Source organism: Kluyvera sichuanensis, assembly GCF_014218705.1.
In the GTDB taxonomy this organism is placed as follows: Bacteria; Pseudomonadota; Gammaproteobacteria; order Enterobacterales; family Enterobacteriaceae; genus Kluyvera; species Kluyvera sichuanensis.
On record NZ_JABBJF010000006.1, the window covers coordinates 57672 to 170511 of the forward strand.

General features: G+C 54.1%; 123 protein-coding genes, 6 pseudogenes and 1 riboswitch (2 of these 130 only partly in view). Of the genes and pseudogenes, 86 read left to right on the forward strand and 43 right to left on the reverse strand.

The features are described 5' to 3' along the window. Window positions 1-56 carry the 3' end of a phosphogluconate dehydratase gene (gene edd / locus HII27_RS08995; protein WP_185667583.1) on the forward strand. Its footprint begins 1756 nt before the window's first position, so 56 of the gene's 1812 nt are visible here — the last part of the coding sequence; its start codon lies off the left edge, out of view; its stop codon occupies window positions 54-56. A gap of 39 nt (window positions 57-95) precedes the next feature. After that, on the forward strand, window positions 96-737 hold the full coding sequence (locus HII27_RS09000) for a bifunctional 4-hydroxy-2-oxoglutarate aldolase/2-dehydro-3-deoxy-phosphogluconate aldolase (protein ID WP_185667584.1): 642 nt from the start codon (window positions 96-98) through the stop codon (window positions 735-737). 76 nt (window positions 738-813) lie between these two features. On the opposite strand, the gene purT is transcribed toward HII27_RS09000, so the two are convergent. Further along, entirely contained in the window at window positions 814-1992 is a 1179-nt protein-coding gene (gene purT, locus HII27_RS09005; RefSeq protein WP_185667585.1) for a formate-dependent phosphoribosylglycinamide formyltransferase, read from the reverse strand. Between the two features lie 177 nt (window positions 1993-2169). Between purT and ptrB the strand changes: the two genes are divergently transcribed. Next, window positions 2170-4221, forward strand: a complete 2052-nt coding sequence (gene ptrB, locus HII27_RS09010; RefSeq protein WP_185667586.1) for an oligopeptidase B — start codon at window positions 2170-2172, stop codon at window positions 4219-4221. Here the strand turns inward: ptrB and exoX are convergent, their stop codons facing one another. From exoX to HII27_RS09025, 3 genes are all read right to left on the reverse strand, one after another. Further along, the gene (exoX, locus tag HII27_RS09015; RefSeq protein WP_185667587.1) at window positions 4222-4881 is read right to left on the reverse strand and encodes an exodeoxyribonuclease X; all 660 of its coding nucleotides are present in this window, start codon (window positions 4879-4881) and stop codon (window positions 4222-4224) included. A 22-nt stretch (window positions 4882-4903) separates the two neighbouring features. Next, complete coding sequence (locus HII27_RS09020; RefSeq protein ID WP_185667588.1) at window positions 4904-5572, reverse strand: carbon-nitrogen hydrolase family protein; 669 nt, start codon at window positions 5570-5572, stop codon at window positions 4904-4906. A gap of 89 nt (window positions 5573-5661) precedes the next feature. Then, window positions 5662-5892, reverse strand: coding sequence for a DNA polymerase III subunit theta (locus HII27_RS09025; RefSeq protein WP_185667589.1), 231 nt, complete (start codon window positions 5890-5892; stop codon window positions 5662-5664). A gap of 137 nt (window positions 5893-6029) precedes the next feature. Here HII27_RS09025 and yobA point away from each other — a divergent pair, with 137 nt between their 5' ends. The 3 genes from yobA to HII27_RS09040 are packed head-to-tail and all read left to right on the forward strand — an operon-like array spanning window position 6030 to window position 7627. After that, window positions 6030-6404, forward strand: a complete 375-nt coding sequence (gene yobA / locus HII27_RS09030) for a CopC domain-containing protein YobA (protein WP_185667590.1) — start codon at window positions 6030-6032, stop codon at window positions 6402-6404. Between the two features lie 2 nt (window positions 6405-6406). Continuing rightward, the gene (gene copD, locus HII27_RS09035; protein ID WP_185667591.1) at window positions 6407-7276 is read left to right on the forward strand and encodes a copper homeostasis membrane protein CopD; all 870 of its coding nucleotides are present in this window, start codon (window positions 6407-6409) and stop codon (window positions 7274-7276) included. A gap of 12 nt (window positions 7277-7288) precedes the next feature. After that, window positions 7289-7627 (forward strand): YebY family protein, encoded by a 339-nt coding sequence (locus HII27_RS09040; RefSeq protein WP_185667764.1) that lies wholly within the window; start codon window positions 7289-7291, stop codon window positions 7625-7627. Window positions 7628-7962: 335 nt separating this feature from the next. On the opposite strand, the gene HII27_RS09045 is transcribed toward HII27_RS09040, so the two are convergent. From HII27_RS09045 to HII27_RS09095, 12 genes and pseudogenes are all read right to left on the reverse strand, one after another. Then, window positions 7963-9048 (reverse strand): tyrosine-type recombinase/integrase, encoded by a 1086-nt coding sequence (locus HII27_RS09045; RefSeq protein WP_185667592.1) that lies wholly within the window; start codon window positions 9046-9048, stop codon window positions 7963-7965. Beyond that, window positions 9017-9289 (reverse strand): excisionase, encoded by a 273-nt coding sequence (locus HII27_RS09050; RefSeq protein ID WP_185667593.1) that lies wholly within the window; start codon window positions 9287-9289, stop codon window positions 9017-9019. The genes HII27_RS09045 and HII27_RS09050 overlap by 32 nt, the downstream gene beginning before the upstream one ends. A 61-nt stretch (window positions 9290-9350) precedes the next feature. After that, window positions 9351-9593 carry a DUF4060 family protein gene (locus tag HII27_RS09055; protein WP_185667594.1) on the reverse strand — a complete coding sequence of 81 codons (243 nt, stop codon included), beginning with the start codon at window positions 9591-9593 and terminating at the stop codon, window positions 9351-9353. 7 nt (window positions 9594-9600) lie between these two features. Beyond that, entirely contained in the window at window positions 9601-9873 is a 273-nt protein-coding gene (locus HII27_RS09060) for a hypothetical protein (protein WP_185667595.1), read from the reverse strand. Window positions 9874-9880: 7 nt separating this feature from the next. Further along, window positions 9881-10189 (reverse strand): DUF7740 domain-containing protein, encoded by a 309-nt coding sequence (locus HII27_RS09065; protein WP_185667596.1) that lies wholly within the window; start codon window positions 10187-10189, stop codon window positions 9881-9883. A gap of 2 nt (window positions 10190-10191) precedes the next feature. Further along, a pseudogene (locus HII27_RS09070) lies at window positions 10192-13001 on the reverse strand (RecE family exodeoxyribonuclease). A gap of 140 nt (window positions 13002-13141) precedes the next feature. Then, window positions 13142-13312 carry a YdaE family protein gene (locus HII27_RS09075; RefSeq protein ID WP_185667597.1) on the reverse strand — a complete coding sequence of 57 codons (171 nt, stop codon included), beginning with the start codon at window positions 13310-13312 and terminating at the stop codon, window positions 13142-13144. Beyond that, window positions 13305-13421, reverse strand: a pseudogene (locus tag HII27_RS27110) (hypothetical protein); the annotation flags it as partial. The pseudogene HII27_RS27110 and the gene HII27_RS09075, both read right to left, overlap by 8 nt. Beyond that, window positions 13414-13752, reverse strand: coding sequence for a hypothetical protein (locus HII27_RS09080; RefSeq protein WP_317983842.1), 339 nt, complete (start codon window positions 13750-13752; stop codon window positions 13414-13416). The gene HII27_RS09080 and the pseudogene HII27_RS27110, both read right to left, overlap by 8 nt. Window positions 13753-14130: 378 nt before the next feature. Continuing rightward, the gene (locus tag HII27_RS09085) at window positions 14131-14502 is read right to left on the reverse strand and encodes a hemolysin XhlA (RefSeq protein WP_223883178.1); all 372 of its coding nucleotides are present in this window, start codon (window positions 14500-14502) and stop codon (window positions 14131-14133) included. Next, window positions 14495-14968 carry a hypothetical protein gene (locus HII27_RS09090; RefSeq protein ID WP_185667598.1) on the reverse strand — a complete coding sequence of 158 codons (474 nt, stop codon included), beginning with the start codon at window positions 14966-14968 and terminating at the stop codon, window positions 14495-14497. Before HII27_RS09090 ends, HII27_RS09085 begins: the two co-directional genes overlap by 8 nt. Before the next feature lie 67 nt (window positions 14969-15035). Beyond that, entirely contained in the window at window positions 15036-15428 is a 393-nt protein-coding gene (locus HII27_RS09095; protein WP_185667599.1) for a helix-turn-helix domain-containing protein, read from the reverse strand. Between the two features lie 100 nt (window positions 15429-15528). Between HII27_RS09095 and HII27_RS09100 the strand changes: the two genes are divergently transcribed. The 25 genes and pseudogenes from HII27_RS09100 to HII27_RS09220 all read left to right on the forward strand — a co-directional run bounded on the left by HII27_RS09100 (window position 15529) and on the right by HII27_RS09220 (window position 29274). Further along, window positions 15529-15747 carry a transcriptional regulator gene (locus tag HII27_RS09100; RefSeq protein WP_185667600.1) on the forward strand — a complete coding sequence of 73 codons (219 nt, stop codon included), beginning with the start codon at window positions 15529-15531 and terminating at the stop codon, window positions 15745-15747. 11 nt (window positions 15748-15758) lie between these two features. Further along, a complete protein-coding gene (locus tag HII27_RS09105) occupies window positions 15759-16298 on the forward strand; it encodes a toxin YdaT domain-containing protein (protein ID WP_185667601.1) in 540 nt (179 codons plus the stop codon). 126 nt (window positions 16299-16424) lie between these two features. After that, entirely contained in the window at window positions 16425-17465 is a 1041-nt protein-coding gene (locus HII27_RS09110; protein WP_223883180.1) for a replication protein, read from the forward strand. Then, entirely contained in the window at window positions 17449-18141 is a 693-nt protein-coding gene (locus HII27_RS09115) for a replication protein P (protein WP_185667602.1), read from the forward strand. The genes HII27_RS09110 and HII27_RS09115 overlap by 17 nt, the downstream gene beginning before the upstream one ends. A gap of 2 nt (window positions 18142-18143) precedes the next feature. Next, the gene (locus HII27_RS09120) at window positions 18144-18791 is read left to right on the forward strand and encodes a hypothetical protein (protein ID WP_185667603.1); all 648 of its coding nucleotides are present in this window, start codon (window positions 18144-18146) and stop codon (window positions 18789-18791) included. Further along, the gene (locus tag HII27_RS27525) at window positions 18784-19008 is read left to right on the forward strand and encodes a Lar family restriction alleviation protein (RefSeq protein WP_185667604.1); all 225 of its coding nucleotides are present in this window, start codon (window positions 18784-18786) and stop codon (window positions 19006-19008) included. The genes HII27_RS09120 and HII27_RS27525 overlap by 8 nt, the downstream gene beginning before the upstream one ends. Window positions 19009-19379: 371 nt before the next feature. Next, a pseudogene (locus HII27_RS27530) lies at window positions 19380-19509 on the forward strand (hypothetical protein); the annotation flags it as partial. Between the two features lie 133 nt (window positions 19510-19642). After that, window positions 19643-20155 carry a hypothetical protein gene (locus tag HII27_RS09135; protein ID WP_185667767.1) on the forward strand — a complete coding sequence of 171 codons (513 nt, stop codon included), beginning with the start codon at window positions 19643-19645 and terminating at the stop codon, window positions 20153-20155. Further along, window positions 20152-21102: a hypothetical protein gene (locus HII27_RS27115; RefSeq protein ID WP_223883181.1), complete on the forward strand. Its 951-nt coding sequence runs from the start codon at window positions 20152-20154 to the stop codon at window positions 21100-21102. The genes HII27_RS09135 and HII27_RS27115 overlap by 4 nt, the downstream gene beginning before the upstream one ends. A gap of 64 nt (window positions 21103-21166) precedes the next feature. Then, on the forward strand, window positions 21167-21658 hold the full coding sequence (locus HII27_RS09145; RefSeq protein ID WP_185667606.1) for a hypothetical protein: 492 nt from the start codon (window positions 21167-21169) through the stop codon (window positions 21656-21658). 133 nt (window positions 21659-21791) lie between these two features. Next, window positions 21792-22118: a LexA family transcriptional regulator gene (locus HII27_RS09150; RefSeq protein ID WP_185667607.1), complete on the forward strand. Its 327-nt coding sequence runs from the start codon at window positions 21792-21794 to the stop codon at window positions 22116-22118. A gap of 477 nt (window positions 22119-22595) precedes the next feature. Next, window positions 22596-22832: a hypothetical protein gene (locus tag HII27_RS09155; RefSeq protein ID WP_223883182.1), complete on the forward strand. Its 237-nt coding sequence runs from the start codon at window positions 22596-22598 to the stop codon at window positions 22830-22832. Window positions 22833-22879: 47 nt separating this feature from the next. Next, the gene (locus tag HII27_RS09160; RefSeq protein ID WP_185667608.1) at window positions 22880-23482 is read left to right on the forward strand and encodes a DUF1367 family protein; all 603 of its coding nucleotides are present in this window, start codon (window positions 22880-22882) and stop codon (window positions 23480-23482) included. Beyond that, complete coding sequence (locus tag HII27_RS09165) at window positions 23482-23688, forward strand: hypothetical protein (RefSeq protein WP_185667770.1); 207 nt, start codon at window positions 23482-23484, stop codon at window positions 23686-23688. Before HII27_RS09160 ends, HII27_RS09165 begins: the two co-directional genes overlap by 1 nt. 2 nt (window positions 23689-23690) lie before the next feature. After that, entirely contained in the window at window positions 23691-24299 is a 609-nt protein-coding gene (locus tag HII27_RS09170) for a recombination protein NinG (protein ID WP_185667609.1), read from the forward strand. Continuing rightward, window positions 24296-24493: a Lar family restriction alleviation protein gene (locus HII27_RS09175; RefSeq protein WP_185667610.1), complete on the forward strand. Its 198-nt coding sequence runs from the start codon at window positions 24296-24298 to the stop codon at window positions 24491-24493. The genes HII27_RS09170 and HII27_RS09175 overlap by 4 nt, the downstream gene beginning before the upstream one ends. Next, window positions 24490-24612, forward strand: a complete 123-nt coding sequence (locus HII27_RS09180; protein ID WP_185667611.1) for a hypothetical protein — start codon at window positions 24490-24492, stop codon at window positions 24610-24612. Before HII27_RS09175 ends, HII27_RS09180 begins: the two co-directional genes overlap by 4 nt. Next, a complete protein-coding gene (locus tag HII27_RS09185) occupies window positions 24609-25439 on the forward strand; it encodes an antitermination protein (RefSeq protein ID WP_185667612.1) in 831 nt (276 codons plus the stop codon). The genes HII27_RS09180 and HII27_RS09185 overlap by 4 nt, the downstream gene beginning before the upstream one ends. A gap of 492 nt (window positions 25440-25931) precedes the next feature. Next, window positions 25932-26156, forward strand: a complete 225-nt coding sequence (locus HII27_RS09190; RefSeq protein WP_185667613.1) for a class II holin family protein — start codon at window positions 25932-25934, stop codon at window positions 26154-26156. After that, complete coding sequence (locus HII27_RS09195) at window positions 26134-26697, forward strand: lysozyme (RefSeq protein ID WP_185667614.1); 564 nt, start codon at window positions 26134-26136, stop codon at window positions 26695-26697. Before HII27_RS09190 ends, HII27_RS09195 begins: the two co-directional genes overlap by 23 nt. 210 nt (window positions 26698-26907) lie before the next feature. Beyond that, window positions 26908-27231 carry an Rz1-like lysis system protein LysC gene (gene lysC / locus HII27_RS27120; RefSeq protein ID WP_396401354.1) on the forward strand — a complete coding sequence of 108 codons (324 nt, stop codon included), beginning with the start codon at window positions 26908-26910 and terminating at the stop codon, window positions 27229-27231. Between the two features lie 301 nt (window positions 27232-27532). After that, window positions 27533-27643, forward strand: a pseudogene (locus tag HII27_RS09205) (lysis system i-spanin subunit Rz); the annotation flags it as partial. 303 nt (window positions 27644-27946) lie between these two features. Continuing rightward, entirely contained in the window at window positions 27947-28672 is a 726-nt protein-coding gene (locus HII27_RS09210) for a hypothetical protein (protein ID WP_185667616.1), read from the forward strand. 96 nt (window positions 28673-28768) lie between these two features. Next, complete coding sequence (locus HII27_RS09215; RefSeq protein WP_185667617.1) at window positions 28769-29074, forward strand: hypothetical protein; 306 nt, start codon at window positions 28769-28771, stop codon at window positions 29072-29074. Beyond that, entirely contained in the window at window positions 29071-29274 is a 204-nt protein-coding gene (locus tag HII27_RS09220) for a hypothetical protein (protein WP_185667618.1), read from the forward strand. The genes HII27_RS09215 and HII27_RS09220 overlap by 4 nt, the downstream gene beginning before the upstream one ends. An 82-nt stretch (window positions 29275-29356) precedes the next feature. On the opposite strand, the gene HII27_RS09225 is transcribed toward HII27_RS09220, so the two are convergent. Next, the gene (locus HII27_RS09225) at window positions 29357-29584 is read right to left on the reverse strand and encodes a hypothetical protein (RefSeq protein ID WP_185667619.1); all 228 of its coding nucleotides are present in this window, start codon (window positions 29582-29584) and stop codon (window positions 29357-29359) included. A 23-nt stretch (window positions 29585-29607) separates the two neighbouring features. Here HII27_RS09225 and HII27_RS09230 point away from each other — a divergent pair, with 23 nt between their 5' ends. From HII27_RS09230 to HII27_RS09315, 18 genes and pseudogenes are all read left to right on the forward strand, one after another. Then, the gene (locus HII27_RS09230) at window positions 29608-30180 is read left to right on the forward strand and encodes a terminase small subunit (protein ID WP_185667620.1); all 573 of its coding nucleotides are present in this window, start codon (window positions 29608-29610) and stop codon (window positions 30178-30180) included. Further along, entirely contained in the window at window positions 30177-31748 is a 1572-nt protein-coding gene (locus HII27_RS09235; RefSeq protein ID WP_185667621.1) for a terminase, read from the forward strand. The genes HII27_RS09230 and HII27_RS09235 overlap by 4 nt, the downstream gene beginning before the upstream one ends. Window positions 31749-31752: 4 nt before the next feature. Further along, on the forward strand, window positions 31753-33156 hold the full coding sequence (locus HII27_RS09240) for a DUF4055 domain-containing protein (protein ID WP_185667622.1): 1404 nt from the start codon (window positions 31753-31755) through the stop codon (window positions 33154-33156). Between the two features lies 1 nt (window position 33157). Then, window positions 33158-34261 (forward strand): phage minor head protein, encoded by a 1104-nt coding sequence (locus tag HII27_RS09245; RefSeq protein ID WP_185667623.1) that lies wholly within the window; start codon window positions 33158-33160, stop codon window positions 34259-34261. A 20-nt stretch (window positions 34262-34281) separates the two neighbouring features. Then, entirely contained in the window at window positions 34282-34467 is a 186-nt protein-coding gene (locus HII27_RS09250; protein WP_185667624.1) for a hypothetical protein, read from the forward strand. 105 nt (window positions 34468-34572) lie between these two features. Continuing rightward, window positions 34573-35325, forward strand: coding sequence for a DUF6651 domain-containing protein (locus tag HII27_RS09255; RefSeq protein ID WP_185667625.1), 753 nt, complete (start codon window positions 34573-34575; stop codon window positions 35323-35325). A 17-nt stretch (window positions 35326-35342) separates the two neighbouring features. After that, window positions 35343-36456, forward strand: a pseudogene (locus HII27_RS09260) (P22 phage major capsid protein family protein). Window positions 36457-36495: 39 nt separating this feature from the next. Then, window positions 36496-36801: a hypothetical protein gene (locus HII27_RS09265; RefSeq protein ID WP_185667626.1), complete on the forward strand. Its 306-nt coding sequence runs from the start codon at window positions 36496-36498 to the stop codon at window positions 36799-36801. Window positions 36802-36803: 2 nt separating this feature from the next. After that, window positions 36804-37286 (forward strand): DnaT-like ssDNA-binding protein, encoded by a 483-nt coding sequence (locus tag HII27_RS09270; RefSeq protein WP_035895708.1) that lies wholly within the window; start codon window positions 36804-36806, stop codon window positions 37284-37286. 1 nt (window position 37287) lies between these two features. Further along, window positions 37288-37641 (forward strand): hypothetical protein, encoded by a 354-nt coding sequence (locus tag HII27_RS09275; protein WP_035895706.1) that lies wholly within the window; start codon window positions 37288-37290, stop codon window positions 37639-37641. 2 nt (window positions 37642-37643) lie between these two features. Continuing rightward, window positions 37644-38243 (forward strand): hypothetical protein, encoded by a 600-nt coding sequence (locus HII27_RS09280; RefSeq protein WP_035895704.1) that lies wholly within the window; start codon window positions 37644-37646, stop codon window positions 38241-38243. Beyond that, entirely contained in the window at window positions 38233-38682 is a 450-nt protein-coding gene (locus HII27_RS09285; RefSeq protein WP_185667627.1) for a phage tail terminator-like protein, read from the forward strand. Before HII27_RS09280 ends, HII27_RS09285 begins: the two co-directional genes overlap by 11 nt. A 46-nt stretch (window positions 38683-38728) precedes the next feature. After that, window positions 38729-39661 (forward strand): phage tail tube protein, encoded by a 933-nt coding sequence (locus HII27_RS09290; protein ID WP_185667628.1) that lies wholly within the window; start codon window positions 38729-38731, stop codon window positions 39659-39661. Between the two features lie 225 nt (window positions 39662-39886). Beyond that, on the forward strand, window positions 39887-40513 hold the full coding sequence (locus HII27_RS09295; RefSeq protein WP_185667629.1) for a hypothetical protein: 627 nt from the start codon (window positions 39887-39889) through the stop codon (window positions 40511-40513). A 155-nt stretch (window positions 40514-40668) separates the two neighbouring features. Beyond that, window positions 40669-41007: a phage tail assembly chaperone gene (locus HII27_RS09300; RefSeq protein WP_185667630.1), complete on the forward strand. Its 339-nt coding sequence runs from the start codon at window positions 40669-40671 to the stop codon at window positions 41005-41007. A 17-nt stretch (window positions 41008-41024) separates the two neighbouring features. Next, the gene (locus HII27_RS09305) at window positions 41025-41312 is read left to right on the forward strand and encodes a DUF1799 domain-containing protein (protein WP_185667631.1); all 288 of its coding nucleotides are present in this window, start codon (window positions 41025-41027) and stop codon (window positions 41310-41312) included. Further along, window positions 41312-44122: a phage tail tape measure protein gene (locus HII27_RS09310; RefSeq protein ID WP_185667632.1), complete on the forward strand. Its 2811-nt coding sequence runs from the start codon at window positions 41312-41314 to the stop codon at window positions 44120-44122. The genes HII27_RS09305 and HII27_RS09310 overlap by 1 nt, the downstream gene beginning before the upstream one ends. A 510-nt stretch (window positions 44123-44632) precedes the next feature. Next, a complete protein-coding gene (locus HII27_RS09315) occupies window positions 44633-44836 on the forward strand; it encodes a hypothetical protein (RefSeq protein ID WP_185667633.1) in 204 nt (67 codons plus the stop codon). Window positions 44837-44958: 122 nt separating this feature from the next. Here HII27_RS09315 and HII27_RS09320 read toward each other — a convergent pair whose 3' ends face one another. Then, window positions 44959-46572: a DUF4041 domain-containing protein gene (locus HII27_RS09320; RefSeq protein ID WP_185667634.1), complete on the reverse strand. Its 1614-nt coding sequence runs from the start codon at window positions 46570-46572 to the stop codon at window positions 44959-44961. A 193-nt stretch (window positions 46573-46765) separates the two neighbouring features. Here HII27_RS09320 and HII27_RS09325 point away from each other — a divergent pair, with 193 nt between their 5' ends. The 8 genes from HII27_RS09325 (at window position 46766) to lpxP (ending at window position 56757) form a co-directional block, all read left to right on the forward strand. After that, entirely contained in the window at window positions 46766-47116 is a 351-nt protein-coding gene (locus HII27_RS09325; RefSeq protein WP_185667635.1) for a phage tail protein, read from the forward strand. A gap of 8 nt (window positions 47117-47124) precedes the next feature. After that, window positions 47125-47898 carry a phage minor tail protein L gene (locus HII27_RS09330; protein ID WP_185667636.1) on the forward strand — a complete coding sequence of 258 codons (774 nt, stop codon included), beginning with the start codon at window positions 47125-47127 and terminating at the stop codon, window positions 47896-47898. Between the two features lie 12 nt (window positions 47899-47910). Next, window positions 47911-48642: a C40 family peptidase gene (locus HII27_RS09335; RefSeq protein WP_185667637.1), complete on the forward strand. Its 732-nt coding sequence runs from the start codon at window positions 47911-47913 to the stop codon at window positions 48640-48642. Continuing rightward, the gene (locus tag HII27_RS09340) at window positions 48630-49226 is read left to right on the forward strand and encodes a tail assembly protein (RefSeq protein WP_185667638.1); all 597 of its coding nucleotides are present in this window, start codon (window positions 48630-48632) and stop codon (window positions 49224-49226) included. Before HII27_RS09335 ends, HII27_RS09340 begins: the two co-directional genes overlap by 13 nt. Window positions 49227-49281: 55 nt before the next feature. Then, on the forward strand, window positions 49282-52836 hold the full coding sequence (gene gpJ, locus HII27_RS09345) for a TipJ family phage tail tip protein (RefSeq protein ID WP_185667639.1): 3555 nt from the start codon (window positions 49282-49284) through the stop codon (window positions 52834-52836). A 109-nt stretch (window positions 52837-52945) separates the two neighbouring features. Continuing rightward, a complete protein-coding gene (locus HII27_RS09350; protein ID WP_185667640.1) occupies window positions 52946-54754 on the forward strand; it encodes a hypothetical protein in 1809 nt (602 codons plus the stop codon). Next, complete coding sequence (locus HII27_RS09355; RefSeq protein WP_185667641.1) at window positions 54751-55137, forward strand: tail fiber assembly protein; 387 nt, start codon at window positions 54751-54753, stop codon at window positions 55135-55137. Before HII27_RS09350 ends, HII27_RS09355 begins: the two co-directional genes overlap by 4 nt. Window positions 55138-55821: 684 nt before the next feature. Further along, complete coding sequence (gene lpxP, locus HII27_RS09360; RefSeq protein WP_185667771.1) at window positions 55822-56757, forward strand: kdo(2)-lipid IV(A) palmitoleoyltransferase; 936 nt, start codon at window positions 55822-55824, stop codon at window positions 56755-56757. A 36-nt stretch (window positions 56758-56793) separates the two neighbouring features. Here the strand turns inward: lpxP and HII27_RS09365 are convergent, their stop codons facing one another. From HII27_RS09365 to yebS, 4 genes are all read right to left on the reverse strand, one after another. After that, window positions 56794-57033: a YebV family protein gene (locus HII27_RS09365; RefSeq protein ID WP_035891671.1), complete on the reverse strand. Its 240-nt coding sequence runs from the start codon at window positions 57031-57033 to the stop codon at window positions 56794-56796. 110 nt (window positions 57034-57143) lie between these two features. Further along, window positions 57144-58583 (reverse strand): 16S rRNA (cytosine(1407)-C(5))-methyltransferase RsmF, encoded by a 1440-nt coding sequence (gene rsmF / locus HII27_RS09370; RefSeq protein WP_185667642.1) that lies wholly within the window; start codon window positions 58581-58583, stop codon window positions 57144-57146. A gap of 79 nt (window positions 58584-58662) precedes the next feature. Next, on the reverse strand, window positions 58663-61296 hold the full coding sequence (locus HII27_RS09375; RefSeq protein ID WP_185667643.1) for a PqiB family protein: 2634 nt from the start codon (window positions 61294-61296) through the stop codon (window positions 58663-58665). Next, window positions 61265-62548 (reverse strand): membrane integrity lipid transport subunit YebS, encoded by a 1284-nt coding sequence (gene yebS, locus HII27_RS09380; protein ID WP_185667644.1) that lies wholly within the window; start codon window positions 62546-62548, stop codon window positions 61265-61267. The genes HII27_RS09375 and yebS overlap by 32 nt, the downstream gene beginning before the upstream one ends. 143 nt (window positions 62549-62691) lie before the next feature. Here yebS and HII27_RS09385 point away from each other — a divergent pair, with 143 nt between their 5' ends. The 4 genes from HII27_RS09385 (at window position 62692) to htpX (ending at window position 67127) form a co-directional block, all read left to right on the forward strand. Next, complete coding sequence (locus HII27_RS09385; protein WP_185667645.1) at window positions 62692-63189, forward strand: GAF domain-containing protein; 498 nt, start codon at window positions 62692-62694, stop codon at window positions 63187-63189. A gap of 97 nt (window positions 63190-63286) precedes the next feature. Beyond that, complete coding sequence (gene proQ / locus HII27_RS09390; protein ID WP_185667646.1) at window positions 63287-63979, forward strand: RNA chaperone ProQ; 693 nt, start codon at window positions 63287-63289, stop codon at window positions 63977-63979. Window positions 63980-63998: 19 nt separating this feature from the next. Then, a complete protein-coding gene (gene prc, locus HII27_RS09395; RefSeq protein WP_185667647.1) occupies window positions 63999-66047 on the forward strand; it encodes a carboxy terminal-processing peptidase in 2049 nt (682 codons plus the stop codon). Between the two features lie 195 nt (window positions 66048-66242). After that, the gene (htpX, locus tag HII27_RS09400; RefSeq protein WP_035891656.1) at window positions 66243-67127 is read left to right on the forward strand and encodes a protease HtpX; all 885 of its coding nucleotides are present in this window, start codon (window positions 66243-66245) and stop codon (window positions 67125-67127) included. A gap of 99 nt (window positions 67128-67226) precedes the next feature. Here the strand turns inward: htpX and HII27_RS09405 are convergent, their stop codons facing one another. Then, window positions 67227-67703 carry a GNAT family N-acetyltransferase gene (locus HII27_RS09405; protein ID WP_185667648.1) on the reverse strand — a complete coding sequence of 159 codons (477 nt, stop codon included), beginning with the start codon at window positions 67701-67703 and terminating at the stop codon, window positions 67227-67229. A gap of 128 nt (window positions 67704-67831) precedes the next feature. On the opposite strand from HII27_RS09405, the gene pdxR reads away from it, so the two are divergent. After that, entirely contained in the window at window positions 67832-69301 is a 1470-nt protein-coding gene (pdxR, locus tag HII27_RS09410) for a MocR-like pyridoxine biosynthesis transcription factor PdxR (protein ID WP_185667649.1), read from the forward strand. Window positions 69302-69395: 94 nt separating this feature from the next. Here the strand turns inward: pdxR and HII27_RS09415 are convergent, their stop codons facing one another. Continuing rightward, window positions 69396-70769: an MFS transporter gene (locus HII27_RS09415; RefSeq protein ID WP_185667650.1), complete on the reverse strand. Its 1374-nt coding sequence runs from the start codon at window positions 70767-70769 to the stop codon at window positions 69396-69398. A 177-nt stretch (window positions 70770-70946) separates the two neighbouring features. On the opposite strand from HII27_RS09415, the gene kdgR reads away from it, so the two are divergent. After that, the gene (kdgR, locus tag HII27_RS09420; protein WP_185667651.1) at window positions 70947-71738 is read left to right on the forward strand and encodes a DNA-binding transcriptional regulator KdgR; all 792 of its coding nucleotides are present in this window, start codon (window positions 70947-70949) and stop codon (window positions 71736-71738) included. A 55-nt stretch (window positions 71739-71793) separates the two neighbouring features. Here kdgR and HII27_RS09425 read toward each other — a convergent pair whose 3' ends face one another. Next, window positions 71794-72033 (reverse strand): YobH family protein, encoded by a 240-nt coding sequence (locus tag HII27_RS09425; protein ID WP_185667652.1) that lies wholly within the window; start codon window positions 72031-72033, stop codon window positions 71794-71796. A 168-nt stretch (window positions 72034-72201) separates the two neighbouring features. Here HII27_RS09425 and mgrB point away from each other — a divergent pair, with 168 nt between their 5' ends. From mgrB to rlmA, 5 genes and pseudogenes are all read left to right on the forward strand, one after another. After that, window positions 72202-72345 carry a PhoP/PhoQ regulator MgrB gene (gene mgrB / locus HII27_RS09430; RefSeq protein ID WP_185667653.1) on the forward strand — a complete coding sequence of 48 codons (144 nt, stop codon included), beginning with the start codon at window positions 72202-72204 and terminating at the stop codon, window positions 72343-72345. A 73-nt stretch (window positions 72346-72418) separates the two neighbouring features. Continuing rightward, window positions 72419-72718 carry a YebO family protein gene (locus HII27_RS09435; RefSeq protein ID WP_185667654.1) on the forward strand — a complete coding sequence of 100 codons (300 nt, stop codon included), beginning with the start codon at window positions 72419-72421 and terminating at the stop codon, window positions 72716-72718. A gap of 763 nt (window positions 72719-73481) precedes the next feature. Further along, a pseudogene (locus tag HII27_RS09440) lies at window positions 73482-73626 on the forward strand (DUF2627 domain-containing protein). Window positions 73627-73638: 12 nt separating this feature from the next. Next, window positions 73639-73848, forward strand: coding sequence for a transcription antiterminator/RNA stability regulator CspE (gene cspE / locus HII27_RS09445; RefSeq protein ID WP_001062678.1), 210 nt, complete (start codon window positions 73639-73641; stop codon window positions 73846-73848). A 171-nt stretch (window positions 73849-74019) separates the two neighbouring features. Further along, window positions 74020-74817, forward strand: coding sequence for a 23S rRNA (guanine(745)-N(1))-methyltransferase (gene rlmA, locus HII27_RS09450; protein WP_185667655.1), 798 nt, complete (start codon window positions 74020-74022; stop codon window positions 74815-74817). Here the strand turns inward: rlmA and mntP are convergent. From mntP to manX, 5 genes are all read right to left on the reverse strand, one after another. Continuing rightward, on the reverse strand, window positions 74814-75383 hold the full coding sequence (gene mntP / locus HII27_RS09455; RefSeq protein WP_185667656.1) for a manganese efflux pump MntP: 570 nt from the start codon (window positions 75381-75383) through the stop codon (window positions 74814-74816). The genes rlmA and mntP overlap by 4 nt on opposite strands. Before the next feature lie 3 nt (window positions 75384-75386). Continuing rightward, window positions 75387-75562: riboswitch (yybP-ykoY riboswitch) on the reverse strand. A 198-nt stretch (window positions 75563-75760) separates the two neighbouring features. Further along, entirely contained in the window at window positions 75761-76219 is a 459-nt protein-coding gene (locus HII27_RS09460) for a DUF986 family protein (protein ID WP_185667657.1), read from the reverse strand. A 55-nt stretch (window positions 76220-76274) separates the two neighbouring features. Further along, entirely contained in the window at window positions 76275-77129 is an 855-nt protein-coding gene (locus HII27_RS09465; RefSeq protein ID WP_185667658.1) for a PTS mannose transporter subunit IID, read from the reverse strand. A gap of 12 nt (window positions 77130-77141) precedes the next feature. Then, entirely contained in the window at window positions 77142-77942 is an 801-nt protein-coding gene (gene manY, locus HII27_RS09470) for a PTS mannose transporter subunit IIC (RefSeq protein ID WP_185667659.1), read from the reverse strand. Window positions 77943-78003: 61 nt separating this feature from the next. Further along, window positions 78004-78972, reverse strand: coding sequence for a PTS mannose transporter subunit IIAB (gene manX / locus HII27_RS09475; RefSeq protein WP_185667660.1), 969 nt, complete (start codon window positions 78970-78972; stop codon window positions 78004-78006). A gap of 459 nt (window positions 78973-79431) precedes the next feature. On the opposite strand from manX, the gene yoaE reads away from it, so the two are divergent. Beyond that, a complete protein-coding gene (gene yoaE / locus HII27_RS09480) occupies window positions 79432-80985 on the forward strand; it encodes a CNNM family cation transport protein YoaE (protein WP_185667661.1) in 1554 nt (517 codons plus the stop codon). Between the two features lie 90 nt (window positions 80986-81075). On the opposite strand, the gene HII27_RS09485 is transcribed toward yoaE, so the two are convergent. The 4 genes from HII27_RS09485 to pabB form a co-directional block, all read right to left on the reverse strand. Further along, the gene (locus HII27_RS09485) at window positions 81076-82632 is read right to left on the reverse strand and encodes an EAL domain-containing protein (protein WP_185667662.1); all 1557 of its coding nucleotides are present in this window, start codon (window positions 82630-82632) and stop codon (window positions 81076-81078) included. 124 nt (window positions 82633-82756) lie between these two features. Then, window positions 82757-84121 (reverse strand): L-serine ammonia-lyase, encoded by a 1365-nt coding sequence (gene sdaA, locus HII27_RS09490; RefSeq protein ID WP_185667663.1) that lies wholly within the window; start codon window positions 84119-84121, stop codon window positions 82757-82759. Between the two features lie 165 nt (window positions 84122-84286). Next, window positions 84287-84865: a CoA pyrophosphatase gene (locus tag HII27_RS09495; protein ID WP_185667664.1), complete on the reverse strand. Its 579-nt coding sequence runs from the start codon at window positions 84863-84865 to the stop codon at window positions 84287-84289. Window positions 84866-84867: 2 nt separating this feature from the next. Then, window positions 84868-86223 carry an aminodeoxychorismate synthase component 1 gene (pabB, locus tag HII27_RS09500; RefSeq protein ID WP_185667665.1) on the reverse strand — a complete coding sequence of 452 codons (1356 nt, stop codon included), beginning with the start codon at window positions 86221-86223 and terminating at the stop codon, window positions 84868-84870. Window positions 86224-86313: 90 nt separating this feature from the next. Between pabB and HII27_RS09505 the strand changes: the two genes are divergently transcribed. Together HII27_RS09505 and HII27_RS09510 are read left to right on the forward strand one after the other, a co-directional pair. Beyond that, window positions 86314-86499: a YoaH family protein gene (locus tag HII27_RS09505; RefSeq protein ID WP_035891624.1), complete on the forward strand. Its 186-nt coding sequence runs from the start codon at window positions 86314-86316 to the stop codon at window positions 86497-86499. A gap of 4 nt (window positions 86500-86503) precedes the next feature. Further along, entirely contained in the window at window positions 86504-87232 is a 729-nt protein-coding gene (locus HII27_RS09510; RefSeq protein ID WP_185667666.1) for a phosphodiester glycosidase family protein, read from the forward strand. 53 nt (window positions 87233-87285) lie between these two features. Here the strand turns inward: HII27_RS09510 and HII27_RS09515 are convergent, their stop codons facing one another. Beyond that, entirely contained in the window at window positions 87286-89289 is a 2004-nt protein-coding gene (locus tag HII27_RS09515) for a heparinase II/III domain-containing protein (protein WP_185667667.1), read from the reverse strand. Continuing rightward, entirely contained in the window at window positions 89286-90527 is a 1242-nt protein-coding gene (locus tag HII27_RS09520) for an alginate lyase family protein (protein WP_185667668.1), read from the reverse strand. The genes HII27_RS09515 and HII27_RS09520 overlap by 4 nt, the downstream gene beginning before the upstream one ends. 528 nt (window positions 90528-91055) lie before the next feature. On the opposite strand from HII27_RS09520, the gene HII27_RS09525 reads away from it, so the two are divergent. The 5 genes from HII27_RS09525 to HII27_RS09545 are packed head-to-tail and all read left to right on the forward strand — an operon-like array spanning window position 91056 to window position 96404. Beyond that, the gene (locus HII27_RS09525) at window positions 91056-92345 is read left to right on the forward strand and encodes an ABC transporter substrate-binding protein (RefSeq protein ID WP_185667669.1); all 1290 of its coding nucleotides are present in this window, start codon (window positions 91056-91058) and stop codon (window positions 92343-92345) included. Window positions 92346-92358: 13 nt separating this feature from the next. Further along, window positions 92359-93300 carry a carbohydrate ABC transporter permease gene (locus HII27_RS09530; RefSeq protein WP_081918560.1) on the forward strand — a complete coding sequence of 314 codons (942 nt, stop codon included), beginning with the start codon at window positions 92359-92361 and terminating at the stop codon, window positions 93298-93300. 9 nt (window positions 93301-93309) lie between these two features. Further along, on the forward strand, window positions 93310-94149 hold the full coding sequence (locus HII27_RS09535; protein WP_185667670.1) for a carbohydrate ABC transporter permease: 840 nt from the start codon (window positions 93310-93312) through the stop codon (window positions 94147-94149). Between the two features lie 10 nt (window positions 94150-94159). After that, on the forward strand, window positions 94160-95254 hold the full coding sequence (locus tag HII27_RS09540; protein ID WP_185667671.1) for an ABC transporter ATP-binding protein: 1095 nt from the start codon (window positions 94160-94162) through the stop codon (window positions 95252-95254). A 7-nt stretch (window positions 95255-95261) separates the two neighbouring features. Then, complete coding sequence (locus HII27_RS09545; RefSeq protein WP_185667772.1) at window positions 95262-96404, forward strand: alginate lyase family protein; 1143 nt, start codon at window positions 95262-95264, stop codon at window positions 96402-96404. A 98-nt stretch (window positions 96405-96502) separates the two neighbouring features. Here the strand turns inward: HII27_RS09545 and HII27_RS09550 are convergent, their stop codons facing one another. After that, window positions 96503-96847 (reverse strand): RidA family protein, encoded by a 345-nt coding sequence (locus HII27_RS09550; protein ID WP_185667672.1) that lies wholly within the window; start codon window positions 96845-96847, stop codon window positions 96503-96505. A gap of 127 nt (window positions 96848-96974) precedes the next feature. Between HII27_RS09550 and HII27_RS09555 the strand changes: the two genes are divergently transcribed. The 5 genes from HII27_RS09555 (at window position 96975) to rnd (ending at window position 103351) form a co-directional block, all read left to right on the forward strand. Further along, on the forward strand, window positions 96975-98885 hold the full coding sequence (locus HII27_RS09555) for an ATP-dependent DNA helicase (RefSeq protein ID WP_185667673.1): 1911 nt from the start codon (window positions 96975-96977) through the stop codon (window positions 98883-98885). Between the two features lie 58 nt (window positions 98886-98943). After that, complete coding sequence (gene tsaB, locus HII27_RS09560; RefSeq protein ID WP_185667674.1) at window positions 98944-99639, forward strand: tRNA (adenosine(37)-N6)-threonylcarbamoyltransferase complex dimerization subunit type 1 TsaB; 696 nt, start codon at window positions 98944-98946, stop codon at window positions 99637-99639. A 40-nt stretch (window positions 99640-99679) separates the two neighbouring features. After that, entirely contained in the window at window positions 99680-100261 is a 582-nt protein-coding gene (locus HII27_RS09565; RefSeq protein ID WP_185667675.1) for a Slp family lipoprotein, read from the forward strand. Window positions 100262-100468: 207 nt separating this feature from the next. After that, window positions 100469-102154 carry a long-chain-fatty-acid--CoA ligase FadD gene (fadD, locus tag HII27_RS09570; protein WP_185667676.1) on the forward strand — a complete coding sequence of 562 codons (1686 nt, stop codon included), beginning with the start codon at window positions 100469-100471 and terminating at the stop codon, window positions 102152-102154. Between the two features lie 81 nt (window positions 102155-102235). Continuing rightward, entirely contained in the window at window positions 102236-103351 is a 1116-nt protein-coding gene (gene rnd / locus HII27_RS09575; protein WP_185667773.1) for a ribonuclease D, read from the forward strand. A gap of 104 nt (window positions 103352-103455) precedes the next feature. Here rnd and minE read toward each other — a convergent pair whose 3' ends face one another. The 3 genes from minE to minC are packed head-to-tail and all read right to left on the reverse strand — an operon-like array spanning window position 103456 to window position 105272. Continuing rightward, window positions 103456-103725 carry a cell division topological specificity factor MinE gene (gene minE / locus HII27_RS09580; protein ID WP_035894584.1) on the reverse strand — a complete coding sequence of 90 codons (270 nt, stop codon included), beginning with the start codon at window positions 103723-103725 and terminating at the stop codon, window positions 103456-103458. 3 nt (window positions 103726-103728) lie between these two features. Then, window positions 103729-104541 (reverse strand): septum site-determining protein MinD, encoded by an 813-nt coding sequence (gene minD, locus HII27_RS09585; protein WP_185667677.1) that lies wholly within the window; start codon window positions 104539-104541, stop codon window positions 103729-103731. A 23-nt stretch (window positions 104542-104564) separates the two neighbouring features. Then, entirely contained in the window at window positions 104565-105272 is a 708-nt protein-coding gene (gene minC / locus HII27_RS09590) for a septum site-determining protein MinC (protein WP_185667678.1), read from the reverse strand. A gap of 127 nt (window positions 105273-105399) precedes the next feature. Here minC and HII27_RS09595 point away from each other — a divergent pair, with 127 nt between their 5' ends. From HII27_RS09595 to HII27_RS09605, 3 genes are all read left to right on the forward strand, one after another. After that, window positions 105400-105681, forward strand: coding sequence for a YcgL domain-containing protein (locus HII27_RS09595; protein WP_185667679.1), 282 nt, complete (start codon window positions 105400-105402; stop codon window positions 105679-105681). A gap of 56 nt (window positions 105682-105737) precedes the next feature. Beyond that, on the forward strand, window positions 105738-106397 hold the full coding sequence (locus tag HII27_RS09600) for a fumarylacetoacetate hydrolase family protein (protein WP_185667680.1): 660 nt from the start codon (window positions 105738-105740) through the stop codon (window positions 106395-106397). Window positions 106398-106490: 93 nt separating this feature from the next. Beyond that, entirely contained in the window at window positions 106491-106937 is a 447-nt protein-coding gene (locus HII27_RS09605; RefSeq protein ID WP_185667681.1) for a YcgN family cysteine cluster protein, read from the forward strand. 255 nt (window positions 106938-107192) lie between these two features. On the opposite strand, the gene dsbB is transcribed toward HII27_RS09605, so the two are convergent. Continuing rightward, window positions 107193-107723 carry a disulfide bond formation protein DsbB gene (dsbB, locus tag HII27_RS09610; RefSeq protein ID WP_185667682.1) on the reverse strand — a complete coding sequence of 177 codons (531 nt, stop codon included), beginning with the start codon at window positions 107721-107723 and terminating at the stop codon, window positions 107193-107195. A gap of 146 nt (window positions 107724-107869) precedes the next feature. Next, entirely contained in the window at window positions 107870-109414 is a 1545-nt protein-coding gene (nhaB, locus tag HII27_RS09615) for a Na(+)/H(+) antiporter NhaB (protein ID WP_185667683.1), read from the reverse strand. Between the two features lie 211 nt (window positions 109415-109625). On the opposite strand from nhaB, the gene fadR reads away from it, so the two are divergent. Next, window positions 109626-110345 carry a fatty acid metabolism transcriptional regulator FadR gene (gene fadR / locus HII27_RS09620; RefSeq protein WP_185667684.1) on the forward strand — a complete coding sequence of 240 codons (720 nt, stop codon included), beginning with the start codon at window positions 109626-109628 and terminating at the stop codon, window positions 110343-110345. Window positions 110346-110465: 120 nt separating this feature from the next. Here the strand turns inward: fadR and HII27_RS09625 are convergent, their stop codons facing one another. Then, a complete protein-coding gene (locus tag HII27_RS09625) occupies window positions 110466-111998 on the reverse strand; it encodes a SpoVR family protein (protein ID WP_185667685.1) in 1533 nt (510 codons plus the stop codon). A gap of 320 nt (window positions 111999-112318) precedes the next feature. On the opposite strand from HII27_RS09625, the gene HII27_RS09630 reads away from it, so the two are divergent. Next, window positions 112319-112840, forward strand: the start of a protein-coding gene (locus tag HII27_RS09630) for a D-amino acid dehydrogenase (protein ID WP_185667686.1). The gene runs 777 nt beyond the window's last position; only the first 522 of its 1299 coding nucleotides appear in the window; its start codon is at window positions 112319-112321; its stop codon lies beyond the right edge, outside the window.

Genomic DNA, 112840 nt, shown 5'->3' on the forward strand with positions numbered 1-112840 from the left:
CACTACGGGAAAAACTGTCCGGCGCAGAGCAGGGTGCAACCTGTATTACCTTTTAAGATGACACGTTTTGTAGATCTGGCGAGAGAAAATTTCTGATGAAAAACTGGAAAACAACGGCTGAAGCAATCCTGACCACTGGCCCGGTAGTACCGGTAATCGTGGTTAACAAGCTTGAGCACGCAGTACCGATGGCGAAGGCGCTGGTTGCTGGTGGCGTACGCGTGCTGGAAGTGACGCTGCGTACCGCTTGTGCGATGGACGCTATCCGCGCCATTGCTAAAGAAGTGCCGGACGCTATCGTGGGCGCGGGTACCGTGACCAACGCTCAGCAGCTGAAAGAAGTGACCGAAGCTGGCGCGCAGTTTGCTATCAGCCCAGGCCTGACCGACAGCCTGCTGAAAGCGGCGACCGCGGGTACTATTCCGCTGATCCCAGGTATCTGCTCCGTGTCTGAACTGATGCTGGGTATGGAACACGGCCTGAAAGAGTTCAAATTCTTCCCAGCTGAAGCGAACGGCGGCGTGAAAGCGCTGCAGGCGATCGCGGGTCCATTCTCTCAGATTCGTTTCTGCCCAACCGGCGGTATCTCCCCAGCTAACTACCGTGACTACCTGGCGCTGAAAAGCGTACTGTGCATCGGCGGTTCCTGGCTGGTGCCAGCTGACGCGCTGGAATCAGGCGACTACGATCGCATCACCAAGCTGGCTCGCGAAGCGGTTGAAGGCGCGAAGCTGTAAGGTGTTTGCTGCACCCAGCCTGATGGCCGGGTAAGCAAAAGAAGGGCGGGTATGCGCAAGCAGCCCGCCTTTTTTCTTATCCCTGAACTACCACGGCCGCAGCGGCGATTTTGGCACGCTCGACGGCCTCTTCAACTCTGTCCGCCGTTGCCAGCGCCACGCCCATACGGCGAGAACCCGCAATATCCGGTTTACCGAACAGACGCAGCTGTACCCCGGCGCTTAGCGCATTCTGCACGTTATCAAAGGTGACGTTGCGGCTGGTCAGCGTGGGCAGCAGTACCGCAGAAGCGGACGGGCCGTACTGACGGATAGCGCCAATCGGCAGCCCGAGGAAAGCGCGAACGTGCAGAGCAAACTCGGAGACGTCCTGCGAAATCAGCGTCACCATCCCGGTATCGTGCGGGCGAGGGGAGACTTCGCTGAACACCACGTCATCACCACACACAAACAGCTCTACGCCGAAAAGACCATAGCCGCCCAGCGCCAGCACCACCTCGCGGGCGATCTCCTGTGCACGCGCCAGCGCCAGTTCGCTCATCTGCTGCGGCTGCCAGGATTCGCGGTAGTCGCCATCTTCCTGACGATGGCCCACCGGGGCGCAGAAGTGCACGCCGTCGACGGCATTGACGGTCAGCAGGGTGATTTCGAAATCGAAGTTAACCACCCCTTCAACAATCACCCGGCCCGCCCCGGCGCGACCGCCTTCCTGCGCATACTGCCAGGCCTGCGCCAGCTGATCTTCACGGCGAATAAAGGTCTGGCCCTTGCCGGATGAACTCATCACCGGCTTCACGATGCACGGCAGGCCGATATCGGTGACCGCCTCACGGAACTGTGCTTCACTGTCGGCAAAATGGTAGGCCGAGGTGGGAAGTTTGAGGGTTTCCGCCGCCAGACGGCGAATGCCTTCGCGGTTCATCGTCAGTTTGGTTGCCCGGGCGCATGGCACCACTTTTTGGCCTGCCTGCTCAAGCTCAATCAGCGTGTCCGTGGCAATAGCTTCAATTTCTGGCACGATAAAGTCAGGTTTTTCCTGCGCAACCAGCGCTTTCAGGACGTTGCCATCGAGCATGTTGATAACGTAAGCGCGGTGCGCAACGTGCATGGCTGGCGCATCGGCGTAACGATCCACGGCGATCACTTCAATACCTAAGCGCTGGCATTCGATCGCCACTTCCTTACCTAACTCACCTGAACCCAGAAGCATTACGCGCGTCGCAGCGGGACGCAGAGCTGTTCCTAATAACGTCATTACCCATTCCACCGTCTATCCAAAGTTTGGCGCATTATAAACGAAAACGTTTGCGTCTGTCTTGCAAGTGGCACAAAAGACGGATGAAACGTAGGATGAGGGGATAGGTTAAGTTGGCAATGAGCGCGACTTTTGCCAGGCTTAATAATGAATTAACACGACAAGAAGAATAACGAGATGCCACCTAAAGCGAAACGGATACCCCACACCATGACTTTGCATGGTGATACGCGCGTCGATAACTACTACTGGCTTCGCGATGACACGCGCTCTAAACCAGCGGTGCTTGATTACCTGCAGCAGGAGAACGCCTACGGGCGTCAAGTGATGTCCTCCCAGCGCAGCCTGCAGGATCGCGTGCTAAAAGAGATTGTCGACAGGATCCCTCCACGTGAGGTTTCAGCGCCCTATATCAAAAACGGCTATCGCTATCGCCAGGTGTTTGAGCCGGGCCGTGAATATGCGATTTACCAGCGCCAGGCATTAAACAGCGATGAGTGGTCCTTGCTGATTGATGAAAATAAAAGGGCGGCGCACAGCGAATTCTATACCCTGGGCGGGCTGAACGTCGCACCAGACAATAACCTGCTGGCGGTCACCGAGGATTTCCTCTCCCGCCGTCAGTACAGTCTGCGTATCCGCCATCTGGAGAATGAAACCTGGCTGCCGGAGGTGATTGACGATGTTTCACCGGGCGTGGTGTGGGCCAACGATTCCCGGGTGCTTTACTACGTGCGTCAGCATCCAACGACGCTGCTGCCGTGGCAGGTGTGGCGACATCAGGTTGGTGCGCCTGCTGAGCAGGATGAGCTAATTTACGAAGAGCGCGACGAGACGTTTTACGTCAGCCTGCACAAGACCTCTTCACGCCAGTATGTGGTGATTGCGTTGTCCAGCACCACCACTAGCGAAATGCTGTTGCTGGATGCCGACCAGCCTAACGCCGAGCCGCGCGTCTATGTCCCGCGCCGTAAAGATCATGAGTACAGCCTCGATCACTACCAAAACCAGTTCTACCTGCGTTCTAACCGCGAGGGTAAAAACTTCGGCCTGTACCGCAGTGAATCCTGGGAAGAGGCCGAGTGGCAAACCCTGATCGCGCCGCGCGATGCGGTGATGCTGGAGGATTTCACGCTGTTTCGCGACTGGCTGGTGGTGGAAGAGCGCCAGCATGGCTTAACCCGCCTGCGTCAAATCCATCGCCATCGCCAACAGGAAACGGCCATTGCCTTTGACGATCCGGCCTATGTGACGTGGATTGCCTATAACCCGGAACCGGAAACCGCCTGCCTGCGCTACGGCTATTCGTCGATGACCACCCCGGATACGCTGTTTGAGCTGGATATGGACAGCGGCGAGCGGCGTGTGCTGAAGCAGCAGGAGGTGAAAGGGTTCGACGCCAGTCGTTACCGCAGTGAACGTATCTGGATTACTGCACGCGATGGCGTCGAGGTGCCCGTGTCGTTGGTCTATCGTCATGAGCATTTTCGTCGCGGTAAAAATCCGCTGCTGGTCTACGGCTACGGCTCCTACGGGGCCAGTATGGACGCCGATTTTAGCAGCAGCCGCTTAAGCCTGCTCGACCGGGGCTTTGTCTTTGCCATCGCCCATATTCGCGGCGGCGGTGAACTGGGGCAACTCTGGTATGAAGAGGGGAAATTCCTTAAAAAGAAAAACACCTTCAATGACTACCTCGATGCCTGCGATGCGCTGCTGGCGAAAGGCTATGGCGACCCGGCGCTCTGTTATGGCATGGGCGGTAGCGCGGGAGGCTTGTTGATGGGAACCGTGATTAACGAGCGTCCTGAACTGTTCCATGGCGTTGTTGCGCAGGTGCCGTTCGTCGATGTGGTGACCACGATGCTCGATGAGTCGATTCCGCTGACCACCGGCGAATTTGAGGAGTGGGGTAATCCGCAGGATGAAACCTACTATCGCTATATGAAGTCCTATAGCCCTTATGACAACGTCAAAGCACAGGTTTATCCGCACCTGCTGGTGACCTCCGGGCTGCATGATTCACAGGTGCAATACTGGGAGCCAGCAAAATGGGTGGCGAAGCTGCGTGAGCTGAAGGTAGACGATAACCTGCTGCTACTGTGCACCGAGATGGACTCCGGCCACGGTGGGAAGTCCGGGCGCTATAAAAGCTATGAAGGGGTGGCGCTGGAGTTTGCCTTCCTGATTGCCCTGGCGCAGGGGACCTTGCCGGGGCAGTCCGAGCGTTAGCTACTGCTCGAGGTAGTGTTTGAGGGTTACGCGCAGTTCCGGGCTCATGCGGTCGAGGTTGTTAAACAACCAGCGCAGGTAGCCCGGATCGTTCTTCGCCACTTCAGCCACTTCCTGCCCGCGGTATTTGCCGAAGGTAAAGGTACGCAGCAGCGCCGGTCGGCCGGTGACGTCTACCATCTGATCCGGCGTCCAGCCTGATACCTGCATAATGTCAATCAGCAGCGAAGCGGTGATATAACAGTCGTAAAGCGCGCGGTGATGATGCAGACCCGGTGGCGTTGCCACGCTTAGCTTGCGTGACTTGTACAGCGCCATATTGCTGTACTTGATGCCCGGCCACAGGCGGCGGGCCATCTTCATGGTGCAGATCCACTCGCCGTCCATTTCTGGCAGCACGCGGCGGTCGAAGCTGGCATTGTGGGCGACATACCACGGGCTACCCTGATAAAACGGCACCACTTCCTCAATCCACGGTTTGTCTGCCACCATCTCTTCGGTGATCCGGTGAATGGCCATCGCTTGCGGGCTGATAGGGCGGTCCGGACGCACCAGGTGACTCATGGGGTTGACGATTTTACCGTCAATAACATCAACGGAGGCGATCTCCACGATGCCCCCTTGCAGGTCACAGGTTTCTGTATCGATTACGCGCAGCATGGCAAACTCCGGCCTAAAACGCTTAGCGTAATGGAATGATCTCGCCTTGCCAACCCTGGTCGCTCTTTCTGCCCGTTAGCAGCAGTTCGCCGCTATCGGCACGCACAATAAGCTGGCCGTTTTCATCCCATAACGCGCTACCGCCGGAAAAGGTGCCACTGGCGTAGTTGGATTTCAGCACGGCAATAGCGTACTTGTGAGCGAAGCGCTGTAGCCGCTGGCTGGTTCGCTGCTGCTGCGGTTCCGCCATTGAACTGACCGTGGCCAGCAGCGAGGCCTGCGGCGAGAGTTCGCAGCCTTCATGGTGCAGTTCAAAGACGCTGATTTGATCGGACTCAGGGGCCAGGCAGGTTCCCTGGCCCTGATGCTGCTTGATAGGGCCGGTGGCGTGCGGGGCGAAGATAACGATGCCTTTGATGCGCTTACCGTCATTTTCCATCGGCAGCCCGGCGATAATAGTCATCTGATGCCGCTGGGCGGCCTCGCTTAAGGGCTGTAGCTGGGTATCGTTCGGCGGTGCGGGCAAAGTTTGCTCGTCATCGGGACCGGTCAGAGAAAGCTCCGGGAAGATTAATACCTTACAGGCCTGCTCGGCGGCGGCATCGATAAACCGCAGATGGTGGGTAATGTTCTCAGCGACATCCCCTCTGCGGGGAGCATATTGCGCTGCAGCAATAGTCCATGTCAGCATAGTTGCATCCTTCAACACGTTGTCATTGGGCTTTTATTCCAGACGATAGTATCAGGATGGACGTAAGGAACTGTCACTTAGCGTAAGCTTTATTTGGCTTTTGGCTCGTACGGCAGGCGAGAAAGATTAACCGAGGCTAAACGGTGCGTAATTAACCGTTCGCGGAACCAGTCACGCAGGTGCGCTGGCTGTTCGCGTTCCACCACTTCGGCGACGACCGGCATATTGTAGCGTTCTTTAAACGCCACGCCTGCGGCGGCCAGATCGACGTTCACTTTGTCCATCTCGTCCTGGGGGAGGGTTGCCAGATTGGTATGCATGATTTTCTCCTTGGGATAACGCGCAAAAGTTACTAAGAGTATCGCAAAATGGCAAGTCCAGAGGGTGCTCATCTCGACGTGAACATTATACAGCGTTATTCTTTGTCATATATCGATAACAAAAGGGAATGATGGAAATGAAATTCACCGCTCCTCGCGCGCTGGGTGCCACGCTGTTTTTACTCGGATCGCTGACTGCTTCACCGGTCTTTGCGCACGCTCATCTGCAACAGCAAACCCCCGCGGCAAATTCGGAAGTCAGCCCAGCGCCGCAAACCTTAACGCTTAACTTCTCCGAAGGCATTGAGCCGGGATTCAGCGGCGTGACGCTAACCGGTCCCGAAAAGCGGATTATCCCGGTCGGTAAAGCGGTGCGCAACGAGAAGGACAACACGCAGCTGGTTATTCCACTGAACGAAACGCTGGGTGACGGGCTCTATACCGTCGAATGGCACGTGGTTTCCGTTGACGGCCACAAGACCAAAGGTCAGTACCAGTTTAGCGTCAAGTAACCATGCTGACGGCTCTCTACGTTGGGCTGCGCTTTGTCCACTTTGCCGCGCTGATGGTCGCTTTCGGCTGCACGCTTTATGCCGGATGGTGGGCACCAACAGAACTTCGACGTCTGCTGGTGCAACGTTTCTCCAGACTGCTGCGCGGTTCGCTGACGCTAAGTGTGCTCTCGGCAATGCTGATGCTGGTGGCGCAGGGCGGGTTGATGGGCGATGGCTGGTCAGATACCTGGCGGCCAGAGGTCTGGCAAGCGGTGGTGCAGACGCATTTTGGCAGCGTCTGGCTATGGCAGATTGTGTTGGCGTGGGTGGCACTGGGCGTGGCCTGGATTCAGCCGCGACAGATGATGCGGCGACTTTTGCTTCTCTGCGTGGCTCAGTTTATCCTGCTGGCGGGCGTCGGTCACGCTGCCATGAACGACGGAGCGCTGGGCGTATTACAGCGCGCCAACCATGCGATACATCTGCTGTGTGCGGGTGCATGGGTGGGCGGATTAATTCCGTTCCTCTACTGCCTGCGGCTGGCAAAAGGGCGCTGGCGTCAACCAGCAATTGCCACCATGATGCGTTTTTCTCGCTATGGGCATCTGGCGGTCGCGGGGGCCATCGCCAGCGGGGTAGTCAACGCATGGCTGATTCAGGGCGGATTCACCACCGCTACGTCTTATGGAATAGCGCTGTGGGTGAAGTGTAGTGTTGTCGCGCTGATGGTGCTGGTGGCACTTGCGAATCGTTACCTGCTGGTGCCGCGCATGTCGACGGCTCCTGAGCGGGTGTCGCGTATTTTCCTGCGGACCACGCAGGTAGAAATTATCCTGGGAGCGCTGGTACTGGCCTGCGTAAGCCTGTTTGCGACCTGGGAACCTTTTTAATTGAACTGGCGAATTATGAAAAAGATTATTCTCTCTTTGTTGTTATTAACGGCGTCGGGATCCGCGCTGTCGGCGCAGATCATTACCGTGAGCCGCTTTGAGGTGGGCAAAGACAAGTGGGCGTTTAACCGCGAAGAGGTGATGCTGACCTGCCGTCCTGATAACGCGCTGTACGTGATTAACCCTAGTACGCTGGTGCAGTATCCGCTGAATGATGTTGCAGAGCAGCAGGTGAAGGCGGGCAAAACGCAGGCGCAGCCGCTGAGTATCATCCAGGTTGACGATCCGAAACAGCCCGGTGTGAAAATGAGCCTGGCGCCGTTTATTGAACGGGCACAGAAACTCTGCTAATTCGCAGAATATCTGTTTAGAAATCAATAAAAAACCGCAAGCCTTTTGCAGAAAGGGCTGCGGTTTTTTTATGTTATGCCGTTTATTGAACGAAATTTTTCAGCTCACAGCAGTTGTGGACTGGAAAACCTGTCACGGTCATCTATTCTTATAAAGCAAGGCGACTTAGCCTGCATTAATGCCAACTTTTAGCGCACGGCTCTCTCCCAAGAGCCATTTCCCTGGACCGAAAACAGGAATCGTTTTCGGTCTCTTTTTATATGCTTGATTCTATTGGTTATTTTCTGGGGTGACACGAAATTCCCCGAAAATCCCCCGAAATGTCCATATCCTGTTTAAACCATATCATACTCAGCACCACGCGCGTCCAGATATTTTTGCGTCATTGTTAAATTTTTGTGTCCCAATAATCTCTGAGCAAATTTCTCGTCGCGCTCCTTTTCATACAGTCTTCCGGCTAAGCTTCTGATCTCATGAAACGGTGGCGGGTTAGGACCAAATTTAACCCCAGATAAATCCCTGGTATCAGCAAAAGCCTGGGTAAGCGCATCTGGCGTTAATGGGCCTGGCTTCCTGCCGCCATTTCGTATCGGTGAGTAGAGCATAAAGTCACTCGGGTTGTTGATGCTGCACCGGTCGATCACATCCTGCAAAACTAACCCCACAGCTTCAAGCCTCAAATCCAAAGGCATCGCAAGCTTATGCCCGGTTTTCTCCTGCGTAATGAAAAGGAGGCCGTCCCGCGCATCGGAGAACCGCAATCTTGTGACGTCTTCACGCCTTTGCCCGGTGACCAGCGCCAGATCCATTGCGTTCGGCAGCCACGCCGAGTTTTCCTCAGCTATCCCCCTTATTGCGTTGAAGTGCTCCAGCAGCAGCCTTTCTCTCTTAACCTTCGGCGTCGGCGCGCGCGTCGGTTCTGCCGGGTTCCTGTCTATATGTCCCTCAACAATCGCTTCCCGGAAGATATCCAGCAAAACTGAGCGCAGGCCGGAGGCCATGCTCTTCTTATCACATGCGATGTAGTATTCGAGAAATTCGGCAACGTCCTTCGTCGTCACTGAGGCAAGCGGTATTTTGCCGAACTCATCTTTGATTGTGGCGATCTGGTTCTTGCGCACTTTCATCGTGCTTGCCTTCAGACCTCTTCGCTCAAGAATAACCACGTAACGCTCCAGCCATGCCGACACCATAAATGTCGGCACGTCTTTAATTTTGTCGAGGAGTGTTGATGGAAGGTAGTTCTGGTCGATATAGCTATTGGCTTCTATGGCCTGAGCTATTGCATCTTTCCGGTCAACCCGGCCGAGCGATATTTCCTGCCCGGTGATCGGGTTGCGCCATGAGAAGAGCTTATCTCTTTTGCGAAAGGTCAGATTACGGGGCAGGTTAGCGTCGTAACGTACTGGCCTGTTCGCCATGTTTCAGTCTCTCCAGTAGGGTGCCTTTCTTGGGCAGTTCTTGCCGTATTGCCTTTGGGCGTAAGTTCTTTTTGCTTGGATCCACGTAAATAGAATCCGGAACCAACCGGTACTCTTTTCCGTGACGCTCCGGTGCTGGATAAATTCGCCCTTCACGACACCAGCGGCGCAGCGTCGATAGAGAAGGTGGGGTGGAATAAACAGAGTCTGCCCATTCCTGCAGGTTCATAAGCTTTGCCATTTTGCCTCCTGCTGGCAGCCAATTATAAGGCTGCCAGTGACGTGTTAATGATAATTCAGAATCAACTCACCTGGCCCGGCAGCGCACGCAGTCGGCGCATCCCCGTCATCGCCGTCGCGACATAGCTGCGGCTGCGATTGACCACCTCTACCCAAACCTTCACGCCCGACACCCGGACGGTGTATGTCTCTTTCATCTTGCTGCGGCCGTAGTCGCCGTAACGCTGGTGGTGTGTCTCCAGCGCAATTGCACATGCCTGGCGCGCGATGGGTGACTGCTTATTGCCGCGGTTAATTAGCTTCATATTCACCTCATCCCATAAGGCCAAGCTGATAGTTGAGTTCTTGCAGACACTCCCGGTCAGATTCAAGGCAGTAGTTCCATTCACGCTCATACCTTTCTTCTGCAATCACCCAGCGCCAACCGCCGCGCGCGTTAAGTACCCGGCGAACCTTGCGTTTAATTACGGTGTCGATATCGAATATTACGCCGCCGCCGGCACCAATCCCGTTACGCAAAACATCCAGGTCAACTGTGATGACTCGGTACAATTTCGGCAGTTTATTGAGTTCTTCTATTCGCATACTCACCTCACACAAACACATCAATCGGATCGCCATTGCTGGCGGCGGCGCGGTTCGCTTCCCGGCGCAGACCGAGGACGTAACCAACTGGGTCCCAGCTACTGAGGATGGCGCTTAACTCTTTCTGGCTGTGCCAGGTTGTCAGGCGGCCCTTGAGTGCGGTGGCGCAGGCGCGGACGTTCGCCCGGGTCGGGCCAGCCATCTTCATACACAGGCACAACGTCAGCAGCAGGTCGGAATACTCATCTGCAGCCGCGCGCAGCGCAGCAGGCTCAATGCTGGCTTCCAGCTCCGGCAGGCGGTGTTTCAGGCTCATACTTACGCTCTCCCCAGTCGAATACAGCGGTTACGCCGAGACGCAATCATGGCCACGCCGGTTACCGTCTTCTGCAGGCGGGATAATGCCTCTATGATGGCGATCCAGTGGTAGTTCTCGTCTTTGTTGACGAAAATCCAGAAGAACTGGTCCAAAGCGGCCGTCTCGCAGTACATTGCCGCGCTCAGGTGGTAGTCGCGGTCGATGATTTCCCGGTGCAGCTTGGCGCGCAGGCCTTCCTGCTTGATGTTCCACATGCTGATGGTTTTGAGGTCTGCACCGACGCGAACACCATCGAGATCGATTTCGAGGTCAGGGCGCACACGGACTTCCAGCCCGGTTTCATCGTCAAAGCCGAAATAACTCACTTCGACGGCGCGGCTCGGATGGGTCAACAGCTTGCCTGCGGTCGGGTGGTCCAGCAGTGCTTTCTGAATGGCCAGTGCAGTGCTCAACTGCTGGCGGGTGACCAGCACCTTGCCTTCCGGGTTCTCGCGCCACGCATCCAGCAGTTCGTCGGCGAACACGGCGGAAGAGTTAACAGACTTCACCGCCTGAATCAGGTCTGTTTTAGTGCCGGAGACTTTCAACGCTTGAGGCTTCTGCGCTTCCTGCGCAACGAGGTCAGGGTTAATCACCGCCAGCTGCTCGAGCAGAGCGTCACGGCTTCCGCTGGTCTTCACCTGCGGCGGTAGGGTGGCGTTGTACTCTTTGATGCAGGCTTTCATCACCGTTGCTGTTTGCTTCTGGCCTTCTTCAATGCGCTGGAACTCAGCAGGCAGCCCCATGTAACTCTGACCGGTTTCTTCCAGCGAAGCGCCGAGCGGCACCTGCGACGGCAGGGTGGCGTTGTACTCTTCCAGGAATCTTTTGATATCATCAGCGCTTAACAGCACCGGCAGACCGTTGTTGTACTCATCGATAAACGCTCGGATCGTTGCCGTCGTGGTGAATGCGCCTTCCGGGATTACCGGCTCAACGCTGAATTCGGCATCCAGCAGCTCGGGCTGCAGCGCCAGCGCGTGCACCAGGTTGCCCATGTCGAGCACCGGTGAACGTTCTTTGACGATGGTCTTGGCGACGTGGCGGGCGTTGAAGTACATCAGCGATACGCGAGCATCTTTCACCTGCGTGCTGCTGATACCGTTCGCCGCGTGGTAAACCTCGTTAGGCAAGCCTTCGTAACGTCCTGGCTCGAAGAAAGCAGGGTACTCAGTAGCTGGTGCTGGCTGCGGTTCCTCCGGCGCTTCGTTGGTTACTTCCGGCGCAGAGTCAACTTCCGGCACGGATTGCCCGTCAGCAGCCAGGCTCGGCGCAGCTGCGGCCAGAATTTCCCCGGCGCTGGCGTCAGTTACGGTATTTGCCTGCTGATCATCTTCCACAGCACCTTCGCCTGCTGGTACCGCATCGTTAGTTTCGCCTTCGGCGCGCTCAGTCTCTTCCATCGGCTCATCGTGGGTGGTTTCCTTATTTTGTTTCGCTGGGGCGCTCATCAGGCCATCGATGGAGAACATGCCGTTGCCCATGCTGGCGATTTTTGGTTGTTCTGCGGCAGCAGGCTTCTGCTCTGCTGCTACCTGTTCGTTAGTCTCGTTTTCCCAGCTTTTTTCCGGCATATTGCCGGCGGTCGCCAGGGTTTCTTCAGTCGGGTGCTGGTGGTCGGTTTCTGTCAGGTTCGCGTTGATATACGTCTGCAGGCTGACCGGGAAGTGGTGAACGTTCTCTGCGGCGCCACGGATGAGTGCGAAGATAGCGGCGCGCGAATAGTCCAAGATGCCAGCGGTATTACGCAGCGCTTCGACCACTCTTTGAACGGGCTTTCTTTCTTGCTGACGATCTCTTTGGCTCGACGGTGCGCACTGCCAGGAATGTCGTAAATATTGAATTCATCATCCAAAGTAGCCAGCGCAATCTCAGCGTCCAGCGTGTCCAGTGTGTGAACATAATCAGTATTGCGATCGGTCTTATTGCCGCCGCCAGCATTGGTTTTAACTTCGGTGCGCTGAATTTGCGCCACGCGGTTACCTTTCTGCCATTCTTTAACCAACATCTCGCGGTCGGTGTCGACTGCCACCCACATACGAACGAACCGCATAAGCAGGCCCGTATCACTGCGTTTGTCCTGCGGGAAAACTGCTTTAACTGCAGACGTAAATTTCCACAGGGTAGGCATGTCCAAGGTCTTAACTTCAGGTACGTTCTCCGCTGCCAGCAGCAGGTTCTGGACGTAGGTGTTGTCCGTGTCCATTTCCAGAGCGGAGATTTGCGCCTGGGTTTCTTTGTTGATGCAGTAGACGTGCAGGTCTTCGGCAATGAACTGCGCCAGCAGCTGCACACGGAAGCCCATCGGCGAGATGTTGTCTTCAACGTTAACAATCTTGCTTTCGTGGCCGTCGTCATCATCCTGTTCTGCGTCTGCGTCTGCGTCTGCGTCTGCGTCTGCGTCTGCGTCTGCGTCTGCGTCTGCGTCTGCGTCTGCGTCTGCGTCTGCGTCGCCAGAATCATCATGGTGGAAAGCATCCTGCGGCGCCGCGCCGTCTTTCAGTTGCCAGGTGAGCTGGTCTTCGGCCAGTTCGTAGCGTTCGCACCATGCAAAATCAACCACGCCTTCATCCGGCAGGTCGTTAAATACCGGGAAATCGGTGCGGATAGGCTTCATGTAGTCTTTTCCGCGACCGGTCTCAATGCCAGCATCTTCCAGGTCAACATCAAGCTGCAGGTTGGCCCGCGCTTCTGATTTCGCACTGCGCCAAATCACTGCGTCTTTCTTTCCGGATTTCTGAGTGGCCTTAACCACGTTAAAGAATTCCATGTGAGATCCTCTTTTTTGGGTGTTAGAATCCCTGGGCCATTGTTGGCGCCCATTGGGTGTGTTCATTGGTTTTGGTAATTTCCGGTGTAACTTTGGTCGGAAGCACCGGACGTACAGGCCCGCTTCGGCGGGTTTTTACGTTATGACTCGTGAGCCATCTGGTCGTACGAAGCACAACGTACACAGCAGTAATCGCGCTCTTCGTGCTTCAGTTGCGCGCCGTGAATCAGCGTCAGCTTGTTCTTCACTTCTTTGCCTTGCTCAATCGGCTTTCCGCAGAGGCGGTAAGCGCATTTCTTCTGGTTATGCATCCGGGTTCCCCTTCTGCGCCAGCAGGTAGCAGAGGCGGCGGAGTAGTGCCTCAAAGTAATTCAGTTTCACGGCCTGCTGCCGTGCTGGTTCTCGTGCAAAATCAATCATCGCTGTTCCCCAGGTGACCATGTTCACGAAGCCAGGTAATAACATCATCCGGTGATAGGCGTTCCAGAATCTCCGGAAGCTTGCCGTCGTTGTCGGCCCAATCGATATAATTAGAAAGCTCGATGGCCGGGAACAGCGTGCCGTCTTCGATATCCTCCAGTACTTCTTCAAGTTCAACTCCACGAACTTCAGCGTTCACGAAATCACGATAGCCACTGGTCGAAACATCAACTCCTTGGGCCTTAATGTCTAAATCGATTTTCATCTCACCCTCGATACCTTGTTGTTGGTTAGCGAACTTCGCTGGTGGCGCCGTGGCGCTGATCTTCACAGTTGAGCGTTTGAACTCTGCAATTCACCACCGCGAAGCCCACTCTTTGTGTCTTGCCCTTGTCGCCAGGCTGGCGGAACGTAAAGCCTGATGCGCTATTTGTGATCCACCGTCGGGAGGTTTCTTCCTGTTGGTGGTCGTAGTGCGTCTTGGTGATATTGATTAAACACAAAGTTTAAACATGTGTCAACAAAATGAATATTTAAAAATAAGCCAAATGTTTAAAGTGGCGGTTAAGGGTTGGTTTTGAGAGGATTTTGGACAAAAAAAATCCCAGCGCTGAGGCTGGGATCACGGGATGTTTGGGGTGGGGTTCTAGGGCTGAATGCTGGGAGAAGGGAAGTAAAAACCCGGCGCGGTGGCCGGGAAAAGTATTAATTATTTGAGGACAAGGCCATTCAGGGCATCGAGTATCTTAGATACGTAACTGCCAAATATGTAGACACAAAAGGCAAATACAATACTTGTTACGGCACAGGTTGCTTTTAAAGTTGTCTTTATGGAGCCAATGCCGGTTTCAATTGTAGTTAATCTTGAGTCAATGGCTTTAATGTCTGCTTTTACTTCAGCAATATCCCGTTTGATATATTCAACATCGGCTTCAAGTCTAGCAACTCTACCTTGCATGTCATCCCCTCCACCATTGCCATCACCATATTGGAATGATGCATCATCGGGTTGATATTGTCTATGTCGTGCATGTGACTCGGGGCCAGCGCTGTAAGCTAAACGAATTTTATTCTCAGGCATTTTCATCAACCATATGAATATTAAAGAAAATTGATTTCTCATCCACTTTGGTTGTCATCTCCTCCCATAGCTCACAAGAAAAACTATAGGTTCCAGATTCTTCGACCTCAAAAAACATATCAGCTGAGAGAAAGGTCGTTCCATACTCAGGGTGTATATGGTTAGAGGGAATTCCGTCTAGGTTGTGGGATGTTAGGACCTCACCTCCGGACGGAGACCTAAGATCCATGCGAATTATATAGGAGCTTCCATGATTTAGATCAGCAAAGGCCGTTCCTATAATCATACCTACATGGTTATTACTCGTGATGAAATTAAGGGTGGGTAAAGGGAATCCATCTTGTTGTCTTTTGGCTGGATAAATAAACGCAATCTTACCTTTATGATTACTGGTATCGATACTTTCTCCATCCAAAAGGAGTGCATCTGGACCAAGAGTAACGTGCGATTTATCAAGTCTGGGCATGATTGGCATCCCCCATGCGTCCTGTCGTTTGTGCTGCGTTGACTGTCATCAGATACATATGTGGGATCTAATCTTCCTGAGACCGAATCCGACCCTTCATGTACTTCTCGTACATCGCATCCAGCTCTTTTAGGCGAATGGAGAATATGCGCAGCATGTTTTCCTGCTCATCCTCAGGGAGCTGGCGATAGAGTTCGAGCAGTCGCTGCTCATCCGCCTTTAATCCATCCTTTTCGCCAACCTCCTGACCGAGAACCCACTCAAGACTTACCCCGAGTGCATCCGCCAGTTTCATTGCAGAACTTTTCCCAATAGTCCCACGCACGAACCAGTTATTGACCGATTGAGCACTGACCCCACATATGCGGGCCATGTCTGATTTGGTCAACTTCTTAAGCTCGAGGATCTCGTTGAGCCTCTGCACCTGTGGGTGATCAATCTGATGAGTTTTTTCTTTCATACGTCGAATTCTAAACCAAAAGTTTATGAGCTCAATATTCAAAATGTTGACATGATTTTAAACTTTGTGTTTAATTCATGTGTTGCCACTGGAGCCAAATATGAAAGCAATTGATAAAGCCATCTCTAAAGCAGGAACAGCCACCAGGCTAGCGGAGTTGCTGAAGGTTAGTGCAATGACCATTAGCCATTGGCGTAACCGTTATCAGGGCGTTGTTCCCGCTGATCGCGTACTTCCAATTTATGGCGCCACCGGCGTCACCCCGCACGAGCTGCGGCCCGATCTATACCCAAACCCAACCGATGGGTTACCACGTTAGGAGGCCTAATCATGCAGGTACTTACTTTTCAAAATGATAGCGAAATAAGTCCGGGCGTAATGATAAATCGCGCTCAGGCACATAAGGGGCCAAGTCACGAAGATATTCGCGATGCGGTCCGCGCCTCGGCGGGTGTAGATGGCCAGGATGTGGTTACGGCTCTGATCATCGAAGAGTACCGGGCGCAGGGTGGTGATGACATCACTTTCCCTGATGATCTCTGTCGTAAACGCCAGAAGCTCTTTCGCTTCCTGGACAACCAATTCAACAGCGAACGGTATCGCGAGAACGTCCGGCAGCTAACTCCGGCGATCCTCGCAGTTCTTCCGCTGGAGTACCGTAACCGCCTGCTGCCGGAAGACAACATCATGGCGCGCCTGGCGCGGCTGGAGAAAGAGACCAGCGAAGCGAAGATAGCCATCGCCATGGGCGCGCCAAAGCATCAGAAGCTGAAGGAATTGAGTGAAGGGATTGTCGAGATGTTCCGCGTGGATCCTGACTTAACGTTACCGCTGATGACGCTGGTGACTTCAATGCTGGGGGTCGTATGACTGGGTTGGAAAAGGCGAAAGCCGCGGTGCTCGAACACCAACGGCTTTCTAGTGCAAAAACGGGTAGTCATTGCGAGATCATTATGACAAACGCATGTACAAAACACCAGGCGAAAGGAGCATAGCATGTCGAATGTTGCTTACGCCGATTTTGCGGCGCGTTCCGCCGTCAGGAGCAACCGGATGGAGAACCAGAAGACCGGATTCATCCCGTTGTACCGGAGTGTACTGAAGAAGCCTTGGGCGAAAGATGTGTTCCTGCGTACGTTGTGGGAGAACCTTCTCATGGGCGCCGCCCGCCAGCCCTATACGGCAACCTTTAAAGGCCGTCAGTGGCCGTTACAAACCGGACAACTGGTGACCACATCAGCCGATCTCGGACTGAAGCTATGCGACCGAAACGGAGACCCAACAAGCCGCCATGCAGTTGATCGCATGCTATCTCTTTTCGTTAAAGAGGGGATGATTTCAACAGCCGGAGAGAAGCGAAAAGGCACTGTGATAACCATCACGAATTATGTGCAATATGCTCAAAAAATGGACAATTTACCCGCGCAATTCCCCGAGCATTACGGCGAGCATAGCTCCGCGCATGACGAAGATAGCAACGGCGGGCCTTGCGGCTATGATGCCGCGCATTCGTCCGAGCATAAGCCCGAGCATTTCCCCGAGAATCATGAACAACAAGGTAATAACAACAATAAAAACATTAAAAGATCTTCGTCAGAGAATTCTGGCGAATCCTCCGACAACCGCCTGAAGAAGTTTTTATCAGCTCATCCTGATGCGGTGATCTACACCCCTAACTTCGCCAAGTGGGGAACTGCAGCAGACCAGCAATGCGCAGAGTGGATTATCGTTCTGGTCGAAAAAGTTAAACCCTCCACGAAGAAACCAATTCTGGCTGCATGGGCTAACGATGTCCGCCTGATGCGCGAACTGGACGGCCGCAGCCATCGTGAGATCTGTGAGCTGTTCCAGTGGGCCAGCAAGGATGCTTTCTGGCACACGAATATCCTCTCTCCGGCAAAGCTGCGCGCCAAGTGGGACACGCTGAGTCTCCAGCGTGATGCTGGCGCTACACGAGCAACCACTGGCAGCCGGCAGGCTATCGACTTCAACAACACCGACTGGATCAACGGGGTATTCGATGAAAACTCTCTCTGAGCAGATGGTCAATTTTGACCGTGAAAACTTTGCGCGCGTCGCCCGTGGCATGCCGGAAATCCAGGATGCACCTGAACCCAAGGTCGAGCAGACGGCGGAAATCTTCAATTCGCTGTTCAGTGCGCTGCGTGCCGCGTTCCCGGCGAGTGTCCACACCTTCAACGATCAGGCTGAATTCAATGAACTGCGCCGCCAGTGGCTGATGGCATTCCGTGAAAACGGGATCGCCACGATGGAGCAGGTTAACGCCGGTCTGCGCGTTGCTTGCCGCCAGGAGCGTCCGTTCTTACCATCGCCGGGGCAATTCATCGCCTGGTGCCGTGAAGGTCGTAGCGTGCTTGGCGTTAGCGCTGCTGACGTCATGTCCGAGTACTGGAAGTGGCAGAAGTTGATTTTCCGTTACCCATCCAGCGAGCAATACCCATGGCCTAAACCGGTTCTGTACCACATCTGCCTGGAACTGCGCCACCGCAGCACCGAGGGGCAGCTGAGCCGTCAGGAGCTGGAGCGTGAAGCGGTGAAGGTTCTGGACATGTGGGAACGCCGGGTGCAAGGCGGCAAACCAGTTCCACCTATTCGCCGTGCACTGGCAGCACCGAAAGCAGCGACCGGGCCAACACCGGCAGAGCTGCTGATGGCGAAATACAAACAGAACAAAGCCGCGGGGAGGGCATGAGCATGACTAGCACAGAACAATTTGAAGCGTGGTATCTGGAAAGTTGGGGGCGCACTGAAGATAACCATGATGATTCGCTTTTTGAAAAATCACCTCATGATGGCGAGTATTACCGATTTGGCGTCCGCCTGGCATGGAAGGCCTGGCAAGCAGCATCCAAAGCATCAGAGCAGCAGCTTCTCGAACTGTCAGTGAAATTAGCTAACGTTGAGAGCGAGCGCGCTGAGCTTGCGGCGGAGAATGCGGGGCTGAAAGCTAACCTGATGTTCTGGGATGCTGATAACCCAGAAGCACCATATGAATCACCTGATGAAATCGCAAGTGAATACGCGCTTGGCTACAACGACGAGTTTGAGGTCCAGGTCGCCGCAAAATTGCCTAACCGGGTTTACCGGGTCTGCGAAAGCCGTGAGTTTGAGTTCGATATTGAGTTGGTGACTGGTGATGGAATCAAAACCCCGGCAACCGACGCCGCCATTGCAAACATCCAGGCTCAGGGTGTGGAGATGTTCGCTCATAGCATGGCGCACCACCTCTTAGTGATGGAGAAAAATGGTGAAGACGCAATTACCCAAATTCAGGTTGGTACCGCTTCACGCCTCGCTTTAGCGTTCGCCGCCCAGTTACGCCAAGGAGCCGAGCATGAGTGATTTACTTCCATGTCCATTCTGCGGAGGTGTAGCGCACGTAGCCATTGAGGCAGACCATCCAGAATATGGTTCAGGTGGTCGATTCTATTTTGTGCGCTGCGTTACGTGCAGAGCTCAATCTGGTAGCAAGTATGCAGGACCAGGCAATGACTGCCCGATATTTTATTCAGAAGTTAGGGCGGAGTGGAATCAGCGAGCCAAGCAGGAGGCCCAATGAACGATATCACCGCACTGACGCAGCGCATGCTACTCGATTTCACGAAGCCTCTGGAAACTGAATCCGGAGAGCCAGTTAAGCACGTCTGCCATGACGTCATTGAGTACAGATGCGCGCGTGTTTGTGTCGATGCTGCAACGGGCATCGTCTACAGCAGCCCATATGTTGGGTTGAAAATACGAAATGCCAGCCAGTATGCCGTGCTGCGGAAATTTACCGAAGAGGCAGCATCCGCTTATTCAGATTTTGAAAACGGCTATATCAGCGACATGAAATGCGGAGATCGTTCCCACGAATATCTGATGTTTGTGAAAGAACCAGCCAACGTCCTGGCGCTGGTAGAGGCGCTGGAAGCCAGGGGTAAGCAGATTGCTGATAGTGAAAATCGTGTTCGCCAGCAGAACCGTCATGTTTGCGAGCTGTTCGACGAGAACGCAGCATTGCGCCAGCGCATCGCACAGCTGGAGTCCCGCACCGTCACCGTGAAGCTGCCAAAATCACACTTGGCAGACATCAATGCTCACGACGAGGACTTGATGCAGAACTGGTGCAGTGTGATTCGGTGCTCAGAGATGATTTCTGCACTGACCACCGCCGGCATCCAGGTTATCGAAGGGGAAGGACAATGAGCTTACTGCCAGTAACGCACGACGAGCTTTGCCTGATCGCCTGCCGGTTCCTGCAAAACAACGGCTTCAAAGTCGCTTTTCATGACCGCTTCCGTGCCTGGACACCTTACGGTGAGCAGGCTGATGCTATCGGCTTTCGCAACGGCGCTAGTTGCCTGATTGAAGCCAAATGCTCTCGCTCTGACCTCTTGGCCGACCGCAAGAAACCTTTCCGGATTGAGCCTGAGAAAGGGATGGGTGATTGGCGCTTCATGATTAGCGAGCCGGGTATCGTAAATATTGAGGACTTACCGCCTGGATGGGGTTTGCTTCACGTCGTCAAAGGCCGGGTCAAAAAAGTGTATGGCTGGCCCGGTAACGTCGATTGGGTTGTCACGGCTAGCAAGCCGTTTAGAGCAAACAAGCAGGCCGAATGCGACTACATGTTTAGCGCGCTCCGGCGCATGGATTTACGCGGTCACCTCAAGGAGGTTTATGACGGTGTAATCGTGAACAAGCCAGAGGGAAATGCAGCATGACAATCAACTTAACAGACCCAGCTAACCACCCGGCAAACTCTCCACTGACAGGTGAGCGCATTGAACGCGTTATCGAAGCGCTGGAGAGTTCTCTCCAGTATCGCAACGGCAGCAGCATGGACCATTTCATTGCTGATGCGGTGAAGGGGCTGAGAGAGCTGCGGGAGAGTCGGGAGGCGGTGCCAGTGGCGTGGCGTTATCGCTATGTGCATACCCCAAAAAGCGAAGAGCACGGCTCGCATTTCACTACGGACTGGGTTTTCTGCGACAGCGAGGATGAGTGCAACCCGTCTGATTGCTTTGAACGTCAGGCGCTCTACGCCGCTCCGCCATCGCCGGTAGTGCCTGACATGCTGCCATGCCCTGTATTTCTGGAGCCAGGGCTTAAGTTCGGCAAGGGAGTTAGCACCCAGTGCATGCTTGATGCACTAAACCGTCGGGCTGAATATCACGCAGAGCTTGATGCGATGACCCCAGAGCAAAGGGCCGAGCATGATGCTGGTATCGCTGAGTTTAAAGCGATGCTGGGAGGTGGTTTCCGCGACCTATCCACACCAGTAGACCCGCAGGTTGCCGAATATGAGGAAATTATGAATCAAGCTATTCCAGATAACTCATTCACGAATGAAGAACTTGAAGCAATGGCGCACGGCAACAATCCGCAGGCTAATGCGTATCGTGAGTTGCTGGCGCGGCGAAACTCTCCGGTCACTCCGGATGGTTGGAAGGTGGAGGCAGAACGACTGGCCGAGCTTCACGGATGCAGCTTTGTTGTGTTCCGGCATGGAGAGGAGCCTCAGTGTGCTGACCCTACCAAGGTAATCATCTCGTTCACGGATAAAGGCCTGGGTTATGCTGATGCGGCAAGCTCACCGACAGCCCGCGCAGTGATAAGAGATGAAATGAAAATGGGTGCACGTCTCACAAACCACCGATTTAAGCCTTAGTCCATATCCACGACCAGTGATGTATAATCCCCTCCATAACCGAGGGGATTTTTTAGGAGCACCTATGAATTGGGGATTTACTGATGCCGACTGGAATATGGCTATTGCGGCAATTACAGCATTTGGTGGTTTGGCTGCAGCGTATGCAGCATTCTTAAGTAGACAGACAGCAACGAAATCTCTTCAACTTCAAAGCAGAATGTATGCTTATGAGTCATTAAAGAATTGTGCGGAGAGAGCTAACGGGTACGCCAAAGGGAAGCAAGGTTCTGATTGGACATTCCATGATGGAGCAAACATTGTCAGGAGCCTGCAGCAAGCCATGAAAATAGTACAAGATTATAGTGATGAAAAGGAAAGTAAAGAATTAAAGGAATACTTTATAAATCAAATCAATATGGAGTTATTTGAAGAGCTAAACTATAACGATGCCCCCGGCGCCTTATTTAAGGGAAAGGGAGATTGGAGCGGCAGTACTAAGCTTCATGATCAATGGAATGATGCCATTAAGTTTTTTAACTTAATGATTGCGACGGATGCTGATTTGGCCGATTAAAGGGATGCGAAAAGCATCCGATCCGCGCTACCTCGACATGGCATCGCAGAACGAGAAGAAGTAACCACCTTGACGCACCGCTGATAAAATAATACTGTTTATACATACAGTATTTTTATTGGTGAGGTGCCAAATGGGTTTTCCATCCCCGGCAAACGACTACGTCGAAACCCGCATGACCATTGAGTCCCTATGCCATATGGACGGCAACTGCACTGCCATCGAAACAACGATGGGCTACGCCGTCATCAACCGCGCTATCAACGTCGGGCAGGGCAGCATGGTGCTCATCGAGCATTGCGGTCGCAACCAGTTCGCCAAGCGCATGGGCGCGGCGCTTATCACTGACGACGGCGAAGCACTGGAAGGTGAGGCGCTGGACGACGTGAGCGTCCTGGGCGTGGTGACGCACCTGATTAACGAAGTAACGCGCGCTGATGACGATGAAGCCCCGATGTAGCCCAACTGAACCCGCAGATGCGGGTTTTTTTACGCCCGAGCCACGCATGATCGATTTTATCGATCGATATAAATCAATCGATCTGCAAAAGCGATTAAGAAGCGAACACATTCACGCAACACATCAATAACGCTTAATGTGAATCACTTTCATTTGGAAGGTGACGCATGCAGTGTCGGCGAGTGTCGGCAAGTGTCGAGGCCAATGATTCAGGGAGTTAGCGGCGTCACTTTTGCCGCACGAATTGTTAAATTAAACGATCATTTTTCGCACAAAGGTAAAGCTGAAAATTTATTTAAATCAGTGAGATAAATGCTATTGCATACCGCTATGGTTTTTGTGCATACTTTGGCAATTCAGATAAATACTGTATAAATTAACAGTGTCTATTTTTGGTTTTCTTTCGCCAGCTTCCGCCAGCTCAAAGGCCTTAGTTGGTCTGGTTGGTTCTTTGTGCTGATGCGAGAAGGAGGATTTGTGGCTGAGGACGTTGATGGAGTTGATGATTGGTATGACATTGTGCGGCGTTCAGATGGCCGCGTAGTGGGTTCGTTCTGCGGAGAGCGACGCCATCTCATTTACCGCCAGAACGGGATAGTATCACTGCGCCCGATGCTGGATGACGAACTCGTTTTTACTCACAACTCCATGGTTAAATTCCTGAAACGCTGCGGTTATGGCATTACACCACATCCTGATAATCTGATATCATAATTTCATAGGCCTGAACAACCTATGCCTGATGCGCCACGGAGAACCCCATGGCGCACGAACTACAGCTAATCAAGCAGTCCCCAGGAATCCTGATCCCGGCTAATCCCGAGACCAGTGAAATTCTGCAATCAAAAATTAAGCTTGGCGCCGTGCTGGTGGCCAGGTTCAGACAACCCCGCAACTCCGCATTCCATCGACGCTTCTTCGCGCTGCTTAACCTCGGCTTCGAATACTGGGAACCTACCGGCGGCGCTATCTCGTCGAATGAACGCAAATTGGTGACCGGGTTCGCTAACTTCCTGGCGACGTATGGCGGCAGTTCAAACGCGCTGCAGGATGCCGCTGAGCAATATCTCGAGCAGGTCGCCGGGCGACGCATCACCAACGGCATCAGCCTCTGCAAATCCTACGAAGCGTACCGGGCCTGGGTCATCGTCGAAGCCGGGCATTACGACACCATCAAACTGCCTGACGGCTCACTCCGCAAACATCCCCGCAGCATCTCCTTCGCCAATATGGGCGAAATCGAGTTCCAGCAGCTCTACAAGGCCGCGCTTGATGTCCTGTGGCGCTGGATATTGTCCAAACCATTCCGAACGCAGGATGAGGCTGAGAATGCCGCTGCGCAGCTAATGAGCTTCGGGGGATGATGCCGATGAAATTTTCCTGGTTCCATCATCACGACTGCACCACCGAACAGGCCGACGAGCTGGTGGCGAGCTACCAGCGCCGCGGCGTCAAAGTTGAGCGCAGCCTGAACCGCGACAACATCACCTGGACTGTCAGCGCGCAGCTGCCGGAAGGCGAGAAAGCACCGCGCCCGAGCCGCGTGTGGCAAAACAAGGCGTGGGGGTGAGCATGGCTAAGCTACCGCGCCGCAAGTGCGCCAACAAAGAATGCCGCCAGTGGTTCCACCCGACGCGCGACACGCAGACCGTATGCGGGTACGAGTGCGCCAGCGCAGTCGGCAAAGAACAGGCCAGAAAAGCCCGGGAGGATGCACAGCGCAAGGAGTCTGCCAAGCAGCGCGCCACCGAGAAGAAAGAACGTGCAGCCTGGCGCCAGCGCAAAGCAGCAGTTAAGCCACTGAAGCACTGGGAGGATGTGACCCAGCGCGTCGTCAATGACTACATCCGCGAGCGGGACCATGACCTGCCATGCATCAGCTGCGGCACGTTCGATACCATCCAGTGGGAAGCGGGGCATTACCGTTCACGCGGCAAGGCCTCACACCTCCGCTACACCGAAGACAATATAAATAAACAATGTCACCACTGCAATGTGCAGATGTCGGGAAATCAGCAGCAATACCGCATGGGCCTTATCGAGAAAATCGGGCCTGAGCGCGTCGAGGCGCTCGAAAACAACAACACCCCACACCGATACACCATCGAAGAACTCGAAGCCATCAGGAAGCATTTCAGCGCACTGAGGCGTCATCTCGCCAAAACCAGGGAGGCCGCATGATTTACGACCTCAAATTGCCGCACTGGACATCGCTGCTTAACTGCCCATTCTGTGGTGGCGAGGCAGAACTGGTTGCTGATGGCGATGGCGTTTATGCCGGATGCGCTGCAAAACAGTGCCTGATTAAGCCGATAACCGACACCTATTCAACAAAACGCGACGCAATCCGCGCATGGAACCGGAGGCCAACGTGACCAGAGAACAGATTATCCGATACCAGGCCGAAAGCGTCATGCGCGCCAGACTGCCGCCGGTAGCAAAACATAGCCAGAACCAGACTAAAGCCAAACAGCCAAACAGGGCCGCAGCGTGAATCTTGAAAACACCGTGAAATACCACTTCGCAAAATCCACGCTGATTAGCGACTCTCCGCGCGCTACCGCATCAGATTCACTGACCGGCACCGATATCATGGCTGCCATGGGCATGACACAGGAGCTTGCCGCTTTGGGCTACAGCGCTTTCCTTGGAAAGATGGGCATCAGCCAGAACGACCGCGAGCGGGCGATCTCGTTGCTGGCCGAGTATGCGCTGACCAAATGCGACAAGATTGCCGCGCTGCGCAAGCTCGCCGCTGGGGTTAAGCCGTTGGTCATGCACCAGCTCGCCACCTTCGCTTTTGAGGACTATTCCCGCAGCGCCGCCAGCGTGAAGCAATGTGACTGCTGCAACGGTGAGGGCTTCATTGATGCTGAGGTCTTCAGTATGAAAACCAGTACGCCGGCATGCGCAAAAGAAATCATCAAGAAATCAAAAGAGTGGGGTCTGAAAGTCAACCCTTCTCAGTATCAGAACCGGCGCGAAGTGCGAGAGGTCGCTCGTGTTCTCTGCCATCAGTGTCAGGGGAAAAAGGTCATTAGTTGTGCCTGCTCTGATTGCCGGGGGCGCGGTAAATCGGTGAATCAGGATCTAACTGAGAAGCAGGGAGTGCCGGTGCTGGCAGACTGTAAACGCTGCGGCGGTCGCGGGTACGAGCGGATCCCGTCAACTGAGGCCCACACGGCTGTCTGTCAGATTACGGATGCTATCAGTCTGGACACGTGGAAGAAGTCTGTTAAACCGTTCTACGATCAGTTAATTACGAAATTCGATATCGAAGAAGCCTGGGCTGAAGCGCAACTGAAACAGATAACGCGATAGGGATTGCGGAAATTAGTTAGAGCTATTTACTTTTCCCGAATCTGTGTTAATTTTATTCCAACGATGGGTTAATGCCTTCGTTTCAAGCCCTGCGGTTAACACCGTGGGGCTTTTGCGTTTCTGGAGGATAAGAAAATGCACCAGCAAACGGATAGACCGCAGCCGAAAGGCAAAGCAGCAGTCATGATGCTGCCCCGAGTCGCGTAATGGCGAGCCTGTGTAGTGATGGGTGAGGGTTCATAGATCAAAACAAGCTCCGGTAGAGCAGCGCGAACGCCAGACGCGCACCGGTTATCAGCGGCGATAGAGCGACAGCACCTCAAGGGCATGAGCGTGGCCACTCCGGGTAGTGGCAAAAGTTTTAGGGCTGCGCTAACGCGTGGCCCTTTTTTATTCAGGCCGCCGACAATCACCCTCATAAGCCACGTAGCTATCGTGTCGGACGGCCTCCTCTTACTACATACAGCACCCCGGCCCCATCGGAGGTGAGAGATGTTACGAATGGACAAAATAACCACCGGCGCAGCTTACGGCGCCTCTGCGGGGAGCGTGTTGAACGGCATTCTTAACGCATACAGCCCTGAGCAGTGGAACGCCATTGGCGTACTGGTGGGCATAGTAGTTGCTGTTCTTACGTACCTGACAAATTTGTACTTCAAGATCCGCGAAGATAATCGTCGAGACAGGAGCCAGAATGAACCCGACTCTGAGAAATAAGCTGACGAAGGCCATTCTCGGTGGCTCCGGTGCGATCACCATTGCCGCCGTCATGCTGGGTAATGCTGACGGGGTGGAAGGGCGACGGTATTACGCTTACCAGGATGTCGTCGGAGTATGGACTGTGTGTGATGGACACACTGGCGCTGACGTTCGCAGCGGTCACCGCTACACAGACAAAGAGTGTGATGACCTTCTGCATTCTGATCTGCGAAAGGTGGCGGCTGCCATCGACCCGCTGATTAAGGTTCGCATCCCTGAGCCTACCAGGGCAGCACTTTACTCGTTCACCTATAACGTGGGCGCGGGAGCATTCAGCAAATCAACTCTGCTGAGAAAGCTCAATGCTGGCGATGTAGAAAGTGCCTGCAAAGAGCTGCAGCGCTGGACGTATGCTGGTGGGCAACAGTGGAAAGGGCTTATCACCCGACGTGAGGTAGAGCGCACAGTCTGCGAATGGCAGCAGAAGCCGCAACTATTCAACAATGGTGCTGGACCGCTCAATCCCGGCATATCAACACCGGCACCAGGGGTGTTCTGATGAGACTGCATTACCTAATTGCGATCGCGGTATTCATTCTCTGCCTGTTTGGTGGGTCTTGCTGGTCGGCCTGGTACTACAGCGACAAAGCCAGCCGTGAAAAGGCACGGGCAGATAGCGCAGAACAGCAGGCCGAATCGGCAAACATCGTCACCGCCAATGTCATTCAGACCGTGAACATCATCAACGATATTTCAAAGGCCAACCAGGATGCAAAGAGGCAGATCACAATTGAGTCACAGAGAGCTCAGGCAGATATCAAAGTGGCTGTTGCGGGTGACGATTGCGCTAATCAGTCTGTGCCTGCTGCAGCTGCTGACCGGCTGCGGCAATACGCGGACAGTGTACGTGCCGGTTCCGGTGATACCACTGCCGGCAAGCCTGACAGCTGAGACGCCCCAGCCAGCCATTCCAGAACCGCTGACCTACGGGGCCAGTCTGGATCTGAATGTTAGCCTGCTGTCGGCGCTGGGCCAATGCAATATCGACAAGAGTAGCATCCGGAAGATTGAAGCATCACGCGGCTCAAAGTAGCCATTCCAAAGCTCATCTGCTGGTGGGCTTGATAATGTCGTATCGTTCGAGAAGCCATAATTCGATAGCCAGGCATGCCGTTTTGACAATCTCGGTTATTGACGGTTTTAAGGCGATGACAAGGGATAGGTATGACTCAGGGTACATAAAACCTCCTATAGATTGTGAAGGAGGACGATTCCTTCCTTCTATAGTGCAACCTTAATCATCTCCCTTTAGTCAGGGTTAATTCCAAAGGGAGGCATGGTGGGCATTACAGCAGGCATTCGCTGAGTGCATGTGATAATGTCAAAACACTGTACTCACTGACGCCGCTGAACGGGATTATTTCACTCTCAGAGAGCGAATCGGAACCAGCGGGAAAATGATCGCCGGGTTGCAGGATTACATCAGGCAACAGTGCTTGAAATGATCGTGGCGCAATCGGCTGTCTTATCAGAAGACTCCTTACTGGAAACGAAGACGCGGATGTCACTATTTTAGCGACTACTATCATTAATCCTTCTCAAACTGTGTTTGTTTTGTCGTTCTGTCCGAGCGCCTCTTTTAGGAAGTATAACCAGATATTGGTAATTGGCGGGGCATCGATGTAGGTGTGCAGCGTAGAAGTGGTTGCCTACCATAAACTAACAATAGGGCCGGTTTTGGGTATTTATTAGAATTCGGAATTTTAGTATCGTATGTCGAATGAGATAAACTGCTGCCGAGTAGATATATGAGAACTATTGCAACATGCATGAAATGCTTTCAGGAGCTTGGCCATCCAAGTAATGAAATTGTCTATTTACCATATTACGAAGATAGGATCGCAATTCACAGTTGCTCACATGGACATAAAAATGCTCTCGTGCTTCAAAGCCAGAAGTTTGAGGTCTTATTGGAATCCGGAGCTGAAGCGTTGCTGAAAGGATTTACATTGGAGGCATGCGCAACATTTTATGCGGCGCTTGAAAGAACTTATGAGTTCGCCATCCAAGTCTATGTAGTATCAAGGGATATTGATGGCGAAGCTTTCGTAAGTATGTTTAAGGAAATCGCAAGACAATCAGAAAGACAGATAGGTGTGTTTATGGCTCTGTATCTCCTTGATACGGGGAAGGCTTATAAGTTAGATCCTAGTTTGTCCGAATTTAGAAACAAGGTTATTCACAAAGGGGAAATCCCTACGCCTGAAGCCGCACATGAGTTCTGCTCTAAAATTTACGGGCGGATATCTGAATTGATTGATGTCTTGAAAGTGGCACATTCTGAATCCATTCAAAGTATTGTCATTAATGATATGCTCAAGCGACAATCTAAGTTAGATGCGAATACCACTGTGGCGTCTTCATCTGGAACCTTATTTTTTAGTTTGTCAAATAGCTTGATTAATCGTGATTTCGATTCTAATTTACAGAGCTTTAAGACAACGATAGAAAAAATGTTTGGAGATGAAATTTAAATTCTTCACGCAATTTTATTGCAACCCGCACCCAAATTAATAGTAACTAAACCAGTGTACCCGCTGGTTTTTTGTTGAATCTAATAAGGAGAGGCTATGAACAAGATAGGCAGGCCACTTCCATCACCTGCCTTTGTTGCTGAGTTTGCTCCGCACATTCGGTTGATTCCTACCGATGGACTGTGGGAGTGGGTGCAGGAGCACATCATCGCTGATGGCGCACATCTGCATAATCCCGACCACTTCCACCTTGCTACCACTCACAATTGGGTTAGCCCATTCCAAAGCTCATCTGCGGGTGGGCTTGATAATGGCACCCATCAGCACAGAATTTACTTTTTTGCCATGTTATTTAAGAGTAATCTGACTGCTCTTTTAACAATATGGATTTGTTTTTTATGAAGATATTATGGGGTTTTAGTGTCATCTGTGGTGTGATTGGCTTCCTTCAGGGCGTTGTCGCTGTCTTTGGTGCAACAGGAGCTCCTCAACAAGCAGCTGGTGCGGCTATGGGGCTGGCTTGGGCTGTAATCCCGTACTGCATTTGCCGTGCCATCCAGCAAATGAGCCCACAAAAAGTGATTATTGAGAAGAGCGAATAAGCGCTTAGATTCGCAAATAACCGCCTTCGGGCGGTTTTTTATTGCCATTACCACGGGTGGACCCATCGTAATGGCGGTATGGCTACACTCTTTTCCCGTCAACCGTAACACTGGCATCAGCTGAGCTGTTGGGGATGTAAATTTTGACCTTAGAGCCGCTTTCGGTAATCACCTCAATCGTCACGGATGTTGGCGGTGCGCCAGTATCGTCGCCTGTGAAGGCAGTAACGATCTCTTCTGAGGTTTTATCCTCAATGATTGGCATAAGGTCGCCGTTAACCAAGCCAGCGTAAATCTTCACGTTGCCCATAGGCATCTCCCAAAGGTATTTAAATGGCACTCACTGACAAACAGGATATGTTCTGTCGCGAGTACCTCATCGATTTAAACGCCACTCAGGCAGCAATTCGTGTGGGGTACAGCGCTAAAACTGCTAACCGTACCGCTACAAAGTTGCTGTCAAAAGCTGTCATTCAAAACAGGATTGCTGAACTCAAAGCCAAGCGCAACGAAGATGTGGGTATTGATGCCGATTATGTGCTCCGGCGCTTGGTTGAGATCGACCAGATGGATGTTTTAGACATCCTCAATGATGACGGCAGCCTCAAACCAATTACTTCATGGCCGAAGGCCTGGCGAATTTCTCTAACCGGCCTGGATATCAGCACCACGATACAAAACTTCGACGAAGAGACCGCAGAAACCATCCTCAAAAAGGTTAAGTGGCCTGACAAGGTGAAGAACCTTGAACTGCTCGGTAAGCACGTTCGCGTGCAAGCCTTCAAAGAGCAGGTCGAACAGAAAGTAGTAGCTACCCACAACGTCATGCTGGTGCCGACCAGCGACAACGTGGATAACTGGGAAGCGGCAGCACAGAAACAGCAGAGCGAGGTTCTTGGTGGATGAATTACAAAGCCGTCTGGAAACCTTTGCCGGGATCGCAATCGCTCTCCCTGAGCTGCCCGTGTAACGAAATCCTCTACGAGGGTACGCGTGGACCGGGTAAAACCGCCGCGCAGCTGGCGCGCTTCCGTCGCCTTGTTGGCCTGGGCTATGGCTCGTTCTGGCGTGGCGTGATATTCGATACCGAGTATAAGAACCTCACCGACATCATCACCCAATCGAAGCGAATGTACCGCCTGTTTAACGACGGTGCACGCTATCTGGCGTCGGCCAGTGAATTACGTTGGGTTTGGCCAACTGGCGAAGAACTGCTGTTCCGTTTCGGGAAAGAAGAGGGCGATTACTGGGACTATCACGGGCAGGAGTTCCCGTTTATCGGGTTCAACGAGCTGACAAAACAGCAGTCCGCAGAGTTCTACGAAATGATGTTCTCCTGCCGGCGATCGTCGTTCCGGCCAGAAAACTACCCGCTGGCGGACGGCTCGCTGCTTAAGCCGATCCCCTTGGAGACGTTCAGCACGACCAACCCGTTTGGCATCGGCCATACCTGGGTGAAGAAACGATTCATCGAACCTGCGCCGCGCGGCACCATCATTCGCGAAACACAGAAGGTGTTTAACCCGCAGACCGAACGAGAAGAGGACGTGACGCTTACCCGCGTGGCGATTCACGGTTCGTTCAAAGAGAACCCGTATCTGGATCCGCAGTACATCGCGACACTGATGTCCATCAAGGACCCAAACCGGCGCAAAGCATGGGTAGAGGGCTCCTGGGATGTCACCAGCGGCGGGCGCTTTGACCACTTGTGGAATGCATCGCTGCATGTCATTAAGCCGTTCCGTATCCCGGATAGCTGGACGGTTGACCGCTCCCATGACTGGGGTGAGTCGAAACCCTTCTCTAATCTCTGGTGGGCGCGTGCCGACGGCACCGCCGCAGAGTTGCCCGATGGTCGACAGTTCTGCCCGCCTGCCGGGTCGCTGATACTAATTGGCGAGTGGTACGGCTGTCCGCCTGACGAGCTGAATAAAGGCCTCAATATGTCCTCAACGAACGTCGCTAAAGGCGTGGCTTGGGTGGATAAACGGCTGGTGGGGGAGGAACTGGCTGAACCCGAAGAGATAAAGCTCAACGGGGTCACGCAGGGGCAACTGAATATCATGCCCGGCATCTGCAAGAAAATTGTTCCTGGCCCTGCTGACGGTGCGATCTACAACACCGGCGATGATGAGTTATCTATTGCGCAGAAGATGGAATCACAGGGCGTTAAATGGGTTCCATCCAACAAGAAGCCGGGATCGCGTGTGAACGGTGCGGCCCTGTTTGCTGACATGCTCGAGGCCGTCATTGAAGGTAAGAAACTGGAGTCAGGCACGCCTGAGAAACCAGCGTTTTACGTGTTTGATTACTGCCGTGGCTGGATAAGCCGTGTGCCAGTGCTAGTGCGCGACAGTAAGAACCCTGACGATGTAGACACCCAGCAGGAAGATCACGACTGGGATGGCACGCGCTACGCCGTCCTGCACTTACCGCCGAAGAAAGTCGGCAAAGTCACCAATCTGAGGCTCTAACCCCATGCCTGATATTTCAACACCCAATCTGGACTATGGGAACATGGTGCAGGCGTGGGACATTAACGACGCCCTGATGGGTGGCACGCTGTACATGCGCCAGCTTGGTGAGGCATATCTGCCACGCTGGCCGAAAGAAGACAAAGAGGACTACAAAAAGCGCCTGGCTGTGGCCACGCTGCTGCCTGCTTACGAAGAGACCATCAACCAGAACGTTGGGCGAGTATTTGCGGAGCCAATCCAGCTGGGCGAGAACGTCCCGGACCGGCTGCGCGAGTTTGCGAAGGATGTGGATCTGGAAGGCAGTCGCCTCGATGTGTGGGCGCAGGCGTTCTTCAGCCTGGCGATGCAGTATGGCCTGTCTCATGCGCTGGTGGATTATCCCCGGGTGGACGCCGAACAGGTAAAGACCAAAGCGGATGAGAAAGCCACTGGCGCGCGACCATACGTCACCATGCTCAATCCCCGCCAAGTGATTGGCTGGAAGTCGAAGATGGTCGGCGGCAAGGTGCAGCTCACAGCACTACGCATCAAAGAGGTGGTGGTCGAAGATGGCGACGACTTCGGGCAGACCAAAGTTGAGCAGATTCGACTGCTGACGCCCGGGAAGGTGCAGATTTACCGCAAGGCGACCGGCGACAACGCCCAGGCAAACTGGACGCTGCACGAAGAATGGCAAACCTCCCGCAGGGATATCACCCTGGTCACGCTCTATACCAAGCGCACCGGCTTCATGTGCGGCTCGCCGCCGCTGCTCAACATGGCGCTGCTGAACGTTAAGCACTGGCAGAGCCAGAGCGAGCAGGACAACATCCTGCACGTCGCCCGGGTGCCGATACTGACTGTGTTCGGGTTGGAAGAGGGGCAGGAGTTGGTGATTGGCTCTTCCTCTGCGGCAAGTTTTAACGATCGGCAGAAACAGGGCCTCGAATACGTCGAGCACACCGGATCTTCTATCGGCGCTGGCAAGGAGTCCTTGACCGACCTCGTGGAGCAGATGCGCCAGGCGGGCGCGAAGCTGCTGCGCACTGACAACACCTCCACGAAGTCGGTAGACCAGACCTCAGAGGAAAAGATGCAGGAGCAGTCGCCGCTCTACACCATGGCAACCAGCCTGGAAGATGCGCTCGACAACATCCTGCAGATTATGGCCGAGTACATTGGTGAAAAGGACGGCGGCAACGTCGATGTCCGCACCGAGCTGGATGTTGAGTCGAAAGAGTTCAACCCTCCGGCGGCGCTGGCCATCCAGTCGCTGCGCCAGGGCGGTGATATTCGTCGTGTTGACGCGATTAAATCCCTCCAGAAGCTGAACATCATCGATGCTGATGCGGATCCAGACGTAGTTCTGAATGAATTACTGGCTGAGTCGGCCTCACTGACCGAACCGCCACCTGGCGAGGTGTGATATGGCGCGCACCGTCAATGACAGGCTCCAGGATGAAACCATAGCGCATGGCCTGTATGTTACGCGCTACGGTACTGGCGTTGCCCGGCGAATGGTGTCACTGCTTAACAAAATGGATGCTGACCTGGCTGCCAAACTGCTGGTGCTGTTGGACGGCAAGCGCGCTGATACCTACAGCGCCCGCCGCCTGGCATCACTGCTGGTGGGTGTGCGTGACCTGAACCAGCAGGCCTACGAACCGGTTAACTCTGCGCTGGCACGCGAACTGACGAGCTACGTTGAGTACGAGGCCGGGTATCAACTGGACCTGTTCAGCAGCATCATTCCGAAGCAGATTCTCCAGCACGTTCCACTCCAGAGCATCGCGCCTGAGCAGGTTTACGCTGCGGCAGTGGCGCAGCCCTTCCAGGGGCGGTTGCTGAAGGAGTGGGGGCAGAAGCTTGAAGCTGACCGGCTGGACAAAATCACCAACGCTGTACGCACCGGGTTCCTTCAGGGCGAAACGGTAGAGCAAATCGTTAAGCGCGTTGCCGGTACGCCGAAACTCAACCGCGAGGACGGGGTGATCAACACCTCCCGGCGTGACTTGGCTGTGGTGGCACGCACGGCGGTGAATCACATGGCGGCATCGGCGCGTCAGGACTTCGCCCAGGCCAACAGCGATATCGTGAAGGCCAAGCAGTGGTCATCCACACTCGATACCCATACGAGCCAGTGGTGCATTATCCGCGACCGCAAACTCTACACCCTCGACGGCAAGCCGCTGGGGCACGTTGTTCCGTATCTGCGAGGGCCAGGCAAAATTCACTTCTGCTGTCGGTCTGGTGAAATCCTGATTACCAAATCGTGGGAAGAGCTGATGATTGCGCCCAGCGCGCTGAGTAGCGCCACACGCGCCTCAATGGACGGTCAGGTGCCTGCGCATACCAGTTATGCCGATTGGCTTGCCCGGCAGCCATACGCGCGGCAGGAGCAGGTGCTGGGTGTTACCCGCGCCATGATGCTGCGCGACGGCAAAATCACAGTGCCGGAGTTGTTCACCGATGCCGGGGAGTTCCTGACCCTGGACGAACTGCGCCGCGTGGATGCGTCGGCGTTTGAATAAACGTAAGTGCAGGAGTGGCAATGCAACTTCCTTCAACGTGGAAATCCAGAGGCCAGAAGAACCATTTGGTGACTGAGTTTGCCGATGGCGATACCACTCTCGTCGTTTATAAATTCTGGCTCCGGAGAAAACAAAGATGGAGCTATGTCACCGAGGAAAGATGGCTGGTTGAATACGAGCTTGGTCTCATTTCCAAACAATCCTAACAGGCTGCCTCCGGGCAGCTTTTTTATGCCTGCCGCTGAGCGGATGCGACGCGGTGACCGGGTCGGATGACCTATTACCAATGGCCGGAAGGCTGGAGCAAAACAATGAAACTCAAACTCGATGCTAACGGCAATGTGGTCGTTGAAAACGGTATGCCGGTTTACACCCATGATGACGGCAAAGAAATCCCGTTCGACGCGGTCGCAGCGATGACCAAAATCACTTCCCTGAATGGTGAAGCGAAGACTCACCGTGAGGCGAAAGAAGCGGCGGAAGCCGGTCTCGCGAAATTCGCTGGCATCACCGACCCGACCAAGGCGATCGAAGCCCTGGAGATGATGACCAAAATCGACCAGAAAAAGCTGATCGACGCCGGCGCCGTTGACCAGGTTAAAGCCGAAATCACTAAGGTCTTCCAGCAACAACTGGACGAAGCCAATGGGCGCAACCAGAAACTGGAAACCCAGCTCTACGACGAGATGATCGGCGGTCGCTTCGGTGGCTCTAAGTTCATCACTGAGAAGATGGCGATCCCGGCTGAGTTCGTGCGTTCCCACTTCGGCCAGAACTTCAAAATCGAAGACGGCAAGGTCGTGGCCTACGACGGACAGGGCAACAAGGTGTTCTCCCGCACCAAACCTGGTGAACTGGCTGGCTTCGACGAAGCGCTGGAATCTCTGGTCGAGTTGCATCCGCAGAAAGACTACATCCTCAAAGCGTCCGGCAATAGCGGCGGTGGCTCCCAGCAGTCGCAGCATCAGGCCGGGCAAAAAACCATGAAACGCGGTGCGTTTGATTCCCTGGATAACGCTGGCAAGCAGGCTGCGTTGAAAGACGGCGTCAGCATCGTCGATTAAATCGAAAGGAGCCATAAATGGCAGGCAATACCCTCACTGGTCTGATCCCGACCATCTATACCGCGCTGGACGTTGTTTCCCGCGAACAAACTGGCTTCATTCCTGCTGTTGCGCGCGACGCAAAAGCAGATGCAGCGGCGAAAGACCAGACCGTGCGTGCGCCCGTCGCACCTGCGGCCACCACTGAAGACATTGTACCGGGCCCGGCAGCACCGAATACCGGTGAACAGACCATCGGTGGTGTGGATGTGAAAATCACCAAATCCAAAATGGCCCCGGTCAAATGGAACGGTGAAGAGCAGTTGGCACTTGGCCCGGCTGGTACCTACAACATCATTCTGGCCGACCAGTTCAAACAGGCGTTCCGCGCCTTGTCGAACGAAGTTGATGCTGACCTTGCTGCATTGTACCTCAACTCCTCGCGCGCTGTTGGTGCACCGAAAGATACGCCGTTTAGCATCAAGGACGATCTGTCAGATGCGGCACTGGCACGCCAAATCCTGACCGATAACGGCGCGCCAACCACCGACCTGCGCATGGTGCTTGGCGGCGAAGCGATGGCATCCATTCGTGGTAAGCAGTCCGTATTGTTCAAAGCGAACGAGGCGGGCACTGACCAACTGCTGCGTGAAGGTGTTATCGGTCGCATCATGGGCTTCAACCTCCATGAGTCCTTCAGCATTAAGCGCACCGCGAAAAGCACCGCGGCTGGTTACAAGGTCAACGGTGCCAAGAAAGAGGGCGATATCATCGTTGCTATCTCGGCGGGCACCGGCGGCATTGCTGCGGGCACTGCTGTGAAGTTTGATGGTGATGACAACCAGTACCTGGTTGTGGCAGCAACGTCTTCCAGCATTACCATCAGCGCACCAGGCCTCCGTCACTGTGCTCAGCGAGTTTACGCCGAACATGGCGTTTGACCGCGGTGCATTCCTGCTGGCGAGTCGCACCCCTGCGATGCCTGAAGGTGGCGATACTGCTGATGACGTCATGAACGTGACCGATCCGGCATCAGGCATCACTTTCCAGGTTGCTCTGTACCGTCAGTACCGTCAGGTGCGTTACGAGGTCGGTCTGGCGTGGGGTGTGGCCGCCGTGGCGCCGCGCCATTCCGCCATCATCATGGGCTAACCACAGGGGCTTCGGCCCCTTTGTTTTTCAGGAGGCCCAATGGCCGGATTGACCAGAGAGCAGCGCGCACAGCGCGAGGCTGAAAAGCTTGCGGCGCAGAACGGCACTGAACATGCTCCTGCCCAGCAGGAACAGCAGCAGGAACAGCAGCAGGAACAGCAGCAGGAACAGCAGCAGGAACAGCAGCAGGAACAGCAGCAGGAACAGCAGCAGGAACAGCCAGGCATTGAACTGGTGGTCATGGTGCGTGATATCCCTGAGTTCCCCGGCGGCCCGTTGAGCGCTGATGTTCATCCTGACGAAGTTGACAACTGGCTGGCGCTGGACTGGCGTCTGGAGGAATAACCATGCTGGTGGCCGATCCTCATTCGCCAGACTTTAACACCTACGCCAGCGTTGTTGACCTGCGCGCGTTCGCGGCGGGGCGCGGATATACCGTACCTGCCGATGATGGTGAGTGCGGCCAGATGCTGATGCAGGCGATGGACTATCTGGAAGGGCAGCAATGGCGCGGCCAGCGCTCCAGCGCAACTCAGTCGCTGTCGTGGCCTCGCTCTGGCGTGCGATTCGATGGCGTTGACCTGCTGGATGATGCTATCCCACAACGGCTGGTTGATGCGCAGTGCCGCCTGGCTATCGAGTCGCAGGAGATTGACTTAACGCCTTCGGTTGCTGGTGGCGGCGCGGTGACGATGGAGCGCGTCGAGGGGGTAATAACCGTTCAGTATGAGGCGGGCACGAACAAGGCTGCGCCGTCGTTCCCCTGGTTCTATTCCTCGCTGCGCGAGCTGGTGGTGGGTGGCAATCAAATCCGTATCGAAAGGGGCTGATATGGCAATCAACTACCTCCGTATGCGAGCTACCGCAACCCGACTGCTAACCGAAAACGGCAAAACCTACCAACTGACCCGCGGCGGCAGCATCACCCGCGATCAGTTCGGTAAAGAGGTCACCATCCCAGCCATTACCGCGACCGTCACTGGCGTTATCACCGAATACTCCTCCCGCGAAATTGATGGCTCCCTGATCGCCACCGGCGATAAGAAGCTGGCGACCACGTTCGAAACGGAAGTGCGTATTGATGACCGCATCGAAATCGACGGCAAGAAATGGCGCGTGGTGCAACCGAACCCGGTTAAGCCTGCTGACGTGCTTATCTCCTACAACATCCAACTGAGGGCGTGAGTATGGCCAGCACAGCTAATCAGCCGTTCCTGGCTGCCATTCAGTTATTCGTGGATAGTTCTAAGCAGGAAATGGACGAGGTTGTGCGCCGGACGGGTATCAAAATACTGGGCCGCCTGGTTGAGATGTCCCCCGTGGGTCAGCCTGAAACGTGGGAAGTGAATCAGACGGCGTCAGCCTATAACACTGCCGTTCGTGAGCATAACGCAGCGCTTCGCGATGACCCAGCAAACGTGACGAAGTCCGGGCGCCTTAAACGCGGGCTGCGAGTGAACGACTCGATGGACATCAAAAAGCCTGACGGCTATGTCGGCGGGCGCTTCAAGAACAACTGGTATGTGGGCTTTGATAGCCAGCCGACCCAATCCAACGATACACCTGATGCCTCCGGCCAGGGTTCCAACTCCCGCGGTCTGGCGGTGCTCGAGGTGTTCCGGGTAGGCCAGGTCAGCTCGATTTTCTTCACCAATAATCTGCCATATGCAGCAGCACTGGAGAACGGGCATTCCGGCCAGGCACCCGGCGGCATGGTGGGTATCACTGCGCTGGATGCTGCGCAGTTGTTCCGTGAGGCAATGAGCGAGGTGCGCAATGGCCAGTGACCAGTCAATGCGAATTGCTGAACTACTGGAGAGCCGCATTGCGGTTATCTGCTCTTCTCTCGGGCTGCCAGTAGCCTGGCCGAATATACCGTTCACTCCCCCGGATAGCTCACCATACGGGCGTGCTTATGTTCTGCCGGCGCAGACGGTGGGGCAAGACCTGGGTGGTCAATTGCGAACCTATCAGGGCATCCTGCAGTTCAACGTCATTGATCCCGCAGGTGGCGGCGTCACTCAGGCCAGGGGGCTGGCAAAGTCTGTCGCTGATGCGTTTCCGGAGGGACTTCCGCTGGTGGATGGTGACCTGACGGTCTACATCAACGGGCCGCCACAGATTCGCTCACCAATACAGGATCGCCCGACCTCTGCACCAAACGGCAGTAGTGGCTCCATCACCTATACCATCCCCATCGGCATGCAATATCGCGCTGATTACTGACCCGCCGCCCGGCGGGTTTTTTATTACCTAAATTCAGGAGAATGCAATGGCATTCGCAATCCCTAACGGGTCGCGTGTAAACGTGGCCAAGGCCTATCTGGCCGCAATTACCTTTACTGCGGCATCCAATGCGACGGAATGCGAACTGACCGTTGCCTCGGCTGCCGGCATTCTGGCTGGCGATGTTGTCCAGGTTAACTCTGGCTGGCTGAAGCTCGATAACATGGTACTTCGCGTGAAGTCGGTCACTGGTACCAAAATCGTGCTGGAAGCGTTCGATACCACCGATACCAATAAATTCCCGGCCGGTACTGGCGCGGGCACGCTTCGCAAAATTGACTCGTGGATCACCATGCCACAGGTCATGACCTTATCTACCGAAGGTGGCGACCAGCAGACCATCAGCGTGCAGTTCCTGGAAGATGATAAGGCTCGTACTATCCCGACGTTTAAAAACGCGGTCGTTCAGGTCTATACCTTCGCTCACGATCCGTTGCTCGCCATCTACAAACGACTCATTGAACTGGATGAGTCAAGCGATACGACGGCAATCTGGTTCCACAACCAGCGCGGCAAGGCTGACCGTTACTATTCTGCGAAAGTCTCATTCCAGAAGGTTCCAAAGACTGAAATCAACGCCGTAGAAAGCAACGAAGCGCGCATGAACTTCGAATCGGATATGCAGATTTACCCGATCGCTGACTCTTCCGCTGTGCCGCTGGCGTTCCTGACAGACCTGCTGGCAACCAAGTCTGTTGCCTCTGGCTCACCTCTGGACCTGGCTGTTGTCATGCAGGGTGGTTCAGCGCCTTACACCTACGTATGGAAGAAAGGAGGTACCGCCATTCCTGGCAAAACCGCTTCGACGTTCAATATCCCATCGGTGGCATCCGGCGATGCAGGCTCTTATACCTGCGAAGTCACCGACGCCGCAGGCAAGACGCTTACCTCGGCTGCTTGCGCCGTCACTGTCAGCTAATCCTTGAAACCCGGTTCGCCGGGTTAATCAGTGCCTCGAACAGTTCTCTTTGAAATATGCATTTACTCCTACAAGGACAGTATCAATCGTGTTTTACTGGAGTTTGGAGGAACCTACTCAAAGTAAACCCCTGAATTTTTGACTAAAGATAATAATTAATCCTGTCGATAACTAAGCGATTTTTTGAGTTAAAACTAAAGTCGATTGATGCAAGGGGATATGTTTATGAACTTTTTGATTTTTGTACTGGCTATTGTCGTTGCTGTTTTCGTTTATAGAAAATCCAAAAGCAGATCATTGACGAAAGGTCGGAGCAAGGTTAGAGCAACTGTAACTGCATTTGCTTTATCATTTTTTTCTTTCATCATTCTTCTCTCGTTTGGAAGCAAGGAGCAGTCTTCAGTTCAAGAGAAAACAGTCGCTACTCTTAAGGATTCAGGCGGAGAAAAAGTCGATTTTGATCTGGTGGATAATTTTCAGAAGTCAATCTTTGATGAAATTAAGGCCATGCCAAATGGCGTCAACTATTCTAAGGAAGTATTTGATAGAGATAGAGCTTTATCCATCTTCAAGAACTATGGCGTTCGCATGAAAGATTTTGACTCAAACGTCAAAGATATTTGTAGTGCTGGCTATAACAAATGGCAGTCCTTCTATAAGTACGAAACAAGCACATGGTTACCATTAAACTCTGAAAATTATATTGTCCAGGCTGAAGTTGAGCGAAGGGATGCCTTTAATAAAAAGAATATGGAAATGCTCAAAATTGAAACGAAAAAAATGATGGATTGCTTCTTTGAGGAGTCGCAAAAGTTACCTCAGCACATTACGCGTCAGAAACGGGATGTGTGAGAAGAAGAGCGGTTCTTAAATTAAGTTTGAAGAGTAATAAATAATCAAGCCAATAATCCCAAGCCTCAATTACTTGAGGCTTTTTTAAGAATTTTAAATTTTCATTCACCTTAATAACCCGCTCCGGCGGGTTTCTTTTTTTCTAAGGAACCGAAATGACCCAATTCTCCCTAATCCCAAACCCAACCTTCTCCGCAACTGCCAGCATCCCGCGCGCCGGTACCGAAGACGGCAAGCTGACCTTCACCTTCCGCCATAAGACGCTGGAAGAACTGCGCGCGATGGACGAGAAACTGCAAAAGGATGCAGCAAGCAAGAAAGCTGCTATTGAGCCGCAGGCCGATTATCTGATGGAAATCGTTGATAGCTGGGCGCTGCCGGATGAGTTCACCCGCGACAACGTGCTCGTCCTGCTTAAGAACTACCCGCGCGCGTTCGACAGTATTGGCCTGGCTTACACCAAAGAGCTGATGGGTATCCGCGAAAAAAACTGAGGCAGGTCGCCGCAGCGATGTATACGCCCGGGCCGACTCTTGCGGAGTTGAGCGCTTTTGGTTTAACGCCTGAGGACGTAGAGGAAAAGGTGGGGATCCTGCCGTCGGTTTGGAAAACCTTCACCATCTTCTCCACGCTGGCGACCCAGTGGCGAGTTGGCGCGAGCGGGGCGACCGGCCTTGATTACAACGTACTCCCCTGGATGTTTGAGTTACACGGGGTTGAGGATGCGGCGGCCTGTATGACTGACCTTCAAATCATGGAAAGCGAGGCGCTTAAGGTAATGCATAAGGAGACGAAATAATGTCAGACCAAATCGCCTCGATTACTTTGAGGGCTGATGTTGCCGACCTGAAAACAGCCAGCAATGAACTGGATAAACTCGGAGAGGCAGCGGCTGGTGCCGTCGGCAAAGCTGATGACCTGAATAGTGTTTTCCGTGCCGGTGCTGAGTCTACCAAACAAGGCACGGCAGGGATTAAGGAGCAACAGACCGCGCTGAAGGGGCTGCTGGAGAACATCGACCCAGTAAACAAGGCGCTGAACCGGCTTGACGAGCAGCAGGCAGCGCTGCGTAACTTCCAGGCGAAGGGATTTCTTGATACCGATTCGTTCCAGACGTATAGCAAAATCCTGGACGATACCCGCCTAAAGCTGACTGACACTGGCGAAGCAGCGGCGAAAGCTCAGGCTGAACTGGCAGCCACCCAGGCCGCCGAGAAGCAATCTGCCGCGCTGAAAAATCTGCTGGGTTCCATCGATCCAACCATCCGGGCGTTCAACTCGCTGGATGAGCAGCATGCGCAGTTGGTGGCGCACTTCGAGTCTGGGCGCATCAATAGCGCTCAGTTCGAGCACTTCAACACCATCCTGAACCAGACACGTGAGCGACTCACTGGCGTGGCTGACGTTCTGCCAGAGGCGCTATCCCGCCAGGAAGCAGCGGCTCGCCGTGCCGGTATCTCCGTGGGCCAGTACAGTGCCGCCATGCGCACGTTACCAGCGCAGCTCACCGATATCGCCACACAGTTGGCTGGTGGGCAGTCTCCGTTCCTTATCCTGCTCCAGCAGGGTGGGCAGATTAAAGACTCATTCGGTGGAGTTGGAAACACCCTAAAAATTTTACTGACCTATCTCAACCCGACAACTGCCACGCTCGGATTAGCGGCACTGGCATTTAGCGGATTAGCCGTTGCTGTGTACAAGGCCCGACAGGAGATAGATGAGGCTAACCTCGCGGTCAAAGACACACTGGGGATGAGCGGGGAGTATGCGAGTAAACTGGCGTTAAATATCAGGGCGATCGCCGATGCATCCGGGGATTCAATCAAGAATGTTACGTCGCTGTTCATCTCAACAAAGGATGGCGCAGATGAAGCCGTACAGAAGATGCTTTCTGTGGGGATCAGCTACCAGGATGCGAAAACAAAGATAGCTGAGTACAAAGGTTCTTCTGATTTCACCAGCATTAACGAGTCCATAGAGGCGCATCGTCGGCAGGTTCTCGGGATCCCAGATGCATGGAGTTCCGCGGCTGAGGCAGTCAAAAATTATTACACCGGTGCAGATCAAGGAAAGCAAAGCGTCGCCCTCGGCGGGGCGATTGACCCTATTACCGCCACCATTGAGCGAGCTAAAGCGCTCAGAGAAGGTCTAAACAAGGCAACGATAGAGGGAAACCTTGCGGTAAAAGATTCGGTTGACTGGATTAACAAAGAGTACCTTGCCGCAGACAGCGTGGCCAATGCAGAAGAACGCCTCAGGAAGGCGAGGGAGCAGTCCCGGAAAATTGCATTCTCAGGCGATAAGGAAGCTATTGCGAATGCTCAGCAGCTTATTGCCTTGCGTCAGAGGGAGGTCGTGGATGCAATAAAGCAGAGGGATAAAAAGGATAATCCCAAATCACCCGCCGTTAAGGTTGATGCTGGTGATCGCACCATCGAAAACTATCAGGCGCAGTTGAGGACATTGACTCAAACCCTTGAGACGTTACGACAGACCGGTGATACGCAGGTTAAAAACACTGAGCTCAGCAAGCAGCAATCTCGCTTCGCCGAACTGGATGAGGCGGCAAGGGCCAGGGCGTTAACCACCCAGGAGCAGTCTCTGCTTGCCAGTCGAGAGACAATTTTGAATGCCGCCAAGTTGGTGGATCAGAAGAACAAAGAGATTGAGGCTCAGCAGAAGGTTAATGGCCTGGCGCAGCAGGCGAATAAGTATGTGACACAGATGTCCGAAAAGACCGCTGCATTGCAGGATGGTGCTGGTTTGAGCAACCGTCAGGCGCAACGGTTACGTGAGGAGGCACAACTCCGCCAAGGCTGGTTGAACAGTGGCGGCAAGCTTGAAGATGCTGGCTATGAAAAGGAACTGTCAGCCCTCAGGAATTATTACGCTGAAGAGGATAAGCTGCGAGGCGACTGGAAATCAGGGGCGGTTAGTGGCTGGAATGAATATCTGGACTCTGCTACCGACACATACGGAGCGGTTAAGAACGTGGCAGGCTCCGCGCTCACCGGAATATCCGATATGCTGACCGACCTTGTGATGACCGGCAATGCGTCAATTAAGTCGTTCGGGATGTCGATGCTGAAAATGATCGCGCAGGTCGTGAATCAGCTGATGGTCGCCTATGCAGTGCAAGCAGCTATGGGCTGGATTGGTAGTAGCTCAGCACCCTCGACAGGGGGAGGGCAGTCATTTGCTGTTCCTTCTCCACACCTTAACGCCAAAGGCGGTGTATATGAGTCACAGGGGCTGCACAGCTATGTGAATGGAGTCTACGATTCACCTCAATATTTTGCATTCCAGGGCGCTGCCAGGTTTGCCAAAGGGGGTGTGTTTGGTGAGGCGGGGCCTGAGGCCATCATGCCGCTGACGAGAGATTCTGCTGGGCGGCTTGGTGTCAGGGCGCAGGGCGGCGGTGGATCCCAACCTCAGGTCAACATTGATATTTACGTCGACAATAAGGGCAACACATCATCAACCACTTCTGGTAATGGAAGTGATGCTGCAAGGGCGCTAGGGAAGGAAATCGAAGCCAAGGTGACTGAGATCTTAGTGAGGGCATCAAGGAGCGATGGCCTACTCGGACGACGGTTCCAGACGAAGTAATTTTCATTGAAGTGATTTTGAGAAAGCAATATCGCACGTACCTGGTTACACCAAAACATCCCCTGGTTATTATGCACAAAGCCATACTAATCAGGGGATGATAATGCGCTTTTCAAGAACTGTGGTTTTGCTATTAGTTATTGGGGTAAGTGGATGCAAAAATTTAACTGATTTAAGGAGTAAGGATCCTGACCTTACGCTTACTTCAAGTAAGTCGACGCAAGAAGTGGCAGAATGTTTGCTATTTGGATGGCAGTCTCAAAAGCTTCTGGATGGCAGCACAATAAATACGTTTATACAGCCATATCCTGGGGGCAAGACGGTTTATACCGAGAACTACACCGCGGCAGCAGATATTGTTAAATATGATGCTGGTTCACAGGTAAGGCTATACCTACGGAGTTGGTATATTAGAGATACTTTCGAAAAGATAGCAAAAACATGCATTTGACCAAAAGCCTCGCCACGCGGGGCTTTTTTACACCTATAGCCGAGAGGCAGGGGAGCATTATGACTTTAGAAGAACGCATTGAAGCGCTGGAAGCGGCGATTGCAAATCAGCGGAACGACATGAAAGAAGCCGTTAGTTCAGCCATCCAGAACGCGATGCGTCCAGGTGGTTGCCTGTACACTGCGTTAAAATCAGATACGCCATTCAATGTTGCTTGCGGTCAGGTGTTCATTGAGATGCCAAAATTAATGCGGGAGCGGTAAAAGCGGCCAAGATTTTGGCCGCCATACGTTATAAAGAAATATTAGATTAGAGCAGAAGCTCGATTTGATTATTTCTATTATATACAACCTCTATATTTTGGCAAAGCACCTAGCCGCATCGCCTAAATGGCATCAGCAAATTGAGAATGCCTTGCATTCTGATATGGGGTTGAAGCGATATCCGCTTTCTGCTTACGGATTGCCATGGTTTCATAGTAATGCTGAGCAGTAGCCGTCTCGATGAAGTCAACATCATTCCCAGCGATTTCAAAAACAGCCTCTTTAATTTCGCTTAATTTTATATTGAAAAATTCTTTACGTTTATTAACTAGGTTAGTACGTTGTTCATTGAAGCGCTGGTGGAGCATGTTTTCCATCGCAGGGGCATCTTCACTGAAGATCATTGCATGTACATCGAAAAGGAATGGGACAGATGCACTACCCAGTTCATCCACTCTATCTTGAGGATCAAGACGCCGCGTCATACCAATTTTAAATACATCATCACCAAACGAGCCAACATTAGAGATAACGTACACGTGGCCGCGTTTAGTTTGCTGGGCCATAGAAAGGGCTTTTTGACCTTTCAACAATGCATCTTCTAAGGCATGTTCTAATTCGGATACCTTCGCTTGGTGCTTCGCCACTTGTTCAGCTGTCATTTGGGCTAACTTCGATTCCATTTCTTTACGGGCTTTATCCAACGCTTTTTGGGCGCGACGTTCTTCATCTTCAGCCTCTCGAAGTGCACGATCGATTTCGGCTTGGGCTCGCTTCTCTTCAGCCATCTGGGCGCGGATTTCACGTTGTTCCTCTCGCTCTTCTTGCTTTTTCAAGCGATATTCATGTGTAAGTCGAAGTTCATCTAGCTTCAAATCTAAAAAAGCACGATTGATGTAAATCTGATTAACTTCATTCATCTTATTCAAGGCATCAAAGGCTTTATAAATTCTTTGCTCCATTTGATGGACGTTTTTGAATGTGCAGTTTGCAATAGCTGCATCACATTCGCCATTGAATGCACGCGCTGTCATCTGAATACCGCGAGTGGTCATTTTACGGCCTTCACTTTTGGAGCCACCAACCGTCCATTCTGCAGGGCAGTGAATTGCGCCAAATTCAGTTTTGTCACGTAGCAGGTTTTTTTGTCGTTCACGACATGCCTTGATCGCATCCTGAAAACTAGACGAGGTATCAAAATCGAAGTGTGGTGCATAGAACCCCATGTCGGCAAATTCCATATCATCTTTATAAATTGACAGGGCTTCTTCCAACTCATCGTAAGTGATTTTTTTCTCACGATAGGATTTACGCAGTTCATCAATCTGTTTTTCAATTTCTGTACGCTTGACTCTCTGTGTTTCTAAAGCAGCCAGTGCCTCTGCGTTCATCCGTTTCGCAGCTAAACGGGCATCGGATAGAATATCTTCTGCACGCTGAGTTATAGATTTTGCATCGCGTTCACCGGCTGCAATCGTCTTGACAGCCTCAGCTTTTGCCTCGTTAAGGCTGTGTTGTGAATCATTGATTAACTCTTCAGCGCTTTGCTTGGCGGCATTCACGATTCGTTCAGCTTCTGCCTCAGCATTGGTGATTGTTGCATAGCGCTCAAGTCGTGCTGCTTTTTCTGCTGCATCGGCTTTGGCTGACTTTAATTTAATGATATTAATCACGAAAAGGGTTAAAACCACTACTAAAGCTACAGCCCCAATGGCTGCATAATGCACAATATTCATTAAACTATCCCTGTGAATTGGTTAGCTATGATGGATAAAAATATCGACGGAGTGTCATATATTTCATCATGTTATAAATGCGAAGTAACTAATTCTTTTCTCTAGGATATTGTTTCAAATCAATTTTTTCATTGGCCTAATTAACAGCCTGATTTTCAACCCAGCTCCGGCTGGGTTTTTTTATGGAGCAAATATGGCAGTTGAAACTTACAACTGGCACTCGCAGCTCGGTGCGGGTGCGGTCGAATACAGCCAAACAATACGGTCTGCGCAATTCGGTGATGGTTACGAGCAGGTGGCTGAGAACGGCATTAACTCCACCGCTATTCAGATCCCAATGAAGCACGCAGGAACGGAGGCGGAAGTAAACGCAGTCCGCGACTTCCTGTTGGCGCATACCGTTAAAGCATTCGTCATCACGCCGCCTGGCGAGGAGATGGGGCTGTATCGGGTAGTACCAGACTCTGTGCGCAAAAACCAAGTCAGCAGCAAATTCGCTGAACTGACATTCACGATTAAGCGCGCCTATGGCGTCTATGCCTGAGGTGGAGCATGACAGCACTGATTGATACAGCTGCATTGCTGGCGCCGGGTGGCAGAGTCCGTCTGGTAGAGGTTGATGCGTCTGAGTTTAGCGGCGGGATCCACCGCTTTCACTACAGTCCTTTCCCTCATACTCCAGCGGAGATTGATGCGGCCGCCGGCGATGAGGACAAGCTGGGGCCAAAACCCATTATCTGGGACGGAAAGACTTTCGATTTCTGGCCATTCCAGATTTCTGATCTTGCAATCTCAACCGATCAGGCCGCCGAGCCGAAACTTAGTGTCTCGAACCTTGACGGGCATATCACGGCACTCTGCCTGCAATTCAAGGATATGGTTAACGCGAAGGTAAGTATCATCGACACCTACGCTGTTTATTTGGATGCGGTGAACTTCCCGGGCGGTGCGAACCCGACAGCAGATTCGACGATGTTCACCCTCCAGACCTTCTGGCTGGACACTAAAACCTCAGAGGATGATGAGGTGGTTACGTGGTCACTCAGTAGCCCGGCGGATTTGCAGAACCTGGTTATTCCTACCCGGCAGATCACATCACTCTGCGAGTGGGCGTTGCGCGGCCAATACCGTACTGGAGACGGCTGCACCTACAACGGCACGGCCTACTTTGATGCCAAGGGCAACCCGGTTGCCGATCCGGCACTGGATGTATGCGGTGGCTGCCTCAGTGATTGCCGGAAGCGCTTTGGTGCTGGCCTGGCAGAGCCCAATACCGCAACTCTCGACTTTGGCGGATTTCCAGCAACGGTGCTTTTTTCCCGATAACCGGACATCAAAATGAACAAAACGATTATTAATGCCATCCGGGCGCAAGCGCTGGAGGAATCGCCGCGCGAGTGCTGCGGCCTCGTCATCCAGTCAGGGCGACGTCAGCGTTATGTGCCCGTACCGAACAGCCATGAAAACCCATCTGAGCATTTCCGTATCGATGGTGAGCACTGGGCAAATGCCGAGGACTCCGGGACCATTATTCGAGTCATCCACTCTCATCCTGGCGACGGCGCCAGGGCTATACCATCAGACCTCGATCGTCAGCAATGCAACCAGTCCGGTGTGGTATGGGGCATCTACGCGCCTGATTGCGATGAATATGCCGAAATCACGCCGGATGCCATCCCACTTATCGGGCGCCCGTTCATTCTGGGCTCTCACGACTGCTGGGGGCTGGTCATGGACTGGCATACCACCCAGGGTGTAACGCTGACTGATTTCCGGGTCGATTACCCGTGGTGGGAAAGCCAGTACCCGGACAACCTCTATTTCGATAACTGGGAGCGGGAAGGGTTCAGTGAATGTGACCCGGCGCCAGGCTGCATGGTCATCATGCAGGTCGAATCAGGTAAGTGGAATCACGCAGGGATCATTACTGAAGAGGGTGAACTGCTTCACCACCTGTACGGCCAGCCATCCTGCGTCACGCCATATGTGCGCGGCTACTTCAAAGACCGGACGATGATCTGCGTTCGCCATAAAAATTTGCCAAAGGAGATTCAGTCATGGCGCGGTTAACCACGATTCGCCTGTACGGCGTACTGGGCGCCCGATTTGGGCGCGTACATAAACTGGCGGTGCAGACCTCAGCGGAGGCTGTGAAGGCACTTTGCATCAATTTGGATGGGCTTGAAAGCTATCTCATGAATGCTAAAAAAAAAGGCATGACGTTTGCGGTGTTCCGTGGCAAACGCAACGTAGGCGTTGAGGACTTCAAAGACCTGGCCGGTGACAGCGATATCCGCATTGCTCCCGTAATGGAAGGGGCGAAGAAGGCGGGCATGTTCCAGACCATTCTTGGGGCTGTGATGATTGTTGCGGGATTGGCTTTGGGGCCTGTTGGTTGGGGCATTGTTGGTGCAGGTTTTGCTAACGGCCTAATTATTGCCGGGATCTCATCGATGGCTGGTGGTATCTATCAGATGCTTTCGCCACAGCCCGGTGGTTTACAGATGCGCCAGGACGCTGACAATAAACCATCCTACGCATTTGGCGGAGCGGTCAACACCACTGCAATGGGCAACCCGGTCGCCATCCTTTACGGAGAAAGAGAAATCGGCGGCGCCATCATAAGTGCAGGGATAGTCGCCGAAGATATCTGACGACTCCTTACCTTTCAATAAGCACCCAATTGGGTGCTTTTTTTATGGATGCAATATGGCAACGATTACTGGTGCGAAGGGCGGCAGCCAGAAGCAGCACACGCCTGTAGAACAGCCTGATTCAGCTCAATCTATGGCGCGCTGCCGTATGCTGCTGGCGCTGGGCGAGGGTGAATTTGCTGGTGGACTGGATGCCACGCGCATCTTCCTGGATGGTACGCCTTTGGGCAATGCCGACGGCTCAATGAATTTTGAGAATGTCTCCTGGGACTTTCGCCCAGGCACTCAGGTTCAGACTCCGATCCCCGGCTTCCCTGCAGTGGAAAACGAGACCAGCATTGGCGTGTCACTGACCAAAGCGACGCCGTGGACGCGCGCAATTAGCAACACGCAGATTGATGCGGTGCTTGTGCGTGTCGGTATTACCGGACTGCAGCAGCAAAAGAATGACGGCGATATTGTCGGGACCACAGTCAGGTACCACATTGACATTGCCGTTGATGGTGGGGCGTATAGCACCGTGATGACCAAAACGGTCACGGAGAAGCTGAGTTCACTCTATGAACTGACGCACCGCATCAACTTGCCAAAAGCTACAACCGGTTGGCAGATACGCGTAGTTCGCGATACCGCTGACAGCACCAGCCAGATGCTACAGAACAAAACCCAAGTACAGGCTATCACCGAGGTCATCGATGCCCGTCTGCGTTATCCGCACACCGCGCTGCTGTACGTGTCGTTTAACGCTAAATCGTTCAGCAATATCCCGAAGATATCCTGCAAGCCGAAAGGCCGCGTAATCCGCATCCCGCAAAACTACGATCCCGTTGCGCGTACGTACAGTGGCACCTGGGACGGTACATTCAAATGGTCCTGGAGTAACAACCCGGCGTGGATTTGGTTCGATGTACTGACTGAACCGCGTTTTAGCCTCGGGCGCCGGGTAACAGTGGATATGCTGGATAAGTGGGAACTTTACCGCATTGCCCAGCGCTGCGACCAGTTGGTACCAGACGGGAAAGGCGGTACCGGCACAGAGCCCCGCTTCATATTCGACGTGTACATTCAGGCGCAGGCCGATGCATGGCAGGTGATCAAGGATATTGCCGCTGGCTTCAACGGCATGACGTTCTGGGGCAACAACATGTTCAATGTTGTCTCCGATATGCCGGCCGACACGGCGAAGTTGCAGATCATGACTCGCGCATCCGTCGTGGGCAAACCGAGCTATTCCAGCGGCAGCGAGAAGAACCGCTATTCCAGCGCGCTGGTCAACTTCAGTGACCCAGACAACCACTACCAGGACCGCACGACGGCGGTCATGTTTCCGGAACTGGTGAAGCAGTTCAAGTTCAAGCAGACGCAACTGACGGCCATCGGCTGCTCGCGAGAGAGCGAGGCTCAGCGCCGCGGTGGCTGGGCGGTCTATTCGAACTCTCTCGATCGCATCATTACGCTGCAAACTGGGCTGGATGGCTACATCTATGTGCCGGGTACTGTGTTCGCCTTTGCTGATGAACGCATGTCTGGCAGGGTGTACGGTGGCCGTGTTGTTGCCTACGATGCTTCGCTGAGGGCGGTAACGACTGACCGCGGAACCAGTGCGGTAGCTGGTGATACGCTAATGATCCGCACGTTGGGTGGCATTGTTGAGAGCCGAATTATTCAGGCGGTCAACGGAGCGCAGCTGATTGTGGACATGCCTTTCACCGCACAACCGCAGCCTAACGCTGTATTTGTTATCGATGCAGGGCAGTTACGCCTGCAGTATTTCCGCGTGACCAATCTGGCGTTCAATGATGAGGAAAACACCTTCAGCATTACCGGCGCAGAGTACAACGCGTCGAAATATGATGCCGTTGATAACAATGCGCGCCTGGACACGCCGCCGATCAGCCTGATACCGACCGGCCTGGTTAGCCAGCCCACGAATATCGCGATTAGCAGTTACGACTCGGTTAGACAAGGCCAGCGTATTGCCACAATGGTGGCGGCCTGGGATGCACCGCTGGACAAGAACGGGAAGCTGCAGGCCGATATCGTTGCATATCAGGTGCAGTGGAAGCGAGACGATAATGAATGGATCAACGTCCCAGAAACCGGGCTGCGCAATATTGAGGTAGCAGGAATTTTTTCAGGTGACTACCTGGTGCGTGTACGAGCAATCAACTCCGGCGGGGCGTCCAGCCTGTGGGCTACGTCCTCCCTGACGAACCTTACCGGTCGCACCGGGGATGTGCCGAAGCCAGTAGGGCTGCGCACCACTGCTATCAACTGGGGTATTCAGATTGACTGGTCTTTCCCTGCGGATAGTGGAGATACACTTCAAACAGAGTTGCAGTATTCAGTTAATAGCAATGGAGACAACCCACTGCTGCTCGCCGGTGTTCCATACCCTCAGCACACATACACCCAGCTGGGACTGAAAGCGGGGCAGGGATTCTGGTACAGGGCCCGCCTGGTTGACCGTATTGGTAACCAGGGTGACTGGACTGGCTGGATCCGGGGCATGGCTAACGATAACCCCTCCGACTATCTGGGGGACATAACCGACGGTCTGTTAACTTCCGAGGATGGGCAGCGCCTTACAGAAAGTGTTGAGGGTAGCCTGGAAGCAAGCTGGCAGAACGCGCTGGCAGGCGGGAGCATTTTGCATAGCCAGTTTGCGCAGCTTGGCCCGGTACGCGCTGAGATTTTGCAGGTGGCGACAACAGTGGCGAAAGTCGACGAAGCCATGGCTGAGCTAGGCACCGACCTGAAGGCGCAGGTAGCAGCCAACACGGCGGCAATTTCTGACAAATTGACCGCTATGGTTGACTCGGACGGAGCCAGCGCTATCCACACGCTTCGTGTCGGTGTGAAATTCAACGGGCAGGAGATAATGGCGGGGATGTCGATTGCGGCAATCGCTCAGCCAGGCAAGCCACCAATTGCCCGTGTTGCGTTTAACGCAGAAGAGTTCGTGCTGCTCTCCGGCAGTGGTAATACTTTGTTCTCCCCATTTGCGGTTAAGGGTGGGCAGACGTTTATCAATGATGCGTTCATCCAGGATGCGTCGATCGCGTTCGGTAAGATCACGGACTCATTGCAATCTGACGGCTTTGTAAGCGGTACTGATGGCACGGGCTGGAACCTTCCTAAATCCGGCGATGCAGAGCTAAATAATGTCACTATTCGCGGCAAAGTGTATGCCTCGGACGGTGAGTTTACCGGGAAAATCAACGCCACCGATGGCACATTTAAGGGGACTGTGCAGGCTGAAAAGTTCATCGGTGATATTGCCAACATGAACGTATGGCCGGATTTACTGGGGTCTGGGAATAGGGTTATCACTAGGTATATGAATTATACCGATAGCACTCAGGAGGTCGTTACTCGTAATGTTTGTGTGATGTTCACGGGTAGATGTGTCGGTGGTGTGACAATTACAATAAATGGCAACTCAAAGAATTACACTAGCAACGGAACATTTGCGGCGTACATTCACTCTATATCCACAACATCCGCAACAGTAAACGCGTCCATCTCAGTAGCTACAACTGACGCCGCTCAGGGGCTTATATATTCCCCAACAATGATCGTAGCTCGAGGCAGTGGTTCGTTCTCATGAAAAAGGGGCGATTGGTCCCTTTATACCTGGTATTTCCTCGCTTCATATCATTAATTTTTGCGCGTTCCGCGCAGGATTCTGCATATCTAAAAATTGACAAGAGGCTTTTATGTCAGCAGGCACTTTAAAGCTCACTAATGGCAGCACCGCCGTAACCGGCACTGGCACAACATTTACAGCTGATATGACCGCTGCTGATGTTGTGGTGGTTACCGTGGGCGGAACCGTCTATTCACTGGCGGTTGATTCTGTAACGAGCGATACAGCGTTGGTGTTAACCTTGCCATTCACCGGCCCTACGGCGTCCGGCGTGGCATGGCAGGCCGTTCCGCGTAAAACAATGCTACGCGTAACTGCAGAGCTTAATAAGCAAGTTACGGAAGCGCTACGCTTTGCCAATGAGAACGCGATCAACTGGCAAGCTGTGCTCTCCTCTCCTGATACCGTTAATGTCCTCCTGCCTGACGGCACGACGCTTACCGGTTTCTCGTGGCGTAAGATTAACGATTTGCTTAACGCACTGGACGTTGACCACCTTGACGCCACGGCAGCGCAGATCCACACCGACGCGCAGCAGGTGGCGACGGACAAGGCCGCAGCGGTGCAGGCTAAAACCGACGCAGAAACGGCGAAGACCGCCGCAGTCGCAGCTCAGGGTAAAGCGGAGACGGCGCAAGCGGCCTCCGAAACGGCACAAACGGCAGCAGTAGCTGCACAAGGTAAAGCCGAGACCGCACAGACTAAAGCGGAGACGGCGCAGGCCGCCGCGGAATCGGCAGCGGCATCTATTGATGCCACTAAGCTGTTACAGAAAGACCAAAATCTTGCTGATCTGGATGACCCGGCAGAAGGGCGCAGTAATTTAAGCGTTTACTCTAAAGCTGAGATTGACGCGAAGCCGAGTGGCGGCGGCTATATCGGCCAGTCCTGGTGGCACGACATGCGGTCAAAAATACCGGATGGTTGCGTGGCTGCCGATGGTCAGCAAGTTGACCAGTCTGGGCCGTTTGCAGACCTGTACGCTGACGTTGCTGCAGGTAATCGTCCGACTACTGATGAAGCAACATGGCAGGCAGACCCTACAAAGCGCGGCTGCTATGTCCTGAATTCCTCGGCTGGGAAGATGCGTCTTCCTGATCGAAATGGTGTGCAGAGTGGGAGCATTAAAGCGCCAGTGCTGCGCGGTGATGGCGGTACTCTAACTGCCGGTTCTGTGCAAAAATCTGGCGTGCCTAACTTGACCGGTGATTTTACAAGAATTACCCCTAGCGCTGGCCCTATGAACGTTGATGGTGTTGCATCTGGCATATTCCGTCGTGGTGCTAGGGAAGCTACATCTCCCCCTACATTCTTCCCTGCGGGGTCTTCAGGTGCTGGATATCCGCTAGAGATAGACCTGAGTCTGGGGAGCGATGTATATCAGAACGGTTTAACGGAAGCCCGCATGAACTCCCTTGCCGGTTGCTTCGTTATCCGCTACGCCGGGCGAGCACAGAATGCTGGTTCACTCGATGCTATGACGCTTTCCGCGCGAATGGAGTCAATAAATACCGACCTGCTGGCGAAGAGTGTCGCGACGAATGCGCGGATTGGCTACACTCTGCTCAGTGTGACTAACCCGGCGCTAGGCAGTCGCACGGTACTCGCTAACCCGTTTGGTAACGGTACGCCCGTATGGTGTATGGCCGAGATATTCCATGCAACGTTGCAGAAATGGGTGACTACTCCATTGACTTATGCGTCAGGAACGCTTGGTACGAGTGCATGGTATGCTGAGGGTGAAGGTATAGTCCTTAAGTGTGGATACGTGGCCTACGTTCAGGGTGGCACAACTGCTACAGCATCAAGTCAAGATATTTCAGCAGATTATAAAACTCCATCTCCGGTGCGTATTCATGTATTTAAGGTGACAGCATGATTATTTATGTATGGAAAGGTGACTGTCGCTCCTATGGTTTCTCCCAAGACGTATGGGCCGGAAATGTACTACCGGTAGAAGTGCCGGACGGCTTCAGCGGCGGCAATAAAACCTACAACCCTGAATCAGGGGAGTGGATTACAGACCCGCCATACGCTCGAACTCATGAAGATGACGTTCGTGATGCAGAGACATACCGGCACAATCTGATAGCAGAAGCTGAGAAGACGATGGCGGGTTGGATTCTGGATCTGAATCTCGGTCTGATTAGTGAAGAGGACAAACAAAAGCTGATTGCATGGCGTCTGTATGTGAAGGAGTTGGATGCTCTCGAACTGGACGCGGCACCTGAGATTGAGTGGCCGATTCCACCCGCAGTTTAATACGAATGCGGATAACCTAATGCTGAGGCTCGAACTTTACTCGTCGCGATCCCGAACTTAACGGTAACAGTCTGATATTGAATGGGTAGAACGAGCTGAAATGGTAAGTGTTTTATAGGTGGTTTTGGCTGGTAATTTATTGTTTTTAATGGGTTTTATTGCTTTGGTGGGTAAACAGGAATCGTTTTCGGTCTCTTTTTATCTGCAGTTTCCCTTCCACAGGATAAACACACTTTGCTGCTTGCGTGCTTGTTAACCCAATGTAAACAGATTCTCGACGGCATCCAAGCATTTTTGTGCCATTTAGCGAAAAAAAATTTCCGTGAAAATGTGAAGCCGCTAATAGAACATCGGAAAATCGCTGGATAATCATTTCGTTTGTCATAATAACTATCCCGCTAATTATATTTTCACTCATTATTCGAATATTTATTTCAACTCGTGAATAAAAATCGCTATTTTTTTATGAAGAAAAAGCGCATGCTTGCGGCGAGTTAAGCCACAGCCTGCCACGCCGCATCACACCTCTGTTTTCTGCCGTTTTGTAAATAAACGTCCGGGCAGTGAATTTGTCGAATGCAGTACTGTCAAACACTCATACGTACCGCTTAAAGACAGATGAACGGACTCGTTTTTTCCTTATGCGTTACCTTGTGCTGTGCTCCACGTTATCCGGAAGAAATGATGTTCCAGAATTTTGATGTTCGTTTACTTCATCCCCGCAATGGGCTGAAGTGGTTTGCGCTTGCTCTGTTATGGCTGGTGGTCCAACTCCCTTATCCGCTTCTCCATCTGCTCGGCACCTCCGTTGGTAAAGCGTCGCGTCGTTTTTTAAAACGCCGTGAACAAATTGCTACGCGCAATATTGAGCTTTGCTTTCCACATATGGATGCCGCCGAGCGCGAAAAGCTGATTGAACAAAACTTTATGTCTCTGGGTATGGGGCTTATCGAAACCGGTATGGCCTGGTTCTGGAGCGATGCGCGCGTGCGCAAATGGTTTGATGTTGAAGGCTATGCCAACCTGATGCACGCGCTGAAAGAGCAGCGCGGGGTGATGGTGGTTGGTGTGCACTTTATGTCGCTGGAATTAGGCGGCCGTGCGATGGGTCTGTGCCGTCCAATGATGGCAACCTATCGTCCGCACAACGACCCGCTGATGGAGTGGGTACAAACCACCGGCCGTCTGCGCTCGAACAAAGCGATGATCGATCGTCGTAACCTGCGTGGCCTGGTTCAGGCGCTGAAAGCGGGTGAAGCGGTATGGTTTGCGCCGGACCAGGATTATGGCCCGAAAGGGAGCGTATTTGCTCCGTTCTTCTCGGTAAGCGAAGCGGCCACCACCAACGGTACCAACGTGCTGTCGCGACTCTCTGGGGCCGCGATGCTGACCGTGACCATGGTGCGTAAACCGAATATGAAGGGCTACACGCTGCACATTAGTGAAGCGATGACCGATTATCCTTGTGGGGATGAAGTGTCGGCGGCGAGCTATATGAACAAAATTATCGAACGCGAGATTTTACGTGCGCCGGAGCAGTATCTGTGGGTGCATCGCCGGTTCAAAACCCGACCGCGGGGAGAGGCGTCGCTCTACAAAGCGGTGCCACACACCAAATAAAATAAATAACCCGCCTGATGGCGGGTTCTTTTTGGGTTAGACAAGCCGCATAACCCAGGCATCGGACGGTTGATCGTAATGTTTGCGATAGAGAACCGAATGTTCGCCATCAAGAAGGGCTGGGATGCTGATATCGGCATCCCAGGCATCTAACTGCATGCACAAATCGGGATCGGACTTACAAGGGATGCTTAACGTTCGCTCGCCGTGTTGTTCGGCGTGCAGCACGGCATCATCAATCTCGAATGCGCCGATGCGTACGCTGGTTTTGCTCATAATGCTCTCCGTTAATCTGCTGACCGGTGTGGTACGACCAGTGGCCGTACCTTTTCATCCTAGCCAACGTCGAGCATTTCGCCAATTAAAAAATGCGCTTTTTTTGTGCGCTACTCCGACCTGTTGATAAAAAGTTTCCCATCGCGCACCAGTTCTCGTGGATAGCTGTTTTTCAGACGAGAGCCAATACGCTTTGCCAGCCCGAGTGGAAAGCCCTGGAACGTGACAATCACGTCATCCTGCGCTGGGGCATTTTCCGGGTAGACGTCGCGCCCGCGATACCACTCCTGCGCTTCCTCTGCCGTTAATTCATGTCCCAGTTTCTCCGTGTTTGCCAGGGCGATAACCGCTTCATGCTGCCAACGGAAGCCTTTATTGTGGGTTTCAGCAAGCTTAATACCGATGCGGGAGAAGCGAACTTTACCCAGCAACGGTTCGATTTCCGCCGGGAACAGCCAGATCTCTTTGTCGCGCTGCCAAAGCGTTAGCGACGCATCCCACTCGATTCCTACGCGCTTAGCCGCCTCGGCTACCGCCGCTGATTCGCGGTTTTTCATAGGTGCAAACGGGAATTTGCCGACCTTGTAGCCCGGCGCGGGTAGCGGGTCGATCGCTGCCGTTTTATGCAGTCGAGCGACGAAGAAACCTTCGCAGTCGTAAATTTGTGGGAAGACGTGCAGATAGCCTTCCGGGGTCAGCGCCTGCTCGGCGGTTGGGAAAAGGTCGCCCAGCGGCAGCACTTCCACCGCCTCCGGATAGCGCTCGAGCAGCCAGTTGACTACCAACTCATTTTCGTCGCGGTTAAGCGTGCAGGTGGAGTAGACCAGCGTACCGCCAGGGCGCAGGGCATGAAACGCGCTGTCGATAAGCTCGCGCTGGGTGCTGGCGATCTCCTGGTTGCTGGCAAGCGACCAATTTTTTAGCGCGTCTGGGTCCTTACGCACCACGCCTTCGCCGGAGCACGGGGCATCGAGCAGGATGGCGTCGAAGCATTCCGGCAGCGCCGCGCCAAATACGCGGCCATCAAAGTGGGTCAGGGCGGTATTCGCGATTCCGCAGCGGCTGATGTTAGCGTGCAGCACCTTCACGCGGCTGGCGGAAAATTCGTTCGCCAGCAACATGCCATGGTTTTCCATTCGGGCGGCGATCTGCGTGGTTTTCGAGCCAGGCGCGGCGGCAACATCCATTACGCGCGTGGGTACTGCGCCATCGGCAAACAGCGCGGCGACGGGCAGCATGGAGCTGGCTTCCTGAATATAAAACAGGCCGCTTAAATGCTCGGCGGCGCTGCCCAGTGGGATCTCGTCGGCATTTTCGCGTTCAATCCAGAAACCTTCGGCGCACCAGGGAACCGGGGTTAGCTGCCAGCCGTACGGCGCAACTAGCGCCAGAAAATCATCCACGGAAATTTTGAGCGTGTTGACGCGAATGCTGCGACGCAGCGGGCGCTGGCAGGCATCAATAAATGCATCAAAAGAGAGATTTTTCGGCATGGCCTCACGCATCTGCGCAAGGAATTCATCGGGGAAATAGACTGAGTTTTGAGCCACTGGCGAATACCACAAGGAGATAAAGAGCGCGCAGTTTATCATAAAAATGCGCCGGTGACGGGCACCGGCGCAGAGGGTTTTAACGCGGCAGGGCGGTGCCCCATTCGCGCCACTCTTTCGGTTCAGACTCCAGCAGCAGGAAGTGTTTCCCTTCCTGCGCTTTCGGCGCCAGCGGGATGCCCGGCGGGGTCGCAAAGGCGATACCGCCACGAATGAACTGGTTGAAGGTGCCGGTTTTCACCACGCCGCCCACCAGGCCAAAATCGAGGCTATAGCCGGAGGCCAGCCAGAACACCGAGTTGTTACGCACCAGGTGCTGGTAGCGCTGGCCGATACGCATCTCAATCATCACGCGGTCGGAAAGGCTGCCCAGACGTAGGCCGGTGACGGTGCCCACCTCAAGCCCACGGAACAATATTGGCGTCCCGATGCTTAGCGAACCGGCTTCCGGTGCTTCCACCACGATGTTCAGGCCGTTGAGGTAGCGGGAATCGGAAATCGTCGCTTCCTGTAGCTCAAAATCACGGCGCATTTCGCCGTGGCCCGGTTCGACGTTAACGTACGGCTGCAGCAGGGTATCCAGATGCTCCACGCCCGCCGCCGAGATTTGCGGGGTGATCACCGAGAAACGGGTGCCGCGTCGCGCAAAGGTTGAAACATATTCAGGGTAAAGCACGGCGCTGGCCTGGACTTCGTTACGTGAAGCGTTCAGCTCAAGGTTCTGCACCTGACCGATATCAATGCCGAGGTAGCGAATTGGCATACCGGTCGAGAGCTTGTCGGCATCAAAGGCGTGCAGCGTGATTTGCCCGCCAATGGCGCGTGCGGCGGTCTCCGACGCGTAAAGCAGGCGTTTATCGCCTTTACGGCTGCCCGCTCCGGCGGCATCGAGATTGTCAAAGCTAATCGCCCCTTTTAACGCACGGGAGAGCGGGGATGCCTGCACCGTCAAGCCGCTGCCGTTGAGCTGCACCTTCGCGCCGCCTTCAGCCCAGAAGACACTGTTTGGGGTCAGCAGCGAACGGTATTCCGGTTTAATGTGGACCGCAATATCGAACGCGTTGGCGCGGGGCTGCACCGAGGTGACCTCACCGACTTCAAATTTACGATACAGTACGATAGAGCCGGTCTGAATATCCGGCAGCGTCTCCGCTGTCAGCATCAGGGTGGTGGTTGGGTAGTCGCTGAGGTTGTTCTCCTGCGCTTTCTCGAGGTTAGAGAACAGCGGATAGCTCGACTTCATCGGCCCTTTTTCACCCGGCAGGATACGAATCCCGCCGCTGAGCCATTCGTTGGCGCTAGCGCCTAAGAACTCAACGCCATCGATGCCCACCTTGACATCCATTTTGCTGTTGACCACAAACTTGCTGTCGCCGTGGATCAGGTCGCGATACTGCGGGTCAATGGCGATAGCAAAGCTAATGCCTTTTGCCGTCAACGCGCGTTCCATGACCTGGCCAATTTTCACCCCATGCAGCATGATGGGCTGCCCGGCATCAATGCCGTAGCTTTCCGGTGCGGTCAACGTTAGCGTCATCACGCCCGGCTGTTGCAGCAGCGTTTTGTCTGCTGCCAGCACGGTAAAGCGATCTTTCGGCTCGCCGTCGCCCGGTACCAGCTCAAAGGTGCTGCCGGTGAGCAGCGAGCTCAGGTTGGTGTTATCCAGCGACAGCTTCGGCTGATGCAGTTCAATGCGCGTTTTTTCCCGCAGCAGTGAGACCACGCTTGGGTCAACGGTCATTTCACCGGTAACGGAGTTGTCCGGGTTGAGCGTCAGTTTGGTCAACTGGCCCACTTCCAGTCCCTGATAAAGCATCGGCGTCGAACCGGCCTTCAGACCATCGCCGCTTGGCAGTTGAAGCTGCACCAACACGCCACGCTGGCTGTGAGCAAGATCCTCATAGAGGCCATATTCATCGTTCTGCGCAGCGGCCTGCGAATCGGGCGGGGAGTCAAAGGCGATCGCGCCGTTGACCAGCGCAGCGAGGCTCTCGAGTTGTACCTTCGCGCCGCTGAGTCCTACATCCGCCTTAATGCCCGAGACGTTCCAGAACCGGCTGCCTTTTTTCACCAGATTGGTAAATCGACGCTCGATCAACACATCAATGGTGACGCCCTGATTGTTTGGGTTAATGGCGTAGTCATAGACGCGGCCGACCGGAATTTTGCGAAAGTAGACCAGCGAACCGCTGTTGAGCGAGCCTAAATCCGGGGCGTGCAGATGGATCATCAGCTCACCGTTGTTCAGCCGATATTTGGGCTGCGTATCCAGCGCGGTGAAGTGATCGCGCGCTTCGCCTTTACCCGGCATCATGCCGATATAGTTACCGCCAACCAGCGCATCAAGACCGGAGACCCCGGCAAGGGACGCCTTCGGGGTCACCAGCCAGAACTGGGTTTCGTCGCGCAGCGCATCTTCCATATCGGCTTTAATGCTGGCGCGTACTTCGATCTTACTGCGGTCCTGGGCAAGGCGGATATCCTGAACCGTGCCGACCTCGACGCCCTGGAAGCGCACTGGGGTTCGGCCCGGCACAATACCGTCCGCCGACATGAAGTCGATGGTGATGGTGGTACCGCGATCCTCATAGCTGTTCCAGATAAGCCAGCCGGCAATCATCAGCGCGATGACCGGCAGCAGCCAGAACGGGGAGATACGGCGTTTGGTTTTAATTCGCGCCTCAGTCTGTGAAGCGGGCGTTTCCTGACTCATGTGCGTCCCAAAGTATGCGGCTGTCCAGCCATTCAACAGCAAGAATAGTTAATATTACCGCAGCGCCGAAATAAAACGCAGCGGGGCCCATCGTGAAGGCGAGAAGCTGATCACGATTGATGAGCGACATGGTTAACGAAATCACAAACAGATCGAGCATTGACCAGCGGCCAATCCAGGTGACAAAGCGCAGCAGCAGTATGCGCGTACGCAGCCCCTGTTCGCATTTAAAGTGAATGCTGGTCAGTAGCGTCAGCATCACGATAATTTTGGTAAACGGCACCAGAATACTGGCGATAAACACCACCGCCGCCACCGCCACGTTGCTGTTGGCAAGCGAGATGATCCCAGAAAGAATGGTGTCCGTCTGCCGCCCGCCGTTAACATAGATAACGGAGATTGGCAGCAGGTTAGCGGGAATGAGAAAGACGATCGAACTGACCAGCGCCGCCCAGCTTTTTTGCAGGCTCTGCCGCCGACGGTAGCGCAGCGGCGTATGGCAGCGGCGGCAGCGCCCGCGCGTATCGGCAAAACCGGTGTAGTGGCACTCAAGGCAGACGCGCAGGCTGCCGTCCGGACGCGTAGCGGGGCGTTGAGGATAAAAGCGTTCCCACAGCTGTTCAACGTTCAGATGAATCAGGGTCAGGATGCTGAGTACCACCAGAGAGATAAATGCCAGCAGGCCGATTCCCGGCTGCAGGAAGGCGTAGTCCTGCACCTTGATCGAGGCAACGGCGATCCCAACCAGGTAGATATCCAGCATCACCCACTCTTTAAGCTTATCGAGCATCAGCAGGACAGGGCGCAGATTCATACCCAGAATATTACCGAGCCACAGATAGGCAATGGAGACGACCAGCACCGAAGGCGCGCCGACGGTGCAGAAAAAGACCATCGCCGCCGTGATGGGGTGGCCCTGATCGGTCATCTGCCAGATCCCGGACAGCAGGTTGGCATCGATACGGACACCCAACAGATGCAGGCGTAGCAGCGGTTCGCTCCATGCGAAGGGCATGAGTAGCAGCATGGTGATGGCCATCGCGCCGAGGCGAGTCAACGACCAGTCGCGCCCGTCGCGCACCTTGGCGTTACAGCGTGGACAGTAGGCACTTTGTGATGATTTTACGACCGGTAACCGAAAAAGCATATCGCACTGGGGGCAACGTTGGTAATGTGCCCACGGCAACGATGCATTAATCTTGTGAATATGTATTTTTTTCGACGGCGTTATACGTGATGTTGTCAGTGCCATTTATTACATTGAGAAATGAATGTATAACTCTATCTTAACCTAAGTATCGATTCATCTTGAGCCCGAACGCACTTAATGCGTATTTTATAAGGCTGTAAGCTGGATAACGCATCAGTAACACCGTAAACAATAGTGATTAGATAATGAGCAAAACAGAATTTTACGCGGATCTTAACCGCGATTTTCAGGCATTGATGGCAGGTGAAACGAGTTTTTTAGCCGTAATCTCCAATACCAGCGCGCTGCTGTACGAGCGTCTTTCTGATGTGAACTGGGCAGGATTTTATCTGCTGGAAGGCAATACGCTGGTTCTCGGGCCGTTCCAGGGCAAAATTGCCTGCGTACGTATTCCGGTAGGTCGCGGTGTTTGCGGTACTGCCGTGGCGGAAAATCGCGTTCAGCGCATTGAAGATGTCCATGCCTTTGATGGTCATATCGCCTGTGATGCTGCCAGCAACGCCGAAATCGTACTGCCTCTTGAGGTGAACGGTCAGGTTATTGGCGTGCTGGATATCGATAGCACCGTCTTCTCTCGTTTTAGCGAAGAAGATGAGGCGGGCTTACGTGAACTGGTCGTCCACCTGCAAAAAGTGCTCGAAGCGACCGATTATCAAAAATTCTTTGCCCCCGTCGAAGGATAATCAACGGATAACGTAGCATTTACGAAATGCGTCATTATAATGTCGCCTGTTCATGCCTGCGGCTTGTTGGCTACGTCCGTTGTAATCAGGAAATTTCATGGAAAATCAACCTAAGTTGAACAGCAGTAAAGAAGTTATCGCATTTTTGGCCGAACGTTTCCCGCAGTGCTTTAGCGCGGAAGGCGAGGCCCGCCCCCTGAAAGTCGGTATTTTTCAGGATCTCGTAGCGCGCGTTGAAGGGGAAATGAACCTCAGCAAAACGCAACTGCGCTCCGCATTACGTCTTTATACTTCCAGCTGGCGCTACCTCTACGGTATCAAAGCGGGTGCAGTGCGCGTCGATCTCGACGGCAATCCTTGCGGCGAACTGGATGAGCAGCACGTGGCGCATGCGCGTCAGCAGCTTGAAGAAGCGAAAGCTCGCGTTCAGGCTCAGCGCGCTGAACAGCAGGCGAAGAAACGCGAAGCGGCTGCTGCTGCGGGCGAACAAGGTGATGCGCCACGTCGTGAGCGTAAACCGCGTCCTCCAGTACGTCGTAAAGAAGGCGCAGAGCGTAAACCGCGTCCTGCGGCAGCAAAACCGGCGGCTAAACCTGTTCGCGAAGTGCGAGAAGAGAAGTTTACCCCCGTATCCGATCTGTCGGCGCTGACGGTCGGTCAATCCCTGAAAGTTAAAGCGGGCAATAACGCCATGGATGCCACAATCCTGGAAATCACCAAAGATGGCGTTCGTGTGCAGCTTACTTCTGGTATGTCAATGATTGTACGCGCAGAACACCTGGTGTTCTGAAACGGAGGCCTGGCCAGGCATGAACAAATTCTTTAGGCTCTCCGCGCTTGCTGGTCTGTTAGTGATAACAGGCCAGGTCTTAGCGGTGGAAGATATTACCCGTGTTGATCAGCTTCCGGTTCTGAAGGAAGAGACGCAGCACGCAACGGTGAGCGAGCGCGTGACATCGCGTTTTACCCGTTCCCACTACCGCCAGTTCGATCTTGACGAGGCCTTTTCGGCCAAAATCTTCACCCGCTATCTGAACCTGCTGGACTATAGCCACAACGTACTGCTGGCCAGCGACGTGGAGCAATTCTCCGCGAAGAAAGGGCAGATTGGCGATGAGCTGCGTTCTGGCAAGCTTGATGTCTTCTATGACCTCTACAATCTGGCGCAAAAGCGTCGCTTTGAGCGCTATCAGTATGCGCTGAAGGTGCTTGAGCGTCCGATGAACTTCACCGGTACCGACACCTTTAACCTCGATCGCAGCAAAGCACCGTGGCCGAAGGATGAAGCCGAGCTCAATGCGCTTTGGGACGGTAAGGTCAAATTTGACCAACTGAGCCTGAAGCTGGCGGGCAAAGACGACAAAGAGATTCACGATACGCTGTCGCGTCGCTACAAATTTGCGATTCGTCGCCTGGCGCAGACCAACAGCGAAGATGTGTTCTCGCTGGCAATGACCTCATTCGCCCGTGAAATCGACCCGCACACTAACTACCTCTCTCCGCGTAACACCGAGCAGTTTAATACCGAAATGAGTCTGTCTCTGGAAGGTATTGGCGCGGTGCTGCAGATGGACGACGACTACACCGTGATTAACTCCATGGTGGCAGGTGGCCCAGCAGCGAAAAGCAAGGCGATTAGCGTGGGCGATCGTATCGTCGGCGTGGGCCAGGCCGGTAAAGGCATGGTGGATGTGATTGGCTGGCGTCTTGATGACGTTGTGGCGCTGATCAAAGGGCCGAAGGGCAGCAAAGTTCGTCTGGAAGTGCTTCCGGCAGGCAAAGGCTCTAAAACCCGTATCGTCACCCTGACTCGCGAGCGTATTCGTCTTGAAGACCGCGCCGTGAAAATGTCGATTAAAGGCACCGGTAAAGATAAAGTCGGTGTGCTGGATATCCCGGGTTTCTACGTTGGTCTCACCGAAGATGTGAAGGTCCAGCTGCAAAAGCTGGAAAAACAGAACGTCAGCAGCGTGATTATCGATCTGCGTAGCAACGGCGGCGGCGCGCTGACCGAGGCGGTTTCGCTCTCCGGTCTGTTCATTCCGTCCGGCCCGGTCGTGCAGGTGCGTGATAACAACGGCAAGGTGCGCGAAGATAGTGATACCGATGGCGTTGTCTATTACAAAGGCCCGCTGGTGGTGCTGGTAGACCGTTTCAGCGCCTCGGCGTCGGAAATCTTTGCCGCCGCGATGCAGGACTACGGCCGTGCGCTGATCGTCGGTGAACCGACCTTCGGTAAAGGCACCGTCCAGCAGTACCGTTCGCTGAACCGCATCTACGATCAGATGCTGCGCCCTGAATGGCCTGCGCTGGGCTCTGTCCAGTACACCATTCAGAAGTTCTACCGTATCAACGGCGGCAGTACCCAGCGTAAAGGGGTAACCCCGGACATCATGATGCCAACCGGCACGGAAGAGACCGAAACCGGTGAGAAGTTTGAAGACAACGCACTGCCGTGGGACAGCATTAATGCTGCCACCTATGTGAAGTCTGGCGACATGAAAACGTTCGAGCCGGAGCTGCTGAAGCTGCACAGCGATCGCATTGCGAAAGATCCAGAGTTCCAGTACATCGCCAAAGATATTGCCCACTTCAATGAATTGAAGGAGAAGCGCAGTATTGTCTCTCTGAACTACGCTCAGCGTGAGAAAGAGAACGAAGAGGACGATGCAACGCGTCTGGCGCGGATTAACGATCGCTACAAGCGTGAAGGCAAGCCGCCGCTGAAGAAACTGGAAGATCTGCCGAAGGACTACAAAGAGCCGGATCCATACCTTGACGAGACGGTGGACATCGCCATCGATCTGGCAAGGCTTGAGAAGGCCGCGCCGGCAGAACAGCCGGCAGCAACCAAGTAATCCCCCAACAGGCACAAGCAATTGTGCCTGTTTTTTTTATCTCTCGTATCTTCTCGTAAATCACGATGCTACAAAATGTAAAGTTGTGTCTTTCTCGTGACTTAGCCTAACGTAATCGTTGAAAATTCGCGTATTGCCCCTACGATATGGGTAATCGCATAGTGCGTTTTGTTAAAAAGAGGTTAAAAGTAAATTATGATGCGAATCGCGCTCTTCCTGATGACCAACCTGGCGGTAATGGTTGTGTTTGGGCTGGTGCTAAGCCTGACAGGAATTCAGTCGAGCAGCATGACCGGTCTGCTGATTATGGCGCTGCTATTTGGTTTCGGCGGTTCCATTGTGTCATTGATGATGTCGAAATGGATGGCACTGAAATCAGTTGGTGGTGAAGTGATTGAGCAACCGCGTACCGAACAGGAACGCTGGCTGGTAGACACCGTTGCGCGTCAGGCGCAGCAGGTGGGTATTGCTATGCCGCAGGTTGCGCTGTACCACGCGCCGGATATGAACGCCTTTGCTACCGGTGCGCGTCGTGATGCGTCGCTGGTAGCCGTGAGCACCGGTCTGCTGCAGAACATGAGCCGTGACGAAGCGGAAGCCGTTATCGCCCATGAAATCAGCCACATCGCAAACGGCGATATGGTCACCATGACTCTGATCCAGGGCATCGTGAACACCTTCGTTATCTTTATCTCTCGCGTTATCGCGCAGATTGCGGCCGGTTTCCTCGGCGGCAACCGTGATGATGGCGAAGAGAGCAGCAACGGCAACCCGCTGATTTACTTCGCGGTAGCCACGGTGCTGGAGTTGGTGTTTGGTATTCTGGCGAGCATTATCACCATGTGGTTCTCGCGCTACCGTGAATTCCACGCTGATGCGGGCTCCGCAAAGCTGGTTGGTCGTGAGAAGATGATTGCCGCGCTGCAGCGTCTGAAAACCAGCTATGAGCCACAGGAAGCCAGCAGCATGATGGCATTCTGCATCAACGGTAAATCCAAATCGCTGAGCGAAATGTTCATGACGCACCCACCGCTGGATAAGCGCATTGAAGCGCTGCGCAGCGGCGAATATATGAAGTAACAGGTTTACGTCAATAACGCTAAACGGCATCCTTGAATGCATCAGGGATGCCGTGATTTAGTCCCTTCTTCTCATCGTGTTGATGCACCGCAAGCCGTGTTAATTCACCGACATTTGATATTCAATCATGCCGCTTTTTTTCGCTACCCAGTCATAAAGACGTTGCCCGCGTAGGTTAGTCTCATGTGTGTGCCAGTACAGACGGGAGGCTCGTTGCTCGCGTGCCTGTTGCTGCACGTATTCAATCAGCTGTCTGCCAATCTGCTGACCACGGACATCCGGGTTCACGAACAAATCCTCAAGATAGCAGTAATCTTCTGTGGCCCAGGTTGAGCGGTGGAACAGGTAATGTACAAGGCCCACAGCTTTGCCGTCACATTCGGCGATGGCACAAAGCATCGGTTCGCCAGAATCTAAAAAACGACGCCATGTCTGTTGAGTCACCGCGTCAGGGATATCGACGCGATAAAACGTTTGATACTGTTTCCACAACGGCAGCCACTGCGCATAGTCGCGCTCCGTTGCTGGCCTGATGATGACCTTTGCCAAATGACTACCTGCCTTTTTATCGTTCATTAATCTTCCTTATTTTTCAAAAAAAGCCGCACCTTGATGCGGTAACGCTATGTTAGAAGAGGTTATGGTTCCTATGAAGTTCCACTTTATGTATCTTTATAGGATCCACTTTTTTGCGGTGTATTGAGATGACAAAGCCCGTCGCCCCTTTGTTCCAGGACATACTGTTACCTGGCGGCATTATTAAAGATCAGGTCTACGAGGTGCTCCGCCATGCCATTCTGGAAGGGCGTTTGGCGGCGGGGTCGAAAATACCGTCAAGCCGAGCGCTAGCTGAAATGATGGCGATTTCGCGCAACTCAGTTATTGCAGGCTTTGAACGTTTGCTGGATGAGGGCTATCTGATTGCGCGTAAAGGCGCGGGAACGTTTGTAACTGAAAGCATTCCGGACAAAACCATTGATGGGCATTATCCGGTGCAGGAATCAACGCCACCCGTATCGGCAGTCGGATCGCTCAATCCTGATATTGCGGCGCTGCGCCCCCTCTGGTCTGAAGGGCAGAAAAGTGATGGGATGAATCGCTTATTTGCCGTGGGCGTAGGCTGTACCGACCTTTTCCCTCATGATTTATGGGGGAGGCTGTTGGGACGGGTCTGGCGACAATCCCGGCACGAGCTTGGTTTGCATACGAACGCCTGTGGTTATCAACCTCTGCGCCGCGCGATTAATCATTATATCCAGACCACTCGCGGCGTTAACTGCGATGAGAGCCAGATAATCATCGTCAATGGCATCCAGCAGGCGCTGAATGTCACCGCCCGGGCGTTGCTGCCTAAAGGTAGCGAAGTGTGGGTAGACGATCCCGGTTATGATGGCGCCCGAGGCGCCTTCACCTCTACAGGAGCGATTGTCAGGCCGGTCAGGGTCGACGACCGGGGGATGGATATTCATGATGGGATACAGCACTTCCCCAATGCAAAACTGGTCTACACCGCGCCGTCACACCAGTTTCCATTGAGCGGGACGCTCAGCCTTTCCCGACGGTTAGCGCTGCTGGAGTGGGCGGAATCCCGGCAGGCGTGGATCTTTGAAGATGACTATAACAGTGAGTTTCGCTATGCCGCTCGCTCATTGCAGGCGTTGCAGGGGCTGGATAAATATCATCGGGTTATTTATTCCGGAACGTTTTCCAAAATGATGTATCCGGAATTTCGGCTGGGCTTTTTGGTCGTACCGCCGGATCTACGTGAGCAGTTTATGATGACCAAGTATTTCTCCGATCTCTGTACCGGCTATCTGGAGCAGGCCGTGCTGGCGCGTTTTATTGCCGAAGGCCATTACGCCAGCCATGTTCGCCGGGTGCGTAAAGCGTGCTATGAGCGTAAGAGCGCATTAGCAGCGGCGATAGCCGCTTATTTGCCGGGCAAAATGGTGGTACATCCGTCCGACTCAGGGATCCATATGGTGTGTTGGTTGGCCGACGGACTCACGGGGAAGGAGGTGGAAATGAAAGCCAGCCAGCTGGGTATGGGGATTCAATCCTTTGAACGCTATTGCCAGCGTCCAATGGCCCGAGAAGGTATTTTGCTTGGCTTTGCCAATCATTCCCCGAAGGTCTTGCAAGAGGGCATTCGTCGATTGGCCAGCGCGATTTGAACGCGCTTAAAAGTTAGGGGACTCTTACGTCAAAATCGCCCGGACAAGATTCGATTCTTAACACCGGGCGATGGCGATATGACAATACCGGCTTTTAGCTTTGCGCGCGTGGCTGGGTGACGCGCAGCCCGCTGAACAGCGTAGCGACAACCGCCAGCGTACCGGCTAGCAGCAGCGACACATGGGTACCGCCATTGCCGAAGGCATTAAACATCAGCGCGACCAGAGCAGCACCGGTACTTTGCCCCAGCAGGCGTGCCGTACCGAGCATCCCGCTGGCACCGCCGCTGCGATTACGCGGCGCAGAGGCAATAATGGTGTGGTTGTTTGGTGACTGGAACAGCCCGAAGCCTGCGCCGCACAGCAGCATACGCCAGATAATATCGATATCGCTCGGTGACGATGGCAGCAGCGCTAGCCCAAACAGGCCGCAGGCCATAATCGCCATGCCCAGCGCGCCCAGCAGGCCCGCGTGAACGCGTTCGATAAGATACCCTGCCAATGGGGCCATTACCATGGTCGCCAGCGGCCACGGCGTCAGCAGTAAGCCGGTCTCTACTTCGGTACGGCCGACCACTGACTGCAGGAAGAACGGCAGCGATACCATTGCCAGCATCTGCGCGCAGAAAGAGCAAATAGATGTGCAGATAGAGAGTGAGAACAGCGGAATACGCAGCAGATCGACCGGTAGCAGCGGCACCGGTAACTGCAATTGGCGACGCACGAAGAAGAAACCAATCACCAGCAGCCCAACGATTTCCAGCAGCACCACTTCGGTAGACTGCCCCTGAGCGAAACTGCTCAGTGCGGTGATAAGCAGACCGAAGGTCAGGGCGTTCATCACCGCGCTTGGCAGGTCGAAACGCTGTGACTGGCTGCGGGTGCCGTTCGACGGCAGGAAGCGCACGGCCAGCAGCCAGGCAATAATCCCCAGCGGCACGTTAATAAAGAACAGCCACTGCCAGGAAGCCAGTGACAAAATGGCCGCGGCGATCGTTGGCCCGGCAGCTGACGACACTGCCACCACAAAGGAGTTGATACCCATCCCGCGTCCCAGTTGACGCTGTGGGTAAATCAGACGGATCAGCGCCGTGTTGACGCTCATCAGCGCTGCGCCCCCAAACCCTTGCAGAATACGCGCCAGCGTCAGCATCTCGAGCGAGTTAGAGAAGGCGCAGAACAATGAGGCGAGGGTGAAGACCACCAGGCCCGCTTTATAAATGCGGTGGTAGCCAATCATGTCGCCAAGGAAGGAGAGGGAGAGCAGGGAGATAACAATGGCAATCTGGTAGGCATTGACTATCCAGATGGAAGACGCCGGGGAGGCGTTCAGGTCGGTAGCGATGGTGGGCAGCGCAACGTTGGCAATGGCACCGTCGAGAACGGCCATCGTAATGCCGATAACAATAGTCAGAATGGCGCCATAGCGTTGGGGGGTCGGCAGACCATCGATCAGGTTTCGAGTCATGTTAGAAACTTGTTTTTGTGTGAATTATTAACCAGAGAATGATTCTAGCATTGATTATTCGACCTAATGTCGCAGATTTGTAACCAGGTCACAGAAGTTTCATTGCTACAGACGCTTTGCGAAATTATAATAAAAACCGGTTCTAATTTTTATAAAACAGTTGCGATGAGGTGATAAATGTCAGCAACGGATTTGGACAAACAACCAGATTCTGTCTCTTCGGTACTCAAGGTTTTTGGTATCCTGCAGGCACTTGGCGAAGAACGCGAAATTGGTATTACTGAACTGTCGCAACGCGTCATGATGTCGAAAAGCACCGTTTATCGCTTTTTGCAAACCATGAAGTCATTGGGATACGTTGCCCAGGAAGGGGAATCCGAAAAGTATTCACTCACGCTGAAGCTGTTTGAGCTGGGTGCTCGTGCCCTGCAAAACGTTGATTTGATCCGCAGTGCGGATATCCAGATGCGTGAGCTCTCTCGCCTGACGAAAGAGACCATTCACCTGGGTGCGCTGGATGAAGACAGCATTGTTTACATCCACAAAATCGACTCGATGTATAACCTGCGTATGTACTCCCGTGTGGGTCGTCGTAACCCGCTGTACAGCACCGCGATCGGTAAAGTACTGCTGGCCTGGCGCGACCCGGCAGAGGTTCGTCAGATCCTCGAAGGCGTTGAGTATAAGTGCAGCACCGAGCGTACGATTGCCAACACTGATGAGCTGATTACCGTTCTCGAGCAGGTCCGTAAACAGGGCTGGGGCGAAGATAACGAAGAACAGGAAGAAGGTTTGCGCTGTATCGGTGTACCGGTATTTGACCGCTTTGGCGTGGTTATCGCCGGTTTGAGTATCTCCTTCCCAACGCTGCGCTTCTCTGAAGAACGCCTGCATGAGTATGTTGAGATGCTGCATACCGCAGCGCGTAAGATTTCAGAACAGATGGGTTATAACGACTACCCGTTCTGAGTCAGCGATAAAAAAGCCCGGTGCTGGACTGCACAGGGCTTTTTTTTATCCATTTTTAACCGTTATCCACCACGCTCGTGCTCTTACGCAGCAGTGGGCAGCTGGAACGCCCCACCACGCCGTTGTCGCTGTGAAGATAAAATGCGGTGCTATAGCCCTGTGCGGTCAGATACTTACATTGCAAGCCCAGACCGCCAGCCGTCTTCTGACTCCCTGCCAATACGCCGTACCCGCTCAGAAGCACCCCGATGGCGACGATAACCAGAAAAACGATAGTTCTGATAAACAGGCGCATAAAAATTCCTCTTCTATTATATCTTTCATGAATACTACGTTACTGCAATAACGGATTGACACAAGTCTATGATTCCTAAAAGCGTGAGATGCCGTTACAGTTAGCCGCGGTTTAAGGTTAGCATGCTAACCTCGCTACATCTGAATAAGAATTCATGCGGAGAGTTGAGTGAAAAAGTTTCGGTGGGTATTACTGATACTCGTGATTGCCGCCTGCCTGCTGCTCTGGACCCAGATGATCAACGTAATGTGCGATCAGGATGTTCAGTTTTTCAGCGGCATATGCAGCATTAACAGGTATATACCCTGGTAAAACATTTTTGCCGGCAGCGATTTCCTTCCGTAATGTGAGTGGTAGAATGGATCGTTCTTTTTGAGGTGGTAAAATGAGTGATCTTGTAAGTTCTGGGGCATTAAATCTGGTATCTCTGGCATTTTCCTTCTTGCTGCTGTTAGTCGGTCTGGTGTTGTGGTTCTTTGTGAATCGCGCCAGTTCCCGTGCTAACGAGCAAATCGAACTCCTTGAATCGCTGCTCGACCTGCAAAAGCGCCAGAATGCGCTGCTGCGTCGTTTATGCGAAGCCAATGAGCCGGACGCGAAGGAAGAAGAGGCACCAAAAGCAAAAGCAGAAGACGTTAAAGAAGAAGACAAAGAAGATTTTATCCGTCTGGTGGCGGAACGATAACCTCTTTGTATGCTAACGCCGGGCAGCCTGTTCTGGGCTGCCGGACACCGCACGATGCACTTTTCTGGTGCTCATATTCCCTGAAAGCCTAATTGATATGCGTTACGCGACGAGATATTCACTTTGCGCAACTGGCGCGTTGCGTGGCGATATTCGCGCTCACGTATCGGTATAATCTATAACGTTATGTTATTGTTATTGATAAATCATTCCTAGGTTCTATTTATCACACCTTAATATTATTGTTCGTATTAACATTGTACGAACTGGACAATTAATCGCCCATTTGGCGAAGCATAATCCAGAGAGCAATAGCGAAACGTTTTTATTGCATTGTGATGAAGCAATGTCACGAAAGTTTCATTATTTTGGTGCAATATAGTCCACGATGTTAATCGCCAGGACCGTGCTGGATAACCGCACTCATGTGAAGTACTTATAACCGGTTAGCCGAACGGCATGCGAAAATGTTATAGCGAAAATAATCTAACGATATAAAAATTTTTTGAGGCGATAAGGATATTCTGGACGCTGAAAAAATGTTGGTCTATGTTAAAAATGTCTTACGTTACCGTAAGCTAGGTCACATTTTAGATCTGCTAACATTCATTCAACGAAACGTTTTGTTGGGGAAAAATTCACCCCGTGTGGAAGGATTTGTTGGGATTTGTGCGGCCGATCGAGACACCTTTAAAAATGGCTTGCCATTATTATCGTTGTATGTGATAACACGTTTTGGGTTAAACGAGGTACAGTTCTGTTTATGTATGGCATTATCAGTAAAGAAGTTCTGAGTAAACACGTTGACGTTGAATACCGCTTCTCTGCCGAACCTTATATTAGTGCCTCATGCAGTCATGTCTCAGTTTTATCTATGAAAACGCCTGCGGGCGCAGAAAACACTCTAAGGAATTTTGCAAATGGCAAAGATTAAAGGTCAAGTTAAGTGGTTCAACGAGTCTAAAGGTTTTGGCTTCATTACTCCTGCTGACGGCAGCAAAGATGTATTCGTACATTTCTCTGCAATCCAGGGTAACGGCTTCAAAACTCTGGCTGAAGGCCAGAACGTTGAGTTCGAAATTCAGGACGGCCAGAAAGGCCCAGCGGCTGTTAACGTAACCGCTATCTGATTCGACAATCACTGATCTTGCAGCGCGTCAGCGTAACATTATCAGACATAAAGCCTCGCTAATGCGGGGCTTTATCATTTCTATGCCTGCCGCTTTTAACCGCCGCTTCGCCTTTCTCCCTCGCTCGAATAGCGGTACACTTTCGCCCTTTGAAATAGAGCCGGAGTTACTATGTCCTACAGTTGTCCGCTTTGCCACGCGCCGTTAACGCGCAGCGGCAATAGTTATCTTTGCCCGCAGCGTCACCAGTTTGATCGGGCGAAAGAGGGCTACGTCAATCTCCTGCCGGTACAGCACAAACGATCTCGTGATCCGGGCGATAGCGCAGAGATGATGCAGGCGCGGCGCGCGTTTCTCGATGCCGGACACTATCAGCCGCTGCGCGACGCCGTGAGTGTGAAGCTACATGCCATTACGCCTGAACATCTGTTAGATATCGGCTGTGGGGAAGGGTACTACACCCACGCTTTTGCCGCCGAGGCGCAGGCAACATGGGGACTGGACGTGTCGAAAACCGCCATTCGCTACGGCGCAAAGCGCTATCCGCAGGTGGATTTCTGCGTTGCCTCCAGCCAGCGTTTGCCGTTTGCTGATGCCAGCATGGACGCCGTCGTGCGGATCTACGCGCCGTGTAATCCGCAAGAGTTGAAACGCGTGGTGAAACCGGGCGGTTGGGTAATAACCGTTACGCCGGGGCCGCGTCATCTGGTTGAGCTGAAAGGGCTTATCTATAACGAAGTGCAGCTGCATGCGCCACATTCTGAAGTGCTGGACGGGTTTAGCCTGCAAAGTCACGACGCGTTAGCCTATCCGATGCAGTTGACCGGTCAGGAAGCGGTGACGTTATTACAGATGACGCCGTTTGCGTGGCGGGCGAAGCCGGAAGTGTGGGAGACGTTAGCGCAGCGGGTGCAGTTTGCTTGCCAGACGGATTTCGCGATTCACGCCTGGCAAAGAGATGCGGATTAACCCATATAGTGGGCGTAGAGGATTTGCGCGCCGATAGCGATCAGCACGATCCCACCCAGAATTTCAGCCCGTTTGCCGAGCAGCGGGCCGATAAAGCGACCGACCATCATACCAAGAGTTGACATCACAAAGGTGGCGCAGCCGATGGCAAATGCGGTGGCGAGAATATTGACTTGCAGGAAGGCCAGGCCAACGCCCACGGCCATCGCGTCCAGGCTGGTGGCAATTGCGGTGGTGACCAGCAGCCAGAAGCCGTGACGACGAGGTGTTTCTGCTTCTTCATCATCATCCGTACCGCGGATCCCTTCCAGTACCATACGTCCGCCGAGGAACACCAGCAGGACGAATGCTACCCAGTGGCTCCACTCCATGACGAACTGGCTTGCCAGCATACCGAGACCCCAGCCAATAAGCGGAGTAAGCATCTCAATGACGCCAAAAATCAGGCCAGTACGCAGGGCTTCAGAGAATTTCGGTTTGTGCAGCGTAGCCCCCTTACCAATTGATGCAGCGAAGGCATCCATTGACATACCAAGGGCAAGAAGAATAGTGGCGGTTAAGTTCATGCGAAGGTCCAGACCGGGCAGTTTCCATACGACACATTCCTGCCCCCAGTAATCAGCAGTAATGCGTCTATGGTCTCGCTTGATTACGATGTAATCCGTACGCACCACGTTTTTCAACGAGTATGTTGACACGTACATTTCCATTTGATGGAAATTAGCTACTCCCCAACGACGGGCGCAACCTTAACATATTTTTAGAATATAAAACAACTCTAAGGCTTGCTTATTTAATCGTTTAATGATAACGATTTTCATTTAGATTTATTGCGTAATCAGAAGGTTAACAAATATGAAGGGAATGTGCGGAATAAACATAGCCAACGCTATAACTTAACTGCCTGAAAATAGCACAGATATAGCGATGGCTATATTTTAACTCATTGAGAATTAACGAGAAGTTTGTAGATCTTCTCCAGGTCATCAATATTCTTAACACGGACAAGAAGACGACGCTGTTCTAATTGCATCACCAGTACACCATCTTCCGATAAATTCATTTTTTGAATTCGGCTGTATTTAATCCAGGCATTTGCGAAGAAGAAACCTTCCGATTTAAAGATAATTTTCGGACTGCGGATCCAGAATAGATAAAAACCGGTCAGCGCCAGTGCACATAATAACCATGTGGTAATTAATGCGCCGTGGCTGGTCACATTGTTGTACACCAGGATAACGATCAACGCGACGAAGATAACGCTATCGACGCGGCCGGGGCGCAAGAGCGGGACGGATAGCAGGGTGGTGCCATGACGGCGGGGCATGATGAACTGGTCGTAGATGGCAAATGCCAGCATTGCCACAATAAAGAGAACCAGTACCAGATCCGTTAATGTCATTCAGCCTCCAGATAAAAAAAAACCGGGGGCAAGAGCCCCCGGCATACTACAGATATTACAGACCCAGCAGGCCGATTGCGTAGCCTACGATACCGATGACGAAGAAGCCAACGATGATCCACAGGGCGTTAACTTTCTTACGCAGCAGCCACATACAGGCGAAGGTCAGCAGCAGCGGTACCAGGCCCGGCATCAGCTGGTCCAGGATGGTCTGCACGGTGGTGACACGAGTCTGACCATCCTGACCAGTGATGGTTGAAACCACCAACGGGATGTTCACGTGCGTCCACTTGTTAACCAGGGCCCCCATGACAAACAGGCCGAGGATTGACGCCCCCTCAGTCAGTTTCTGCAGGAAGCCGCCGCCCATATCGGAAACGATATCGATACCTTTACGGTAACCGTAAGCGACGCCGTAGTAACGGGTTGCCAGACGGACCAGGTTGAACAGGATAAAGAACAGCAGTGGCCCAAGCAGGCTGCCGCTCATCGCGATACCGGCACCCAGTGCGGCGAATACCGGACGTACGGTACCCCAGAAGATTGGGTCACCCACGCCTGCCAGCGGCCCCATCAGACCTACTTTGATACCGTTGATAGCACCATCGTCGATCTCTGCGCCATTAGCACGCTGTTCTTCCATTGCCAGCGTTACGCCCAGTACCGGTGCCGCTACGTATGGATGGGTGTTAAAGAATTCCAGGTGACGCTTGATGGCTTGCTTACGCTCATCGTTGTTCTCTGGGTACAGGCGACGAATCGCTGGAACCATAGAGAAGCAGAAGCCCAGCGCCTGCATACGTTCGAAGTTCCATGAACCCTGGAACAGGTTAGAACGAAGGAACACGCCACGAATATCACCCGGAGTGAGTTTTTTCTCGGTGGTGGTAGTTTTAGTCATATCAACCATTTCGCTCACCTGTTAGTCCAGTTCGTTATCAAGATCGTTAGAGCCAGCCGCTTGAGCAGGGGCACCTGCCACGCGATTATATTTCGGGCTCAGCTGAATGTAGAGGATGGCCATAACTGCGCCAATCACACCCAGAGCAACCAGGTTGAAGTTTGTAAATGCTGCAGTCACGAAGCCGAGGTAGAAGAACGGCATCAGGTAGCCTGCACGCATCATGTTGATGACCATTGCATAACCTACTACCACGATCATACCACCGGCAATGTTCAGACCGCTGGTGACCACTTCAGGAATCGCGTTCAGCATGCCCTGAACTTCGCTGGTACCGACGGATACCGCAACGATGACCGCTGGGATAGCAATACGCATCGCCTGCAGGAACAGGGAGGAGACGTGAATCCAGGACAGCGCCGTCAGGTTACCGCTTTCCGCTGCTTTATCTGCTGCGTGCTGGAAGGCAACGGTAATGGTACGAACGATAATAGTCAGAACCTGGCCTGCTGCTGCCAGCGGGATAGCCAGGGCGATACCTGCGCCGATGCCCTGATGGCCGGCAATAACCAGAATGGTGGAAATAATGGAAGCCAGTGCGGCATCAGGTGCAACCGCAGCACCGATGTTCATCCAACCCAGCGCGATCATTTCCAGGGTACCACCGATGATGATACCGGTTTTCATGTCCCCGAGTACGATACCGACCAGGGTACAAGCGACCAGCGGACGGTGGAACTGAAATTCATCGAGTATTGATTCCATACCCGCAATACATGCGACGATGAACACCAGCACAATCTGAAGAGTGGTAATCTCCATTGTACTTCTCCTATTGCTTATACAGACTTAAGTGTGAAGGCTAAAAACGTTGCCTAAGCGGTTATTTACCCACTTTGGCAATCAGATCCATCATTTTCAGTTTCTGGTCGGTGGAAACCTTACGGACTTCCAGTTCGATACCGCGGGCATCCAGTTTTTTGAAGGCCTCGATATCTTTTTCATCGACGGAAACTGCGTTGTTAACCTGCGTTTTACCCTGACGGAACGCCATACCGCCAACGTTAACAGAGGTCACTTTCACACCACCTTCCACGATACGTTCAACGTCGGTTGGGTTGGTGAACAGCAGCATCACACGATCGCCCGCATATTTCGGGTTGTTGTAGACGCGGATCATTTTGGCAACATCGACAACGTGTGCCGTTACGCCAGGAGGAGCAACCTGAGTCAGCAGGGTTTTGCGCACGGTATCGGCGGCAACTTCATCGCTGACCACAATGATGCGGGTGACGTTAGTCTCTTTGGTCCAACGGGTCGCAACCTGACCGTGAATCAGACGGTCATCGATACGCACCAGACCGATAGTCATGTAGTCGTTCGGGCCCATTGGTTTCGCCGGAGCGGCAGCTTTCGGTGCTGCAGGTGCAGCTTTCGGCGCCGCTTTTTCGACGGGTTTGGCTTTCAGCGCTTTTACGCCTTCGCTACCGGTTTCCACCGCCAGCGCCACCAGCTCGTCAAAGCTTGGGTTATCGTCACGCGCCATGAAGGTTTCGACCAGCATCGGTACGTTGACACCCGCGATCACTTCATAGTTTTCTTTATCGACAACAATGCGGCTTGCCGCGTTGAATGGGCTGCCGCCCCAGGTGTCAACAAGGAACAACACGCCTTTGCTGGTATCAAGCTTCGCCAGCTGCGCGTTGTATTTTTCGATTAACGTGTCTGCATTCTCGCCAGGCACGAAGTCGATCCAGCCAACATTGTCCTGCTCGCCCAACAGCATTTCTGCCGTTTTCAGCAGTTGTTCTGCTGCCCAACCATGTGTGCCTATTACAATAGCAATCGTCACTTGCTACCTCCTTTATTATCGTGTGTATCAGTAGGGCTGATACATTCTCTTGAGTCGAAACGGTAACCGAATCGATTCAGACAAGGGTTAGAGACCAAAAATTTAATAACTACCGAGAATTATTTTAGACAGTGAAAGAATAATTAATGTGATGAAGATCCGTAATTTAGTTAAAGAGTCGCAATTATTTTGTGGTGCAAAAAATTACCTTACATTTTGCAAAGACTCGTAAATCTCTGCCAAAATGTCATTTGTTTTTGCTATGTTAATGCTTCGTTTAATCACACAGGAGTATAGGGCATCAGCCCGTAGTATGGATCGTCACCGACGCCTTTTCGCACTCGTTCGCTTTTGCGACGCATCTCCCGGCCTTTTGCGCCACGCTTTTCTATCGTCTGGTATCGTCTCGCTTAAACATGACATAGCGATGACTCGTCACGTCTCTCGTTGGAGTGGTTTATGGAATTGCTAATGGACCCGTCAATCTGGGCCGGATTATTGACGCTTGTCGTTCTGGAAATCGTTCTCGGTATTGATAACCTGGTATTTATCGCCATTCTTGCCGATAAACTTCCACCAAAACAACGAGATAAAGCACGCCTGATCGGCCTGTCGCTGGCGCTGGTGATGCGTCTGGGACTGCTTTCCGTAATCTCGTGGATGGTAACGCTGACCGCGCCGCTGTTCAGCGTGTGGGGGCAAACCTTCTCCGGGCGTGACCTGATTATGCTGGTCGGTGGTCTATTCCTGTTGTTTAAAGCGACGACCGAGCTGCACGAACGGCTGGAAAACCGCCAGCACGATTCCGGACACGGTAAAGGTTATTCCAGCTTCTGGGTGGTGGTGGCACAGATCGTCGTGCTGGATGCCGTCTTCTCGCTGGATGCGGTGATCACGGCGGTCGGGATGGTGAATCACCTGCCGGTCATGATGGCGGCGGTAGTGATTGCCATGGGCGTGATGCTGCTGGCTTCAAAACCGTTGACGAACTTCGTCAACCAGCACCCAACGGTGGTGGTGCTGTGTCTGAGCTTCCTGCTGATGATCGGTCTGAGCCTGGTCGCAGAAGGTTTCGGTTTCCACATTCCGAAAGGCTATCTGTACGCGGCGATTGGCTTCTCGATAATTATCGAACTGTTCAACCAGATTGCCCGTCGTAACTTTATTCGCCACCAGTCGACGCTGCCGCTGCGTGCGCGTACGGCAGATGCCATTCTGCGTCTGATGGGCAACCGCAAGCAGGCGAACGCCACGCATGACGAAGGTCATCAGTCGACGATGCCGGTGCCGGAAGGGGCGTTCGTGGAAGAAGAGCGCTATATGATCAACGGTGTTCTGACGCTGGCTTCACGCTCGCTGCGCAGCATTATGACCCCGCGCGGGGAAATTAGCTGGGTGGATGCGGACCTGAGTACGGAAGAGATCCGCCAGCAGCTGCTGTCGTCACCGCACAGCCTGTTCCCGGTGTGTCGGGGGGAGCTGGATGAAATCGTTGGTATTGTGCGTGCCAAAGAGCTGCTGGTGGCGCTGGAAGCTGGTGAAGACGTGCTGGCGATAGCCTCCGCCAACCCAGCGATTATCGTGCCGGATACGCTCGACCCGATCAATCTGTTGGGCGTGCTGCGTAGGGCGCGCGGTAGCTTCGTTATCGTCACCAACGAGTTTGGTGTGGTGCAGGGGCTGGTGACGCCGCTGGACGTGCTGGAAGCGATTGCCGGTGAGTTCCCGGATGCCGATGAAACCCCGGAAATCGTTGCCGATGGCGATGGTTGGTTAGTGAAGGGGACGACGGACCTGCATGCGTTCCAGCATACGCTGGGGCTGGATAACCTGGTGGATGATGACATCGCCACCGTGGCCGGTCTGGTGATTGCCGTTAATGGGCAGATCCCGCACGTCGGTGACGTGATTGAACTGCCGTCGCTGCACATCACGATTACCGCGGCCAATAACTATCGCGTCGATCAGATTCGCGTGGTGAAGCTGGCTTCAGCTCACGACGAAGACGAATAATCACGCGGTAGCCCGGACGAGGCGCGCGAGCGCCGACTCCGGGATATTCCCGGGGCCACTCCGTTGGCCCCGCTACTGAAATGACGAAAACTACGGATTCAACGGCTCGTTCTTCTTAAGCCACAGCGGAAACTCCTCCAGCGGCATCGGCTGCGCATAGAGATATCCCTGCAAAAAATGCACCCCGTGCTGCTGCAAATAGCGCGCCTCTTCCTGCGTCTCAACGCCCTCCGCGACCAGCTCAACGTTCAGTCGCTGCCCCAGCGCAATAATAATATCCGTCACCGTGGAGTTCACGGCGTCGGTACCAATTGCACCGGTAAAAGCCTTGTCGATTTTCAGCACGTCCGGGTGCAGCATCTCAAGCCAGGAGAGCGAGCTGTTGCCAGTGCCAAAATCATCTATCGCCAGCTTAATTTGATGGTTGCCAAGCTCGCTGCGTAGCTGATAGTTCACATCGTTCAGCGCGTCGCGTTCGGTTAGTTCGACCGTAAGCTGCTGTAGCGGCTTGCGGCTGAACCAGAGCTGCTTTAAATCTTTCAGCAACTGGCCGTTCTTAAAGTGCGGGGCGGCGACGTTGATGCCAATCTGGAAATCACGTTCCTGAGGGAACAGATGCAGCCGCTGCGCCGTTTCACCGATGACGTAGCGGGTCAGCGGAATAATCAGGTTCTGCGTTTCAGCAATAGGAATAAACACATCTGGCGCCACCCAGCCTACGCGTGGGTTGTTCCAGCGCAGCAGGATCTCTGCGCCGACGCAGCGCTGTGTCCGCGCGTCCATCTGAGGTTGGCAGTATAGGGCAAACTCCTTGCCGGCGATGCCCATATTAATTTCGCGCGAGAAGCTGAGCCGCCCGGCGGTGGCAAGCCAGGCAATCCACGTAAACAGAATGCTCATGATGGCGGCAAGCGGTAAATCGGTGACCAGATTATTCAGCGCGAGGCGAGCAGGGCCGGGGCTGAGCGCTGCAACGCTAAACGGAAAGTCCGTCGATGAGCGGATGAAAACGCGGTTACCGTCATCATCCATCTCTCCGGTAATGCCAATATTGTGCTGATAGTGGCGTTCACCGACGTTAAGACTGATATGGGTGATGAGCGGTGGGGTGGGTTCAAGAATAATATTGCTGAGTAAATCGATGTTGATGGAGACCATCACGCCGTCTTTACCGTCAGCCGATGCGGGAAACCACTGAACCAGAATCGGTGTGCCGACCAGCAGCGAATGATCGGTGCCCAGCAGCAACAGCGGCGCACTATTGGGCAGTTGCGGCTGCAGCGCGTTGACCGCGATGTTGCGCGAACCGAGTGCACTAGAGCAGTAGAGTTGCCCGCCTTTCACCAACGCAATAGAGCGCACGGTTTGCAGCATCACCGCCAGCTTGCGCAACGGTAGATGAATGGCTTCACAGGGCTGGCCGACCAGAGCAAGCATGGCGTTACGTTGGGTTTTCAGCGGTTGCAGGATTCTATCGAGGCGATCGACCGAGTGGGCGGTGAGGGTATTTATCTGTTTCTGATTTATGCTGCGCTGCGAAATAAATCGTATCCCTAAGGTCAGCGCAAAAGCACACACCGCGACGATCGCACAGACGGCGATTCGCTTGCGTAGATACTTTCTGATAATCCATTGTGCTGATTGCATTTCCGCTGCTCGGCGCGCATTGAGTGGTAATGAAAATAGCAGTGACGACAGAGCAAGTGAAGCAGGTCGCGAAAATAGTGGGAATAAATCACCCACCTGAATTAGGGGTGGGTGATTAGGCGTATTAGTCGCACTGAACCTTAATGGCCAGACCGCCGCGCGAAGTTTCGCGATATTTGGCGTTCATGTCTTTACCGGTTTCGTACATGGTCTCAATGACCTTATCGAGGGAAACGCGCGGCTCGCTGGTACGACGCATCGCCATACGCGCGGCGTTAATCGCCTTAACCGACGCAATGGCGTTACGCTCAATGCACGGCACCTGAACCTGACCGGCAACCGGGTCACAGGTCAGACCGAGGTTATGCTCCATACCGATTTCCGCCGCGACGCATACCTGTTCCGGGCTGGCACCCAGCAGTTCAGCCAGACCAGCCGCCGCCATTGAGCAGGCCACGCCCACTTCACCCTGACAACCCACTTCGGCACCGGAGATAGAGGCGTTCATCTTGTACAGCGCGCCAATGGCGCCGGAGGCCAGGAAGTAGCGAATGTAGATATCCGGGCTGACGGACTCGATAAAGTGGTCGTAATAGGCGAGTACCGCTGGAACGATACCGCAGGCGCCGTTCGTTGGTGCGGTAACCACGCGGCCACCGGCAGCGTTCTCTTCGTTCACCGCCAGCGCAAACATGTTCACCCAGTCAATGACGTTCATCGGATCGCTGGAGAGCTTGTCGCTGGAAACCAGCATACGACGCAGCGCGGAAGCACGACGCGGTACGCGCAGCGGCCCCGGCAGCACGCCTTCGGTATTCATGCCGCGGTCAATACAGGCGCGCATGGTTTGCCAGACGTTCTCGAAGTACTCTTCAATCTCTTTCTTGCTGTGCAGCGCCAGTTCGTTCTGCATCACCATGCCTGAAAGCGACAGGCCGGTCTCTTTGCAGTAGTTGAGCATTTCGGTGGCTGAAGCGAACGGGTAAGGGACCTGGACTTCGCTGCTGTCCGCTTTGCCAAAATGCTCTTCATCGACGATAAAGCCGCCGCCGATAGAGTAGTAGGTTTTACTGTAGAGTTGCGTTTCGCCTGCCCAGGCGGTTATCTGCATGCCGTTTTCGTGCAGCGGCAGATTACCGTTGTGGAAACGCATGCCGCTTTCGGCTGGGAAATCGACTTCGACGCGGCCAAGCGCCAGCAGCAGACGGCCACGCGCTTCTACGTCACGAATAAATGCCGGGATGGCATCAATATCGACGGTATCCGGCTGGTTGCCCGCCAGACCCATAATAATCGCGATATCGGTATGGTGGCCCTTACCGGTGAGGGACAGTGAACCGTAGACGTCCACGGCAACGCGCGTCACGTCATCAATCAGTCCCTTTTCGACCAGGTCATCGACGAACTGTTTGCCAGCCTTCATCGGCCCTACAGTATGGGAAGATGAGGGACCAATCCCCACCTTAAACATGTCGAATATACTAATCACTTTAACACTCCTGACAGGGTTGCCACGTTGTTGCGGCAACGATGTAATAACTGCGCATAGTGTATGAGGGAACCTGAAATCCAGCTTAACTATTCACATGAATTTAATTAATGCGTAGCGTTGATTTTACTAATGCTGAACCCCTGGTCATCAAGGTAAGTATAGTCAGGGTTTAAGGCCCACCTGTAGCGCTAGCTCACGAATAATACCGGCGGTCATGCCCCAGACAAAATAGTGCTGATACCAGGAGAGCCAGACGCGATGTGCGTTGCCGCGGCGATGAATATCAAGCGGATGATAGCGCCCCAGACGCAGAGCTTCGGCAAGCGGCATTTCAAACACCGATGCCACCTCATCTTCACTGGCGTGATAGTGCAGATCCGGTGGGATAACGCCGAGCACCGGCGTGACCTGAAACCCGGTCACGCTGTCGACGGGCGGCAGCACGCCGATAATATCCACGCACTCCGGGGGAATGGCGACCTCTTCCTGTGCCTCACGCAGCGCCGCGGCAATCAGCGATGCGTCGCTGCTGTCTACCGCGCCGCCGGGAAAGGCGACCTGACCGGGATGTTTGCGCAAGCGCGCGGAACGCTGCGTCAGCAGCAGCCCTGGCTCAGGACGGCGCACGATGGGAATCAATACCGCGGCCTGTCGGGCGTTTAACGCCGTACGCGTCGTCTGCGGACGAAGCAGCTGAAAGCGGGAGAGAAAGTCATCCAGGTTCAGCGCGCGCTCTTGCATGGTCAGGACTCCAGTTGTTGTAGGATTCTATTCACTTTATCAAATGTTTCCTGATATTCCGCATCTTCGTCGCTGTCGGCCACCAGTCCACCGCCCGCCGAGCAGTAAAGCGTGCCGTCTGTCGCCGTGACCGTACGAATGGTAATGCTGGTGTCCATATTGCCGCAGGCGCTGAGATAGCCAATGCTGCCGCACCACGCGTTGCGGCGATGGGGCTCCAGCTCATCGATAATCTCCATCGCCCGCACCTTCGGTGCGCCGGTAATGGAGCCGCCGGGAAACGCAGCGCGCAGCAAATCGGTCGCGTGCAGTGTTGGCGGCAACTGTGCAGTGATGGTGCTGACCAGATGGTGCACCGCCGGAAACGGCTCAACGATAAACAGCTCCGGCACCCGTACACTGCCCGGCACCGCTACGCGACCAATGTCGTTGCGCATCAGGTCGACAATCATAAGATTTTCTGCACGATCCTTCGGTGAGTTCGCCAGCCGCTGAGCCTGTTCGGCATCCGCCTGCGGGGAATCGAGGCGCGGCAGGGTGCCTTTTATCGGCCGGGTCTGAATCTGCCCCTGCTCAAGCTGGATAAAACGCTCCGGCGAGAGGCTCAGAATGGCGCTCTCTTCAAATCGTAGAAACGCGCTGAACGGCGCGCAATTGGCGCGGTTCAGCCGCACAAATGCCGCCCATTCATCACCCTCGTAGCGCGCCTGAAAGCGCTGGGCGAGGTTGACCTGGTAGCAGTCGCCGCTTTGCAGGTAAGCCTGCACCTGGCGGAATTTCTCACCGTACTGCGCGCGGTTCATATTGGACTGCCAGCCAGAGGTCAGGGCAAACGGCGCCGTTGTCGGGCTGGTTTGTTCCTGCAGCCAGCGCAGGCGAGCGTGAATATCACCGTGACACAGCAGGGTAACAACCTGACGCTGATGGTCAACGATCAACGCCCAGTCATAAATGCCCACCGCCATGTCCGGGACGCCGATATCTTGTAGCGCCTGCTCGGGCAGCGTCTCAAAGCGGCGGCCTAAATCATAGCCAAAGAGCCCAACGGCACCGCCGATAAAGGGCAAATCGGCCAGCGGCTTGTCGCTGATGTTCAGCCGATCCATCGCCTGCTGTAACAGCGTTAAGGGATCGTCATGGGAGACTACGGCGCTACCGTTATGACTCACGGTAGTGACGTCGCCGTGCGTCACCAGCGTCTGGCGAGGGTCGGCAACCACGATATCGTAGCGGCTGTGCGGATGGTCCGCGTAGCCGGAGTGCAGCATCATCGCCCAGGGCGAGGCGTTTAACGGGGCAAAGTAGTGTTCTGCGGCATCCTGTCGCCAGGGAAGCGTCATCATTGAAGGGGGTAACATTGTTTCTCTGTCCAGCCTTGTTGCACTGCCTCTGGTGAATGTTCGGGCAGCATGAAATAATAAGCGCCCACAATGTAGCAGGAGTCAATGATGTTTGCAGGATTACCTTCACTAAGCCATGAACAGCAGCAGAAAGCCGTCGAGCGTATTCAGGAACTGATGTCGCAGGGGATGGCAAGCGGTCAGGCGATCGCGCTGGTGGCTGAAGAGCTGCGTGCTACCCACACCGGCGAACGTATTGTCGCTCGCTTTGAGGATGAAGACGAAGACGAGTAACGTCATGTTCATCCGTTCAATACCGCTGCTGCTGACGCTGATGGCAGCGCCCTTAACGGCAGCAGCGGAAAATACATGTCGGCTCACCGATCCCAGCCTGACGCTGCAAAGCTATACCGCCGATCCCCAACATCAACGCATCGCCATGTACTGGCAAAAAGCCAACGGTAAAGCGTACGGTTCGCTGCGCGCGCTGCTGTCCGAGATCAACGGCGACGGGCGTGTGCGCATGGCGATGAACGGTGGCATCTACGACAAAGCCTACGCTCCCCTTGGGCTGTATATTGAAAACGGAGAGCAAAGGGTGGCAGTAAACCGCGCTTCCGGCGGTGGGAACTTCTTTATCAAACCCGGCGGCGTTTTTTACCTTCGCGGCGATCGCGCGGGGATAGTTAGCCTCGATAAGCTGAAATCCACCAAAGGCATGGATTACGCGGTGCAGTCCGGCCCGATGCTGATTGAAAACGGGGTCATTAACTGGCGGCTGAAGCCGTCAGCAAGTTCGCGCAAGCTGCGCAACGGCGTAGGGATCACCGCGCAAGGCAAGGTGGTGTTTATGCTGAGCGAGCGGGAAACCAACTTTTATGATTTCACCTGCTATGCGAAATCGCGCCTTGATGTGCGGCAGATGCTTTATCTCGACGGCACCATTTCGAAGATGTACCAGCAGGGGAGTAGTGTCCCCTGGCAGTACCATCCTTTCGTTACCATGATTACCGTGGAAAAACGCTGAGTTCTGGGGAGAGGCCGAATGGCGCTTCCCACATCCGGCCTACATGACAAATATCAGGCTCGCCCCACGAACTCAGGCCGCAGCGCAGGATCGTCATACAACGTGACATGCGCCACTCGCTCCCCACGCCAGAAGGTCAGCTGCGTGCCTATAGCGGTGTGATGCACGCTCACTTCCGTCAGCGGCGACTGCTTCGCCAAATCCCACAGACAGACAAAACGCGCCTGCGGCAGATGGTTGCGCAACACCAGATAGCTCAAATCACTGATGGCCGGGTTATCGGCTGCGAGTCCCTGCCAAAGTTCACCGTCACCCGACAGCCACAGAGCAAAGGTGTCGCCCTGATGGGAGAAATGGCGCGGCTGACAGCCGTGCAGCGGCGTGACGGTCGCGTTGCGCATTTCGCGCAGCGGGCCGCTGAGCGAGAAGGGCTGCGGCTTGCCGCCCTGGTCCAGCGCATCGGCCGCCAGATGTAGCGTCCAGTCAAGCTGCTGGCGGTGCGGGTTTTCTACCGTCGATAGATCGATCAACACGTCATCCAGCCACAGCAGACGGCGGCGAAAACGCACGTCGCGCCAGGCCTCAACGTCCCACTCCACGCGGGTGTGGCTGTTTAGCTGCGGCGGTGGTTTTCCCCAATCGGTTTCGGTATCCAGCCACAGGTACTCCTCGCCCATGTGCCAACCGAGCACCTCAGAGTTGGCGGGGGGCTGGTTGGTCTGGTTAACCGTCAGCGTATTGTGAGTGGCGCTGTTTTTGTAATAGTCGTAGTGCATCCTGGCACCGTAACCGGTGGTACCGAGGTCCGGCAGCAGCCAGCCGTCGCCCTGCCATAGCATCAGGCTCTGGCGGTCATAATGGTCGTGCTCACCGCCCCACGGACTGTGTTTAATCAATACCGCCTGCTGCTGTTGCGGGCGTCGCCACAGCGTGATCCCGGCACCGGGTGCGTACAGCGACTGCTGCGGGATCAAATCCAGGTGCGTTTCCGGCAGAGGCTGATGGCGCCAGAGCAGCGTTTCTCGCTCGTCAGGCTCACCGGCAGTAAACTGCAGCACCGCTGCGTAGCGCGGATCGTGCCAGATAAACCAGGCAAATTCGTACAGATCCCGATGATGCAGCTTCTCCTGACCGGCGAGGCAATCGTTAAGGCGAGGGAAGGTGCCGTCCGGCAGCAGCAGCTCAAGCGGGAAGCGCAGCATCTGCGGGTACCACGGGCCATCAATCAAGCTCCAGCGGGTGCCGTGCGCCAGCTTCTCAAAGGCAAAGAATCCCTGTAGCGCGTAATAGTGATAATGGATGGAACCCTCAAACCACATCCCTTCCGCCAGCAGACCATGTTCAAGCTGCCAGCGCAGGCCGTAAGGCGCGTTGACGGCAAACTCCAGCAGGCTGTTGTCCTCCAGCACAAAACCGAGCACTCCCAGCGCGGCACCGATTTTGACCTCGTGGTTATGGATCTGCGGGCTGCGGTGTTCGCATAAAAAGGTTGCCGCACAGCGCAACAGATTGTCGCTGATATGCTGACGCTCGCCCGCCGTCAGGCTCTCGGCAATAAAGTCATAGCCCAGCGCCATATCCAGAATGCAGTTGGCTTCGCACAACGTCTGGGCGTTCATTTTACCAGGACCATTATGCGGAATATCGCCGTGCACCGCGTAGTCAGGGTAAACATCCGCATAACCCATCAGCAGCGTACGCACTTTATCGCGGTACGCGGCGTTGCCGGTCAGCTGCCAGAGCAGGCCCAACTGCTGGCAGGCACTGGCGTTACGACCGTTCATTTCCCGCCACCAGGCGCCGTCCCACGGTTCACCGCTGAACACCTCACCGTCCACCGGGCAAGCGTGGTGGTGAGGTGAGTCTGGCTGCCAGGTCAGCCGCACCCCATGGTGCGGGCAAAAATAGTAGAGATTCCAGCTAGCGATCCCGGTTTGCGGGATGCACACAGCGGCGTCAAGCATCGGTTGTGCATCCTTCACGAGCTGTTGAATCAGGCCCTGTTCGCCGACAGCACGCGCGGCGATCTCCGGCCATAGCCCAGAAAATTGTCTCATTTTTGGTTTTCCCTGACCTCTGAAGACGCGGTAAGCGGTGCAGTGAGCGTGGTGATATCGTCGGGATATTTCGCCCGCAGCCAGCGCGCTTTTTCGCGGAACAGCGCGTCGTCCGGCCATGCGTGGGCGGCGGTGGCGATGTTGCGCAACGCTTTCTTGTCATCCATTTTGTCGAGGTCTTTCCACGGCCACGGCGTGTCACTGTTGATAAAACCGGCGATGTACTGGTAGCCCTTGCGCAGGCTGTGATCGTCGAGGGTAAAGTTCCAGATATCGACCCCGGCTTTTTCACCCAGACGACCCAGGCGGCTGTAAGCGTCGAGGTTAAAGTTGCTGTAGTGCCACGGGCGAGTGCGCTCCAGTTCGGCCATCTGGCGGCCTTCAACGTCAAACTGCCCGGCAATACGGCGCAGTTGGGTGACATACAGGCGCTTTTTGGCCTCTTCCGGCTTGCCGCTGAACAGCGCAAAGGTCGCCGCCTGCATATCGAAGTAGGTACCGTGGTTGTTGTGCCAGTTCTCTTCTTCAAAGCCATTCTGGCTGGTGGTCATCCAGTGATAGAAATCGCCAAACCACTTTTTCAGCTCGGTCACGTCCGCATCACTTAACTTACCGGATGCTTGCAGCAGGGCAATGGCATCCACCACGTCAACCAGCGCGCGGCTGTCGATAATGCCGATGCCGCGGCCGGTGTTGATCCCCGGGATAGCCTGAGCGTGCTGCAGATTTGGCGTCATGCGGGTTTCCGGGGCCAGGAACCAGCTTTTGAGTTGTTCGGCCGCTTTCTGGGCGTAACGGTCGTCATGCGAGAAGTACCATGCCAGCGCCAGCGTAGAGACGTCGTTGCTCATCTTCCCCAGCCGATTTTTATCGGTGGCATCGCTGTTGGCATCCGGGTTGGTTTGACCATCTTTGCGGATGTACGGCAGGCCATCTTTGGTCTCCGGGTTTGGCCACCAGTAAGGCGGGAAGCTGTAGTAGTCGTGCTTATTACCGCTGGCGGCTACTAGCGTTTTATCCATCACCGAATAGAGCGGGTGTTTCAGCGCAGCATCCGCTTTTTTCAACAGCGCGCTTTCCGCCTGTAAGAACAGCGGGTCTTTGGCCGCAATCTGTTCGCGGCTGAACGCCAGATCGTTGCCATCAAGCGTATAAGGCTCTGCCGCATACAGCGAAGCGCTGAACCCAGAGCAGAGTAGCGCAATGCCTAATATTCCACGGCGATGTATTGAACTCATAGTGATAACCCTTCTGCAAATAGAGAAAAGATAACAAGAGAATTTTGCCTTTAGCGTATTTTAACAACACTAAAAGCAGGCGATTTAATTAAAAGATAACGCATTCATAAATAGGTTGGCGTGCAGTGTAAAAGACAAAGTGATTTTTTTTGTGATGCTCATCATGGTTATCAAGTTGAATAAAAAATGACGCATTTATTGTAGCGCAGTTCACGTTTTTAGCCGTTTTTCTTATTTTGTTGAGTTTATCAAAAAAATAAACAAAATGTTAATTCATTGAATTTTAATGATAAAATTTTTATGTCACTTTTGTCGTCACTTTCATGCGTGATCTCGTTCAACTTTTCTGTTTCTGAAATACGATTTCTTTTTTGTGTGGTTGTATTGGAAAATATATTTCTATTTAATGTTCGGAAATAATTTTTTATGCATGTTGTATTCACCGCAAAATGTTAATCCAGATCACGGAAATGCATTTTGTGAGAATTTAATTATCTTTGTGCCCTACACAATAAAGGATATGCAATCATGTCTGCGAATAAATTACGCTCATTATTACTGCTTTCTGCTCTAGGACTGGGTATCGGGCAAAGCTACGCCGCCACCACCCTGAACGTCTGGATCCGTGCGAGCAACGACTCAAAAAATATCTACAAGCAAGAAGCCGAGAAGTTCGAAGAGAAGACCGGCATTAAGATTGAGTACTTCAATGCCACCACCGACTTCGAACAGCGGCTGGCGCGCGCCACGGCGGGTAATGCCTTACCGGATCTGATCTTCAACGATGCCGCTTCACTCGGCCAGTTTATTCAGCTTGGCATTGCCGACGAAATTGACCCGAAAGCCATCAGCGGCGGCGACCAGCTGTACCAGACCGCGTGGAACAGCACCCGCTATATCGACGGCAAATACTACGGCGTGCCAACCTCTGCGCAAACCTTCGCGCTGTTTGTGCGCAAAGACTGGCGTGAGAAGCTGGGTCTGCCGCTGCCAAAAAGCTGGGATGATATCCAGACGCTGGCCAAAGCCTTCACCACCCAGGACCCGGACGGCAACGGTAAAAACGACACCTACGGCTTTATCGTGCCGGCCTCTACCACCCGCGGCTACGCCAGCTGGTTTATGAGCAGCTTTATCTGGCAGGCGGGCGGTGATTTCGTCAAAGAGAACGGCGGCAAATTCAGCGCCTCGCTCGATACTCCAGAAGTGGCTCAGGCGATGACCTTTATGCGCACCATGATGTGCGAAAAAGTGACCCAGCCGGGGGCGATTAACGCCACTACCGCCGACGTTATCCCATCGTTCCGTTCCGGTCAGAGCGGCATGTTCTTCAGCGGCCCTTACCACATCGCGCTGTTTGATAAAGACCCAGGCAAAGACAACTTCGATGTCGTGCCGGTTGTTGGGCCGAAAGGGGAAGCCACCCTCGCTGAAGGGACCACCGTCTTTATGATGAAGAGCAGCAAGCAGAAAGAGGCGGCGCAGAAATTTATCGAATTTATGATTTCACAGGAAGGCCAGGAGATCGGCATGGGTAAAGGCAGCCAGCATATTCCCGTGGTGCGTCTGCCGGTGAACAAAAACGTCGATGTCAAAGCCGTTTACCAGGACGCGCGCTGGGAAACCTTCGCCAGGCTGTATAACGAGCAGGGCCGCTATGTGCCGCAAATTCCAAACTGGACGCCGGTGCGTCAGGTGGCAGCCGATGGCTTCAACCGTATTTTCGCCGACTGTAATAGCAATATCAGCGCTGAGCTGAAGTCCATCGACGTGAAGGTCAACGCCGAGCTGGAAAAACAAAACGTGCTGGCTAAGTGAGAGGGAGTAAGTAATGACGCTGCATGAGACGAAGTCCGCGCCGCTAAAGCAAGCCGCTTCGCCTGACGCGACCGGCTGGCTGACGGCTAAACGCAAGCGGGCGCTGATTCCGTGGCTGTTCCTGGCACCCGCGCTGATTATTTTTAGCTGGTTTAAGTTCATCCCGATGATTCAGGGTTTGGTGATGAGCTTTTACAAGGTCAACTTTAATCAGCCGGACGAGTGGGTCGGGTTCGACAACTTTACCCGCGCCTTTGCTGACGTGGAACTGCACGCGGCGGTGGTGAATACGCTGCTGTACGTGGTGGTGACGATGTTTGCCGCCGCAATACTTGCGTTCTTCCTCGCCATGCTGCTGGAAGGCCCGGCGCGCCATCTGCGCTTTATTCGTACCGCGATTTTCTTACCGGCGGTAACCAGTGCGGCGATCGTCGCCGAGATGTGGCGCATTCTGTTCAACCCAACGCCGAACGGCGTGGTGAACCACATTCTCAGCTGGTTTGGCGTGGCGGATCAGGGGTTCCTTGCCAGCTCCGATCAGGCGCTGGGGGTCATCATGCTGCTGCATATCTGGAAAGCGGTGCCCTACAACATGGTGATTTTTATCGCCGGTCTGGCGGGTATCAGCCGTGACCTGTACGACGCGTCGAACGTTGATGGCGCCAACTGGTGGAACCGTCTGCGCTACGTGACGCTGCCTGGGATGATCCCGGCGCTGTCAGTGGTGTTGATGCTCTCCTTTATTCGTGGCTTCCGCGTGTTTGCCGAGGTGTATGCCACCACCGGCGGCGGGCCATCTAACGCCACGGAAATGGTCATGACCCATATCTATAAGCTGGGCTTTGAACAGTTTGACTACGGCTACGCCTCGGCGGTGTCGTTCCTGCTGTTCACCTTCACCGTTATCTTAACCATTTGTCATTTGACGCTGAAAAAACGTATCGCACGTTACTAAGGAGCCGTGATGTTGAGTAAACGTTGGGATACCGTTGGGCGCTGGTGCATCTACGCGCTGCTGCTGATTGTCTTCGTCGGGCCGTTCTGGGGCATTGTGGCTACCGCCTTTAGCGGCGCGCCGGTCAAGCCGGGCGAACTGCTGGCCTGGCCGAATCAGTTCTCGTTTGAAAACTTCATCTTCGCGTGGATGGATATCGGCGTCTGGCAGTATCTGCTGAACTCCATTCTGGTGGTGTTCTTCGGCACCATCCTGCAGGTGTCGGTCAGCGCGCTGGCGGCCTATGCTCTGGCCCGTAAGAAGTTTCGCGGCGTGGCGCTGGTCAGCCTGGTGATTTTATCCACCATGATGCTGCCGGAAGAGGTTATCGCCATTCCGCTGTACATGATAATCAACTGGCGACTGCCGTTTATCGATGCGTCGCTGTACAACAGCTACCTCGGGATGATTTTACCGGTGGTGGGCTGGGCCTTCTCCATCTTCGTGCTGACCGAGTTTATGTCGGCCATTCCGAAAGAGCTGGAAGAAGCGGCGCGTATTGATGGCGCGAATGAGTGGCAGATTTTCTTCCACGTCATTCTGCCGCTGGTGAAACCAGCGCTGGGGACGGTAGTGACCTTCGGCTTCATTATGATTTGGGACCAGTACCTGCTGCCGCTGATTGTGGTGAACCAGGACAGCCTGAACACCATTCCGGTGATCCTCGGCACGCTGCGTACCGATGAGAGCATCACGCCGAACATCTTTATCGCCATTACGCTACTGGCGATGCTGCCAAGCATCATCGTCTATCTGGGTCTGCAAAAACATTTCAACCGCGGGATCATGTCCGGCGCGGTCAAAGGATAAGGGGTTACCGATGGGATCTGTTGTATTAAATAGCGTGCGCAAATCATACGGTGATGCTCACGTCATTAAAGATGTGTCGCTGACTATCCCTGACGGCGAGTTCTGCGTGCTGGTGGGGCCGAGCGGCTGCGGGAAATCGACGCTGCTGCGGATGATTGCCGGTCTGGAAGAGATTTCCGCCGGGGAAGTGCACATCAACGAACGTGATGTCACCGAGGTTGAACCGAAGCTGCGCGATATCGCCATGGTGTTCCAGAGCTATGCGCTCTATCCGCAGATGACGGTGCGCGAAAACATGGGCTTTGCGCTGAAGATGGCGCGGTTGCCGAAAACGGAAATCAAACAGAAAGTTGATGAAGCGGCGGCGCTGCTCGGGCTCGAGCCGCTGCTGGAGCGTCTGCCAAAAGATCTCTCCGGTGGTCAGCGTCAGCGCGTGGCGATGGGGCGCGCCATCGTACGTAAGCCGCAGGTGTTCCTGTTCGATGAACCGCTGTCGAACCTCGACGCCAAGCTGCGTACCCAGGTGCGCGGTGAAATTCGCGAGCTGCACCGTCGTCTGAAAACCACCTCGGTGTACGTCACCCACGACCAGATTGAAGCGATGACCATGGGGCAGATGATCGTGGTCCTGCGTGACGGTCGCATTGAGCAGGCGGGCACGCCGCTGGAGCTGTACGACCAGCCGGCCAACCTGTTCGTTGCCGGGTTTATCGGCTCGCCGGAAATTAACCAATTGAAGGGGGAGGTGGTGCTCAGCGGAAATAGCACCAGCCTGCGCCTGAAAGATGGATCGCTGCTGGCGCTGCCGGTAGGGCTACAGGTGACCGACGGCCAGCAGGTGGTGTACGCCATTCGTCCGGAACAGGTCAACGTGGTACACGAAGCCCGCGACGATGCGCTGGCGGCGAAGGTCACGGCGGTGGAGAACACCGGGTCGGATATGCAGCTGTTCTGCGATACCGGCGGTGGGGCATTTACCTCGGTGTTTAAGCAGCGTCTGGCGGTGAAAGAGGGTGACACTATCTGGCTGCAGCCGAAGCTCTCCGGCGTGCATCTGTTCGATGCGCAAAGCGGTCTGCGCATAGCCTGCCAGGAGGGTCAATAAGGTGGCGATGAAGCTGTACACCCTTGATGAAACCTGTCTGGAAAATGCCCGCGCGGGCCTCAAGCAGCCGTTCTCGCCGCTGCAACTGGCCTTGAGCAAGCTGGTGGCTGAGGCGGATACGCTTAAGCGCGAGCCGCCGGAAAGCGTAGTGCATAAGAAACTACGCCCGGCGAGCGGCGACGCGCACGATTACTACAGCCTGGGTACCTACTGGTGGCCCAACCCGCGGCGGCCCAACGGGCTGCCCTACATTCGCCGCGACGGGCATATCAACCCGCAGTGCGAAAATAACGATACCGACACCTCGCGCATTATCCGCATGTGCGAGCGCTGCCTGACGCTGGGGCTGGCATGGTACTTCACCGGTCAGCGCCAGTACGCGCAGGCGGCAGCGGTGCAGATCCGCTGCTGGTTCCTCGATGGCGACACGCGCATGAACCCGCATCTGAACTACGGCCAGGCGATCCCCGGCGTGGTCTCCGGGCGCGGAACCGGGCTTATCGACACCCGCCTGCTGTGGATGGTGGTCGATACTATCGGGTTGATTAACACCGCCAGCGTGCTGGATACCGACGATATCATCGGCCTGCACCAGTGGTTCCGCGATTTTAACCACTGGATGTACTACAGCGATATCGGCCACTCCGAATACGTCTGGCACAATAACCACGGCACCTGGTACGACGCCCAGCGCGCAGTCAATGCGCTGTTCTACGGCGATAAGGGGCTGGTGGCGCGGATTATTGAGCAGGGGATCACCCAGCGTATGGCGGCGCAGATTGATCAGGACGGCAAACAGACGATGGAGCTGGAGCGTACCATTCCGTTCCACTACTCGCTGTTCAACCTTGAGGCGCATTTGCTGCTCAACCGTTACGCCGAGCACGTCGAGTTCGATCGCTGGAACCACATTCGCGACGGACGCGGAGTGAAGCAGGGGATTGATTACCTGGTGCCGTTTATCCGCGAACCGGATCTGTGGCCGTATAGCGATTTGCAGGGCATTGTCTGGGATAGCGCGCTGCGGGTGCTGCTGCAGACGCAGCGCGGGTATGCGAAGCAGTCGCTGAGCTATCGGGACGTGCTGAAGTGCTTGCCGCAGGAGACGCTGCAGTTAAAAGAGCAGCTGATGTGGTGCCCGGGATTGTAGAAGAGCGTCCCCCGGCGGCGCTGCGTTTGGCCGGGCTACCCAACATGTAGCCCGGACGAGGCGCCTGCGCCGACTCCGGGAAGGCACAATTTACCGATTTACACCGCGGCGATAATCTTAATCTCAACCTTATATTTCGGGTTCATCAGCTTCGCCTGCACGGTGCAACGCACCGGCGCGTGACCGGCGACTACCCACGCATCCCACGCTTTGTTCATGGCGGCGAAATCGTCGCCGTCCGGCAGGAAAATGGTGGCGTCGAGAATGCGCGACTTATTGCTGCCCTGTTTTTCCAGCACTGCATCAATCTGCGCCAGCGTATTTGCCGTTTGCTCAAACGCATCGGCGTCCAGGTTTGCCGGTACGCCAGTGTAGTACAGCGTATTGTTATGAATAACGACATCAGACCAACGGGCTTCGGCATCAATACGTACAATTGTCATTTCATTTTCCTTTTAACATCACGTAAACGCGCTAAGACTGCCACATTGTCGACGCCGCGTCACGACTTCGGCTGGCATAAGCGAGGTTCGCCTGACATAATCACTGGGAATTTTTCCAGGGGGTAACGTGACGGACGATTTTGCAGAAGATGGCCAGCTTGCGCAGGCGATAACCGGCTTTAAACCGCGTGAACCGCAGCGTCAGATGGCGCACGCCGTCGCGAAGGCGATTGATAACGGCCAGCCGCTGGTGGTGGAAGCGGGGACCGGGACCGGGAAAACCTACGCCTACCTGGCGCCCGCGCTGCGCTCCGGGAAAAAAACCATTATCTCTACCGGCTCGAAGGCATTGCAGGATCAGCTCTACAGCCGTGACCTGCCGACCGTCGCCACCGCGCTGACCTTTACCGGCAAGCTGGCACTGCTGAAAGGGCGCTCAAACTACCTTTGCCTCGAACGTTTAGAGCAGCAGGCGATGGCGGGCGGCGACCTGCCGGTGCAAACTCTCAGCGACGTCATTTTGCTGCGCAGCTGGGCTAACCAGACCGTAGACGGTGACATCAGCACCTGCGTCAGCGTGGCGGAAGATTCCCAGGCCTGGCCGCTGGTCACCAGCACCAACGATAACTGTCTGGGCAGCGACTGCCCGCAGTATCAGGACTGCTTCGTGGTGAAGGCGCGTAAAAAGGCGATGGATGCCGACGTGGTGGTGGTCAACCATCACCTGTTCCTTGCCGACATGGTGGTGAAAGAGAGCGGCTTTGGCGAGCTTATCCCCGAGGCCGACGTGATGATCTTCGATGAAGCCCATCAGCTGCCGGATATCGCCAGCCAGTACTTTGGTCAGTCGCTCTCCAGCCGCCAGTTGCTGGACCTTGCCAAAGACGTGGTCATTGCCTATCGCACCGAACTGAAAGATACCCAGCAACTGCAAAAGTGCGCCGACCGTCTGGCGCAGGCCACCCAGGATTTCCGCCTGCAGGTGGGCGACCCCGGCTACCGTGGCAACCTGCGTGAACTGCTGGCGGAAACTGCCGTGCAGCGCTCGCTGCTGCTGCTCGATGATGCTCTGGAACTCTGCTACGACGTGGCGAAGCTGTCGCTTGGCCGCTCTGCTTTGCTGGATGCCGCTTTCGAACGCGCAACCCTGTATCGCGCGCGCTTAAAGCGCCTTAAAGAGATCAACAAGCCTGGTTACAGCTACTGGTATGAATGCAACTCGCGCCACTTTACCCTGGCGCTGACGCCGCTCACCGTGGCGGATAAATTCAAAGAGGTGATGGCGGCCAAACCGGGCAGCTGGATCTTTACCTCCGCGACGCTGTCGGTCAACGACGACCTGCACCACTTTACCGAACGCCTCGGCATTGAAGCGGCGGAATCGCTGCTGCTGCCAAGCCCGTTTGACTACGCCACCCAGGCGCTGTTGTGCGTGCCGCGCAACCTGCCGTTGCCGAATCAGCCGGGGGCCGCACGCCACCTGGCGGCGATGCTGAAACCGCTTATTGAGGCTAACGACGGGCGCTGCTTTATGCTCTGCACCTCACACGCCATGATGCGCGACCTCGCCGAACAGTTCCGCGCCACCATGACGCTGCCGGTACTGCTACAGGGGGAGACCAGCAAAGGCCAGCTGCTTCAGCAATTTGTTAGCGCTGGTAACGCTCTGTTGGTGGCGACCAGCAGCTTCTGGGAAGGGGTCGACGTGCGCGGCGATGCGCTGTCATTGGTGATCATCGACAAACTGCCGTTCACCTCACCGGATGACCCGCTGCTGAAAGCGCGCATGGAAGACTGCCGTCTGCGCGGCGGCGATCCGTTTGAAGAGGTACAGCTGCCGGATGCGGTGATTACCCTCAAGCAGGGCGTTGGCCGACTGATTCGTGACGTTGACGATCGCGGGGTGCTGGTGATTTGCGACAACCGTCTGGTGATGCGCCCCTACGGCGCGACCTTCCTCGCCAGCCTGCCGCCGGCACCGCGCACCCGTGATATTCGACGGGCGACGCGTTTCCTGGCGCTGTCATCAACGCGGTAATACAGAGCAAAGTGTGATAAGATGCGCGCCATTTTGTTGATCGAGAGCGCGACTAACCATGCGAATTCTGGCTATCGATACTGCCACGGAAGCCTGCTCGGCTGCTCTGTGGAATGATGGCAACACCAGTGCCCACTTCGAGCTTTGTCCTCGGGAACACACCCAACGTATCCTGCCTATCGTGCAGGATATCCTCACTCAAGGCGGCGTAAGCCTGACCGACCTCGACGCGCTGGCGTTCGGCCGTGGGCCGGGCAGCTTCACCGGCGTGCGTATCGGCATTGGTATTGCGCAAGGGCTGGCGCTGGGCGCGGAACTGCCGATGATCGGCGTATCGACCCTCGTCACCATGGCGCAGGGCGCCTGGCGTAAGCAGGGCGCTACCCGCGTGCTGGCGGCTATCGACGCCCGTATGGGTGAAGTTTACTGGGCTGAATATCAGCGTGATGAAAACGGTATCTGGCACGGCGAAGAGAGCGAAGCGGTGCTGAAACCGGAAGCGGTGCAACAGCGTCTGGCTGAACTCAGCGGTGAATGGGCGACCGTGGGCACCGGTTGGGCCGCATGGCCTGATATGGCACAGGGCGCGAACGTCACGCTGGTCGATGGCAACGTGACGTTACCGGAAGCCGAAGACATGCTGCCGATCGCTTGCGCCATGCTGGAGCAGGGCAAAACCGTCGCCGTGGATAAAGCGGAGCCGGTTTATTTGCGTAACAATGTTGCGTGGAAGAAACTTCCTGGCCGCGAATGAATCTCAGTAGGTAGAGAGCGTAAAAATCAGGAGCAGCATCATGGCAGGTAAAAGTTTTCTCATTCGTGGAGCCGCCGTTGGGCTTATCGCCTTCGCGTTAAGCGGCTGCGTCAGCGTGCCGGATGCCATTCAGGGTAGTAGCCCAACGCCGCAGCAGGATCTGGTGCGGGTCATGGCGGCACCGCAGTTGTACGTAGGGCAGGAGGCTCGCTTTGGCGGCACCGTCGTCGGCATTGAAAATCAGCAGGGGAACACCCGTCTGGAAATCGCCACCGTCCCGCTTGATAGCGGCGCGCGCCCGATTCTGGGTGAAGCCTCGCGCGGACGTATCTATGCCGAGGTGAACGGTTTCCTTGACCCGGTTGACTTCCGTGGTCAACTCGTCACCGTGGTGGGGCCAATTGTTGGCGCAGTGGAAGGCAAAGTAGGCACTACCAAATATAACTTCCTGCAGATGAAAGTGACGGGTTACAAACGCTGGCATGTGGCTCAGCAGGTGGTTATGCCGCCGCAGCCTATCGACCCGTGGATGTTTGGTCCGCGCCCCTGGAATTACGGTTACGGCGGCTGGGGATGGTATAACAGCGGCCCCGCTGAAGTCCGGAACGTCGTAACTGAATAAGATCTGATGTAAAGCAGACAAAAAAGAAACAGCGGCTAGCCCGCTGTTTCTTCGTTGTAATGGATATAAAAAAAATAAAGAGTGACGCGCTTCGCAACCTTAATTCTGATTAATTCTTAAACTGGTACGCTGAGTTAATATAATGTTAATGAAAGTTTACCATTTGGGGTTGCGATGACGACGAATACGTATTTTAGAGGTGATGCTTTGAAAAAGGTTTGGCTCAACCGTTATCCTGCTGACGTCCCGGCAGAGATCAATCCTGACCGTTATCAATCCCTGGTGGAACTGTTCGAACACTCGGCAACGCGCTTTGCCGACCAGCCTGGCTTCGTCAACATGGGCGAAGTCATGACCTTCCGTAAGCTCGAAGAGCGCAGCCGCGCCTTTGCCGCTTATCTCCAGCACGGGCTGGGGCTCAAGCAGGGCGACCGCGTCGCGCTGATGATGCCTAACCTGCTGCAATACCCGGTCGCCCTGTTTGGCATTCTGCGTGCCGGGATGATCGTGGTGAACGTTAACCCGTTGTACACCCCGCGCGAGCTGGAACATCAGCTGAACGACAGCGGCGCGCAGGCGATTGTTATCGTCTCCAACTTTGCCCATACCCTGGAAAAAGTGGTCGACAAAACCTCGGTTAAACACGTGATCCTGACCCGCATGGGCGACCAGCTCTCCACGGCGAAAGGCACGCTGGTTAACTTCGTGGTCAAATACATCAAACGACTGGTGCCGAAATATCATCTGCCGGACGCCATTTCGTTCCGCAGCGCGCTGCATAACGGCTATCGCCTGCAGTACGTGAAGCCGGAAGTGAAGGCAGACGATATCGCCTTCCTGCAGTACACCGGGGGGACTACCGGCGTGGCGAAAGGGGCGATGCTGACTCACCGCAATATGCTGGCGAACCTCGAGCAGGTGAAAGCGACCTACGGGCCGCTGCTGCACGAAGGCAAAGAAGTGGTTATTACCGCGTTGCCGCTGTACCACATTTTCGCGCTGACCATGAACTGCCTGCTGTTTATCGAACTGGGCGGTAAAAATATTCTGATCACCAACCCGCGTGATATTCCGGGGTTAGTGAAGGAGCTCGCAAAATACCCGTTCACCGCCATGACCGGGGTAAACACCCTGTTTAACGCGCTACTGAACAATAAAGAGTTCCAGCAGCTGGACTTCTCAACCCTGCATCTCTCCGCAGGCGGTGGGATGCCGGTGAACCACGCGGTGGCGGAACGCTGGGTGAAGCTGACCGGGCAGTATCTGCTGGAAGGCTATGGCCTGACCGAATGCGCGCCGCTGGTGAGCGTGAACCCGCACGATATCGACTACCACAGCGGCAGCATTGGCCTGCCGGTGCCGTCGACCGACGTGAAGCTGGTGGATGACGACGATAACGAAGTGCCAGCGGGCCAGCCCGGTGAGCTGTGCGTTAAAGGGCCGCAGGTGATGGAAGGCTACTGGCAGCGTCCTGATGCCACCGACGAAATCATCAAAGACGGCTGGCTGCACACCGGAGATATCGCGGTAATGGATGAAGAGGGCTTCCTGCGCATCGTCGACCGTAAAAAAGATATGATTCTGGTCTCCGGCTTCAACGTGTATCCGAACGAAATTGAAGACGTGGTGATGCAGCACACCGGCGTGCTGGAAGTGGCCGCCGTGGGCGTGCCGTCCGGCAACAGCGGTGAAGCGGTGAAAATTTTTGTGGTCAAGAAGGATGAAAGCCTCACTGAAGAGGCGTTGATTACCTTCTGCCGCCGCCAGCTTACCGGCTATAAAGTGCCGAAACTAGTTGAATTTCGTCAGGAATTACCGAAGTCGAACGTCGGTAAAATTTTAAGACGAGAATTACGTGACGAAGCCCGTGCCAAAGTGGACAATAAGGGATAAGTCACGAGTCATGATGCCAAACGCCAGCTCTGCTGGCGTTTTTTTTGGCGCTATCTAAGAGAGTACGATTTGAACTATCAGATGATCACTACCAACGATGAACTCAGCACCCTGTGCGATGCGGTTCGTCAGACCACCGCCGTGGCGCTGGACACCGAGTTTGTTCGCACCCGCACCTATTACCCGCAGCTGGGGCTGATTCAGCTTTTCGACGGCGAGCGTACGGCGCTGATTGATCCTCTGAATATTTCCGACTGGTCGCCGCTGCAGGCGATTCTGCAAGATCGCAACATTACCAAGTTCCTGCACGCAGGTAGCGAAGATCTGGAAGTGTTCATGAACACCTTCGGTTCAATGCCGCAGCCGCTTATTGATACCCAGGTGCTGGCGGCGTTCTGCGGTCGCCCGATGTCCTGGGGCTTCGCGCCAATGGTCGCTGAGTATTCCGGCGTTGAGCTGGATAAGAGCGAATCCCGTACCGATTGGCTGGCTCGCCCATTGACGACACGCCAGTGCGATTATGCGGCAGCGGATGTCTGGTACTTGCTGCCTATCGCCCACAAGCTGATGGCGGAAACCGAACAGGCCGGGCGACTGGAGTGGGCGCTCAATGAGTGTCAACTGATGCAGCAGCGCCGTCAGGAAGTCACCGACCCGGCGGACGCCTGGCGCGATATCACCAACGCCTGGCAGCTGCGTACGCGCCAGCTGGCATGCCTGCAACTGCTCGCCGACTGGCGGCTGCGTAAAGCGCGCGAGCGTGACCTGGCGGTGAACTTTGTGGTGCGTGAAGAGCATCTGTGGAGCGTGGCGCGCTATATGCCGGGCAGCCTCGGTGAGCTGGACAGCCTGGGGCTTTCCGGCAGCGAAATTCGTTTCCACGGCAAAACGCTGATTAGCCTGGTGGAAAAAGCGCAGGCGCTGCCGGATGACGCGTTGCCGGAACCGCTGTTGAACCTGATGGATATGCCGGGTTACCGCAAAGCGTTTAAAGAGATTAAGGCGCTGGTGCAGGAAGTGGGGCAGGCGAATGACGTTAGCCCTGAAATGCTGGCATCCCGTCGTCAGATTAACCAGCTGCTGAACTGGCACTGGCAGCTGAAACCGCGCACCACGGCACCTGAGATGATCTCCGGCTGGCGCGGTGAGCTGCTTTCCGCTGCGCTAGACAAATTATTAACAGCGTACCCGCGTTAAGTCTTGCGCTAATCCCGGGCGAGCGAATGCGACCCCGGGAAAGCTCTAAACGCCAGACACAAAAAAAGCGCTATCACTAGCGCCTTTTTTTACACCACCGACAGTCAGGATTTTGACTCTTCTGCTTCCGGCAGCGTGACGTTGAGTTCCAGAATCGAAATATCCCCGTCTTTTTGCTCTAACTGCACCGTGACCATTTCTGGGTCAATCTGCACATACCTGCAAATCACTTCCAGAATATCCTTCCTTAACTGCGGCAGATAGTGCGGTTCTGCGTCACTGCGGCGGCGTTCCGCGACAATGATCTGCAGGCGTTCTTTAGCAATGTTGGCGGTATTCTTTTTCCGTGAGAGAAAAAAGTCGAGTAATGCCATGATTTATCCTCCGAACAGGCGTTTGAGGAAACCTTTCTTCTCTTCTTCAATGAAGCGGAAAGGACGTTCTTCTCCCAACAGACGATCGACGGTGTCGGCGTAGGCTTTGCCTGCGTCAGACACGGTATCCAGAATCACCGGCTCGCCCTGGTTAGAGGCGCGCAGCACTGACTGATCTTCTGGAATTACACCGACCAGTTTGATGCGCAGGATCTCCAGCACATCTTCCATGCTCAGCATATCGCCTTTGCTCACGCGGCCTGGGTTATAGCGCGTCAGCAGCAGGTGTTCTTTAATCGGTTCTTCACCATTTTCGGCGCGGCGAGATTTCGACGCCAGAATGCCCAGAATACGGTCGGAGTCACGAACGGACGACACTTCCGGGTTAGTGGTGATGATCGCTTCATCAGCGAAATAGAGCGCCATCAGCGCACCGGTTTCAATACCTGCAGGGGAGTCGCAGACCACGAAGTCGAATTCCATCTTCTTCAGTTCGTCGAGCACTTTCTCGACGCCTTCGCGGGTCAGCGCATCTTTATCACGGGTCTGAGACGCAGGCAGGATAAAGAGATTCTCGGTACGCTTATCTTTGATTAACGCCTGGTTCAGCGTGGCGTCGCCCTGAATAACGTTAACAAAATCATAGACTACACGACGTTCGCAGCCCATGATCAGGTCAAGGTTACGCAGACCGATATCAAAATCGATAACGACCGTTTTCTTTCCCTTCTGCGCCAAACCAGTTGCGATGGCCGCGCTGGAGGTGGTCTTGCCCACGCCCCCTTTACCTGAAGTCACAACAATAATGCGTGCCATAGAAATTCCTTGTTAAAAAGGGATTAATTTAACGGTTGAATAGTCAAAGCGCTGTTGTCCAAACGCAGACGCGCCGCTTTGCCATAAAATTCGGCTGGGATCTGATCGCTCAGCCAATATTCCCCGGCAATGGAGACCAGCTCCGCCGCCAGGTGGGTACAAAATACTTGTGCTTCCCGGTCTCCGCCGGCACCGGCGAGAACGCGTCCACGCATCATGCCGTAAACGTGAATATTCCCATCGGCAATCAGCTCCGCGCCCGCGCTAACGTGGCTTGTCACAATCAGATCACAGTTTGGTGCATAAATGCGCTGACCGGAACGTACTGGCGTATCAATCATTCGCGTTTTTGTGATCGGACTAACAATTGGTTCGGGTTCTACGGGTTTTGGCTGTTCTACGGGGGCCGGGCGGGTAACTTTTTCTTTACCTTCAGTCAGTAAAGGAAGGCCGGATTGGTCGATGGCCGCCTTAAACTGCGGGTTTTTACAACCGCTGACGCCGACAATGCGTAAACCCACTGACATAATGGCCTGCTGAATCGCACGCCACTGGGTGAATTCTTCAAGGTTACCGACGTTGACGACCACCGGGGCATGACGGAAAAAGGCCGGAGCCTGGGCGACTTTGTCTTCCAACGCCTGACGAATAACCTCGGGCTTTGCATCATGCAAATGAACCACAGATAGGGTGAAGCTGCTGCCTTTTAGTTCGATTGGCGTGTTTGACATCCTGGCCTTACTCAATTTGCTATTTATCGCCGCGCTAAGCGCAGTGATATTCCGAAGACTATCAGTCATGTTATAGTCACATATATATTCAAGCAAGTAACCACTGTCCTAATTCCGAGTATAAAGTATGTTTTGTGTGATTTATCGTAGTTCTAAACGTGATCAAACCTATTTGTATGTCGAAAAAAAAGACGATTTCTCCCGTGTGCCTCAGGAACTGATGCAGGGCTTCGGTCAGCCGCAGTTAGCCATGCTGCTGCCGCTTGATGGACGTAAGAAAACCGTCAATGCCGATCTGGAAAAAGTAAAACAGGCGCTAAAAGAGCAGGGTTATTATTTACAGATCCCGCCACCGCCTGAAAATTTGTTAAAACAGCATTTGGCTGAGTCGCAAAATAAGAGCGAGTAACCGCTTCGCTTCCGGCCAAAATGCGTCCATGGTTGAACAACGAGTAAGGGAAAAGCATGTATCAGCATCATAACTGGCAGGGTGCTCTGCTGGATTACCCGGTAAGCAAAGTTGTCTGTGTTGGCAGTAATTATGCAAAACATATCCAGGAAATGGGCAGCGCAACGCCGGAAGAACCCGTCCTCTTTATCAAGCCGGAAACGGCGCTGTGCGACCTGCGCCAGCCGCTGATCCTGCCGCAGGGCCTTGGCTCTGTGCATCATGAAGTCGAACTGGCGGTACTGATTGGCAGCACACTGCGTCAGGCAACCGAAGACCACGTGCTGCAGGCCATTGCTGGCTACGGCGTGGCGCTGGACCTCACTCTGCGCGACATTCAGGGGAAGATGAAGAAGGCCGGTCAGCCGTGGGAAAAAGCCAAAGGCTTTGATAACTCCTGCCCGATCTCCGGCTTCATTCCTGCTTCCGCCTTTGAGGGCGACCCGCAGAATATTTCGCTGGGGCTGATCATCAACGGCGAAGTGCGCCAGCAGGGCAGTACGTCTGACATGATCCACAAGATTGTGCCGCTGATTGCCTATATGAGCCGCTTCTTTACCCTGAAACCGGGTGACGTTGTGCTGACCGGCACGCCGGAAGGCGTTGGCCCGCTGCACGCAGGTGATGAGCTTGAGGTGCAGTTTAACGGCCTGTCTCTGACCACCCGCGTACTGTAAGCCCTCCTTGCCGCCCCATTCGGGCGGCAAAACTTGCATCCCTGTGCCAGACTGGTTATAAGAAGCACCCTGATTTTTGATGTGGACATCCTGATGAGCGAATTACCTTTCTGGCAGAGCAAAACCCTTGATGAAATGACCGATGCACAATGGGAGTCGCTGTGCGATGGTTGTGGGCAGTGCTGCCTGCACAAGCTGATGGATGACGACACCGACGAAATCTACTTCACCAACGTGGCCTGTCGTCAGCTCAACATCAAAACCTGCCAGTGCCGTAACTACGAACGCCGCTTCGAGTACGAACCGGACTGCATCAAGCTGACCCGCGACAATCTGCCAACCTTCGAATGGTTGCCGCATACCTGCGCCTATCGCCTACTAGCGGAAGGGCAACCGCTGCCGCAGTGGCACCCGCTTATCACCGGTTCTAAAGCGGCGATGCACGGTGAGCGCATTTCCGTACGCCATATTGCGGTAAAAGAATCAGAAGTACATGACTGGCAGGACCATATCTTAAATAAACCTGATTGGGCTAAATAAACCGCAATTTGCGGAACCATTCGCTATTTTTATATTTCCTGCCTTAAATCCCTACGAAATTCTTATACCGGGCCGATAGAGACTAAAAGCGATTCGGTATAAGGACGCGTATGCGTAATCCAATAAAGCTGTTAATGCTGGCGTTGATTATTAATCTGAGCGGCTGGAGCCTGCTGTTTGCGGTGGGGTATGGGATATGGTCGTGGGTAGGATAGCTCGCCAGCAGCCTGCGCAAGGCCGCTGGCAAGGTCGCTATTAGCGGCCGAACAGGTCGCGTCTTTTCGGTTTGAACGGTTGGGCAATCAGCACCAGCAGCGCCACAATCAGATAGGCGGCAAAAATGCCGACCAGCCACTGCGGCATCTCTAGCGATAAGAATTCCCACTGACGAACAGAGCAATCACCTGATGCGACAAACACCTGCGGCAGCCACTTATCAAGCGGCAGCCAGCTTGGGAAGCGCGCCATAAAATCACAGGTCATAAACGGCGACGGGTGCAGCTGAATCATGGTGTGTTCCCAGGCTAACTGCAGGCCGCGGAAGGCGCTGTACAGCCAGATAAGCAGGGCCACATAGCGCAGCGGACTCTTCGGCGCGATAGCGCCGACTAAGCCTGCACCCATAATCCCGAATAGCGCACAGCGCTCGTAAATACAGAGAACGCACGGCTTTAATAGCATCACGTGCTGGAACCATAATGCCACTAACTCAAGCGCAAAAGCGGTTAACGCCATTAATAACCAGGCACTGCGGCCACGTGAGCTCTGGTTTAAATATCGCAACATAAACATTTCCCTGGAACGTGCTTTGAAAGCGCAGTGTAAACGAAAACGATAGCCGTGCCATCGGGTGATACGCAATTATTCGTAAATAGCGATTCAACGCTCGAACAAAAGTTGTCGGCATTGAATCGCTGAGTCGTTATTCATCGCTATTGAGGTAAAACTAATAGCCCATTATTCATCATCCAGTCTATCGCTGGCTGCAGCGTAAACTCGACGCACAGCAGGCCGATAAGCGTCAGAACTAGCGTATAGGGCAGCGCCATCCATACCATTCTCCCGTAGGAGAGGCGAATCAGCGGCGCCAGCGCCGAGGTGAGCAGGAACAGGAAGGCCGCCTGGCCGTTTGGCGTCGCCACCGACGGCAGGTTGGTACCGGTGTTGATGGCTACCGCCAGCAGTTCAAACTGCGGCAGGCTGATAGCCCCGTTATCCAGCGCGGCTTTCGCTTCGTTGATATAAACGGTGCCGACAAACACGTTATCGGAGATGGACGACAGCACGCCGTTAAAGATGTAGAACAGCGAACGTTGAGCGTGCGGTGACGCTTGCAGAACGAAGTCGATAATGGGCGCAAAGAGATGCTGATCGATAATCACCGCCACCACGGCAAAGAAGACCGTAAGCAGAGCGGTAAATGGCAGCGCTTCGGTAAACGCTTTGCCAATGGCATGTTCGTCGGTGATGCCGGTAAATGCGGTAGCGAAGATAATCACCGACAGGCCGATCAGCCCCACCTCTGCCAGGTGCAGCGCCAGCGCCAGCACCAGCCAGACGCCGATGATGCCCTGGACAATCAGTCGCATTTTCTCCTGTGGCGTACGCTGCTGGCGACTGCGCTCGTCGAAATCGTGCAGAATTTTACGCACCGGGTCGGGCAGTTCAGCGCCGTAGCCGAAGACTTTGTACTTCTCGAGTAGCCAACAGGTCAGCAGGCCGCAGATAAACACCGGTACGGTGACCGGCGACATGCGCAGGAAGAACTCGCCGAAATGCCAGCCGGCGACTTTAGCAATAATCAGGTTCTGCGGTTCGCCGACCATCGTCATCACGCCGCCGAGCGCGGTTCCGACGCCGGCGTGCATCATCAGGCTGCGCAGGAAGGCGCGGAACTGCTCCAGCACCACGCGGTTGTGTTTGTCGATATGGCTATCGTCGAGCAGATCGTCATCGTCAGGGCGCGACGACACCACCCGATGATAGATGCTGTAAAAGCCTACCGCGACGCTGATAATTACGGCCACTACCGTCAGCGCATCAAGGAACGCCGATAGGAAGGCGGCGGCCACGCAGAATGCTATTGATAAAAGCCGTTTGCTGCGGATGGTGAGCAGAAGCCGAGTGAAGATAAACAGCAATAGCTGCTTCATAAAGTAGATGCCCGCGACCATAAAGATCAGCAGCAGCAGCACTTCGAGGTTGGCAGCTATCTCATCGCGCACGTGCGCGGGTGAGGTCATGCCGATCAGTACTGACTCAATCGCCAGCAGCCCGCCGGGAATCAGCGGATAGCACTTCAGCGCCATCGCCAGGGTGAAGATAAACTCCACGACCAATAGCCATCCGGCGACAAAGGGATGAATTAAAAACACCAGCGGATTGATGATTAAGAAAATAATCAGCAGCAGCTTGTACCAGTCTGGTGACTGGCCAAGAAAGTTACGCCACAGCGCACGACCGTAAGAGATTTCCATGACAACCGTCTTCCTCCTGAAAAGATGTCATTTTTTACCATTAAATCAACGACACTGCCAGACATAGGCTGTCTGGCGGGGTTTTATGGGCAAAAAGAAATGTGAAAAATGAAACGCCGATCCCTTTTTAATTCGTTGGCCATGCTATCTGCTCTATGTTGCCTCTGGTATGATGAGTCTAATTGCAACGCTGTGTAATGGAATTATTACTATGGTCATTAAGGCGCAAAGCCCGGCGGGTTTCGCTGAAGAGTATATTGTTGAAAGTATCTGGAATAATCGCTTCCCTCCTGGGTCTATTCTTCCCGCTGAACGTGAACTCTCGGAATTAATTGGTGTGACCCGCACGACCTTACGTGAAGTGTTGCAGCGTCTGGCGCGCGATGGATGGTTAACTATCCAGCACGGTAAGCCGACGAAAGTGAATAACTTCTGGGAAACGTCCGGCCTCAATATTCTGGAAACGCTGGCGCGTCTCGATCACGATAGCGTACCGCAGCTGATTGATAATCTGCTGTCCGTGCGTACCAATATCGCGACCATCTACATCCGTACCGCTTTCCGTCAGCACCCTGAAAAATCGCTGGAAGTGCTCGCCAAAACGCGCGAAGTGGAAGATTATGCCGATGCCTTTGCCGAACTGGACTACGGCGTGTTCCGTGGCCTGGCATTTGCTTCCGGTAACCCTATCTATGGGCTGATCCTCAACGGCATGAAAGGTCTGTATACCCGTCTGGGGCGTCATTATTTCTCCAGCCCGGAAGCACGCAGCCTGGCGCTTGGCTTCTATCATGAGCTGGCGAAGCTGTGTGAAGAGGGCGCGCACGATAAGGTGTACGAGACGGTGCGTCGCTACGGTCATGATAGTGGTGAGATCTGGCATCGGATGCAGAAGACATTGCCGGGTGATTTGGCGATCCATAGCCGCTAGTCAGTGCGCTAGTTTCATTCCCTGTAGGCCGGATGGCGCTTCGCTTATCCGGCCTATATCTGAAAGGAAAAGCAATCCCGGAGTCGGCGCTCCGCACCTCGTCCGGGCTACAATACTAGGTTACAGCGCATTTGGCCGCGGTGGGCAGCGCTCCAGCAACTCCACGCTGCCGTCCGCATTCTGCTGCTCCAGATGCACATCAAACCCCCACAAACGATGCACATGCTTGAGCACCTCACGACGCCCTTTATCCAGCGGTGCACGATTATGTGGCACATAGCGCAGCGTCAGCGAACGGTCGCCGCGCAGATCCACGTTCCACACCTGAATATTCGGCTCCAGATTGCTGAGGTTGTACTGGGACGAAAGCTGCGAACGAATCTCCCGATACCCCTCCTCATTATGGATCGCTGAAATCTCCAGATAGTTATTACGATCGTCATCCAGCACCGTAAACAGGCGGAAATCACGCATGATCTTCGGTGACAGGAACTGGCTGATAAAGCTCTCGTCTTTAAAATCACGCATTGCGAAGTGCAGGGTCGTGAGCCAGTCAGAGCCCGCGATGTCCGGGAACCAATACTTATCTTCGTCCGTTGGGTTCTGACAGATACGCTTAATATCCTGGAACATGGCGAAACCCAAGGCATACGGGTTAATGCCGCTATACCACGGGCTGTTGTATGGCGGTTGATACACCACGTTGGTGTGGCTGTGCAGGAACTCAAGCATAAAGCGCTCGGTCACTTTCCCCTCATCATACAGATGGTTGAGGATGGTGTAGTGCCAGAAGGTTGCCCAGCCTTCGTTCATCACCTGGGTCTGTTTTTGCGGATAAAAATACTGGCTGACCTTGCGCACAATGCGCAGGATTTCACGCTGCCACGACTCCAGCAGCGGCGCGTTCTTCTCCATAAAATAGAGCAGATTTTCCTGCGGCTCAGACGGATAGCGGTGCGCCGACTCGACGGCTTTCTCTTCATCGCGCTTCGGCAGGGTACGCCACAGCATATTCACCTGGCTTTGCAGGTACTCCTCACGGCTCTTCTGCCGCGCTTTCTCTTCCTGCATGGAGATCTTCGATGGCCGTTTGTAGCGGTCCACCCCGTAGTTCATCAGCGCGTGACAGGAGTCGAGCAGGCGCTCCACCTCGTCCACGCCATAGCGCTCTTCGCAGTCGGCAATGTATTTGCGGGCGAACAGCAGGTAGTCGACGATGGAGCTGGCATCGGTCCAGCTACGGAACAGATAGTTGTTTTTAAAGAAGGAGTTGTGGCCATAGCAGGCGTGCGCCATCACCAGCGCCTGCATGGTGACGGTGTTCTCTTCCATCAGGTAGGCGATACACGGGTTGGAGTTGATGACAATCTCGTAGGCCAGCCCCTGCTGCCCGTGCTTATAGCCGCGCTCGGTCTCAATAAATTTTTTGCCAAAGGACCAGTGCGTATAGTTAATCGGCATCCCGACGCTGGAGTATGCGTCCATCATCTGCTCGGAGGTGATCACTTCAATCTGGTGCGGGTAGGTGTCTAACCGGTACAGCTTCGCCACCCGGTCGATCTCCGCCAGGTAGGTTTCGAGCAGCGGAAACGTCCAATCGGGTCCATCGCTCAGACGAGTGGTGTCCTTATTCATCGAGTCAATCGTAGCCATTAGCGCGCCCTCATTGTTGGCGACTCTCTCTGTCTGGAGAGCCTCTCTTCAAGAATAGAACACCGCAGAAATTCTGTAACAAGCGCCATTTCTTTTCTTCATGATTTATTCATTTTGATAGCGATTATTTTTCATATTTGCAGAGTTTTATGCTGACAAAAAATAGAGGGTAGCAGGAGATATCAAATTCTCCGCTACCCCGCGTGGTGGGCACTCTGTGAGGTAAGTCACCATAAAAAAAGCATATGTTGAATAATATTTTCATCTGGGTTATCAATTTGTAATTAGATGATTGTTCTTTTACTCATTCTGGAGTGGCTATGCACATTGTCATACTGGGAAGTGGCGTGGTTGGCGTAACCAGCGCCTGGTATTTAAGTCAGGCGGGGCATCAGGTTACGGTGATCGACAGGGAAGCCGGTCCGGCGCTGGAAACCAGCGCGGCTAACGCGGGGCAAATTTCACCGGGCTACGCTGCGCCGTGGGCTGCACCTGGCGTGCCGCTGAAGGCGATTAAATGGATGTTCCAGCGCCATGCGCCGCTGGCAATCCGTCTGGACGGCACCGGCTTCCAGCTAAAGTGGATGTGGCAGATGCTGCGTAACTGCGACACCCGTCACTACATGGAAAACAAAGGGCGGATGGTGCGCCTGGCCGAGTACAGCCGCGACTGCCTGAAAACGCTGCGTGAAACCACCGGTATCGCCTATGAAGGGCGACAGGGCGGCACGCTGCAGCTTTTCCGTACCGAACAACAGTATGAAAACGCCACCCGCGATATCGCGGTGCTGGAAGATGCGGGCGTCCCGTATCAACTGCTCGAAGCTTCACGCCTGGCAGAG

Coding starts and splice junctions, on each gene's coding strand:
- HII27_RS09000 (WP_185667584.1), top strand. CDS start 96: ATGAAAAACTGGAAAACAACGGCTGAAGCAATCCTGACCACTGGCCCG.
- purT (WP_185667585.1), bottom strand. CDS start 1,992: ATGACGTTATTAGGAACAGCTCTGCGTCCCGCTGCGACGCGCGTAATG.
- ptrB (WP_185667586.1), top strand. CDS start 2,170: ATGCCACCTAAAGCGAAACGGATACCCCACACCATGACTTTGCATGGT.
- exoX (WP_185667587.1), bottom strand. CDS start 4,881: ATGCTGCGCGTAATCGATACAGAAACCTGTGACCTGCAAGGGGGCATC.
- HII27_RS09020 (WP_185667588.1), bottom strand. CDS start 5,572: ATGCTGACATGGACTATTGCTGCAGCGCAATATGCTCCCCGCAGAGGG.
- HII27_RS09025 (WP_185667589.1), bottom strand. CDS start 5,892: ATGCATACCAATCTGGCAACCCTCCCCCAGGACGAGATGGACAAAGTG.
- yobA (WP_185667590.1), top strand. CDS start 6,030: ATGAAATTCACCGCTCCTCGCGCGCTGGGTGCCACGCTGTTTTTACTC.
- copD (WP_185667591.1), top strand. CDS start 6,407: ATGCTGACGGCTCTCTACGTTGGGCTGCGCTTTGTCCACTTTGCCGCG.
- HII27_RS09045 (WP_185667592.1), bottom strand. CDS start 9,048: ATGGCGAACAGGCCAGTACGTTACGACGCTAACCTGCCCCGTAATCTG.
- HII27_RS09050 (WP_185667593.1), bottom strand. CDS start 9,289: ATGGCAAAGCTTATGAACCTGCAGGAATGGGCAGACTCTGTTTATTCC.
- HII27_RS09055 (WP_185667594.1), bottom strand. CDS start 9,593: ATGAAGCTAATTAACCGCGGCAATAAGCAGTCACCCATCGCGCGCCAG.
- HII27_RS09060 (WP_185667595.1), bottom strand. CDS start 9,873: ATGCGAATAGAAGAACTCAATAAACTGCCGAAATTGTACCGAGTCATC.
- HII27_RS09065 (WP_185667596.1), bottom strand. CDS start 10,189: ATGAGCCTGAAACACCGCCTGCCGGAGCTGGAAGCCAGCATTGAGCCT.
- HII27_RS09075 (WP_185667597.1), bottom strand. CDS start 13,312: ATGCATAACCAGAAGAAATGCGCTTACCGCCTCTGCGGAAAGCCGATT.
- HII27_RS09085 (WP_223883178.1), bottom strand. CDS start 14,502: ATGCCTGAGAATAAAATTCGTTTAGCTTACAGCGCTGGCCCCGAGTCA.
- HII27_RS09090 (WP_185667598.1), bottom strand. CDS start 14,968: ATGCCCAGACTTGATAAATCGCACGTTACTCTTGGTCCAGATGCACTC.
- HII27_RS09095 (WP_185667599.1), bottom strand. CDS start 15,428: ATGAAAGAAAAAACTCATCAGATTGATCACCCACAGGTGCAGAGGCTC.
- HII27_RS09100 (WP_185667600.1), top strand. CDS start 15,529: ATGAAAGCAATTGATAAAGCCATCTCTAAAGCAGGAACAGCCACCAGG.
- HII27_RS09105 (WP_185667601.1), top strand. CDS start 15,759: ATGCAGGTACTTACTTTTCAAAATGATAGCGAAATAAGTCCGGGCGTA.
- HII27_RS09110 (WP_223883180.1), top strand. CDS start 16,425: ATGTCGAATGTTGCTTACGCCGATTTTGCGGCGCGTTCCGCCGTCAGG.
- HII27_RS09115 (WP_185667602.1), top strand. CDS start 17,449: ATGAAAACTCTCTCTGAGCAGATGGTCAATTTTGACCGTGAAAACTTT.
- HII27_RS09120 (WP_185667603.1), top strand. CDS start 18,144: ATGACTAGCACAGAACAATTTGAAGCGTGGTATCTGGAAAGTTGGGGG.
- HII27_RS27525 (WP_185667604.1), top strand. CDS start 18,784: ATGAGTGATTTACTTCCATGTCCATTCTGCGGAGGTGTAGCGCACGTA.
- HII27_RS27115 (WP_223883181.1), top strand. CDS start 20,152: ATGACAATCAACTTAACAGACCCAGCTAACCACCCGGCAAACTCTCCA.
- HII27_RS09145 (WP_185667606.1), top strand. CDS start 21,167: ATGAATTGGGGATTTACTGATGCCGACTGGAATATGGCTATTGCGGCA.
- HII27_RS09150 (WP_185667607.1), top strand. CDS start 21,792: ATGGGTTTTCCATCCCCGGCAAACGACTACGTCGAAACCCGCATGACC.
- HII27_RS09160 (WP_185667608.1), top strand. CDS start 22,880: ATGGCGCACGAACTACAGCTAATCAAGCAGTCCCCAGGAATCCTGATC.
- HII27_RS09165 (WP_185667770.1), top strand. CDS start 23,482: ATGCCGATGAAATTTTCCTGGTTCCATCATCACGACTGCACCACCGAA.
- HII27_RS09170 (WP_185667609.1), top strand. CDS start 23,691: ATGGCTAAGCTACCGCGCCGCAAGTGCGCCAACAAAGAATGCCGCCAG.
- HII27_RS09175 (WP_185667610.1), top strand. CDS start 24,296: ATGATTTACGACCTCAAATTGCCGCACTGGACATCGCTGCTTAACTGC.
- HII27_RS09190 (WP_185667613.1), top strand. CDS start 25,932: ATGTTACGAATGGACAAAATAACCACCGGCGCAGCTTACGGCGCCTCT.
- HII27_RS09195 (WP_185667614.1), top strand. CDS start 26,134: ATGAACCCGACTCTGAGAAATAAGCTGACGAAGGCCATTCTCGGTGGC.
- lysC (WP_396401354.1), top strand. CDS start 26,908: ATGCAAAGAGGCAGATCACAATTGAGTCACAGAGAGCTCAGGCAGATA.
- HII27_RS09210 (WP_185667616.1), top strand. CDS start 27,947: ATGAGAACTATTGCAACATGCATGAAATGCTTTCAGGAGCTTGGCCAT.
- HII27_RS09215 (WP_185667617.1), top strand. CDS start 28,769: ATGAACAAGATAGGCAGGCCACTTCCATCACCTGCCTTTGTTGCTGAG.
- HII27_RS09220 (WP_185667618.1), top strand. CDS start 29,071: ATGAAGATATTATGGGGTTTTAGTGTCATCTGTGGTGTGATTGGCTTC.
- HII27_RS09225 (WP_185667619.1), bottom strand. CDS start 29,584: ATGGGCAACGTGAAGATTTACGCTGGCTTGGTTAACGGCGACCTTATG.
- HII27_RS09230 (WP_185667620.1), top strand. CDS start 29,608: ATGGCACTCACTGACAAACAGGATATGTTCTGTCGCGAGTACCTCATC.
- HII27_RS09235 (WP_185667621.1), top strand. CDS start 30,177: ATGAATTACAAAGCCGTCTGGAAACCTTTGCCGGGATCGCAATCGCTC.
- HII27_RS09240 (WP_185667622.1), top strand. CDS start 31,753: ATGCCTGATATTTCAACACCCAATCTGGACTATGGGAACATGGTGCAG.
- HII27_RS09245 (WP_185667623.1), top strand. CDS start 33,158: ATGGCGCGCACCGTCAATGACAGGCTCCAGGATGAAACCATAGCGCAT.
- HII27_RS09250 (WP_185667624.1), top strand. CDS start 34,282: ATGCAACTTCCTTCAACGTGGAAATCCAGAGGCCAGAAGAACCATTTG.
- HII27_RS09255 (WP_185667625.1), top strand. CDS start 34,573: ATGAAACTCAAACTCGATGCTAACGGCAATGTGGTCGTTGAAAACGGT.
- HII27_RS09265 (WP_185667626.1), top strand. CDS start 36,496: ATGGCCGGATTGACCAGAGAGCAGCGCGCACAGCGCGAGGCTGAAAAG.
- HII27_RS09270 (WP_035895708.1), top strand. CDS start 36,804: ATGCTGGTGGCCGATCCTCATTCGCCAGACTTTAACACCTACGCCAGC.
- HII27_RS09275 (WP_035895706.1), top strand. CDS start 37,288: ATGGCAATCAACTACCTCCGTATGCGAGCTACCGCAACCCGACTGCTA.
- HII27_RS09280 (WP_035895704.1), top strand. CDS start 37,644: ATGGCCAGCACAGCTAATCAGCCGTTCCTGGCTGCCATTCAGTTATTC.
- HII27_RS09285 (WP_185667627.1), top strand. CDS start 38,233: ATGGCCAGTGACCAGTCAATGCGAATTGCTGAACTACTGGAGAGCCGC.
- HII27_RS09290 (WP_185667628.1), top strand. CDS start 38,729: ATGGCATTCGCAATCCCTAACGGGTCGCGTGTAAACGTGGCCAAGGCC.
- HII27_RS09295 (WP_185667629.1), top strand. CDS start 39,887: ATGAACTTTTTGATTTTTGTACTGGCTATTGTCGTTGCTGTTTTCGTT.
- HII27_RS09300 (WP_185667630.1), top strand. CDS start 40,669: ATGACCCAATTCTCCCTAATCCCAAACCCAACCTTCTCCGCAACTGCC.
- HII27_RS09305 (WP_185667631.1), top strand. CDS start 41,025: ATGTATACGCCCGGGCCGACTCTTGCGGAGTTGAGCGCTTTTGGTTTA.
- HII27_RS09310 (WP_185667632.1), top strand. CDS start 41,312: ATGTCAGACCAAATCGCCTCGATTACTTTGAGGGCTGATGTTGCCGAC.
- HII27_RS09315 (WP_185667633.1), top strand. CDS start 44,633: ATGACTTTAGAAGAACGCATTGAAGCGCTGGAAGCGGCGATTGCAAAT.
- HII27_RS09320 (WP_185667634.1), bottom strand. CDS start 46,572: ATGAATATTGTGCATTATGCAGCCATTGGGGCTGTAGCTTTAGTAGTG.
- HII27_RS09325 (WP_185667635.1), top strand. CDS start 46,766: ATGGCAGTTGAAACTTACAACTGGCACTCGCAGCTCGGTGCGGGTGCG.
- HII27_RS09330 (WP_185667636.1), top strand. CDS start 47,125: ATGACAGCACTGATTGATACAGCTGCATTGCTGGCGCCGGGTGGCAGA.
- HII27_RS09335 (WP_185667637.1), top strand. CDS start 47,911: ATGAACAAAACGATTATTAATGCCATCCGGGCGCAAGCGCTGGAGGAA.
- HII27_RS09340 (WP_185667638.1), top strand. CDS start 48,630: ATGGCGCGGTTAACCACGATTCGCCTGTACGGCGTACTGGGCGCCCGA.
- gpJ (WP_185667639.1), top strand. CDS start 49,282: ATGGCAACGATTACTGGTGCGAAGGGCGGCAGCCAGAAGCAGCACACG.
- HII27_RS09350 (WP_185667640.1), top strand. CDS start 52,946: ATGTCAGCAGGCACTTTAAAGCTCACTAATGGCAGCACCGCCGTAACC.
- HII27_RS09355 (WP_185667641.1), top strand. CDS start 54,751: ATGATTATTTATGTATGGAAAGGTGACTGTCGCTCCTATGGTTTCTCC.
- lpxP (WP_185667771.1), top strand. CDS start 55,822: ATGTTCCAGAATTTTGATGTTCGTTTACTTCATCCCCGCAATGGGCTG.
- HII27_RS09365 (WP_035891671.1), bottom strand. CDS start 57,033: ATGAGCAAAACCAGCGTACGCATCGGCGCATTCGAGATTGATGATGCC.
- HII27_RS09375 (WP_185667643.1), bottom strand. CDS start 61,296: ATGAGTCAGGAAACGCCCGCTTCACAGACTGAGGCGCGAATTAAAACC.
- yebS (WP_185667644.1), bottom strand. CDS start 62,548: ATGGCACTGACAACATCACGTATAACGCCGTCGAAAAAAATACATATT.
- HII27_RS09385 (WP_185667645.1), top strand. CDS start 62,692: ATGAGCAAAACAGAATTTTACGCGGATCTTAACCGCGATTTTCAGGCA.
- proQ (WP_185667646.1), top strand. CDS start 63,287: ATGGAAAATCAACCTAAGTTGAACAGCAGTAAAGAAGTTATCGCATTT.
- prc (WP_185667647.1), top strand. CDS start 63,999: ATGAACAAATTCTTTAGGCTCTCCGCGCTTGCTGGTCTGTTAGTGATA.
- htpX (WP_035891656.1), top strand. CDS start 66,243: ATGATGCGAATCGCGCTCTTCCTGATGACCAACCTGGCGGTAATGGTT.
- HII27_RS09405 (WP_185667648.1), bottom strand. CDS start 67,703: ATGAACGATAAAAAGGCAGGTAGTCATTTGGCAAAGGTCATCATCAGG.
- pdxR (WP_185667649.1), top strand. CDS start 67,832: ATGACAAAGCCCGTCGCCCCTTTGTTCCAGGACATACTGTTACCTGGC.
- HII27_RS09415 (WP_185667650.1), bottom strand. CDS start 70,769: ATGACTCGAAACCTGATCGATGGTCTGCCGACCCCCCAACGCTATGGC.
- kdgR (WP_185667651.1), top strand. CDS start 70,947: ATGTCAGCAACGGATTTGGACAAACAACCAGATTCTGTCTCTTCGGTA.
- HII27_RS09425 (WP_185667652.1), bottom strand. CDS start 72,033: ATGCGCCTGTTTATCAGAACTATCGTTTTTCTGGTTATCGTCGCCATC.
- HII27_RS09435 (WP_185667654.1), top strand. CDS start 72,419: ATGAGTGATCTTGTAAGTTCTGGGGCATTAAATCTGGTATCTCTGGCA.
- cspE (WP_001062678.1), top strand. CDS start 73,639: ATGGCAAAGATTAAAGGTCAAGTTAAGTGGTTCAACGAGTCTAAAGGT.
- rlmA (WP_185667655.1), top strand. CDS start 74,020: ATGTCCTACAGTTGTCCGCTTTGCCACGCGCCGTTAACGCGCAGCGGC.
- mntP (WP_185667656.1), bottom strand. CDS start 75,383: ATGAACTTAACCGCCACTATTCTTCTTGCCCTTGGTATGTCAATGGAT.
- HII27_RS09460 (WP_185667657.1), bottom strand. CDS start 76,219: ATGACATTAACGGATCTGGTACTGGTTCTCTTTATTGTGGCAATGCTG.
- HII27_RS09465 (WP_185667658.1), bottom strand. CDS start 77,129: ATGGTTGATATGACTAAAACTACCACCACCGAGAAAAAACTCACTCCG.
- manY (WP_185667659.1), bottom strand. CDS start 77,942: ATGGAGATTACCACTCTTCAGATTGTGCTGGTGTTCATCGTCGCATGT.
- yoaE (WP_185667661.1), top strand. CDS start 79,432: ATGGAATTGCTAATGGACCCGTCAATCTGGGCCGGATTATTGACGCTT.
- HII27_RS09485 (WP_185667662.1), bottom strand. CDS start 82,632: ATGCAATCAGCACAATGGATTATCAGAAAGTATCTACGCAAGCGAATC.
- HII27_RS09495 (WP_185667664.1), bottom strand. CDS start 84,865: ATGCAAGAGCGCGCGCTGAACCTGGATGACTTTCTCTCCCGCTTTCAG.
- pabB (WP_185667665.1), bottom strand. CDS start 86,223: ATGTTACCCCCTTCAATGATGACGCTTCCCTGGCGACAGGATGCCGCA.
- HII27_RS09505 (WP_035891624.1), top strand. CDS start 86,314: ATGTTTGCAGGATTACCTTCACTAAGCCATGAACAGCAGCAGAAAGCC.
- HII27_RS09510 (WP_185667666.1), top strand. CDS start 86,504: ATGTTCATCCGTTCAATACCGCTGCTGCTGACGCTGATGGCAGCGCCC.
- HII27_RS09515 (WP_185667667.1), bottom strand. CDS start 89,289: ATGAGACAATTTTCTGGGCTATGGCCGGAGATCGCCGCGCGTGCTGTC.
- HII27_RS09520 (WP_185667668.1), bottom strand. CDS start 90,527: ATGAGTTCAATACATCGCCGTGGAATATTAGGCATTGCGCTACTCTGC.
- HII27_RS09525 (WP_185667669.1), top strand. CDS start 91,056: ATGTCTGCGAATAAATTACGCTCATTATTACTGCTTTCTGCTCTAGGA.
- HII27_RS09530 (WP_081918560.1), top strand. CDS start 92,359: ATGACGCTGCATGAGACGAAGTCCGCGCCGCTAAAGCAAGCCGCTTCG.
- HII27_RS09535 (WP_185667670.1), top strand. CDS start 93,310: ATGTTGAGTAAACGTTGGGATACCGTTGGGCGCTGGTGCATCTACGCG.
- HII27_RS09540 (WP_185667671.1), top strand. CDS start 94,160: ATGGGATCTGTTGTATTAAATAGCGTGCGCAAATCATACGGTGATGCT.
- HII27_RS09545 (WP_185667772.1), top strand. CDS start 95,262: ATGAAGCTGTACACCCTTGATGAAACCTGTCTGGAAAATGCCCGCGCG.
- HII27_RS09550 (WP_185667672.1), bottom strand. CDS start 96,847: ATGACAATTGTACGTATTGATGCCGAAGCCCGTTGGTCTGATGTCGTT.
- tsaB (WP_185667674.1), top strand. CDS start 98,944: ATGCGAATTCTGGCTATCGATACTGCCACGGAAGCCTGCTCGGCTGCT.
- HII27_RS09565 (WP_185667675.1), top strand. CDS start 99,680: ATGGCAGGTAAAAGTTTTCTCATTCGTGGAGCCGCCGTTGGGCTTATC.
- rnd (WP_185667773.1), top strand. CDS start 102,236: ATGATCACTACCAACGATGAACTCAGCACCCTGTGCGATGCGGTTCGT.
- minE (WP_035894584.1), bottom strand. CDS start 103,725: ATGGCATTACTCGACTTTTTTCTCTCACGGAAAAAGAATACCGCCAAC.
- minD (WP_185667677.1), bottom strand. CDS start 104,541: ATGGCACGCATTATTGTTGTGACTTCAGGTAAAGGGGGCGTGGGCAAG.
- minC (WP_185667678.1), bottom strand. CDS start 105,272: ATGTCAAACACGCCAATCGAACTAAAAGGCAGCAGCTTCACCCTATCT.
- HII27_RS09595 (WP_185667679.1), top strand. CDS start 105,400: ATGTTTTGTGTGATTTATCGTAGTTCTAAACGTGATCAAACCTATTTG.
- HII27_RS09600 (WP_185667680.1), top strand. CDS start 105,738: ATGTATCAGCATCATAACTGGCAGGGTGCTCTGCTGGATTACCCGGTA.
- HII27_RS09605 (WP_185667681.1), top strand. CDS start 106,491: ATGAGCGAATTACCTTTCTGGCAGAGCAAAACCCTTGATGAAATGACC.
- dsbB (WP_185667682.1), bottom strand. CDS start 107,723: ATGTTGCGATATTTAAACCAGAGCTCACGTGGCCGCAGTGCCTGGTTA.
- nhaB (WP_185667683.1), bottom strand. CDS start 109,414: ATGGAAATCTCTTACGGTCGTGCGCTGTGGCGTAACTTTCTTGGCCAG.
- fadR (WP_185667684.1), top strand. CDS start 109,626: ATGGTCATTAAGGCGCAAAGCCCGGCGGGTTTCGCTGAAGAGTATATT.
- HII27_RS09625 (WP_185667685.1), bottom strand. CDS start 111,998: ATGGCTACGATTGACTCGATGAATAAGGACACCACTCGTCTGAGCGAT.